This is a genomic window from Hwanghaeella grinnelliae (genome assembly GCF_004005845.1).
Taxonomy (GTDB): Bacteria; Pseudomonadota; Alphaproteobacteria; order UBA8366; family Aestuariispiraceae; genus Hwanghaeella; species Hwanghaeella grinnelliae.
In genome coordinates this window covers 514,475-628,564 of record NZ_SADE01000002.1, presented here as the reverse complement: position 1 = coordinate 628,564, position 114,090 = coordinate 514,475, and the positions used below count along the sequence as shown (strand labels likewise).

Sequence of the window (114,090 nt, the reverse complement as noted above, 5' to 3'; positions counted from 1 at the left end):
GGGGTTCAATGTCCTGCACCCGATGGGCTGGGATTCTTTCGGCCTGCCGGCCGAAAATGCAGCCATCGAGAACAAGGTTCATCCCGCCAAATGGACCCGCGAAAACATCGCGGCGATGAAGGCGCAGTTGATGACCCTCGGCCTGTCCTTGGATTGGAGCCGGGAAATCTCGACCTGCGAACCGGACTATTACAAGCACGAACAAAAAATGTTCACGGACTTCATGCGCGCCGGCTTGGCCTATCGCAAGGAGTCCTGGGTGAACTGGGATCCCGTCGAAAACACAGTGTTGGCGAATGAACAGGTGATCGACGGGCGCGGTTGGCGGTCCGGGGCCCTGGTCGAAAAACGCAAACTGTCGCAGTGGTTTTTGAAAATCACCGCTTTCGCGGACGAACTTCTTGAGGCGATCGAAAGTCTGGAGCGTTGGCCGGACAAGGTCCGCACCATGCAAACCAACTGGATCAACCGGTCCGAAGGCGCGCATGTTGATTTCAGCCTGGTAGGTCGGGACGATAGCCTGCGGGTTTTCACCACACGGCCCGATACGCTTTACGGCGCGTCCTTTTGCGCTTTGGCTGCCAACCATCCGCTGATTGCCGAACAGGCTGAAAACAATCCGGATTTGGCCGAGTTTGTCTCTGAATGTAATCGGTTGGGGACCAGTGAAGAGGTTATCGAAAAGGCCGAGAAAAAAGGTTTCGATACCGGATTGAAGGTCGCCCACCCGTTGGATCCTTCGTGGGAATTGCCGGTCTATGCGGCCAATTTCGTGCTTATGGAATATGGCACCGGGGCGGTCTTCGGCTGTCCCGCCCATGATCAGCGCGATTTGGAATTTGCCCGGAAGTACGGTCTGCCCGTGACGCCGGTCGTCTTGCCCAAGGGCGAGGATCCGCAGGCTTTCGACATCGTCAATGAAGCCTATGTCGGGGATGGGACAATTTTCAATTCCGGTTTCCTGGACGGGCTCGGCGTGGACGAGGCCAAGTCAAAGGTCATTGCGCGGCTGGGTGAATTGGGTACCGGCGAAGGGACTGTTACTTATCGTCTGCGCGACTGGGGCGTGTCCCGTCAGCGGTATTGGGGTTGCCCGGTTCCCGTCATTCACTGCGCCGACTGTGGTGCCGTACCTGTTCCGGACGCCGATTTGCCGGTCGCCTTGCCGGATGATGTGGACTTCGATCAGCCTGGGAACCCGTTGGACCGGCATCCGACCTGGAAGCATACAACATGCCCCAATTGCGGTAAGGATGCTGTTCGGGAAACCGATACTTTCGACACGTTCTTCGAGTCTTCCTGGTATTTCGCACGGTTTTGCGATGCAAATAACCCGGACGAAGCCTTCAGTCGCGATGCGGTCGATTATTGGCTTCCGGTCGATCAATATGTCGGCGGGATCGAACATGCGGTTTTGCATTTGCTCTATTCGCGGTTCTTCGTGCGTGCCCTGTCACAGTGCGGTTATATGAATTTGGACGAGCCCTTCGATGGCTTGTTCACCCAGGGCATGGTTTGCCATGAAACCTATCGCAGCGAAGACGGGAAATGGCTGTCCCCCGTGGATATTGACCGGCGCGGTGCCGACAGCGCCTTTCTTTTGGGAACAGACAAACCGGTAAAAATCGGCCGCTCAGAGAAAATGAGCAAATCCCGAAAAAACGTGGTCGATCCGGAGAATATCGTTCAGACCTATGGCGCGGATACCGCGCGCCTCTTTATGTTGTCTGACAGTCCGCCCGATCGTGATTTGGAATGGACGGAATCCGGGGTGGAAGGCGCTTGGCGGTTCCTAAACAAAGTTTGGCGCCAGGTTCAGGATGCGATCGGTGCAGGTTTGCCCGATCGCAATACGCCCTTGCCGGCGTCCTTTTCGGGACCCGCCGATGCGTTGCGTCGTGCGGCCCACAAAGCATTGGACGGCGCGACAGGTGATTTGGAACGCTTCCATTTCAATCGTGCGGTGGCCCGTATTCGCGAGCTTTCCAACGCGATCGGTGAATTCTCGCCCAGTGACGACAGCGACCGTTGGGCATATCGGGAAGCGGTCGAACACCTTGTTCAACTGCTTGGTCCGATGACACCCCATTTGGCGGAAGAGTTGTGGCGGGCGCTGAGTAATGACACCCTGGTAGCACGCAGCACTTGGCCGGTGGCTGATCCGGGCCTTGTCGTTGACGACATGGTAACCTTGGCTGTTCAGGTGAATGGGAAGATGCGCGCGAAGGTAGAAGTTGAGCGCGACGCCTCCGAAGAGAATGCCCGTTCGGCCGCGCTGTCGCATGAGAATGTTCAGCGCGCGATGGAGGGAAAGGAACCGCGAAAGATCATTGTCGTTCCAAACCGTATTGTGAACATCGTGGTGTAGGATGAACAGGCGACAGGCCCTTACCGGACTATCAGCGATAACCGCGGTTTCGCTTCTGGGCGGCTGCGGCTTTCGTCCGCTATATGCAAGCTCGTCCGATTCCTCCTTCATTGGGGAAAACCCGCTGAAAGGTGTGTCCATTGCGCTCATTGAGGATCGCGAAGGACAGATGCTGCGGAACTTCCTGATCGACAGGTTTCAACCTGACGGGAGCAATCGCTATACCTTGAAGACGGAGCTCACTATCTCCGAACAAAATCTCGGTGTGGCGTTCGATTCGACGACAACGCGATCGCGGGTTGTCGTGTCCGCTCGTTTTATCCTTTATTATCAAGATAATAGCTACAGTTTTGTAAGCCGTTCGGCTGGCAGTTACAGCACCGTTTTGTCCGATTATGGTACGCTGGTTGCGCGCCAAGACGCGACCGAACGCAGCCTGCGGGAAATAGCGGATGAGGCAAAAGTCAGATTGGTGGGCTTCCTGACCAAGCTGGAGGCGGGTTAATCGCGCATGCGCGTCCAGCCTAGAAATGTAGAAGGCTTTCTTAAAAACCCGGGCGACGGGATTCGTTGCGTTTTGATCTATGGGTCCGATCAAACCCTTGTTTCTGAACGGGCCAAGACGTTGACGACCTCTCTTGGCATTCCACCGGGCGACCCATTTCGGACAGATGAATTTTCTTGTGATCAGATCATGGGCGACAAGGCCATGTTGGCCGACGCGGCCGCGGCCCAATCCCTTGATCAAGGGTCCAGGTTGGTCCGTATTACCGATGCAACGGATCGAATAACACCCGTAATAGCAGATTTTCTCGATACGCTGCCTGGCGCCGCCATGGTCATATTGGAAGCGAAGGAGCTTGTCCGGTCGCGCAGCAGCCTCGTCAAATTGCTCGAAGGGAATGATGCCGGCGCTTCCCTCGCCTGTTACGACGATAGTGACCGGGACCGGGAAGCCGTGTTTTCCCAAATGTTCCGGGAAGCCGGTGTCCAGGTTGATAATGACGCGCTCGACTGGCTCGCCTCCACTTTGGACGCGAACCGCGGCATTTCCCGTCGTGAAATCGAGAAACTGTGTCTGTTCGCTGGACCGGGCGAGCGGTTGACCCTGGAAATGGTTCTTGAAGCGGCTGCGGAAGCCGGTGGCGCCGCGATGGATTCCTTGATTTTTTCAGCCTGCGGTGGGGATGTCGCGCAACTGGAGAAATGGTTGGAACGCGCTGCGATGGAAGATCTCAGCCCAGTCGCCATGGTTCGTGGGTTGATCGGCCATTTTTTCAAATTGCTCGAACTCCATGCCGCGACCAAGGGCGGTTTGGCGGTGGATGCGGCGATGAAAAGCATGCGCCCGCCGATTTTCTTCAAGAATGTCGAACCGATGAAGCGCCAACATCGCCTTTGGCCGGAAAAATCCATCAAGGATCAGTTGACCGCACTCGCCGGCCTGGAATCGGAACTGAAATCGACCGGCAGTCCCGACCGTCTGCTCTGCGAACGGCATTTTTATCAGGTCGCGATCCTGGCCCGCAGACGAGCCCAGGCGCGCTGACCGTCGCCGGGCTCCGTCCCGTTATTTCGATTAAGAAACAAGCCAGGATAGCTTTGGGGTTTTCGCCTATTCAGTATTAAGCCGTTCAAGCAGCCCATCGAGTTGATCGAGGCTTTTATAGTGGATGACGACAGAGCCCGTCTCCCCTGCCCCCTTCAATTCCACCTTCAGACCGAGATGATCTGTCAGGCTTTTCTCCAGCGCGATCGTGTCCGCATCTCGTTGGTCCACGGCTTTGGCAATTTTTTCGACCGCGTTGCCAACCGACCCCTGCTTTGCGTTTTGCGCAAGTTTTTCGGTTTGGCGGACCGACAGCTCTTTCTTGACGACGATATGGGCCAGGTCTTCCGCATTCGGCGTGCCAAGAAGGGCGCGGGCGTGGCCGGCGGTCAGCAGACCGTCATCGACCATGCTCTTCACTTCTTCCGGCAAAGACAGCAAACGGAGCATGTTAGCGATGTGACTGCGGCTTTTCCCGATGGCGTTCGCAAGGGCATCCTGCGTGTGAGAAAACTCGTCAATCAGGCGCTGATAACCCTCTGCTTCTTCCAATGGGGTCAGATCTTCCCGATGAATGTTCTCGACGAGGGCAATTTCAAGCGTGTCTCTATCCGATAGGTCCCTGACAAGGACAGGAACCTCATGCAGCTTAGCCCGCTGGGCGGCGCGCCAGCGTCGTTCCCCGGCGACAATCTCATAAACATTCGCTTCCGTCGGATGCGGCCGAACCAGAATGGGCTGAAGAATACCCTTTTCCCGAACCGACTCGACCAAGCCGTCGATCGCCGCGTCGTCAAACCGCTTACGCGGCTGCTTAGGATTGGCGGTGATGAATTCAATCGGAACGGTCTTCGTCGGGCGGGTGGCTGACTCCTCCGCCACCGCCGTTTCCACGACGGGCGCCTCGTCGTCCCCCAGCAAGGCGGAAAGTCCGCGTCCCAAACCCTTGCGCCGTGTCTCTTCCGCTGCGGCCATCATGCTGTTCCAACCTCTGCCATCGGTGTCTGTTCGCGGCGCAGCACTTCGCTGGCCAGATTGATATAGGCCTTCGAGCCACGGCAGTGCATGTCGTAGACGAGCACGGGAATGCCGTATGACGGTGCTTCGGAAACGCGGACATTCCGCGGAATAACCGTCTCGTAGACCTTGTCCCCGAAATGCTCGCGTACATCGGACGCGACCATGTCGGAGAGATTGTTACGCTTGTCATACATTGTCAGGACGACACCTTGGATCGTCAGAGCCGGGTTGAACGCCTTCCGGACCCGTTCAATGGTGCGCATCAAAAGGCTAAGACCTTCAAGGGCATAGAACTCACACTGCAGCGGCACCAGGATCGAATCCGCCGCACAGAGCGCGTTCAAGGTCAGCAGCTGCAAGGAGGGCGGGCAATCGATCAGAACGTAATCGTAATGGCGGCTCATCCGGCGGATTGCGTCTTTCAAGCGGAATTCCCGGCGGTCCAGATCGATCAACTCAATCTCGGCCCCAGCCAAGTCGATGGAGGATGGCACCACGTCGAGCCGCGGCACGACCGAAGAGATCGTGGCTTCCTCAATCGGCTTACGGTCGATGATGACGTCATAGGTGGAAACGGTGCGCGCCTTGCGGTCGATGCCCAACCCGGTGCTGGCGTTACCCTGCGCATCGATGTCGATGATCAGCACCTTCTTGTCGCAAGCAGCCAACGCCGTGGCCAAATTGATAGCGGTGGTCGTTTTACCAACGCCGCCCTTTTGATTTGCGATGGCGATTACGCGTCCACCATCGGAGTGCCCGGCAAGTTGGGCGAGCCCTTCTTGAGACGGCACATTAAGAACAACGTCATTTTCTATCTCTGACACGGCGAAAAGCCTCCACTTTTAAGATGCAGCCTGAAGGATCGGATATGCTGCGGCTTTGCGTGGATTCTATATGCCATGACTTCTTTGAATCCGTCAATTCGGTTTCAAGCGTATTTCCTTTTAAAAAGAGCGCGATTCCATCTTTTTTTAACAGCGGTTCAGCGTATTCCAGCAGGGATTCCACCGGTGCAAGTGCACGTGCGGTGACAACATCGACCGCTAACCCTTGTAATGACTCAATTCTTTGCTGGTGCACCGTGACCTTTCGACCAATCGCCCGTGCGCCTTCACGTAGGAAAACAGATTTTCGTGTATCTGACTCGATAAGATGAATTTCCAAGTCCGTCATTGCAGCCAGGACAAGGCCAGGAAACCCCGCCCCGCTTCCCAGATCCGCCAAACTGCGGGCCGAGGCCGGTATCTGCGCAGCTAATTGCCCGGAATCGAGAAAATGGCGGCGCCACATATCGCTCAGCGTTGTTTTGGAGACGAGGTTAATCCGCTCGTTCCATTTGATCAGGTGATCGCCAAGCGCCTTAAAGCGCTCAACTGTTTCACGTGAAACAGCCAAATCCACCGCACAATCATCTAAGGTGTAATCCGACACGAAAGTTACCGGATAACCCGGCCCTCTGTATTTCAATTGTCAATGAATACCGCGACGGCGCGGTCTCAGAAAGAGCGTTAACGCCTTTAGGCGGCCGATTTTCGCTTCTTCACGTGGCGGAGCAATGCGACGACGGCCGCCGGCGTGACGCCTTGTATACGCGCTGCGGAGCCAATTGTTTCCGGGGCGCTGGCCACAAGTTTTTGCCGTACTTCATTCGACAATCCGCCGATGGCCCCATAATCCAGGTCAACGGGAAGGACCAAATTCTCGTCACGGCGATAAGCGGAAATCTCCGCCTCCTGCCGTGCAAGATAGCCTTGATACGATGCATCGACCGACAAGCGCGTCCGGATCGCCGACGGTATTTGACGCACTCCAGGCCAAACTTCTTCTAGCACTGGCCAATCCGCCAACCGTTGAGCCAAGATATCGAAGGCGCTACGACGCACACCATCCTGGTTCACTTTAATGCCTTGCCGCACTAGCTCTGTCGGAGAGAGTGCCTGTTCCCGAAGAATATCCCGCGCGCTTTGCAATGCTCGCTTTTTCTCTGACCAATGGGACGACCGATGCACCCCAACGGCCCCAACAGACAATCCAAGATCGGTAAGGCGTTCATCGGCATTATCAGCCCTAAGCCGTAGGCGAAACTCTGCCCTGGACGTGAACATCCTGTAAGGTTCATCCGCCCCACGAGTCACCAAGTCATCAATCAGAACGCCGATATAGGCGTCGGCCCGGTCCGGCAGAAACAGTTCGTCGGAACCGCCGGCGGCCAGGGCCGCATTGACCCCTGCAATAAGCCCCTGGGCCGCGGCTTCCTCATAGCCTGTCGTTCCGTTGATCTGTCCGGCAAAATAGAGACCGCCTACTTTTTTAGTCTCAAGACTGTGCCGTAGCTCACGCGGGTCGACATAATCATACTCGATGGCATAACCCGGCCGAACCATTTCGGCACGCTCCAACCCTTTGATGGTTTTTAGCAGAGCGGCCTGGGCATGAACCGGCAAGGATGTTGAAATACCATTTGGATAGACCGTGTGATCTTCCAACCCTTCCGGTTCCAAGAAAATCTGATGGCGGTCCCGATCGGCAAAGCGCACAACTTTGTCCTCGATCGACGGACAGTATCGCGGCCCAATGCCTTCAATCTTTCCTGAATACAGGGCAGATTCATGGATATGATCGCGGATGACTTGGTGGCTTTCGGCATTTGTATAGGTGATGCCGCAAGCTATCTGCGGGACCGAAATTTTCTCAGTCATGGAAGAAAATGGTTCAGGCACCGGATCGGCATATTGTTTGTCCAAGCCGTCCCAATCAATCGTGCGTCCGTCCAAACGCGCCGGCGTTCCGGTCTTCAAGCGGCCGAGGCGAAATCCAAACCGGCCCAACGTCTCGGAAAGGCCATAGGATGCGTCGTCCCCTACTCGGCCTGCCGGTCGAGTCTCTTGTCCGATATGGATAACCCCACGCAGGAATGTGCCGGTTGTCAAAACGATCTTGGGCGCCTTCAGGACCGATCCGTCCGCCAAGATCACACCGGCAACTTGGCGTCCCTTTTCGTCGAGCATCAGGTCTTCGACCGCGCCCTGGACGATGTCCAGGTTTGGATATTCCGCAAGGACGGATTTCATCGCCGCTTTGTACAAAGAACGATCGGCTTGCGACCGCGGACCTTGGACCGCTGGTCCCTTGCTCTTGTTCAGCACTCGAAACTGGATGCCTGCCTGGTCAATGACTCGCGCCATAATGCCATCGAGTGCATCGATCTCACGGACCAAATGCCCCTTCCCCAATCCGCCAATGGCCGGGTTGCAGGACATTTCGCCAATCGTCTCAATTTTGTGTGTGACCAGCGCTGTCTTGGCACCCACACGAGCGGCAGCGGCCGCAGCCTCGCAGCCCGCATGCCCACCGCCAACGACGATGACATCCCAAGTGTTGTTTGGTGAAATCATGGGGCGGAATGTAGAGTTGGGTCCTATGGAAATCAAGGAATATCGCGGGTTTCAGACGTCTTCCCAATCCCTTGACTCGGGCTATTCAAGTATTCGCAAAAGGACAGTGTTTCACGTGAAACAATGGGAAGTATTTAGACGGCGGGTTCTGTGGTGTGACTCGCTGTTGACTCGCCCTGGATTCAACGGCAGCGGTTTTTGACTCGCCGTTGACTCAATTTGACAATAGAACGTTTTACGAGGACTCCGCGCCGATGTTTCACGTGAAACACTCGGTCATTTCCCGATGCAGAAGTCCCGAAAGATCCGGTCGAGAAGATCTTCAACATCCACCTTTCCAATGATCCGGCCCAACGCGGCAACCGCGGACCGAAGGTGTTCGGCGAGGAGCACTGCATCCGGTTCCCGCATCGCCTCCTCCATACGCGCCACCGCACTATGTACAGCTTCCCTATGCCGCGCACGGGTCAATGCCGGTGCCTCACTTTGCAACGCCAAGGAACGGACCAGATTTGTCAGCGCCTCTTCCAAGGCAGAAATCCCGTCCCCTGTCCGCGCCGAAATACTGATACCCGGCCGAGAGCACGATCCGCCGGAGGTTTGAACAGGCGAAAGGTCTGCCTTGTTCCATACAACGATCGGCTCTGCCCCAGCTGTATCGATTGCCGGGATACCGTCATCGGATCCGTATTCCCCCATCAGCAGAACAATATCCGCCTCGGACGCAGCGCTAAGACTGCGACGAATGCCTTCTTGCTCGATGACATCTTCAGAGTCACGGAGCCCGGCAGTATCCGTGAGGACCAGCGCTTGTCCCCCAAGGTTCAGATGAACATCGACCCGGTCCCGCGTCGTCCCCGCAACGTCGGAAACAATCGCGGCGTCCCGGCCGGCAAGCGCATTCAAAAGGCTCGATTTACCCACATTCGGCGCCCCGACAATGGCCACCTTTATCCCATTCCGGACAATTTCGCCCCGTCGCCCGTCATTCAGATGGGTTTGCATTTCCTGTAAGATGGTTTCCATCATCTGTCGGTCCAGACCGCTATCCGCCTCCTCCACATCGCCCTCGTCGGAAAAGTCCAAACCGAGTTCGACGAGCGCCAATTGGTCCGCCAGCTGTTTCTGCCAACCATTGTACAAGGCGCTCAAACTTCCTTTAAGTTGGCGTAGGGCTTGGATGCGCTGTGCTTCCGTCTCAGCCTCGATCAGATCGACCAGACCTTCGGCCTCCACCAGGTCAATTTTTCCGTTCCAGAAGGCGCGTCGCGTGAATTCACCCGCCTGGGCCAGGCGAAACCCCGGACAGTCCCCCAATATCGCCTGAACCGCATCGATGATGGCCATGCCCCCATGCAGATGGAATTCGATGACATCCTCACCGGTGAAACTGGCCGGTCCCGGAAAAGACAAAACCAAGGCATCGTCGATCGGTGTGTCATCTGCCGCGCGTTTAAGCGCCGCGCGTGTCGCGACCCGCGGTTTCGGCACGTCCGAAATGCCCAGAACCGGCAGGCTCATTTTCGCATCGGGTCCGGACACGCGAACAACCGCAACCCCGCCTCTCCCCGCCGGTGTCGACAATGCATAAATGGTTTCTTTTGAGCCATCCAACATCTGGTAATCCCTACCCTACAAAACGCTAGTTATCGAATTCACTGCGGTGTCAAAACGGATTCTGCACGCCGTTTCGATCCTGAGCTACGCCCGCATATTTCAATGATCCGCCCTAGGAATCTGCGCCCGGCAGTCATGGGCATTTTTCTGTCGCCCCTGTTTTCGCCTGTCCATCTTTCCCCTACAAGGGCATAAGGAAAGCTCCATATCATTTACCGTTCCTGCCGTTCCAGCAGGCGGAAAACACCACATTCATTCACTTGCACCGCGGCGCGGTCAAAAAACCACGGGAGGGTTTCACATGGCGAAAGTCGTTCGGATTCACAGTGCCGGCGGACCGGAAGTTCTGACCTATGAAGATGTAGAGGTCGGCGCCCCCGGGCCCGGCGAGATCCGCGTCACGCATGACGCATGCGGCCTTAATTTCATCGACACTTATCACCGCAGCGGCCTTTATCCCCTGCCCTTGCCATCGCCCATCGGTCTGGAAGGCGCTGGGACGGTAACAGAGCTCGGCGACGGGGTGACAGACCTCGCCGTCGGAGACCGTATTGCCTATAGCACCGGTCCGATCGGTTCCTATTCGTCCGAGCGCGTGATGCCGGCCGCCAAGGTCGTGAAGCTGCCGGACGGCATCGATACCAAGCAGGCCGCGGGCATGATGCTCAAGGGAATGACGGTGGAATACCTGATCCGCCGTACCTATGCGGTAAAACCTGGTGACACGGTTCTTTGGCACGCGGCGGCCGGTGGCGTCGGTCTGATTGCCTGCCAATGGCTGAAACAGATCGGCGCAACGATCATCGGCACGACCGGTTCCGAAGAAAAAGCCGAGCTGGCAAAGGCCCATGGCTGCGATCATGTCATCCTGTATCGCGAGGAAGATGTCGTTTCGAAAGTAAAAGAATTGACCGACGGCAAGGGCGTTCCGGTGGTTTACGACTCCGTCGGCAAGGATACCTGGGAAATGTCCTTGGATTGTCTTCAGCCGCGCGGTTTGATGGTTTCCTTCGGAAATGCCTCCGGCCCGGTGGACAACGTGAATGTCGGCATTCTGGCTGCCAAAGGCTCGCTCTATGTCACCCGCCCCACTTTGATGACCTATACGGCCACCCGGGAAGATATGGTCGAGTCCGCAACGGCTTTGTTCGACGCTGTCGGCAAGGGGTTGAAGATCGAGGTCAATCAATCCTATCCCCTGGCCGAGGTACAACAGGCCCATACAGACCTGGAAGCCCGGAAAACCACTGGATCCACGATCCTAATTCCGTAAGAAAACTATTTTCCCCCAGCCATGATCCTGAAAACGGGGCGTCTCTTGCGGGGCGCCCCTTTCCTTTGCCTATCACGCTACCCCGCTTGACTGCATATGCAGTTTCAAGGCCCGGAAATCTAGCCGACTCTGTCAACCATGATTGACTCAAGACCCGAAAAGGAAAAACGCCCCGTCATTTACTGATCGGAGCGCTTTTCGACGATTGTTTTGGGGAAACTGCAAAGCCCCGACGGATTATTGATTCATCGAATCGAAGAAGTCGTCGTTGTTTTTGGTTTCCTTCAGCTTGTCGAGCAGGAATTCCATTGCATCCGTCACGCCCATCGGCATCAGGATACGGCGCAAGACCCACATCTTGCTGAGAACACCCTTGTCGACCAGAAGTTCTTCCTTACGGGTACCGGACTTGGTGATATCGATCGCCGGGAAGGTCCGTTTGTCGGAAAGCTTACGGTCCAGAATGATCTCGGAGTTACCCGTACCCTTGAATTCTTCGAAGATGACTTCATCCATCCGGCTGCCGGTATCGATCAGCGCCGTTGAAATGATGGTCAGCGAACCGCCTTCTTCGATATTACGGGCCGCGCCAAAGAACCGCTTGGGCCGCTGTAGGGCATTCGCGTCAACACCACCGGTCAGCACCTTACCCGACGACGGCACGACCGTGTTATAGGCGCGGGCAAGCCGTGTGATGGAGTCCAAAAGGATCACGGCGTCACGTTTGTGTTCGACCAGACGTTTGGCCTTTTCAATCACCATCTCGGCGACTTGAACGTGACGGTTGGCGGGTTCGTCGAATGTTGAACTGACCACCTCACCGTTCACGGAACGCTGCATGTCGGTCACTTCTTCCGGGCGTTCGTCGATCAGCAACACCAGAAGATAAACTTCCGGGTGGTTCGACGAGATCGCATGAGCGATTTGCTGCATCATCATCGTCTTACCGGTACGCGGCGGTGCAACGACCAAGGCCCGCTGCCCTTTACCCAACGGAGAGATCAAATCGATCACGCGGGTCGACAGATCTTTCGACTTGCCGTCATTGCCTTCGATCTCAAGCTTCAGCTTCTCATCAGGATAGAGCGGCGTGAGGTTATCGAAGTTGATCCGATGGCGAACCCGGTCCGGCTCATCAAAATTGACGTTGTTTACCTTCAGCAGCGCAAAGTATCGCTCACCGTCCTTCGGCGCCCGGATTTGACCTTCAACCGTATCCCCGGTGCGCAGACCGAAACGCCGGATTTGGCTGGGACTGACATAGATGTCGTCCGGTCCTGCCAGGTAGTTCGCTTCAGGTGAGCGCAAGAAGCCGAAGCCATCCTGCAGCACTTCCAGCACGCCCTCGCCATAAATCGCGACATCGTTGTTCGCCAACTGTTTCAGGCAGGCAAACATCAGTTCCTGTTTGCGCAATGTGGAGGCGTTTTCGATTTCCAGCTCTTCCGCAAAGCTGAGCAATTCGGGCGGGGTTTTCTTCTTAAGTTCTTTGAGATGCATGTTTTCTGGCCTGAGGGCGTGGATTGTACAGTGTGAAGATCGTACAGATACTTGGGAGGATGAAGGGGCTGGCGTCACGCGTTGGCCGTACAAAGAGGCGACGCGGATTCGTTGCCCGGACCTTGGAACGGCCCGATTGAAGATATCGTTAGTTAGTCAATACCCGCGCGGCTGTCAAATGGCTATTTTGTTTCAACGGATACTTGATCCTGGGAAGACGAAATCCCTAACCATTTCAGTTAAAAGGGTTTTACTACGACCAGAATAACGATCCCGACCATCAGCACGGCAGGCACTTCATTGATGAATCGAAAATAACGTTCGGAATGCGTATTGGCATCCTGTTCGAACGCTTTCCGCTGTTTTGCATAGACCATATGGGCGGCCGTCATCAGGATGACCAAGGCCAATTTCCCGTGAAACCAGCCATCCGACCAAGCGTGGATTTCATAGGCCGTCCAAAGCCCGAAAATCCAGCTGAAGATCATTGCCGGGTTCATGATTCCGCGCAGTAACTTACGCTCCATGACCTTGAACTTTTCGGCGGCTTCGGATCCTGGGTCCACCTGGCAGTGATACACATAAAGCCGGGGTAAATAGAGCAGCCCGGCCATCCATGAGATCACCGCAAGGATGTGTATAACCTTCACCCATTCATACATCGCACTGCCCCCCGCGCGCCTTGCATTTTCCCATTACGAAACCCATCCACCCAATTCACGGCGGATCAACCCTTCAAGCAGATCGACCATTGCCGGTTGGTCGTTCAAACACGGGATATAATCGAAACTTTCGCCGCCATTCTCATGAAAGGTTTCCTGCAACCCGATCGCCAGTTCTTCCAGCGTTTCGACGCAGTCAGCAACGAAGCCCGGCGAAATCATCGCGATGCTCTTGGTTCCGCTCTTGGCCAATTCCTCAACGGTCTTATCCGCATAGGGCTGCAGCCATTCCTTCGGACCGAAGCGCGATTGGAAAACCACTCGAAACCGTTCCGGACCCATATCGAGCGCCTCGGCCAACAACCGCCCCGTTTTCTGACAGAAACAGTGATACGGATCGCCTTTATCCAGGTTTTCCCGCGGAAGTCCGTGAAAACTGCACAGGATCATATCCGGCTCGGGCTTGTCTCTCAGATGCGCGCGCACGCTTCCCGCCAAAGCCGCGATATAGTCGGGATGATCGTGAAACCCGTCGATTGTCCGCACGGCCGGCTGCCAACGCCGTGACTTCAGGTAATCAAACGCCTTGTCATGCACCGATGCCGTCGTCGCCGCGGAATATTGAGGATACAGCGCCAGAACCAGAATCTTGCGGCATCCGGCCTCTTCCAACGCAGCCATTCCATCGGCGATCGACGGCGTTCCATACCGCATCGCCCAGTCTACAACGACCCCCGATTCCTTGAATCGTTCTGCAACCGAATCAGCCTGTTTGCGGGTGTAGAACCGCAGCGGACTCTCGTTCGTTTCCCGAATCCATATTTTTTCATAGGCTTTCCCCGACTTTTTCGGCCGGGTATTCAGGATAATGCCGTGCAGGATCGGCTTCCATAGCCATGCCGGCGCCTCGATCACCCGCGGATCGGACAGAAATTCTCCCAGGTACCGCCGCATCGATTTGACGTCATACCCATCGGGCGTCCCCAAATTCACCAGCAAAACACCGGTTTTCGGGCCGGTAATCAGCGGATGACCATCGGGAAAGGACATGATTCCTCGCTTACCTGTTATGCGGGTCTGCGTCGCGCAGACTGATCAGGAATACCGGATGTAAGACAGCAGCTCGCTCACATGCTCCGGTGGTGTTTCCTTGATGATGCCGTGACCCAAATTGAAGATGTGGGGGCCATTGGACAGCCCTTTCACGATACGCTCCGCGCTCTGTTTCAGACCATCACCGCCGAACAAAAGGTGATGCGGGTCCAAATTACCTTGCACCGGCGCATGGGGCTGCAAGGTTTTCGCGGCCCAATCCACCGGAACGGTCGTATCCAGGCCCAGCGCCGTCACCCCGGTGCGTTCCAAATATTTCGGATAAGACGGACCCGCCCCACGCGGAAAGCCGATGATCGGAATATCGGGATGAACACCACGTACCGCCTGAACGATCCGGCGGGTCGGTTCGATGACCAAGTCGTCGAACTTTTCTTCCGGCAAAACGCTTGCCCATGTATCGAACAATTGGATCGCCTCGACCCCAGCATCGATCTGAGCAATCAGATAGTCGCTGGTGCCTTCAACCAGAAGATCCATCAGCCGACCGAACCCGGCCGGGTCCCGATACGCCCATTCCTTCACCTTGGCGTAATCGCGGCTGCCCTGCCCTTCGACCATATAAGTCGCTACGGTCCACGGAGAGCCTGCAAAGCCTATAAAGGCTACATCCTCAGGCAATTCCGGTTTCACCCGCTCTATGGTCTCGAAAACCGGTTCCAGGCGTTGTCTGATCCAGTTGGTCGACAGTGCGGACAGACCAGCGGAATCCCTGATCGGATCCAACTTCGGCCCTTCCCCTTCGACAAACGTCACTTCCTGGCCCAAGGCATCGGGCACGACGAGAATATCGGAAAACAGGATCGCGGCGTCGAAACCATACCGGCGGATCGGCTGCAAGGTTACTTCAGCTGCCCGTTCCGGCGTGTAGCACATATCCAGAAAACCGTTCGCCTGCGATCGGATCTGACGATATTCCGGAAGATACCGACCCGCTTGCCGCATCAGCCAAACAGGCGGCCGTTCCAATGTTTCACCCGCCAGGACACGCAGAAACGGTTTCACTCCGATCACCTCTTCATTCGTTGCTGGCCGAACCCGATGACCGTCGATGTCATCCCTTGTCCAAACCGTGGGTCCTACATTCCCGACTACGCCCAGTACATCAACCCAGTTCATCAACAGTAACTACAAATAGATATATAGATTCAAAGAGGATTGTAGTGGTGTTAGTAGGGCAGATGAGTCATGGGGATTATTTACTGTCACCAGGTTATCCACGATTCACAGGCACTGTTTTCACAGCTGTGAGCAATCAAGGCAAAAGCCGGAACAATAGACCGGATTCCAGTGTGAATGAAGAACTCGCCTATCGTGGATATCTTAGGGAAAAGCAAAACGTCATCGGCTTATACCGGGCATGTATGATTCTATTCACGGGGTGGTCAGGCTGTGTGAAAACCGGCATCTATGAAAGCATAAATGGGGATGGTCTCGGTTTGGCCGTTTCTGCATAAGTTATCCCGACATTCGTCCACAGGGACAAAGGGGGCGCCCGTGACCCAGGTGCACGTACATTTGATTTCGGATTCGACCGGTGAGACGGTGCATAGTCTTGCCAAAGCCTGCCTCGTGCAATTCGAGGATACCCATGTTGTCGAACATTCCTGGCCTTTGATCCGCACGGCGGCACAGGTCGATAAAATCCTGCTGGCGGTGTCTCAGGACCCTGGGATCGTTCTTTATACGTTGGTCAATAAAGACGTTCGCGAACGGATCGACACCGGCTGCCGGCAGTTGGGCGTGCCGGCCATTTCGGTCCTGGATCCGATCATTGCCGCCTTCTCCAAGTATCTTGGTGAAGAAAGCCGGGATATGCCGGGCCGCCAACATCTGTTGGATGATGAATATTTCGAGCGCATCGAAGCCATGCAATTCGCGCTCAACCATGATGACGGACAAGGGCTTTGGAACCTCGCTGCGTCGGACGTCATCCTGACCGGCGTGTCGCGCACCTCGAAATCGCCGACCTGCCTTTATTTGGCGAACCGGGGCATCAAAGCATCCAATGTTCCGATCGTACCGGGTGTTCCGCTCCCGGCCGAACTGCTGACCTTCACCAATAAACCGGACGAACCGCTGGTTATCGGTCTGACCAAGGACCCGGCCCGCTTGGTTCAGGTCCGCCGGAACCGTTTGCGGATGATTTCCGAGGACCGCGAAACCGACTATGTCGATTTGGAAACCGTCCGCGCCGAAGTGAACGCCGCCAGGCGCACCTTCGTCGAACAGGGCTGGCCCATCATCGATGTCAGCCGGCGATCGATCGAAGAAACGGCTGCCTCCATCATGCAGCATCTGGAAACACGGGAAGCTGTCGGGTGACGGGCATGCCGGAAACGGGCCCCCGCATTATTCTCGCATCGGCAAGTTCCGCGCGCGCAGCCCTGCTGCGCGGCGCGGGCCTGACTTTCACCGTCGAACCGTCCCGTGTCGACGAGGAAACGGTGAAGGACTCGCTCAAGGCCGAGGGTGCCACGGCACCGGATGTCGCCTTGGCGCTGGCCGATCTGAAAGCCGCCAAACTATCCGCGCGCTATCCGGACGCACTGGTGATCGGCGCGGATCAGATGTTGGACTGCAACGGCATCTGGTTCGACAAACCGCCGGACAAGGACGCCTTGTTTGCGCAATTGATGGCTTTGCGCGGCAAGACGCATCACCTGGAAGCGGCCTTATGTGTTCACCAGAACGGCCGGCGCATATGGCATATTGTGGAACGCGCGGCGCTGACCATGCGCGATTTCAGCGACGATTTTCTAAAGGGATATGTCGCGGCGGCAGATGACGAGGTTCTGGCATCCGTCGGCGGATACCGTTTGGAAGGCGTGGGTGCGCAGCTCTTTTCGAAGATCGAAGGCGACTATTTCACTATCCTCGGTCTTCCGCTATTGCCCTTGCTGGATTTCTTTCGCCACCACGGGGTAGTACAAAAATGATTTCCGGCGCCGCGAAACTGGCCGGTGTCATGGGGTGGCCGATCAGCCATTCCAAATCACCGGTATTACATGGATACTGGCTCGACCATTACAAGGTCGATGGGGCTTATATTCCGATGGCGGTCGCGCCTGAAGACCTTCCCCGTGCGATTGCCGGGCTGCGCGCGCTTGGTTTCAAGGGCTCGAACGTTACGGTTCCCCACAAACAGGCCATCATGGAATTCTGCGACACCGTCGCGGAAGACGCCCGCATGATCGGGGCGGTAAACACGCTGGTCCTGGATACCGAGGGGCGCATCACCGGCAGCAATACGGACCATGCCGGTTTCATCGCCAACCTGCATCTCAGCGATCCGTCCTGGGATCCGAAAGCCGGCCCGGCCGTGGTGCTGGGTGCGGGCGGCGCCGCGCGTGCCGTCTTGTATGGCTTGATCCGTGCCGGGGTGTCGAAAATCCGCGTGGCTAACCGCACGCTGGAACGGGCCCAGACCCTGGCACAGGATTTCGCGCCGCATGTCGAAGCAATCGCCTTTACGGAGGTGCCGGCCGCGCTGTCGGATTGCGCGTTGCTGGTGAATACGACGTCCTTGGGAATGGCGGGTCAGCCCCCGCTGGATATCCGCCTGGACGGTTTGCCGAAAACCGCCCTGGTGACGGATATCGTCTATGCGCCGCTGATTACGCCCTTGCTGTCCGAGGCAATGAAACGCGGCAACCGGACCGTCGATGGTCTTGGCATGTTGCTGCACCAGGCTGTGCCGGGTTTCGAAGCCTGGTTCGGCATCCGCCCCACGGTGACCCAGGCATTGCGTGAGATCATCCTGGGGACGAAATAGCGGAATGAAATAGGGTTTCACCATGTTCGTAATAGGGCTTACCGGATCGATCGGCATGGGCAAAAGCACGACGACCGCGATGTTCCGAAAACGCGGCGTGCCTGTTCAGGATGCGGATGCCATCGTGCATGGGTTGATGGCCCTCGGTGGCAAGGCCGTTCCGGCGATCGAAGCCGCATTCCCCGGCGTCACCAAAGACGGTGCCGTGGACCGCACCGAATTGGGGAAGCGCGTTTTCGGTGACCCGGCCGCGTTGAAGAAACTCGAATCCATTCTTCACCCGATGGTCAGCGCGGAACGGATGGGCTTTCTTCGCCGTGCCGCGTTACGGCGCAAGCGGGTGGTGCTCGTGGATGTGCCTTTGCTGTTCGAAACCCATGGTGAGCGAAAATGCGATATGACGGTCCTGGTGACCGCGCCGCATTTCGTTCAGGCGTCCCGCGTCCTCGCCCGCCCCGGCGTCACCCGTGACAGATTGGACGCGATCAGAAACAAGCAAATGCCCGATGCCGCGAAAAGACGCCTGGCCGACGCGGTGGTGAATACCGGCCTGGGCAAGCGGCCGGTTCGGCGCGCGGTAGCGAAAATTCTCAAACAGGCAAAGTCCAGACGCGGCCGGATCTGGCCGCCGCGAACGGGCCGTTACACCCCTGGTTCGGCCCGGCCAATCATTCTATCCTGGCTGCGGAAGATTTAACGGAAGACCCGAGGCTACGAACCCGGGCCGAAAATCTGGGGCAAAAGGCCGAACATGCGCGAAATCGTACTCGATACAGAAACAACCGGGCTCGACCCGAATTCCGGACACCGCATCGTCGAAATCGGTTGTGTCGAGATGATCGACTATTCGATCACCGGAAACTATCTGCACGAATACCTCAACCCGGAACGAGACATGCCGGATGAGGCGTTTCGCGTTCATGGCCTGTCCAACGACTTCCTTGCGGACAAACCGCTTTTCGCGGCTGTCGCGGACAAGTTTCTGGATTTCATCGGCGACGCCACATTGGTGATCCATAACGCCGAATTCGACATGAAGTTCATCAACGCGGAACTGGCCAAGCTGGGCCGCCCGCCGATCCCGATGGATCGAACCCGCGACACGGTGGCGATGGCGCGGCGCAAATTTCCCGGCGCCCAAGCGAACCTGGACGCGCTGTGCAACCGGTTTGGAATCGACAACGGGGCGCGGACCAAACATGGCGCGCTGCTCGATTCCGAATTGCTGGCGGAAGTCTATATCGAACTGTTGGGCGGCAAGCAGATCGGCCTCAGCCTGGCTGGCGACGACAGTGACGATGCCGAAGCGCAACTGGCGAAACCGGCGGTGGAACGAACATTCCGGCCGCCACGGGCTCATGCCGCCAGCGAAGCGGAACTCGCCGCCCATGCGGAGCTGTTGACCCGGATCGACAACCCGATCTGGACACGGGACTAGGCAGACGCGTCGGACCCTGACGGGACCCGATGCCTCAGGCGGTTCCTGTTTCCGTCGAGGTTTGTGCCGCCCGGCTTTCCAGCCGCTTGCGATACAACGCTACAAAGTCGAACGGCGTCAGGATCAGCGGCTGAAAACCGCCGTCGCGCGTCGCGTTGCTGATGATCGCCCGGGAATACGGGAACAGCAGGCGCGGAACTTCGATCAGCAGCAGCGGTTCCATGTCCTGCTGCCGGACATTGCCGAGATGCGCGACGCAGGCATAGACCAGCTCACCCATGTAGATCACATGCTCGTTTGCCGTGGTCTTGAAGGTCGTATGCAAAGACACTTCGAAGACCTTTTCGTCCAAGGCCGTCGCGGTAACATCGACCTTCACATCGACTGACGGCTGAACGCCCGGTGCAACCTGAAGCTTCGGCGTCGACGGATTCTCGAAGGAAAGGTCCTTCAAGTATTGATGCACGATTGTCAGCGGCGGTTGCTGTGGGTTGCCGGGCGCTGCCTGATTGTCGGGATTGGCGCCGGCTGCGTCGCCTGTCGGGGCGGTTTGGTCTTCGGTATCGCTCATTATTGGGCCTCATGAACCGCAAAGGCGCAGGACAGCGCAAAGCGGATGGGTTTGGTATTCTTGCCGTGGGCGTGTTCCAGAACGGGGTGGCTCGTCTACCATGCATCGCGCGGGGCAACAATATCGCCGCCGCCGGGATGCCCGCTCACCGGGTCGAAACGCAGCATGCCGCAATTGGGCATTTCATGGCCGGTCAACGCCCGCAGGAAGCCCCAATGACTGACGACCAGGATGTCGTGCCGCGGTTCGACCGCCCGGGCCCAGTCCCGGAAGGCACGGGCCCTGCTATCCACATGGTGGTGTTCCTCGACGAAATTCGGCCACCATTCGTCGGCAAGGTCGCCGAACTCCACATGCGGCCATCTTTCGCGCAAATCCGCCACGGGGGAGCCGAGATCCGAAACGAAAGCGCAATGTTCACCGACGATCGGGTTCGTGGATATCGGCAGGTCCAGTGCCTCGGCAATGACTTCAGCCGTTTCCAATGTCCGCCAATAGGGGCTTGCGATAATGCGGGTCAAACCCAGCGGGCGTAGATGATCGGATGCCTTGCGCGCCTGTTCCTTGCCCAGATCGGTCAATCGTGGGTCGCGGATGCCCGGGTCCTTCCGCGTCTTCGCATAGATCACGTTGAATTCGGACTGGCCGTGCCGGATCATCATCATCGTCGCGGGGTCTCCCCTTCCGTTCTATCTTCGATCTCTTTTTGGGTATCGCCCATCGGGGACGGATCACCGCGTGGCCCGGCATCCTCATCCGGGTCGATGACTGTATAGTCGCCGTCGATGGTGCCGTCATCGTAACGGCCCCAGTGGCCATCCCTTTGATCGCTCCTGGCCCCACCCGGACCGCCGCGGCGCATGCCCGATTGAAAATGAACCGTTCCGCCCTTGCGCATCAAGGCCCGGACCAAGAGCATTCCGATCAGCAAGCGCAGCCCGGGCACAAGCAGAACGAAACCCAGGAAATCCGTCAGGAAACCCGGCGTCACCAGCAACAGGCCGGCGACGACCAGGCAGGCGCCGGAGACGAGTTCCCCAACCGGCAAACGGCCCTGTTCGGTTTCGGTCCTGATCCTCGTCAGCACGGCCATGCCCTGCGCGCGCACCAGAAATGTGCCAATCAGCGCGGTCAGAAGGATGGTGGCCAAAGTGGCCCACAACCCGATCTGGTCGCCGACTTGGATGAAAAGGGCGATCTCGGCGATCGGAATGCCAAATAGGATCGCGAATATAATCAATCCGGTCATCTTGCTCTCTAATGTAACGGGCCCTATCTACCCCCTAGAGGGATCGCTCATGAATTTAGCCATGAACGGGGATCCGGCGGTTCGGGGATATCCCTGGAAACCATCGGTTTTTCGTGCCGTTACGTCGGTCTCCCTAAGGTTGGTTTTTGAGTCGTCGAGTGGCGTTGCACATGGCCTAAAGAGTGGGGATTGGACCGGCAAAGGGCAATGGTGAACGGCCGCGATACTGAGGAAACGTGTAATTGGCGGGCTCTTTGCTTGAGAATCCGCATTAAATGGGGTCTAACAAGCCACATGCGAACGTAAATTCGTTCGTTGGCCGGAAAGGTTCCGGACCCGGCATGTGTTTGGGACCCTTACAAAATGGGTAGCGAGTTCAACTTGATCGATATTCTTATCTTCGCGGGCATTGCGCTTTTTCTGATCATTCGGCTGGGCAGCGTCCTTGGTCGGCGCACCGGTCATCAGGAACCGCCGACAAATGTGTTCGGCGCCGGCAAGAAGGATGAAGACGCGAAGAACGACAACGGCAATGTCGTTCAGCTTCCGCAAGACCGCAAACCGGGCGAGGAAGACGATGCCTTCGCCGAGGCGGAAGGACCGCTGGACGCCGGCCTGACGCAAATCAAAGTCGCGGACCCCGACTTCAACCCGAACGAATTCGTGAGCGGGTCGAAAATGGCCTTCGAAATGGTCCTGGTGGCCTATACGGAAGGCGACGAGGCGACCCTGCGCAATCTGTTGAGCCCGGAAGTCTTCGACAATTTCCGTCAGGCCCTGAAGGCGCGGTCAGATGCCGGCCAACGGCTTGAGGAGGCCCTGATCGGCATCGACGGCGCCGACATCTTGGAGGCCAAGATGGAAGGGTCGAATGCATTGGTCACAGTGAAGTTCGTCAGCCAGCAGGCCCATGCCCTGTATGATTCCGAGGGCAAGGTGATTGAAGGCGATCCGAACAAGATCGTGTCGGTGACGGATATCTGGACTTTCAAACGCGATACCCGCTCTCACGATCCGAACTGGGCCCTGGTCGCAACCCGCAGCTCGAACTGACGCGATGGTCGCTCCGGCCCTTCATTTCCGTTCGTTTCGTTCCAAAATCCATTTTCTTTTTCTCGCCGTTCTGCTGGCCCTCGTGCCGACTGCCTGTGAGAAAAAAGAAGAAAAGGCCGTCGTCGAGGATAAGGGCCCCGCGCTCGTCCTGGCCAAGGTTGGTTTCGCCGACCTGACGGATTGGCAAGCGGATCACCTGACCGACGCCCTGCCCGCCCTGCGACGGTCTTGTAAACGTATCCTCGCCCTTGATCCGGAAAAGCAGATTGGGACCGACGCCGTCCCGATGACCGCGGCGGATTGGCGCGATGGCTGCGGCGCGCTCACTGCGTCGGATGACGATTTCACGATCCGTTCTGCCCTCGAAACGTATTTCACGCCGATGCTGGCCAGCAATCGCGGCGTGGAGGAAGGCCTGTTCACCGGTTATTTCGAGGCGGAACTGCTAGGCGCCGCCACGCCGGACGAAACCTATCGCTATCCGATCTATAAGCGGCCGGCGGACCATGTAATCGCCGATCTCGGCCGGTTCGACGATGCGCTGAAAGGCAAACGGATCGTCGGGCGGGTCGACGGCGGACGGTTCGTCCCCTATCCCGATCGCGGGACGCTGGAACAGAGCCACCTGCCCGGCAAGGGATTGGAGCTTTTCTGGGCCAAGGATCGGATCGACGTTTTCCTGCTGCAGGTTCAGGGGTCCGGCCGGGTCATTCTGCCGGACGGCACGGTCCGGCGTATCGGCTTCGACGGCCACAATGGTCGGCCGTATAAATCCATTGGCCGGGTGTTGATCGACCGTGGCGAGTTGGAAGCGCACCAGGCGTCCTGGGACGGCATCCGCGGCTGGATTGAGCGCAATCCGGACAAGGCGACCGCCTTATTGGCCGAAAACCCGCGTTTTATCTTCTTCCGCGAAATCGACGGCGAAGGGCCGATCGGGGCGGAAGGTCTGGCTTTGACGCCGGGTCGCAGCATGGCGGTCGACCGCAGCTTCGTGCCCATGGGTGTGCCTCTTTGGCTGGAAACAAACTGGCCGTCTGAAAAGGACAAGCCGTTGAACCGGTTGATGGTGGCACAGGATACCGGCGGCGCGATCAAGGGACCGGTGCGCGGAGATTTCTTCTGGGGCTACGGGGCGGAAGCCCTGAAATATGCCGGAAAGATGAAGAGCACAGGGCGCTATTATCTGCTGTTGCCGAACGCAGCGGCCGCCCGGTTGGGCCGGACAAGCTAGATTTCCCGTCCAATCGTGACAGGGGATATGTTCCAACCGCTTGAGCTGGTCTAGGTTATCCGCGTTGATTCTTGGCTTTCAGCAGGATACCAAATTGGTATGACCAATTCCGCGAGGTGATGCCGTGACCAAACCCGTGAGCGACCGGGCCCCGACGGTGGGACTGTTCGTTACCTGTCTCGTCGATATGATGCGCCCGCAAGTCGGCTTTGCCGCGGCGAAATTGCTGGAAGATGCCGGCTGCGAAGTCTGCGTTCCCGCCGGGCAAACCTGTTGCGGGCAACCGGCCTATAATTCCGGCGACAACAAAGGCACCATGGCGGTTGCCGAAACAGTGCTTCGCGCCTTCGAAGACGTGGATTATGTGGTGGCGCCGTCAGGCTCCTGTGCCGGGATGATCAAAGAGCATTATCCGCGCCTTTTTGCAGACGACCCTGCCCTTGGCCCGAAGGCGGAAGCGATCGCCGGGAAGACACATGAACTGATGTCATTCCTGGTCGACGTGCTTGGCATCACCAAGGTCGATGCGAAATACGACGGCACGGTGACCTATCACGATAGCTGTTCAGGCCTGCGGGAATTGAAGGTCAAGGCCCAGCCCCGCACCCTGCTGGGCAGCGTCGACGGATTGACGCTTAAGGAATTGCCGGGCGCGGAGGTCTGTTGCGGCTTCGGCGGGACTTTCTGCGTCAAATATCCCGAAATCTCCAACAAGATGGTCAGCGAAAAGACAGCGGATATCGAAGCCACCGGGGCGGATACCCTATTGGCCGGCGATCTTGGCTGCCTGATGAACATGGCCGGCAAGCTGCAACGGGAAGGCAAACCGGTTCAGGTTCGCCACGTGGCGGAAGTGCTGGCCGGTATGGGAAGTGAACCCGGCATCGGCGAAGCGCCCTCACCCAACGCTGGGGGGCACGACTGATGCAGCCGCATTCCCATAATTTCAAGGCAAACGCCTCACACGCGCTGAAGAACAAAAACCTGCAATCTGCCTTGTCGCAGATGAAGGTCGGTTTCATCGAACGTCGCCAGACGGCGGTGGACGATATGCCGGAATTCGAAGAGCTGCGCGATCAGGCCCGCGATTTGAAGAACCACACGCTGGCGAACCTGGATTTCTATCTGGAGCGCTATGAGCAGAAGGCGACAGAGGCAGGCGGCCATGTCCATTGGGCGGCGACCGCGGCTGAAGCCAGGAAGATAATCCTGGATATCTGCGAAAGCGTCGACGCGAAAAACGTCACCAAGGGCAAGAGCATGATTTCGGAAGAAATCGCGCTCAACGATGCGATCGAGGCGGCGGGACTGAATGTGGTCGAAACCGACCTCGGCGAATATATCGTCCAATTGCGCAAGGAACCGCCCAGCCACATCATCGCGCCGGCTGTCCATGTGCTGCGGTCGGAAGTGGAAGACGCGTTCCGGGAAGAACATAAGCATCTGGCCGATGAACGCCGCCTGACCGAACCGTCGGATCTGTTGAACGAAGCGCGCCAGGTCTTGCGTCAAAAATACATGGAAGCGGAAGTCGGCATCACCGGCGCCAATTTCCTGATCGCCGAGACCGGATCCAGCGTCATCGTCACCAATGAAGGAAATGGCGACCTGACGCAGACCCTGGCCAAGGTCCATATCGTCATCGCTTCCATCGAAAAGGTCGTGCCCACCTTGGAGGACGCCTCCTCCATCCTGCGTGTTCTGGCGCGGTCTGCGACGGGTCAGGACTTTTCGTCCTACACCACCTTCTCGACCGGACCGCGTCGGCCGGAAGATCTGGACGGGCCGGAACAATATCACGTCGTCATTTTGGACAACGGCCGCTCCGAATTGCTGGGCGGGGAGTTTCAGGATGCGCTGCGCTGCATCCGCTGCGGCGCCTGCATGAACCATTGTCCGGTCTATCACGCGGTCGGCGGGCATAGTTACGGCTGGGTCTATCCGGGCCCGATCGGGTCGGTGCTGACGCCAACCTTCCTGGGCGTTGAGGAAGCGGGCCATCTGCCGAATGCATCGACCTTCTGCGGGCGTTGCGAGTCGGTTTGTCCGATGCGGATCCCCCTGCCCAAGATGATGCGTCACTATCGGGTCAAGGAATATGAAAACGGGTTGTCCCCACCGTCGGTTCGCGCGGGGCTGGACATCTGGGGCTTCTTCGCGCGGCGACCGTCGCTGTATCGCATGGCATCGCGCCTGGGGTCCTTCGCCTTGCGGGTCATGGGCGGTAAACGCGGCCGCGCCGACAGCCTGCCATTGGCCGGCGGTTGGACGGACCATCGCGACATGCCGATTCCGACCGGCCCCACCTTCCAGGATCAATGGTCAGCCCGAGGTGGCCGGCGGAGGCCCAGCCGATGAGTGGATCACGCGAACAAATCCTGGGCCGGATCCGGTCCAACCTGACCCAGGCGGCTGGCCCTTTGCGGGAAACGCCCGAGGTGTTGGAGAAACGCACCATCGCGCATGAGCGCGGCATCCGCCCGTCGCGCGTCGACAAGGATGCAGCCGGTCTGGTCGATCTATTCGTCCAACGGGCTGAAAAGGTGAACGCCACCGTCGCGCGGATCGCGTCCATCGACGATATTCCCGACGCGCTTGCGACGTATCTGGCGAACGAAAATCTGCCCGCCGCCTTCCGCATGTCCGACAATCCGGATTTGAACGCCGTACCCTGGGACAAGCGCCCGGCACTGGAGATCACCAAAGGCGCCAGTGATGGCAAGGACGAAGTCGGCCTCAGCCGCGCCGTCGGCGGTGTCGCGGAAACCGGCACGCTTATCCTCGCATCCGGGAAAGAAAGCCCGACCTCCCTCAACTTTCTGCCGGAAACCCATGTGGTGATGGTAAAGCGGTCGGAAATCGAAGGCACCTACGAGGATGGCTGGGATATGGTCCGCGCGAAGGGCGCGCTGTCGCGCGCGGTCAATTTCATCACAGGCCCCTCCCGCACCGGTGATATCGAACAGACCATCTATCTCGGTGCACATGGCCCGCGCCGTTTGCACATCCTGCTGGTGGACGACGCCTGATAAAGGCATGACCCCTGAAGTGGGTGGATGGGGAGCGGCGAATGTCCGGCAAGGGAAAAAAGGACGGTAAGCCGGACGATTTCGATCTGTGGCTGCGCGTGGCCGAAGGCGTGAAACCCTTGAAGTCGCGAAATGCCTTCCACGAAAAAATGGCCAAAATCGATAAGGCGGCCGACCAGGTCGCGGCTGAGAAAACCCCGCCCAAATCCGGGCGGGCCAAGCGCCACTCCCATATCGCCTTGCCGACCCCGCCGCCGCCATCCGCAGCGGTCAAAGCGCCGCCGTTGCAGGTCGGTTCCGCGCCCGGGATCGACAGACGGACGAACGATCGCCTGCGCCGTGGCAAGCTGCCGATCGAAGGAAAACTCGATTTGCACGGCCATACTCAGGACAGCGGCCACCGCGCCCTGCACGCTTTCATCGATGCATCCTATGCGCAGGGAAAGCGGTGTGTGTTGATCGTGACCGGCAAGGGAAAAGGTATTTTGCAGTCCGCGGTGCCGCGCTGGCTGAACGAATCGGCATTGCGCCCCATGGTGCTTTCCATTGAATTCGCGCAGCAGAAAGACGGCGGAACCGGCGCGCTTTATGTCCTTCTGCGCCGCCAACGCTGACTGGCTTTCACAGGTTTAGGGTGGATCCTGATCGGTGCTGCCCTGGACAAAGCTGGCCCACTATGTTGGGTAAAGCACAGAAACGGTGGCCTGATTCGGCCTGATGTGTCGTTTTCCGGCAATGAAATGTCGGGCGGCCTCAGGTAACCCCGTATTATCAGGCTACCCTAATCAAGTGCGGGCTGCTCGATCGGCCCGTGCGGGTCCGCGGCGGGGCGGATGGCCAGTACGGCGCATTGATGCGTCGTGGCTGAAACTTTCATGTCCTGCTCGTGTAACAGCGCGCACCGGCTGAATAGCTGCCAGCGTGCGGAAGGAGGGAGAATATGTTCAAACGGATCATGGTGCCGATTGACTTGACCCATGCGGACAAGCTCGAAAAGGCGCTGGACGTGGCCGGCGACCTGGCGGCCCATTACGGGTCGACTTTGGTTTATGTCGGCGTTACCGCGTCGACGCCGTCGTCGATCGCGCATACGCCTAAGGAGTATGCGGAAAAATTGGAAGCGTTCGCTGCTGAAAAAGGCAAAGCGCATGGCGTGGACGCGGAATCCCGCGCCTATACAAGCCACGACCCGGCCATCGATCTGGATCCCACGCTGATGAAAGCGGTGTCGGAAACGGGTGCCGATCTTGTCGTCATGGCAAGCCACATTCCCAATGTTACCGACTATGTCTGGCCGTCGAACGGGGGAACGATTGCTTCCCATTCGGATGTCACGGTGATGGTCGTGCGTTGACGGCGCGCCCGGACACACACGGTCAGGCAACCTAAAAATACCGACAACAGCACGCGGTAGGGAAAAACAAGGAGGCGCGCGATATGAGCGACGCAAGTAACAACCAAGGTATACCGGAGCCGGAAGGCCCTTCGGATATCATCGATACCGATTACGAAATCGGTCAGGACAATATCGAAACCCAAATCGGGCCCTTCGGCCTTGATATTCACAACCCGGTCTTTGCAATTTCAGGGCTGACGATCATCGCCTTTGTTTTCTACGCCTTGGCGTTGCCGGAACAGGCCAATGATTTCTTCGGCCATTTGCGGCCGTATCTGACCAGTACGTTTGACTGGTTCTTCCTCGGGTCGGCAAACATCTTCGTCTTGTTCTGCCTGGCGTTGATCGTGCTTCCCGTCGGGAATGTCCGGCTGGGCGGCTCGGATGCCACGCCCGACTATACTTATGTCGGTTGGTTCGCCATGTTGTTCGCCGCCGGTATGGGCATCGGCCTGATGTTCTTCGGCGTGTTGGAACCGGTCTATCACATGGCGATTTCGGAACCGTTGGGCGTACCCTCGCCTTTCGCGGAAGACGGCTCGATCATCCCTGAAAATGTCGAAGCGGCCCGCCAAATGGGCCTTGCCGCGACGATCTACCACTGGGGTCTTCATCCCTGGGCGATCTATGCGGTCGTGGCATTGGCGCTTGCGCTCTTCTCCTACAACAAGGGCCTGCCGCTGACGATCCGTTCCGCTTTTTACCCACTTCTGGGAGAACGCGTCTGGGGTTGGCCGGGTCACATCATCGATATCCTGGCGGTCTTCGCCACGTTGTTCGGTCTGGCGACCTCATTGGGCTTTGGCGCGCAGCAGGCCAATGCCGGGCTCGACCACGTTTTCGGTGTTCCGGTGAACACCACCGTACAGGTTCTGCTCATTACCGGCATCACCGCAATCGCGTTGGTCTCGGTCATCCGCGGCCTCGACGGCGGGGTCAAGGTGCTGTCGGAAATCAACATGGTCATCGCGGCTGCCTTGCTGATCTTCGTGTTGTTCGCCGCCGGCGCCACGAACATCCTGTCCGACTTCGTCAACGGGCTGATCGGTTATGCCAAGGACGTCATTCCGCTTTCAAACCCGGTCGGGCGTGAAGATACCGGTTACATGCAAGGCTGGACCTCGTTCTATTGGGCGTGGTGGATTTCCTGGTCACCGTTCGTCGGCATGTTCATCGCGCGTGTCAGCCGTGGCCGCACGGTGCGTGAATTCGTCGTTTGCGTTCTGCTCATCCCGTCGCTGGTCTGCATCCTGTGGATGGCGGTCTTCGGCGGCGCGGCCATCGAACAGGTGTTTAGTGATCCTGCGAACAGCGCCGTGAAGGCACAGGTCATCGACAGCTACAATCCGCCGATGTCGCTCTTCGCGATGCTGGAAGGTTTGCCGATGGCGTCCATCACATCCGTTATCGCAATCGTGCTGGTCATCGTCTTCTTCGTCACCTCGTCGGATTCCGGCAGCCTTGTGATCGACACGATCACGGCGGGCGGCAAGGTCGATGCCCCGGTTCCGCAGCGTGTCTTCTGGTGTGTGTTCGAGGGCGCGGTCGCCATCGTGCTCTTGCTTGGCGGCGGATTGGGCGCCTTGCAGGCGATGGTGATTTCGACCGGATTGCCGTTCACGGTAATCCTGTTGCTGATGTGCTGGGCGATCTGGCGCGGCCTACAAGCCGAACGGAAGCTCTAGCAGCATCCAAAAACCGGATCGGATTGGCGGGGGTCTCCATTGAGGCCCCCGTCTTTCTTTTGGCGCCGCCGCGCAGTATGATTCCTCACCTGCCGGACTGAAGTTCACTTCTACAAAAAACAGGGAATATAGATGACCGACGATATGCCGGGTACCAAGCACGCCATGAATCTGGACGCCATCCGTCCCCGACGAAGCTTTCTTTTCGTGCCGGGATCGGATCTGAACAAGTTTCCGAAGGCGGTTGCCACGGGTGCGGACATCGTCTGCATTGATCTTGAGGACGCGATCTCCCCTGCCCATAAGGCGGGTGCGCGGGATGCCACGGTCGGGATGTTCGTAGCCGATCTGGATTTCGGTCGATCGGAAATCCTCGTGCGGATCAACTCACTGCGTACCGCCGATGGATTGGCGGACATTCTGGCAATCACCAAGACATGGTCGCCGCCGACGGGCCTGATGGTGCCCAAGGTGAAAAGCCCGGATGAGATACGCCTGCTCGACGATCTGCTCGACGGCGCCGGCAGTGCGATGCGTTTACAGGTCATCATCGAAACGAATGAGGCACTGGAAGCCGCGCATGAAATCGCCAAGGCCAGCAACCGGATCGACGCTCTGCTGTTCGGCGGCGTCGACATGGCCGCCGACCTGCGGGTCGAACCGAGTTGGGAAGCCCTGCTCTATGCCCGATTGCGTTGCGTCCACGCCGCCGCCGGCGCCGGCGTCGACCTGATCGACGTGCCCTATCTGGACTTGAACGACATGGACGGCCTGGCCGAGGAAGCGAAACGCGCGGCCGCTATCGGCATGACTGGTAAGGGTGCTATTCACCCCAAACAACTGCCCATCATCGAAAAGACATTCAGCCCCAGCGAAGACCAGATCGCCTATGCACGCCGCGCCACCGCGGCCTTCGAACAAGCCGATACCGGCCTTGTCGTTGTCGACAACAAGCTGCTGGAAAAACCGGTCCTGCGGTCGATGTACCGGGTGTTGGCAATCGCGGAGGTGTTGGAGGATAGGTATCAGTAAGGGTACTTCGTTCGTCACTTTATGCGGGTTTTAATGAGTACGGCGAAGACCAATTGAGTTGAAACTTTGTTTAAGACTGTTGCACCACTGACCAGTTGCCTACATAAACGCCTTAAAAGGGAAAAAATATTCACGCTGCTTCTTGGGGTCGCATGGCTGAAATCAAGCTCGCAACGGTTTTGTTTGGAGCGACCAGTTTCAATATTGGAAATGTGAGCGATACATATCGCGGACAGGTTCTCCTTGAAGACAGTTCAGTTCGACAAGCGATCATCAAAGATCTTCCCTTGATCGAATTGTGCAATGAGCTGCTTACACATTCACTTGCCAAACTGTTAGGTTTGCCAGTCCCGGACTGCTACCTAGGGCTAGTGCGAGATGGCGCGTTGACAGTTGCAAAAGCGCCAGAACTGCAGGCTGGGGGGCACCTAGTTTTTGTAAGTGTCGATGTGAAAGTCCCGAATGTTACGTTCCAGCTGAAGGAAACAAGCATCGACAGACAAAAGGCTCTTCTCTTGGAAATCTCGAAATGGGTCGGTCTGGGCTGGCTCTATGCGTTCGACTCATGGGTGGCCAATGTGGATAGACATTGTGGTAATCTATTGTTCGCAAATCCTGGCGAGGTTTGGATCATTGATCATGGGTTTAGTTTTACTGGACCACGATGGAAGCCAGGAGATCTCGATCCAGTCCAGACATTTGCGAACCGACTATCTGAATGGATGACACCGATGCTTACATCCGGCGAAAGAGAGACTAGAAGGTCTGAAGCCGCGAGTTTTGAAGCATCGCTCAAAGGATTTAGAGCATCGGGCGCCATGGCAAATAGTCGAGTAGGTGAATTGCTGCCCAAGGATCATCTAGAAGCACTCGAAGCCTTCCTTGAGAAACGAGTGACAAGAATTACTTCTGAGACAAGTAATGCACTTGGTATTCCGGAGTTGGGATGAGCATGCTCCTCAACGAAAGACATTTCCCATCCGTAGAGCATAGTGTCCGAGCGCACTGGGCACCGATTTTATTGCGCCCAATTTCTGGTTCTATAGAACAGCTGGTCGTGGGTGTTGCGACCGCAAATGCTGAAGGCTTTCATGTCGAATTAGCAAACGCGCTGGATAGACTTCAGTGTCTGTATGGACCCGACGCAACTGGTGCGATCAAAGCTGTTGAGCTCGCCGGAGAACACCTGGAGCATGATCTGTCCAAACGGTCTGTCGAGGCGCTTTTCAAACCGGACTCAATAGTCACTGGAGTATTCGTAGGTGAATGCATGGAGGCTGAAGGGCTTAGTCTTGAGTCTCTCGCACAAAGCTGGATGACTGCACTTTCCTCACTCTATGTAGCCCCAGAGGAGCATTACGAACTTGTCGCTCCGATGAGCGTTGCCATTGTTGAAGATGTCGATGGTGGTGGTGAGGGAGACCGCCTCCCATTCATGGTGTGCGACTACATCAAGTCACATCGGGACGGATACGGTGTTTATTTTAGTGCAGACTTGCAGGCAGGTCGCCCCCGACGAGCGAAAGGCAGCAGTAGTAAGGTCATAATTGATTTCGCAGGACCAAAACTTGTTGCGAACTTTGGGACGCTACGGGCCGGGTCACTGACAAGTTCAGTCCATCGCATCAAACGCAGACTATGGGATCTAAAGGTAGACCGTGACAAGGAGCCTAATGTGCATTTCGCAAGAGCCCACGAAATGATGCTTCATCGGCCATCGAAAGATGATCCCCAGGTAACAGAAAGACAGCAGAACAACATTGATGAGGCTTTGGAAGAACTAGAGGCCCAGGCCGATCAAGAAGAGTTGCGGCTGTTGGCGTTTGAAAACGTGCAGGCAATTGGAAAACGAATTCTCGATATAGAAGTTGCGGCGTGACCCATTGCTCGACAACTAAGTAATCTAATACCCTGCCTTCGGATCGAACACGCCGTCGACATCGTCGATCGACCCGCCGTCGTCCAGGTGGCGGATATTGTCGATGATGACTTTGCTGGCGGTCGACAACCGGGTTTCGGCGGCAACATGCGGGGTGACCGAAATCTTCTCATGCGCCCAGAAGGGATGATCCTTCGGCAAGGGTTCGGTCTTGAAGACGTCCAGCGTCGCGGCGCTGATCTGGCCGGCGTCCAACGCGCGGATCAGCGCGTCCTCGTCGATCAGCGTGCCCCGCCCTGCGTTGATGATCGCCGCGCCCTCGGGCAGCATCGCTAGGGTTTCCTCGTTGATGATGTCCGTCGTTTCCGCTGTGTTCGGCAGCAGCAGAACCAAGATCTCGGTGTCCCGCAGGAAGTCTTCCAAGGACTCCATTCCAGCAAAACAGTAAACATCGTCGATGGTCTTCTGCGTCCGCGCCCAGCCGCGCACATTGAATCCCAACGCGGCCAACTGTTCGGCGATTTCACCGCCCAGCACACCGATCCCCATGATGCCGACCTTGCGTTCCTCGATCAGTGGGGGAACCTCCTGCAGCCATTCGGCTTGGCGCTGCAGTGCCTCGAATTTCGGCATCTGCAGGTGATGGCGATAGACATGGCCGGTGACGTAATCCAGCATCCCCTGGCTCAGGCTGTGATCGACCATACGGATCAGCGGCACATTCAGGGGAAGGTCCTCGTCGCGGGTCGCGTGATCGACACCGGCCCAAAGCGAATGCATCGCCTTCAGGTTGGGAAGTTTGGCAAGCTCGCCCGGTTCCGGGAAGCAAACGACCGCATGGGTGATCTCATCCCGGTTGCCGACCTCCGGCCAGGGGCGGATATCCATTTCCGGCGCATGCGCGCGCAGCGCATCCGTCCATTCCTGACAATGCGGCAGCGTATCCAGAACCAGAACGGCCATACTTCCCTCTCCCCAAAAAATAAGCGCGATGATACGTACGATCGGTAAGACGATTACAGGATGAAGCGGCTCAGATCCGTATCCTGGGCCAGTGGGGCCACCTTTTCGTTCACATAGTCGGCCGTGATGTCGATCGTCTCTCCACCCCGGTCCGAGGCCGTGAAGCTGATATCTTCCAGCAGCTTTTCCAGAATTGTGTGAAGCCGCCGCGCCCCGATATTCTCGACCGTCTGGTTGATCTGCGCCGACAGGGCCGCGACCCGGTCGATGGCGTCTTCCGCGAAGTCCAGCGTGACGTCCTCCGTCCCCATCAAGGCGACGTATTGCTTGATCAGGCTGTTTTCCGGTTCGCGCAGGATGCGTCCGAAATCCGCCTCGGTCAGCGGGTTCAGATTAACCCGGATCGGCAACCGGCCTTGCAGTTCAGCCAGCAGGTCCGACGGCTTGGATTGATGGAAAGCGCCGGACGCGATGAACAGCACATGGTCGGTCTTCACCGAACCGTATTTGGTGGCCACCGTCGTTCCCTCGATCAGGGGCAGCAGGTCGCGCTGCACGCCTTCGCGGCTGACATCTCCGCCCTGGCGTTCGGACCGGACGGTGATTTTGTCGATTTCGTCGATGAAGGCGATGCCGCTCTGCTCGACCATGTTGATCGCTTGGCTGGAGATCTTCTCTTCGTCGATCAGCTTGTCCGCTTCTTCCTCCAGCAGGACCTGATAGGATTCCGCAACCTTCATCTTGCGCGGCTTTGTGCGGCCGCCGCCGAAGGCTTTGCCCAGCATGTCGTTCAGGTTGATCATGCCCATCTGCGATCCGGGCATGCCGGGAATATCCATGGTCGGCATGCTGAAACCGGCATTTTCCTGAACGTTGATTTCGACGTCCTTGTCGTCCAACTCGCCCTCACGCAGTTTTTTGCGGAAGCTTTGGCGGGTTGCCTCGGTCGCATTCTCGCCGACCAGCGCGTCCAACACGCGTTCTTCGGCGGAAAGCTCGGCCTTGCCCTGCACTTCCTTGCGCTGGGTTTCGCGGGCCATCTGAATGGCGACTTCGACCAGGTCGCGGATGATCTGTTCCACATCGCGGCCCACATAACCGACTTCAGTGAACTTGGTAGCTTCGACCTTGATGAAGGGCGCGTTGGCCAGCTTGGCCAGGCGGCGGGCGATCTCGGTCTTGCCGCAACCGGTCGGCCCGATCATCAGAATGTTCTTGGGCAGAACCTCCTCGCGCATCATGCCGTCCAGCTGTTGCCGGCGCCACCGATTGCGCAGCGCGATTGCGACCGCGCGCTTGGCGTCGTCCTGGCCGACGATGAAACGGTCCAGTTCGGAAACGATCTCCCGCGGGCTGAAATCGGTCATTCGCCAATACTCTCAATAGTGATGTTTTCGTTGGTATAGATGCAGATATCCCCGGCGATCTTCATCGCGCGGCGGGCAACCGCTTCCGCATCCATATCGTCCCGGTCGATCAGGGCGCGGGCGGCGCTGAGGGCGAAGGCCCCGCCGGATCCGATGCCGATAATACCGTCTTCCGGCTCGATCACATCCCCGGTCCCGGACAGGATCAGGCTCACATCCTTGTCGACAACGGCCATCATCGCTTCCAGCCGGCGCAGGTAGCGGTCCGTCCGCCAATCCTTCGCAAGCTCCACGCAGGCGCGTGTCAATTGCTCAGGATATTGTTCCAACTTGGATTCCAACCGTTCCAGCAGCGTAAACGCGTCCGCCGTCGCGCCGGCGAAGCCGACCAGGATCTTGCCCTCCGACAGGGTGCGGACCTTGCGGGCGTTGGACTTGAAGACCGTGTTGCCCAGGCTGACTTGTCCGTCGCCGGCGACCACGACCCGGTTGCCTTTGCGCACGGACAGAATTGTCGTGCCGTGCAGCTCGGCGCCATTCGTGTGGGGTGCTTTCGTCATGCTGCCCGATATGAGGGGCGGGGCCCGTTCAGTCAATGGCCAGTCAGTCAATGGCCAGTCCACGGCCGGGGAAAAACGGGACCGCCACCGCAACCGGTACCCGAGCGGAACCAAACACCGCAAAGCGAAAAAACAGCACCGGATACGCGCATAGCTTATTGCAACTTCAACCGCAATCGTGGTGACTTGCGACTATCCACGCCATGGACGGTGCTGCTTGGGGGCGGTTTGATCCCGTGGGGTGAATTGGGTGTTTGTAATTTTGCGGTTTGCGTATGGGGGGCGGAATGCGTTCATTGAAGAAAATTGTCGCGTCGATTGTCGTATTGGTCTTTGTGTCGGCCTGCGCCACGCAGACATTGAAGCAAACGGATCACCTGGCCGCGAAACGGCCCAATGCGGGACAGCGCATCGTCGTCCTGGCGCCGGATGTGGTCCTGTCGGAATTCACCGCGGGCGGGTTGATGGTTCCCAACGCTGAATGGACCGAAAAAGCGCAGGGCCTGATCAAGACCGAAATTCAGCGTGTTTTGGCGGACTCGAATGCGAATGTGCTCTATGCGTCCGATTTGAACGAACCCGGCACTGAAAGCGAAACCGAAATTCAACTGGTAAAGCTGCATGAAATCGTCGGCGCCACGATCGCGGGCAGCCAGCTGGCGCCGATCCCCACGAAAAAGGACGTTTTCGATTGGTCCTTGGGCCCTGATTCAGGCGCGCTTCGGGACGAATATGGGGCGGACTACGGCTTGTTCCTTTTTGTGCGGGACAGCTATTCCACGGCGGGACGCGTCGCGTTGAATGTGTTCATGGCGATCCTGGGTGCGCCGATCCAGGGCGGAATCCAGGCTGGCTATGCGTCCCTGGTCGACCTGTCGACCGGTGAAATCGTCTGGTTCAATATGCTGGGCCGTAAGTCCGGCGATTTGCGCGAAGCCGCGCCGGCTGCCGAAACTGTTGATTTGCTGTTGGCCAACTTCCCGACAACGCCCTCGGGCAGCGACGGCTAGGGATATGATCATTCCGGCGAAATCCCGCTTGTGGTCCACCGTCGCGGTTTTTGCCGTCGCGGTCGGGCTTACGGCGTGCCAAACAACGGGCGGCGACGCGTATCGGGCCCCGATCAATGCGGCGAAGACACAGACCGCAGATGACCCGGACAAGGATTCCGGCGCCCCCACAGACGTATCCGGCGATAGTGTGGCCCGTGACGACGGAGATAGCGGCATTACCGGGTCGATCGACGACTACCGGATCGAAGATCTAAGCCCTGGAGAACGTCCTGACATCAGCAGCGACGAGGCCAGCGTTTGGATGATCGCGGACCGCGCCGAGCGGCGGGCGGCGAATGCGGGAAACGCAATCAAGGATCCCGCGTTGAATGCCTATGTCAGCGACATGGTCTGCAAGATCGCAGGTGACTATTGCGACGATATCCGCGTCTATATCGTGCGGGTCCCGGACTTCAACGCGACGATGTCGCCGAACGGTATGATGTCGGTCTATTCGGGCCTGTTGCTAAGAGCGCGGAACGAAGCCCAACTGGCGACGGTTCTGTCGCATGAAATCGGCCATTACCTGCGCCGCCATTCGTATCAGCGCATGAAGGACACGATCGACAAGACCAACGGGCTTGCCTTCTTTCAGGTATTCACAGCGGCTTTGGGTGTGCCTGTTGTCGGCAGTATCGCAACCATTGCCACGGTGGGCAGCCTGGCGTCCTTCGGTCGCGATAGTGAGCGGGAGGCGGACGGCTACGGCGTTCTGTTGATGGCAAGGGCCGGCTTTTCGCCGCATGAAGCCCCAAAGATCTGGGAAAATCTCGACGCTGAACTGGGTGACACGCCGCGGTCGCGATCCTTCTTCTATGCCAGCCATCCGGCAATTTCTGAGCGCCAGACAATGCTGCGCGCCTTGGCGGACGAAGTGCCGATCGCGGGTGGCGGTCCCGGCCGGATCGGGACCGAAGAATATCGCGAAGCGCTGTCGCCGCATTGGGAAAGCCTGCTGGCTGACGAAGTATCTAAACGGGACTACGAAAGAACGGAGCGCCTGTTCGACGCCTTGATCGCCGACGGATTCCGTGCCGGCGCCGTCTATTACCAGAAAGGCGAGATGTACCGGCAACGCGGGGACGAAGGCGACGAAGACCTGGCCTTGGCCGCCTATCACGCCGCGACGCAGTTCATCGACGCGCCGCCTGAAGTGTTCCGTGCGCGCGGGCAGATTTTTCAGCGCAGGGGTCTGAATGTCGAAGCACGCGAGTCCTATGCCGAATATATCCGGCGAAATCCGGAGGCGACGGACCGCAAAATGATTGAGTTCGTAATTGGGGGATTGGGAAGTTGAAGAAACTGGTTCGAATTGCCGCACTGGCCTCGGTTCTGGCGTTGGCCGCCGCCTGTCAGGGTTACACGTTGGTCAAAGGCGGGTCGCCGGTGGAAGTCGGGAACGCGATGAAGGTTTCGCCGGAAAGGTCGTGGAGCAAGCTTACCTCCGGAAAATACGAAATCTGGACCGTCGATGGACCGATCCTGCAACAAATCCTGTTCGCCAGCGGTGTCGAGGACGGCGAGAAACTGTTTCCGACCGATGCTCAGACCCCGAAAACCCTGCCTGAATTCAAAAAAGGCATGACCGAGCTTGAGATCACGGAATTGTACCGCGATACGCTGGTCCAGCTGGGGGGAACGCAATTCGAGATCCAGGAAATCGCGCCGAAAACCATTGCCGGCAAGCAGGGATTCCGGTTTGAGTTCACCTTCGCGACGAAGGAAGGCCTTCAGAAAAACGGCATCGCTGAAGCAGTCCTGGCGGAAGACAAACTCTATTTCGTCGCCTATACCGGGGCAAAGCTCCACTATTATCCGAAGAACCTGCCGGATGCGGAACAGGTCATGGGATCTGTCGAAATTCTTTAGTCGACTAGGATATGCGGGCTGAAACAACGTCCTATCCCCGGAATTCTGGGAGATGGGCGTTGTTGTCGGCCCGTCCGGTTGTTACAAGGCTTCCCGTCTGAGACTTAAATTTGGGACTGATGGGAATGCGCACGGCATCCGTTGAACGGAACACCAAGGAAACCCGCATTGCCGCCACCGTCGATATCGACGGTCGCGGTGTGTATGACGTGTCGACCGGGATCGGCTTCCTCGACCATATGCTGGAGCAGTTGAGCCGGCATAGCTTGATGGACCTGACCGTGAAGGCCGAAGGCGACCTGCATATCGATTTTCATCACACCACCGAGGATTCCGGCTACACGGTCGGCGAAGCCGTCAGCAAGGCGTTGGGTGACCGAAAGGGCATCCAGCGCTACGGCCATGCCTATATCCCGATGGACGAAGCGCTGACCCGGGTTGCGATCGACCTGTCGAACCGCCCCGCGCTGGTTTGGAAGGTGAATTTCACCCGGCCGAAGCTCGGCGATTTCGACACTGAACTGTTCAAGGAATGGTTCGCTGCCTTCGCCCAATCGGCCGGTGCGACGCTGCATGTGGAAAACCTGTATGGTGAGAACAATCACCATATCGCCGAGACTTGCTTCAAAGGCCTGGCCAGGGCCTTGAAGGTGGCGACCGCCGTCGACGAAAGACAGTCTGACGCGGTCCCCTCGACAAAGGGTGTGCTCGGCGGGTCGATGTAAGGACCCGGTTAGGGCGCGATAGGTTTTCCGCCGACCGGTCGGCGACATCTGGAAAAGTTTTCGGTCATGACAACAGTAGCGATCATCGACTACGGATCCGGCAATCTGCGATCCGCCGCCAAGGCGTTCGAACATGAAGGCGCGGACAGGGTCTTCGTAACGGACGATCCCAAAGTGGTTCTGGACGCCGACCGCATCGTCCTGCCCGGCGTCGGTGCTTTCGGCGATTGCCGCCGTGGCCTTTATGCGGTGGACGGCATGGTGGATGCCCTGGAACAGGCGGTCCACAAACAAGGCAAACCCTTCTTCGGCATCTGTGTCGGCATGCAGCTGATGGCCAGCCACGGGTTGGAATACGGCACCCATGAAGGGCTCGGCTGGGTCGACGGCACGGTGAAGGCGATCGAGCCCTCGGACCCGGCGCTGAAAATTCCGCATATGGGTTGGAATCAGCTGACCATGAAACACGATCACCCCTGTCTGAGCGGTATTCCGACCGGGGCCTATGCGTATTTCGTGCATAGCTATCACTTCACCTGCGACGATCCCGGCGACGTGCTGGCGACGGTGGAGTACGGCGCGACGCTGACGGCGATGCTGGCGCGCGACAATATGATCGCAACCCAGTTCCACCCGGAAAAGAGCCAGGCGACAGGGCTGCGCCTGATTTCAAACTTCCTGAAGTGGAAGGTGTGACATGGCTGTTATGGACCTCTACCCCGCAATCGACCTGAAACAGGGTCAATGTGTTCGCCTGTTCAAGGGCGACATGGACCAGGCGACGGTCTTCAACGACAGCCCCGGCGATCAGGCAGGCGGCTTTGTCGCGGCCGGCGCGCAATGGCTGCATGTGGTCGACTTGGATGGCGCCTTTGCTGGTGAATCCGTGAACGGCGCGGCGGTGGACGCGATTGTCGCGGCCGCCGGCACGGTCCCGGTGCAGCTGGGCGGGGGCATTCGTTCCGTGGACGCCGCCGGTGCGTGGTTGGAACGCGGCGTCAGCCGGGTCATCCTGGGAACCGTCGCGGTGCGCGAACCCGCGGTCGTGCTGGATGCCTGCAAGGCTTTCCCCGGAAAGGTCGCCGTGGGCATCGACGCGCGCGACGGTTTCGTCGCTGTGGAAGGCTGGGCCGATGTCTCGACCCTCCAAGTCGTCGACCTCGCGAAACGGTTCGAGGATGCCGGCGTCGCCGCCGTGATCTACACCGATATCAACCGGGATGGCGCCATGACCGGCGTGAATGTCGACAGCACCGCGGAACTTGCGCGCGCGGTTTCCATGCCGGTGATCGCCAGCGGCGGGGTCGCCTCCCTGGACGACATCAAGGCCCTGCGCGAAACGGGCGTCGTCAGCGGCGTGATCAGCGGACGGGCGCTTTATGAAGGCGCGATCGATCTGGCGGCGGCGCTCAAGGTTTGCGCGGGAGAAAGCTGATGCTGGGTGTACGGGTTATCCCCTGTCTCGACGTCAAGGACGGCCGTGTCGTAAAGGGCGTCAACTTCGTTGGGCTGCGCGATGCCGGGGACCCGGTGGAACAGGCGCGGATCTACGACAAGGCGGGCGCGGACGAGCTGACCTTCCTGGACATCACCGCCAGCCATGAAAACCGCGACACGATCTATGAGGTCGTGCGCCACACGGCGGAAGAGGTGTTCATGCCGCTGACCGTCGGCGGCGGGGTCCGCACGGTGGAGGACATCCGCAAGCTGCTGTTGGCCGGCGCCGACAAGGTTTCGATCAATACCGCGGCGGTGAACAATCCCGATTTCGTGCGCGAAGCAGCCGAGCGTTTCGGCAATCAATGCATTGTCGTCGCGGTCGACGCCAAGGCGACCGGACCGGGCAAATGGGAAGTCTTCACCCATGGCGGCCGTAACCCGACGGGTCTCGACGCCATCGAATGGGCAAAGAAGATGGAGGAATACGGCGCCGGCGAAATCCTGCTGACCTCCATGGACCGGGATGGCACCAAGGTCGGTTTCGATCTGGGACTGACCCGCGCGGTGTCGGATGCTCTCCGCATTCCGGTGATCGCCAGCGGCGGCGTCGGCAACCTGGACCACCTGGTCGACGGCGTCACCGAAGGCCATGCATCGGCCGTGTTGGCGGCCTCCATTTTCCATTTCGGGGAATATTCCATCGCGGAAGCGAAACAGAAGATGGCCGAAGCGGGCATTCCAATCCGCCCGCCCGAGGCATCGACCGAGATTGTGAGCTGATCCCATGGCGACTGACCAACACACATTGGCGCGTCTGTTCGCGACCATCGAAGCCCGGAAGGGTGCCGATCCGACCTCGTCCTACACCGCCAAACTCTTCGGCAAGGGCAAGGCAAAGATCGCCCAGAAACTGGGTGAGGAAGCGACCGAAACCGTGATCGCGGCGATGCAGGGCGACACGGCGGAAATCGCGGCGGAATCGGCGGACCTGCTCTATCACCTGCTCGTGCTCTGGGCTGAAACGGGCGTTGCGCCGGATGACGTATGGGCCATACTTGACCAACGCGAAGGCACATCCGGCATCGCGGAAAAAGCCAGCCGTAAGGAATAGGGGGACCAAGCCGTGGCCTATGACGATCAAAACATTTTCGCCAAAATTCTGCGCGGCGAAATTCCCTGCGACAAGGTGCTGGAAACCGACCACAGCCTGGCGTTCAACGACATCGCCCCGGCGCGGCCGGTCCATGTTCTGGTGATCCCGAAGGGGGCGTACGTCTCCTCCGACGATTTCACGGCCACGGCCAGCGATGCGGAAATCATCGATTTCTGGCGCGCGGTCGGCGAAGTGGCGCGAATGAAAGGCGTCGAAAAATCCGGCTATCGGCTGATCGCCAATGCAGGCGAAGACGGGCACCAGGAAGTCCCGCATTTCCACATGCATGTCCTGGGCGGCGCCTCAGCCGGGCCGATGATGAAACGGCAGGGCTGATTTCCGGGGCGGAATCAATCACCCAGAATCCATCACGCCGGGCCCGACGGATTACTCCGCCGGTTGCGCCGCCGATGTACCGCTGCCGGATTTGTCAGCCATGATCGTTTCGCGCCCTTGGGTGGGATCGCGCGGCACCAACAGCGCCAAGGCCAGCGAGATGACTGCCATTCCAGCGCCCAGCTGGAAGACCAATCCATCATCCTGCAGATAAAGAAAGCCGAAGACTGCCGGGATTCCGACGGCGGCGATATGGTTGATGGTGAAGCTGACGCCCGCGGTCGAGGCGATATCCCGCGGATCGGCGATCTTCTGGAAATAGGTTTTGATGGCGATCGCGAAAGCGAAGAACAGGTGGTCCAGGATATACAACGCCGCCGCGAAGGTGTGGTCCTCGACGAAGGCATAGCCGGTGAAGACCGCGATCAACCCGCAGTATTCCAGGATCAGCGCGCGCCGTTCGCCCAATTGAACGATCAGACGGCCGACCTTGGGCGCGATGAAGATATTGGCGATCAGGTTCACCATATAAAGCAGTGAAATCGTTGTCGCGTCGTAGCCGAACTTCTCAACCATCAGCCATCCGGCGAAGACCATGAAGATCTGCCGGCGCGCACCGCCCATGAAGGTCAGCGCGTAGTACAGCCAATAGCGCCGCCGCAGGAACAGGGTCTTGGTCTGGGCGTGCGGTACCTCGAACATCGGGTAGTGAAGTTTGCAGAAGATGGCGATCGCGACCGTCACCACGCCCGCCGCCACATAGATCGGCACATAGCCCACATTGAACCCGCTGAACGGTTCGGCCACGCCCAGGCGCGTCTGCATTTCGATGAACTGTTTGTCGTCGAAGAAAACCAGGATAACCAGCAGGATAACGAAGGTTCCCAGCGATGCGGCGCGAAGCTGCGTCGCCAAATGGCTTGCCGCATGGGTTTTCCGGACCGTCTGCAGCGTCAGCGATTGGTTCATCGTTTCGTAGTAGTGAAAGCCGAGCGACATCAGGAACGTCGTCCCGTACAACGCATACTCGCTTGGGAAAAAGCCCGTTAGCGCGGTGCCGAGACCCAGGAACAGAAGTGACAGCAAGGCGAGGTTCTGCTCGCGGATGAAGGGAAGCAGTAGGACGGCGGCGAAGGACATGAAGCCCGGAATTTCGCGGATCGACTGCAGAAACCCGACTTCCTTGCCGGTGAACTGCGCCTCTTCATTCATGAAGTTGTTCAGCAGCCCAAACCAGCCATGCATGCTCACCGCCATGGCGAAGGCCATGAAAATCAGCATCCCTTGCGGCCCTCTCAGGAAGGTCGGCAGGAAAGTACTCGTATGCTGAGTATTTTCTGGAAAGGAATCAGGTTGAACAGGGGTCAGCATGGGTGTTTCGCTCCGGCGATTTGGCTCGCTCTGGGTTTATTTGATTAACGATGTATTGCCCGCAATCTAAGCCTCGCCGTCCCGGCTGTCTTGCGATAGATTGACATTCGATGTCTAGAAACAGCCAGACCCGCTCCCGTCCCCCCATGCCCTCGGTCATGCCGCGGCCTGTCATGGTGCGTGCCTTCGACCTGTTGCCGGGTATGGAGGTCGGCGCCCACAGCCATGCCTGGGGGCAACTCGCCTATGCGTCGGACGGAATCATGATTGTTTCCACCCCGGAAGGATCCTGGACCGTACCCCCGGCCCGCGCGGTCTGGGTGCCGCCCGGCGTCGACCACGCTATTTCCATCCCGGGGGCCGGCGCGTTCTTCCGCAGCGTCTATACCAGGGCCGACCATTCCCATGACCTGGGGCCCAATTGCCGGGTCCTGCGCGTCACGTCCCTTTTACGGGAATTGATCATTCGCGCCTCCGAAATGCCGTTAGAATACGATGAAGCCGGTCCGGAGGGCCGGTTGATGGCGGTGATCATCGACCAAATTCGGGAAATGCGGGAAGAGGAACCCCTTTACCTGCCGATGCCGAGCGACAGGCGGTTGCTGCGCCTGGCGCAGCAGATGGTAGGCGACCCTGGCTTGCGGTTGACGCTGGAGGAAGCAGCTTCCCAGGCAGGCGCCAGCGCCCGGACGCTCGCCCGCCGCTTCAATGCGGAAACCGGCCTGACCTTCGGCGAATGGCAGAGACGGTTGAGCCTTGTGACCGCGGTTGAAAAGCTGGCCGACGGGCAACCGGTAACGGCGGTGGCGCTGGACCTCGGCTATGAAAGCCCGTCGGCCTTCATCGCCATGTTCCGGCGAACGCTGGGCGCCAGCCCGACCGCTTTCCTGGCCCGATCGTAAAAGTATTTCCGAAAACCCTGTTGGGGACACGATAGTCGGGCGCGGATTGCCCTTTCCTGCGAACAGAAAGAAATTGCCGACATGCGGATGCGGGTAACCTCAATTCTTGTCTTGGTTTTCGGCGGCTTGGTCCTTCTATCGGCCGGCGGCATGTTCCTGATCGCCTTGGCCAGCGCGTTCGACAATACGCGCAATTCCCTGACCGCGATCCTCAGAGAACAAATCAACGAAGCATCGGTCGCCTCCACGGCCTTCTTTATTCCGCTCGAAGACCTCGGGAAGTGGATGGCCGATGAGATCAGCCAAGACCGGATGGGTGTCTCCGAACCGGAAAGCCTGAAATACATCCTGGCCGGCGCACTTTCTTCTCTGCCCCAGGGTGAAGCGGTTACCGTCCAGTTTCCCGACGGGACGGGATATTATTTCGACCGCGCAACGGAAACCATCCAGGAAGTCAATTGGCCGCCGGAATGGCGGGTCAGCGAGCGTGGCATTGGGCCGGACGGCGAATGGGTGCTGCGCCCTTCTCCGCTGGACGGCAGCCATCGCGGGGCCTTCATTACCTCGGCGCGGAACAAGGAAGGCCAGCAGATCGCCGCCATCGGAATTCGGGCCGATCTGGAACCCTTGTCGCGGCGGCTTTCCAACAATGCGGCCTTCCGGGGGAAGGAATTGACGCGGTTCATGTTGTTCAACGACCGCATCGTCGTCGCCCACCCGCTTTTGGTCATGTCGGAAGCCGGGACCCGGCCAACCATCGACACGCTGGGCGATCCCTACCTGGCCCAGCTGTTCACCGCGCCGCGGGAAGAAATGAATTTGGTCAAGGACATACCCGGCGCGGAATTCTTTTTCCTAGAGACCGATAGGCGGGAACGCCACGGTTTCGTGCTGAAAGAGGACAAGACCCGCAAGACCGGCGGTACGGTAACGATCGGCATCCACTTCGATCAATCTTCCGGAGCGCCGGAAATTGAACGGCTTCTCGGGACAATGGCGGTGGGGCTGGCGGTCGTCATTGTTTCGGTGATCGTCGCGATCCTGGTCGGCCGCCGGGCGGCCCGGCCAATTGAAAGACTGGCCGCTGCCGCGCATGGGGTTCAAAGCCAGAATTTTGACGATGTGCCACGCCTGCCGCCCAGCCATGCGATTGAGCTGGACGAGGCGGCAAGCGCCTTCAACGCCATGGTCGATGGGCTGAAGGAGCGCGAGCGGATCCGCAACCTGTTCGGCAAATACGTGCCGGAAAGCGTCGCCCAGCTGTTGTTGCTGGATGAAGGCGCCGGTCAACCGCAAACGGCCAATGCCACGGTCTTCTTCCTGGATTTGGCCGGGTTCTCGACCATGTCGGAAAAGTTGGACCCGGCTGGAATCATTGCGACGATGAACGCCTTCTTCTCCGACGCGGTGGATGTGATCGAGGAAGAACAGGGCGTTGTGACCCAGTTTCAGGGCGATGCGATCCTGGCTGTCTTCAATACCCCGGTGGAAGATCCGAACCACGCGGAACACGCGGTCCGTGCCGCCATCCGCATCTTGAAACTGATCAAAACCAAGGCCTTCGGCGGGCAGCAACTTGCCTGCCGGATCGGGTTGAACACCGGCTCGCTGGTTGCGGGCGCGGTCGGGGCCGCACAGCGCTTGAGCTATACGGTGCACGGGGATTCGGTGAATCTGGCCGCCCGGCTGGAAGCGATGAACAAGGAGACGGAGACCGAATTGCTGGTTGCCGACTCCACACGGATTTTGGCGCCCGATTTCCCCTATGAGCATGTCGGCACCTTCGCGGTCCGTGGCCGAGCGGAAATGGTGGCAGCTTATACCATCCGCGATCTTCCGGATGTTGGGCCGGCTGTTGCGCCGGGTGTCGGGTCGGATGTCGGGCCGGATAAGACCGCGAAGGCGTAACCCTATGCACTGTGCCCGCCAAACCCTGCACCTAATCCTGGGCCAAAACCTGGGCCAAATCCGGGGCCAAGCCTTGAGGCATCGACGCATCGTCGCTACATACCGCTGACACAAAAATAGAGAAGCTTCCGCATGACCTCCGTTATCAGAGCCATATCGCTAGCCCTGGGCCAGATCGGCGAACCCGCCTTTAGAAAAGTAATGGCCGTCGGCGTTCTTGGCGCCCTCGTCGTCTTCATCGCCTTATGGTTTTTGGCATCCTGGGGTGTCGGAATGGTGCCCTGGGCGGACCTGCCGTTGATCGGCTGGATGTTCGATTGGATGGGGTCGGTCCTGGAATGGATGGGCGAGTGGTTCACCTTCCTCGGCGACGTCGCCTTCGGTGCGGTGATGCTGACGGTTATCTTCCTGCTGTTCCCGGCGGTGACCACCACGATCGTCAGCCTGTTCCTGGATGAGATCATCGGAGCGGTTGAAGACAAGCACTATCCCGGACTGGGAGAGCCGCGCTCTCAACCCCTGCCGGAATTGCTCGGCCAATCGTTGAAATTTCTCGCCATCGTGGTCGGGGTGAACATTTTGGCCCTGCCGATCTATGCCATCCTGCTGTTCCTGCCGCCGTTGAACCTGGTATTCTATTATGTGCTGAACGGCTATCTCGTGGGCCGGGAATTCTATGAAATGGTTGCCGTCCGCCGGATGACGCCGGAACAAGCCATCGTGCTGCGCAAACGCTTCGGGGGGCGTGTCGTTTTGGCGGGCGCGATTATCGTCTTCTGCATGACCGTGCCGCTTTTGAACCTTTTGGTCCCGGTGCTCGCCGCAGCTTCCATGGTCCATATCTTCGAAAGCATGCGCCAAAAGGCTGCTGCCGTTCCCGCAAATCGCTAGTTTTCCAAACGCCAGGTTTCACCAAATGAAGCGTCTTGCCGTCTGTTTCCTGCTGCTGGCCATGGCCGCCTGCGGTGGGCCGGCGCAAAAGCCGGCCACGGGCACCACACCGCCCACCAAGCCCAGCGCTAAGGCGTCGCAACCGGCAAAGGCGGACCCGACACCAACGGCGGCGCAGCCGACACAATCAGCCGCCGTGGCCCCGAAACCCGAAAAGCCCGAACAGGAAGAACCGCAGCAGCCCGAAATTCCGGTCGATGACGACCCGGCGCAATTCATGGCGGCGGATATCGGCGCCCTTAGGGAGGCATTGGGCGATCCGGTGCTGATCCGGCGCGACGGAACGGCACAGGTTTGGCAGTTCCGCGGGGATGCCTGCACGCTGGACCTGTTCCTCTATCCCGGCGACAGCGGGGACTTGACCGTGAAACATGTGGAACTGCGCGGCGAGGCAGAGGACGAGCGCCGGGCCTGTCTGGAACGGATGCTCCGCGCCCACATTATTGCGGCGGAGGGGTAACCTGACCTTCTACGGCGATAGCCCTGCCCGGGCTTCCAGAACGCCGGTTTCGATCGTCCTGATTTTGTCGTCCATCCAAGCGGCTTCGGCCAGGGTCGTCTCGTCCAGCATGCGTTCGGATTCGGACATTTTCCGCCAATCGTCCCAGGGCGAGACCTCATGCTTGCACAACGCCATCAGGTCACGCGCCAGATTGACCCGGATGAACCACAAACCCCGGTCTTGCCCATGGCCGAACCAGTCCGGGTTCATGGCATCCGTACGGGCCAGTTCCCACGCGCGCCGGCCGACGATGAAGCGATATTCCGGGACGTCCGCGATATCGAAATCCACGTTCAGATGGGCGCGATGGACATTGTCCAATTGCGCATCCGCTTTGGCCCAACGGCCTTCGCTTTCCATCCAATATTCGACCAGCCAGTGATCCTCGTACTGGTCTCCGCCCAGGTAATTCGCGAACCCGCATCGCAGCCGCGCGGGCACACCGTTTTCCCGGAAAAAAGCGCAGAGCATCAAGGCGAAATCGCGACAGGTCCCAACGAGGCGCTTGTCGGTCGGCAGCGCGGGAAGACCCGCACCGTCGTTCCGGGCCACCAACTGCGCCAATCGGTCGGATACCGGCAAGGTGTCGCGCGACGCGGTGGCGATGTTCTTCGGCGGGGCTTCGTAAATTTCCGCGCCGAAATGATCGTGGATCAACAGGCCCTGTACCAGACTGCAAAGCTGCGCCGGGTCCTGGCCCAACCCGGAAATCAGGCCACGCCGCCCGTGCGGGTCGGTGTAAAGGCCGTGCTGGCGAAAGAAAGGAAGGTTTTCCGGCTGAGTCACTGCCCTTTTGCCCCCCCTTTTGGCCACAGAACCATCTGCGTGCAGCGGAAGACGGCGATGGTTCGATCTTTCGCGGGGTCGAAGACCCGGGCGTCCCAAACCTGCGTCGACCGGCCTATATGAACGGCGGTCGTCGTGCAGCGCAGCTCGCCTTCCAGCAAGGTGCCCATATGATTGCTCTTCAACTCGACCGTGGTGAAACCGCTCGACCCTTCGGGCAACCGCGTCCGCGCGGCGAACCCGCAGGTGGTATCGGCTAGGGCGACAATGCTGGCGGCGTGCAGGAAGCCGTTCGGCGCGTGATGATGCGGTTTGATCATCATGCGGCTTTCATACCGGCCTTCCGTGAATTCGATCATCTCGATGCCCAGAAGGCCCGGCAGGCTGCCCTGCGCACGGGTGTTGAACTCCGCGACTGGGTCATCGGACTCATACTGCATTCGAAACGCTCCCCCCACTCAACAAATTCAAGCCCCGACTAAAACAAGGTGCGGGGCTAGGCCGGTATCGTCTTGGCCTTGAACGTACATAAATCGGACACGATGCAAGCCGGGCAATCCGGTTTCCGCGCCTTGCAGATGTAGCGGCCGTGCAGAATAAGCCAATGATGGGCATGCAGCCGATATTTCGGCGGCACCCGCTTCTCCAGCTTCTTCTCCACCTCCAACGGCGTCTTGCCGGGCGCCAGACCGGTCCGGTTTCCCATTCGGAAGATATGCGTGTCCACGGCCATGGTCGGTTGGCCGAAAGCCATGTTCAACACCACATTCGCTGTCTTGCGACCAACACCGGGCAGTTTTTCCAATTCCTCGCGAACCTGCGGGACCACGCCGCCATAGTCGTCGATCAGGATCTTCGCCGCGGCCATGACGTTCTTGGCCTTGGAATTGAACAGCCCGATCGTCTTGATCGCGTCTTTCAACCGGCCCTCGCCGAAGTCCAGCATCTGCTGCGGCGTTGTGACCTTCTTGAACAGTGGCTCCGTGGCCTTATTTACCGAGATGTCCGTTGCCTGCGCCGACAGGGCCACGGCCACGAGCAGGGTGTAGGGATTGACGTAGTTCAACTCCCCCTTCGGCTCGGGCATGGCATTTTCGAGGCGTGCGAAAAACTCCTCGATATCGGCTTTTTTCATCAACGGCATGTGAGACCCTAAAACCTGAAATGCGGGAAACCTGAGATGCGGGAAACCTAAATGCGGCACGGCGGAACGGTGTGTTTGTGTTTTCGCCCCTGGGTGTTCTCGTATAGCATGGAAGCGCTGTTAAAAAAGACCCTCTACGTATGACTATACCGCCAAATAAATCACCAATCGATGGGGCCCCCGGGACTGTTGACGGTGTTATGCCCGTTTCCGATGACGAGGCGCGCATCTATCTGGACGCCTCGCTCCATCCGCACCGGTCCTTGAGTCCCAAGGGTTTCGCCCTGGTGATGGCGGCGGTCGCGCTCTGCGGCTCGGCGGTGGGTATCTCGTTCTTCCTGGCGGGTGCCTGGCCGGTCGCGGGTTTCGCGGGCCTGGAAATTCTGCTGCTTTATTTTGCTTTCAAAATGAATTTCCGCGACGCGCGGCGAATGGAACATATCCGGCTGACCAATGAAGGTTTGGAAATCACCCGCGTGAAGCCGAACGGCAAAAGCTCACGGGTCCTGCTGGAGCCGACCTGGCTGCAGGTCTTGATGGACGACCCACCGGAACATCACAGCCAATTGGTGATCGCGTCGCGGGGCAAAGGGTTGGTCCTGGGATCATTCCTGACGCCGGGCGAACGGTTGGAAGTCGCCAAGGCCTTGCAGGACGCCCTGGACCGTTATCGCGCGCCGGAACACTTGAAGGTGTGAACCGGGCCAACACAGGCCCCACTGGCGCCGGGCTTTAGACGGTTTTGCCGGTCCGTCCCACCGATTGCCTGGAACCGCTTGGAAAGCGCATCTGCGATTGTTTTTCGGTCACGCCGCGTTGAACCGCGCGATCATCGTGTCCCAGACTTCAACCAGGTCCATCAAACCATCCCAGAATGATTGATCGCGGCGCGCATCGAAATCGGAGAGAGCCACGCCCTGCTGTTCGACCCATGTGTAGTAGCCAAGATTGAAGACCCGTTCTCTTGAGCGATGGTCGAGCTCCATTACATGGTCGGCATCGGTACCGAGAAGCCAGCGGCCGAAGGTTTCCGCCGCGCCGAGAGCATCGAACTGTCGGCCGGGTGTCCGTTCCGCGGCGTGTGACAATTCAGTCTCGTACATCTCGGCGCCGTCGGTGGCGACGGTGAGAACCACATCGGATGATCCGAGCCCGTTATACTTGGCGTACTTTATCGCGCCCAGGACGTTCGCGATCGATGACAGTCCAAGGTCGCCGAGGCCGGTTACCTTTTCCTGGCCGAGTCCGGTCCGCTGGCCCAGGAAACTGCGCCCGACCGTGGTATTGAAAAGCAAATTCAGATTGTCGCTGGCGGCGTCTGAGACCCCAATAACGAAATCCGTATTCATGACGTTGTGGATGAGCGGCACATGCTTGTCGCCAATCCCTTGAATGTTGTGCTCCCCGTATCCGTTGTACAGAAGCGTCGGACATTCCAATGCTTCGACGACGCCGACCTGTGTGCCCAAAACATGTTTGAGATGGTCGCCGGCCGCCAGTGTGCCGCTCGACCCCGAGGCCGCGACGAAGGCACGGGGACGCAAAGTGCCGTTGGAATTGAGATGATTGAAAATTCGTTCCAGCGCCGGGCCGGTTACGGCGCGGTGTATGATATAGTTCCCCAATTCAGAGAATTGATTGAAGATGATATTGCTAGGGTCACGTGATAGATCGTGACACGCGTCGAAAATTTCTTTGACGTTGCTCTCCGTACCGGGCGTCCGAACGATGTCGCTATCGTCTGTGACCCAGTGCTCCAACCACCGGAACCGCTCGCTGCTCATGCCCTCCGGGAGAACAGCAACGCCCCGGCAGCCGAGTATCCGCGAGATCGCGATTCCGCCACGACAGTAATTTCCAGTCGACGGCCAAATGGCACGGTGGTGCGACGCGTCGAACTTGCCGGATAGCAAGCGCGGCACCAGACAGCCATAGGCGGCGAGAACCTTGTGCGCGCGGATCATTGGAAATCGATTGCCAAGCGCAACGACAATCGTGGCGTCGACGCCGGTGAGTGCCGGATCCAAAACCAGGTGCTCAGGAACGGCCGCCAGTCCGCGCCTGTCGGCGCTGTTGTGCCAATGAACGCGAAACAGATTGGCTGGGTCGGGTGCATCGGGGTCGATCCAAGCCTCGGCGCTGGCATGGTGGCCCAGGAACCGCATCGGGTCGGCAAGTTCGGATATTTTCGGCAGTGTCACACCTGCGGAACGCAGAAGCTGCAGGTTTTTGTCGTAGACGGCGGGATCGACGACGTCTGCCTCTAGACCGAAACTCATAGCGGACTCCCCATATTTGAACGCGATCGACAGTGGTTGGACAAAGCGTAACGAAGGACTGTGTGACGCCCACAAGACTGGAACGTACAGAACATGGGTGACGCTCTGTGCTCAAATGGGGGGATAAGATGAGAAAGAGTTACTGTTTTCGCCTGATGCTGATGTGATGCTTCTGTTGTGCGATTAAATTCGAACAAATCATTTCACAACGCCTAGCCGCGCATGCTCTTGGGCTTGAAGTGTTTCTCCAACCGCATCGCGAAATAGGCTGACGGCACAGAGACAATCAGGAAGAACAGGCCGACCAATGTCATCGGTTCAAGGTACTTGTAGTGACTGTTGGAATAGATGTTGGCGGCGTTGAACAGCTCAATCACCGTAATTGCCGAGAGCAGCGGCGTTTCCTTGAACATGGTAATCAGATAATTGGCCAAAGGCGGGATCATCGGCGGGATTGATTGTGGAAGGATGACAAAGCGCATCGTTTGATAGCTGTTGTAGTTCAGCGCCCGCGATGCCTCCCATTGCCCCTTCGGCACATTCTCGATTCCGGCCCGATAGACCTCCGAGGTATAGGCGGAGAAGTGAACACCAAGGCCTATGACACCGGCAACGAATGGCGACAGAAAAATGCCCAGGTCAGGCAGGACGTAAAACAAGAAATAGAGTTGCACCAACAGTGGTGTGCGGCGGACGAATTCTCCCAGCCAGTAGGAAATCCAGGCAACGACCTTGATCTTCGACATTTTCAACAACGCCAAGCCAAGCCCAAGGACGTAGGCAAGGAATGCGCCGACGAATGTCGCTTGAATAGTGACAATCAGGCCCTGCGCAAGCTTCGGCAGAACGGCTTCTACGACAGTCCAGCTCCACTCCATGATTCAGCGGCCTCCATCCGAGACCACTTGGCGGCCTTTTGAGAATTTGCGTTCCACGAGCTTGGTGAACTGAACAAGCAGCGTCGCGATGATGAAATAGATGACCAGGATCACCAAGAAAGGCTCCAAGGTCAGAGCGGTTTGCACGCGGATAATCTGCGCCATGAAAGTCAGATCGGAGATGGTAATCAGCGAGGCTACTGCCGTCAGCTTCATCAATTCGATCAAGAGATTGCTGAAGGTCGGAATCATTACTGGTATGGCCTGTGGGATCAGGACATAGCGATAGCGTTGATAGGTCGTATAATTGAGTGCCAGAGCGGCTTCGTGTTGACCTCGACTGACCGACTGAATCGCGCCGCGCACGACCTCGGAACCATAGCTGCCAAGATTGCAGCCGCAGGCAAGGATGCCGGCGGTTAGTGGTGAGAAGTGAACACCCATTAACGGCAATACGTAATACATGAAGAACATCTGAACGATTGCGCTCGTTCCGCGGAAGAATTCCAGGTAGCAGATCGCCGCGGCGCGAACCGACCGATGTCGCGAGAACCGGGCCAGTCCGACGATGAAGGAAATGGTCAGGGCCAGAACCGCGCTGGCAAGCGTCAGCTGGATGGTTGTGATCGTGCCTTTGATCAGGATCGGCGAGTACTCAATGATGCTGTCCATGGTCCCCCGCTCCGGGGGGCCGTTCACCGGTTTGGCGAGCGGCCCCCTTTCTCAAGCCTTCATCGGAAGATGACGTCCTATTTGTCCGCTCAGTTGCCGGGACAGAAGTCGTCGCGCTTCACGGCCAAGGTCGCTTCGGTAGAAAAGCCGTAAGGCTCGATGATCTTCGCGAACTCGCCGCTATCTTTCAGTTCCTTGAGCGCTTGGTCGTATGCGTCGCGGAAATCCTTATCTTCTGGATTGAAGGCGGCGCCGGCGCAGCCCATCGGCACGCCTTTCACCGGCATGATCAGTTCAAGGTTTGGGTCATTGAACTTGCGCAGTAGATCCTGAGTGCCGAGACCTGAAAGCGCAAAGACGTCAACGCGGCCCTGCTGCAGCATTTTGATGCCGCTCGGCGGATCTGTGAAAACCTTGATCTGTTCTGCGCTGACCCCACGCTCCAACGCATAGGCCTCCTCGGCACAACCGGCACATGTCGTCATCGTCACATCCGGATTTTTGCCGATATCTTCGTAGGTCAGGATGTTGTGCGGATTCCCCTTCATGACGGCGAATGCTTCGGCGCCGCAGAGATCGGGTTCCGAGTAGATGATCGACTCGCAACGCTTGGGCTTGATGTAAAGTCCGGAGGTCGCCATGTCGACACGGCGCGCCAGCAATGCCGGGATCATTGAGCCATAGGCAACGACCTGCGCCTTGAGCTCCGGCACGCCGAGCTTCTTCATTACCGCGCGGGCCACATCAGGCGCCGCACCGGTGACATAGCCGTCACCTTTGACGTCACTGTATGGCGGTTCGTTGGCCACCGCGACCGTCGCATAGCCTTGGTCTCTAAGTTTCTGCAACGTGTCGGCGGATGCCGATCCAATCGATCCGGCAATCACGGCCCCCGCCGCTACCATCCCGACTAAAGCCTTCCTTAAATTTAACGAGCGCATTGAGCGGTCCTTTCGTCACTGGTTCGATGTGGTCAACCGACGATTTTCATCGTTCTGCTTTTGGGCATGCCGGTCAGGCGATGCCTGCAATGTATTTTTTGAGAAAATCCTGTGTTCGGGGTTCTTGGGGCCGGCTAAAAATTTCTTTGGGCTCGCCCGCCTCGACGATCTGTCCTTTGTCGAAGAACAAGACACGGTCGGCGAACTCACGGGCGAAGTTCATTTCATGCGTGACCGTCAGCATCGTCGTGTCGGTGTCGCTTGCGAGCATGCGCAATACATTCAACACCTCATCGACCAATTCCGGATCCAACGCAGAGGTGACTTCGTCGAACAGCATGATCTTTGGCTCCAGTGCCAAAGCCCGGGCGATTGCGACACGCTGCTGCTGGCCGCCCGACAGCTGATGCGGATAGTGGTCTCGTTTTTCTTCAAGCCCGACCATCTTCAGCAGGTCCATGCCTTTTGCCTGGGCATCGGCCTTGTCTTTGCCTTGCACCAGCATCTGCGGCTGTTGGATGTTGCCGATCGCGGTTAGGTGCGGGAACAGGTTGAATTGCTGGAAAACCATGCCGACGTTTTCGCGCATCTTGTGCAGGTGCTTGTCGCTGGCGGGTTGAAGCTTGCCTTCGACCTGTTGATGCCAAAGGTAGTCCTGGTCGATCAGGACGTGGCCCGTGTCGATATCCTCCAACGTCATCAAAATTCGAAGAATGGTGGTCTTGCCTGACCCACTCGGACCGATCAGCGCCAGCTTCTCACCGGCATTGACATGCAGATCGAGGTTTCTCAGGACCTGCAGTTCGCCGAACGATTTCGACACGTCCCGAAATTCGATGATTTTTTCCACGCTTGCCATCTACTTAGCTTTGCCCCCCGTCCAAGATCATCGATAGCGGCAGCTCAAGAGCTGAAACGACCTCGGAAAGCTTATCGAAAACCCTCCATAAAAATCCCCACCAGCTCTTGAAAAGTGAGTAAATTTTTCAGAAATCGGGAAAAAATGATGCGTCTCGCTCAAGTTCCGCAGGTAACATCACAGATGTTTTCAAAGTGCTGGGGAGGTCAGGCGGGATGTCAGAGTTAAGCGCTTCGGATTTGACGATACTTCGTATGTTGCAAGACAACGCGCGAGAGAAGCTCGAGAATATCGCCTGTGAGACAGGCTTGTCGGTGGCGACCGTGCAGAGGCGGATCCGAAGCCTCCGTGACAAAGAGGTCATTCAACGAGAAACGACAGTCATTCAGCCTGAAGCCGTCGGATACACGATGACGTTCCTGGTATTGGTCGAGATGGAACGCGAACGCATCGATCAGGTCGATGCGTTTCGGCGCCGGGCACAGGCAAACCCTCAAGTTCAGCAATGCTATTACATCACAGGCGAGGCGGATTTCGCCCTAATCATTCTCAGCAAAGATATTGAGGATTTCGAGCGTCTCACGCACCGGCTTTTCTTCGAAGACGCCAACATCAAAAGATTCAGGACCTCCGTCGTCATGAAACGGAGCAAGTTCAGTTCGGAGGTTCCTTTGGCAATCCTGGCCGGTGCCGGGGATGCGTCATGTTAAAACGCCGATGGAATGACCTACGCCATTCACAATCGAGAGAGTCATCGCGGCGGGAATGCGGTTCCCGGTTTAGCGGATGATCTAGGAAGCCGCCTGTAAAGCACCTTCGGCCGCAATCGCCGCCGCTAAGGCTGACAGGCGATAGGCGCAATGCGCGGATTGGCCGTCCCGGTCCAGGTCCGGCGCGAATTCGACCAGGCAAAAACCCGCGATCCGCGCCTTCTCGGCCACGCCGTTCAGGATGGCGAGCGCTTGGTGCATGAATAGACCGCCGGGGGACGGGCCGATCACGCCCGGCGCGACCGATGGGTCCAGCCCGTCCAGATCGAAATTGACGAAAACGCGGGAACCGTCGGGGATGGCGTCCACGACCGCGCGGATGCCATCCCGATGCAGCATGGCGGCGGTAATGAAGTTGACGCCCCAGGCAACCGCGTCCTCGTAGTCCGAGGGCCGCGCGGAACCGACGGCCCGCGCGCCGACCTGCACCATTCCCGTCACCCATTCCATTTCGGACGCCCGCCGCATGGGTGAGGAAAGGCCGAATCGTTCGCCGTTCACCTCGTCGCGCCAGTCGATATGGGCGTCGATCTGCAAAACCGTCAGCGGCCCGTTTTCCGCTGCGTCGTCCGCATAGCCCTGCAGAATCGGAATGCCTGATGAATCGTCCCCGCCCAGCACGATGGGGACCGCGCCGGCGGCCAGAATGTCGCTTACCGCCTTTGAGATCCGCGCCCTGTTGGCGGCGTGGTCTTCGGCGTCATAGTCCAAGTCGCCGCAATCGACGATCAGGGGTTTGCCGTCCGGTCCTAAGGGCACCGCGGGGGCCATCCGGTCGAAATCGAAATGGTGTGTCGCGGCGGCCTCGATGGCGGCGCTTTCCCGCATGGCCTTGGGCGCCTTGGCGGCGTAAAGCCCGGTCGCCGCATAGGGCGTGGCGCAGGGTACGCCAAGCACCGCGGCTTTCGCGCCGCTGGCCTCCAGGTCGCTTGTCGCGACTTTCGGCAGGCCCAGGAAGGTCTCCACCGTGCCGGATGGACCGAACACACCGGCGATACTGGGCTTGCCGCCCGACTCCGTATCAGACATGTCGTTCCGCTTCCGTGACAACCTCAGCTTCTTGATCCTTAAGACCCAGCACGTCGTTCATATCGTAAACGCCTGGATGCTTGTCCTTCGTCCACAGGGCCGCGCGTACCGCGCCGGCGGCGAAGACCCGTCGGGCGGAAGCCTTGTGGCCCAGGATCAGCCGCTCACCCTCGGCGGCGAAAATCACGTCATGCTCACCGACCACATCGCCGCCGCGCAGGGTGGCATAGCCGATCTCCCCCTTGGGCCGCGCGCCGGTATGACCGTCGCGCACGGCTTGTTTCACCGCGTCGTGGTTCACTTTGCGGCCGCGCGCCGCCGCCTTGCCCAGCGCAAGCGCCGTCCCGGAAGGCGCATCCACCTTGTGCCGGTGGTGCATTTCCAGGACCTCAATATCATAGTCGTCGCCCAACGTCGCGGCGGCCTTCTGGACGAGATTCATCAGCAGGGTGATGCCGGCGCTGTAATTGGCCGCATAGATGACCGGAACGTGACGCGCGGCCAGATACAGCGCTTCCTCGTCGGAATGGCTCATACCGGTGGTGCCGGCGACCAGGGCCGCGCCCGCCTGGGCACAAAGCCTAGCATGGTTCACCGTCGCGGCCGGTGAGGTAAAGTCGATGACGGCATCGGCCTGGGCGATCACCGTGGCCGGATCGTCGACGATCTTCAGCCCCGTCTCGCCGATACCGGCCAGCACGCCGGGGTCCTGCCCGATGGCGGGCGACCCTTCCCGGTCGGTCGCGCCGGACAGGCGGCAGCCCTCGGTCGCGGCGATCTCGGCAACCAGCATCCGCCCCATGCGCCCATCCGCGCCGGTGACGACGATGTTCAGATCCTGTTCGGTCATGAATGCCTCCCCAAAGTCTTCAGGTGCTGGAATGGCGCTTGGCGCCGCGTATTGCAAGGGTGTTTGGCGTGACGGCGGGGTCAGACGCTCCGCCCGCCGAGGTCGATAGTGTCGTTGACGATAATGTCGCGCAACGCTGTCATCCCGCCATTGTCGAGCAGGCAACGCAGCTTTTCCGACGGGGCGGTGCAGTTTTCCATAGCTCGAATGAAGTCCAGGAAGCTCAAAGCGACCGGGCTTATCAACGGTTTCACCCTGGTGAGGATACGGTCGCACACTCCAGTGGTTTCCGCACTGCAGGCGTTCATCGCCGCGATGGTCGCCAGGATTTGCCGTTCGGGCTGTGATCCGGCGGCAATCGCGTTCATCAATGGGACGATATCGCCGGTTTCGGAAAATTGGGACAGCAGCTGGTCATGTTGGGGCTGAAGATAGCGCAGGTCCAAGCCCAAACGGCTCAACAGTTGGACGATCAGGACGAGTTCTTCCTCTTCCCGGCCCTCTTGCGCAGTCACGTTCCGCAATTTCAACGTCAACGCCAGGAAGCTGCCGTTTGCGACCAAACTGTCCAGCACGTCTTGCGGCACCCGGTCGACGTCACCGGCCTGGCCCCGGAACAGGGCCAGCAGGCCGGCATCAGGCAGGCCTTCGGCCAGGCCGTAATCCAGCACGGCATCCGCCATACCCCTTTCCGACCAAACGGTGTTTCGGCCGGAACCCGCGACCACATTCGTCATCAGGATATCGAAGGTATAATGCTGCGGTTCGGGCCTGCCGGGCCGCCAAGCTGCGATTTCCCGCACCAACCCTTCGCGCGACCGCTCGCTTAGAAGCTCCCGGTACCGTCCCAGCATGGCGCTGATCTTTGGCGGTGCATCCTGCCCGGCGCGGTCCCGGGTGACGACACCTTTCCAGAACAGCGCCAGATAGGCGTTCCGCTGGGTCTGGGCATTCCCATACGCGCCCGTCCCGTATTTGAGGGCCAGCATGCGCTGCGCGGTTGGATCCCCGGCGATGGCGGCGTTTTGTAGGAACCGCATGCCGCGCTCGAAATCGCCTGGCTTGCGAGGCCATTGGGTCAGTTGCGTGCCCAGCGATGTCATCGCGTCGACATGCCCGGTTCGGGCCGCGCAGTCCCGGAAATGGCTCGCATCCCCAAGGCTGGGATCGATTACCGCCTGCAGATGCAGGCGCCAGGCTTCGCCGGGCGTTTCGGGACAGGGGGCCTTCTCCACTGCCGCGACGGGCGGGGCATCCTGCGCGGTGACACAGGCGCTTAGCAGGAACAGCAGGGTAAGAACGCCAATCCGGTTCACATCAGACTCCACAAAGGGCTGCACGACGGTATCGGGCAAGGCGACACTCGGCAATCGGCTGGGTCGTCATCTACCGGATCGTCATCTACTGGGACATCATCTACTGGGGGCTATGCGTCGGAAACAGGCCGTTCAGCAGATAGGCCTCCGCCGGGTTGGCGGCGGCGAGCACGGGGGCGTCGAATTGGCCGCCCCATTGCGTGAAGTGCGAAACGCCGAACAACAATTGCAGCAGCCATCGGTCCTGGTTCTGGGGCGGCAGCCCTTTGTGGATGCCTTCGGTGTTCACCAGCAGGCGCGATCCCTTCGGTCCGGTGAGATTCACCGGGTCCTGCTTCAGGTGGCGGGTAGCGTCGGCATCCTGCTTCCGCAGGTCGTGGAAGTACCACCAGTCGAATTCGTCCCGCGCCGGCCCGGGTTCCGGGCGGCAGGCGGCGATGTAGTCCGGGTCGTGAGTCCGGGGCAGATAGACATGCGGCCCGCCATCCTCATCCACGTCGGTCAGATAGATGAACAGTTTGCAGAAGCGGTAATCGTCCAGGTCGAAATGAAAGAACTGGGCATCCTTCGCCTGTTTGCCCGCGAAAGAACACCACAGCCCGATGCTGAGCAGGATCGGCGGCGCGCCCAGATGCTGTTCCACCGCCGCGCCGACCACCGGATCGGTCGCGATCTCCCGGATATGCGGCAGGGTCAGCAAGGGCGGCCTGGAACAAAGCGCCAGATTGTGGTTCGCCCGCAAGCTTTCCGGGGGCCCTTCCACATCCGCCGCCCAATTGTGCATGACCGTGCCGGCGGCGTGTTCCCGGATATCGTCCGCCCAGTCGGTGGGTATGGCGGGCAGCGCCGTATAGCCCTGTTCGTCGACTTCCCGAATAGGACGCTCCGCTTCCGCCGGGATAGGGCGGGCCGAATTCGGGCCGATGACGGTTTCCGCGTATTCCTTGATGGCGCCGACGAAACGGCGGCGCAGGCGGCCGTCCATGGACCTTTGCAGGAAGCCGATGGCGCGGTGATGCAGGCCGTGCATGTCGGGCTTTGACAGCGTCAGCGCTTCCTCGCCGCCCAGAAACGTTGCGATGTCCTTGTATGCGTCGGAAGATAGCAGGAAGCGCAGCAACCCCAGCTGCCAGTCATAGCCGTGATCCGTCGGCCAATAGGTTTGGCGGGGCGTCGCGTCTTCCGGCGAAAAGGATGAGGGAGCATCAGGGCGCATGACCGCCAGTCTAGAGGAGTCTCCGGACCTGCGCGAGGGCTGGAATGATCTGTTCCGCGGCGACCTGAAACAGGCGGCGGAGCGGTTTCAAACACAACTGACCGCCACCGACGATCCCGGCGCCGCCGCCGGCCTGTTGCTGTGTGCCGCGGTGATGGGCGCGGGCGATGCCGTTGCGGCCCTTCTGTCGGATCGTTGGACCCGGCGGCGGGACGCGGCGGCCGTGTTGTGGCGCGCGGCCTGGATTTGTGCGGTGAACGGCAGCGACCAGGGTCTGGATCGGCTGAAGACCGCCCTGTCCGGGTTCGGCGAGGGATCGAGGGAACAGGCGACCCTGCACTACGCCGCGGGTCACATGGCCATGCTGCGCGGGGATGAAGACGCGGCGCTGGCCGGTTTTCTCGCCGCCAAGCGTGGATTTGATGCGGACCCGGAATGGTTTCTCGCCGCACGGGATCAGACCCTGACCAATGTCTTTGTCCAGACCGGTCATTTGCTCCCAGCCGAACAGGTGGCCGCGTTGGCGCAATCGGTCGGGACACCGCCGGTTTTTGAAAAAGACGAGCAAAATCAACCGCATATCTTGGTTGCCGCGGATGGCGGCTACCTCCGCCGGTTCGGACCCGATTTCGTTGAAAGCCTTAACCGGACGAACCCAGGCGCGAGCCTGTCGGTTCTGGCGGTGGACGCGGCGCCGGAGGATACAGCGGCGCTTGCCGCAGCGGGCCCTTCCCTTTTCCTGGGCATAGAACATGAAACGGCGGAGTTTCCGGGGATCAACCGGCCCGCCGTTTATGCCAGTTGGCGCTTTCTGGCGATGGAAAAGCTGTTGTTGGCGAACAAGCGCCCGGTCCTGGTCTTGGATATGGACTTGATCGTCCGCGCGCCGTTAGACCCGCTGTTCGACGTCATGAAGACGGGAAAACCCGGTGAGACGGGGGATTTCGGATGCTGGCTGCGGCCGGACGGGGGGCCGGGCGGCATCGTACGGGGCGGCGCGACCGGGTTCGCGCCGTCAGCGGATTCCTGGTGGATGGCCACCCTCACCGCAGCCTATATCCGCGCCCGGTTCGCGGAAGAGCGGGAAAATCTGTGGTTCGTGGATCAAGCGGCCCTGTGGCGCGGGGCGTTGGCGGCAAAGAAAAACCGGCCGGGATTTCGTCTCGCGGACTTTTCCCAAGCCGGTTTGTTTACAGATTTCTTCGAATTGGTTCGCGACGAAGACGTCAAACGGCGCTAGGCTCTCCTCTTCGGGCCCCGCTATTCGGTCAAATCGTCCCAGAATTCCTTCACCTTGCTGAAGAATCCTTCGGTTTCCGGGTTGGTCGGCTTGCCTTCGCCGCCCGCCTTGCGGAATTCCTCCAGAAGCTCTTTCTGCTTTTTGGACAGGTTCACCGGCGTTTCCACCGCCATTTCGATATACATATCGCCGCGGCCCTGGCTGCGCAGGATGGACATGCCCTTGCCGCGCAGGCGGAACTGCTGGCCCGTCTGCGTGCCCGACGGCACCTTCACCTTAGTGCGGCCGCCGTCGATCGTGGGGACCTCGATTTCCGATCCCAAGGCGGCGTCCGCCATGGAAATCGGCACCCGGCAGAAGACATTCGCGCCTTCGCGCTGGAATATCCGATGCGGGGCGACGGATATGAAAATATACAGATCGCCCGCCGGCGCGCCGCGTAAGCCTGCCTCACCCTCACCGGCCAAACGGATCCGGGTGCCGTCCTCGACGCCTTTCGGCACGCTGACGCTGAGCATCTTTTCTTTGGTCTGGCGACCGGCGCCGTGACAGCTCTTGCACGGATTGTCGATTACCGAGCCCTGGCCGTGACAGGTTGGGCAGGTCCTCTCGATGGTGAAAAAGCCTTGCTGGGCGCGTACTTTGCCCTGGCCGTGGCACATGCCGCAGGTGGTCGGTGATGCCCCTTCCGCGGCACCCGTCCCGTCGCAGGTTTCGCACGCGACCGATGTCGGCACATGCACCTCAACCTGGCGGCCGTGATAGGCGTCTTCCAAGGATATTTCGAGATTGTAACGAAGGTCCGCACCCCGGTTGGCCTGCTGGCCGCCCCGGCGGCCGCCGCCACCGCCCATGAAATCACCGAACATTTCCTCGAAAATATCGGTAAAGCCGGTAAATCCGGCGCCGCCACCGGCACCGCCGCCACCGCCGAAGCCGCCGCCTTGCTCGAACGCCTGGTGGCCGAAACGGTCATAAGCGGCCCGTTTCTGCTCATCCTTCAGCACTTCGTAGGCTTCGTTGACTTCCTTGAACTTGGCTTCCGCTTCCGGATCGTCCTGATTGCGGTCCGGATGATATTGCATCGCCATCTTGCGATACGCGCTTTTCAGCGCGCCCGCATCGGCGCCCTTCTCGACGCCCAGAACTTCATAATAGTCCCGTTTCGCCATGGTCTTCTTTCCGGACAGGCTTGATTAAAAGGTAGATAGAGAAAGGCCCCGACCGGGTCGGTCGGGGCCTTCGACGGGCCCTTAGGCCTGGTCTTTCTTATCGTCGTCCACTTCCTCGAACTCCGCATCGACGACATTGTCGTCGGCGGCTTGATCGGCAGCGGCGGCGTCGCCTTCAGGCGCGGCCCCTTCTTCTTCCTGGGACGCCTTGTACATGGCTTCACCAAGCTTCAGGGAGGCTTCGCTCAGCGCCTGGGTCTTGGCCTGGATATCGGCGAGGTCTTCGCCTTCCAGAGCCGTCTTCAGGTCGGCCAGGGCGGTTTCGATGGCTGCCTTGTCGTCGGCACCGATCTTGTCGCCGTGTTCCTTCAGCGTGCTTTCCGTCTGATGGACGAGGCCGTCGGCCGAGTTTTTCGCTTCGACCAGTTCGCGGCGCTGTTTGTCGGTTTCCGCGTTGGCTTCGGCTTCGCTGACCATCTTTTCGATTTCGTCGTCGGAAAGACCGCCGGAGGCCTGGATGCGGATCTGCTGTTCCTTGCCGGTCGCCTTGTCCTTGGCGCTGACATTGACGATGCCGTTGGCGTCGATGTCGAAAGTGACCTCGATCTGCGGCACGCCGCGCGGCGCCGGGGGAATGCCGACCAGGTCGAATTGACCCAGCAGCTTGTTGTCCGCCGCCATTTCACGCTCACCCTGGAAGACCCGGATGGTCACGGCCGACTGATTGTCCTCGGCCGTGGAGAAGGTCTGGGACTTCTTGGTCGGGATCGTCGTGTTGCGGTCGATCAACCGGGTGAATACGCCACCCAGCGTTTCGATCCCCAGCGACAGCGGGGTGACGTCCAGCAACAGCACGTCCTTGACGTCGCCCTGCAGCACGCCGGCCTGGATCGCGGCGCCGATGGCCACGACTTCGTCCGGGTTCACGCCGCGATGCGGTTCACGGCCGAAGAGTTCCTTCACCGTCTCGATCACCTTGGGCATGCGGGTCATGCCGCCGACCAGGATAACCTCGTCGATCTCGCTCGCCTTCAAGCCGGCATCCTTCATCGCCGCCTTGCAGGGGCCCAGCGTGCTCTTGATCAAATCACCGACCAGGGCTTCCAGCTTGGAGCGCGACAGCTTGATGTTCAGGTGCTTCGGACCGGACTGGTCGGCCGTGATGAACGGCAGGTTGACGTCGGTCTGGGTCGTCGAGGAAAGCTCGATCTTCGCCTTTTCCGCCGCTTCCTTCAGCCGCTGCAAAGCCAGACGGTCAGCGCGCAGGTCGATGCCCTGCTCCTTTTTGAACTCGTCCGCGAGATAGTCGATGATCTTCTGGTCGAAATCCTCACCGCCCAGGAACGTATCCCCGTTGGTGGATTTCACTTCGAAGACGCCGTCGCCGATTTCCAGGACGGACACGTCGAAGGTACCGCCGCCGAGGTCATAGACCGCGATCGTACCGGCGCCCTTTTTCTCAAGCCCATAGGCAAGCGCGGCGGCCGTCGGTTCGTTGATGATGCGCAGAACTTCGAGACCCGCGATCTTGCCGGCGTCCTTGGTCGCCTGGCGCTGGCTGTCGTTGAAATAGGCCGGCACCGTGATGACCGCCTGGGTGACGGTTTCACCGAGATAGGACTCGGCCGTTTCCTTCATTTTCTGCAGGATATTGGCGGAAATCTGGGCGGGGGCGTATTTTTCGCCGCGCGCTTCGACCCAGGCATCGCCATTATCGCCTTCGACGATCGCGAACGGGGCGTTCTTGCGGTCCTTCTCGACTTCAGCGTCGGTGAACCGGCGGCCGATCAGCCGCTTGATCGCGAAGAGGGTGTTTTCGGGGTTGGTCACCGCTTGGCGCTTGGCCGGGTGGCCGACGAGACGCTCGCCGTCTTCGGCAAACGCGACCATCGAGGGCGTCGTGCGCATGCCTTCGGCATTTTCGATGACGCGGGCGTTGGAACCTTCCATCACGGCAACGCAGGAATTGGTGGTTCCCAGGTCAATACCGATTACTTTAGCCATTTTACTTCACTCTCCTGTCATAAGCAGGCCTCGCCAGCCCGACGATGCAGCACTTGCACGAGGCCCCCTCAAGGGTGTGGGGTTAAGGGATTTTCGGAATTGGATATAGGGACCGCTCCCCGAATGTGCAACGCTCCACCACCTATTTCCGCATGTTTTTCCGGGCTTTTCGCGGCAATACGGCCCCCGCAACGTCCATTGGAACGCGCATTCCGGTATTTCGCCATGCGGATGCCGGTTTCGTTTCGCAATCGGATACCGTGCCCGATTGGGTTGATCCGGCGTTCCCGCCCAGGGCGCGTTCAGGGCCTTGGTCACGCAAATGGGAATTCTTCCTGGGCCCCGTCCTCTGTATAGTCGCCGCATCATGGATTTCCCCTCACGCGGTCCGATCAAGGGCGCCTTCGCCGCCCGGCTGACAGCCCTTTCTCTGCTTTGCTTGCTCGCCGTTCTCGGTTGGAATGCGCGGGATGCCATGGCCTGCGCGACCCCGTGTACGGTCGCGAACGGGACCTATCAGGTTCTGGAACCGGATGGCTGGGACGGAAAAACACCCTTGCCGGTGGTGGTCTGGTTCCACGGTTATGGACGGACCGGAAAATATGTCGTGAACAGCCCCAGGATCGGTGGGGAGACTCGTAAAAACGGTGTGCTGCTGGTGGCTTTGGATGGCGCGAACAAAAGCTGGTCGGTGCGCAATGCGCCGGAACAAGACCGTGACGAGATCGCCTTCGTAAAAGACGTTCTGGCCGATGTCCGGGCCCATTGGCCGGTCGACGAAACGCGCGTCTGGGCCGGCGGGTTCAGTTTGGGCAGTTCCATGGTCTGGGATATCGCCTGCACCCATGGCGAATTATTCAGTGCCTATTTTGCGGTTTCCGGCGGGTTTTGGCGTCCTCATCCCGAGCATTGCGACACCGGACCGGACCGGATGCGCTATGTCCACGGCACCACGGATACAGTGATGCCGTTGAACGGGCGGCAAATAGGCGAGCATTGGCACCAGGGCCGAACCTTCGAGGGTTTCACCGTGCTGAGGCAGGCAAATCGTTGCGGCGCCGAACCGACCCGTATGGTAACGGAGGCGGACCGTCGGTGCTGGCTCTGGACCGAATGTGCGGCAGCGACGGAAATGGAATTTTGCCTGCATGACGGCGGCCACAAGATTCCGCCCGACTGGGTTGACACCTCGATAGCCTGGGCAAATCGGTTGCCAAAGAACTGATTTTTCGGTGCGAATCAGTCAGTGTTTCCGCTTTCCAATGAAGTTCCAATCGACCAGTGCGCTTTGTCGAAGCGCTGGTTTGAAGGCTTTGCACGCAACGAACTCGATCGGGAGCAAATGCTGTGTCCGACTACAAAGATTTGGAGATACTGGTTGCGAAAATTCAAAGCGAGTTGGCGCCAGGAGCGGAGGTCCTTCACAATCAACAACTTCCAGGACGTCACTCAGGACGGAAACGGCAGATTGATGTGTTGGTCAAAGACCGAATAGGACAGTACGAGGTTGAAATCGTAATTGACTGCAAGGACTACAAGCGACCTGTCGACGTAAAGGGGGTGGAAGAATTTAACGGTCTTGTTCAAGACGTTGGCGCACATAAAGGCGTTCTTGTTTGCCCTGTCGGCTTCTCGGAAGCGGCAAAGACCAGGGCTGAAGGTCTCCAAATCTCACTATACAGCCCAGTTGATACCGACGAGCACAAATGGACTGCTTCCGTAATGATGCAGACAGTCTGTGACTTCCGAGGAGCTGCAATGAGTTTCGGCCTGTCCATGTCGGCTCCATTGCCCTTCAAGTTGCCTTATGACTTCCAATATGTTTCCTCCGTTTCCAACAAAGCTGGAGAAAATCTTGGATCAATGTTCGATATTGCAGCACGAAAATGGAACTTGGGTGAACTGCCGGTAGAGCCGGGTGATCATGGTGACTTGAGGATATTTGGCGAAAATCCCCATATGGATAATGGGTATGGTACGAATGTGCGAGTTGATTTACGTGTCGGATTAAAAGTTCACCGTCAGCTCTTTCTTGGGGCTTTGCCGATCTCTCAAATTTCGGGTTTTAGAGACGAGATCGCGGGCGGTGTAATCACCAACGCGTTTGAGGTTGGATTAGTGGATCCAAACGAAGTTTTAGAAACCTGGGAGAAAATTGAGAGCCTCGACGGGCTAGATCCAGCGGAAGCACTTCTAGTCCAAGGTTTAATCGGGTGGGATAACGATTTCCCGGAACATCAAACGTATTAGCTAATAATTATTTGTAGAACGGTGTGCAGCGAGTCCCGGCAGATTGGATTTCCAGCATAGTTGCTTGGGCTGGTGGATAGTTGGCAAATTGCTTGCCGCCCAAATGATACTTCGGTCAATTTCGGCGATGAAAGAGGGTTTCAAACTTCTGCCCGGCTATTTCGGGCGCGCCCAGCAGGAATCCCTGCTGCAGGATGTGCGCGACATTCTGCGCGCGGCCCCGTTCTATCAGCCGACCATGCCGAAATCCGGCCAACCCATGTCGGTGAAGATGACGAATGCCGGCGCGCTCGGCTGGATGACCGACAAGCAGGGAGGCTATCGCTATCAGGCACGTCACCCGGTCAAGAACACGCCCTGGCCCCCGATCCCCGATACTTTGCTGGCGCTATGGGACGATGTCGGCGGCTACGATGCGCCGCCCGAAGCCTGTCTGGTGAACTGGTATCACGGGGAAAAGAGCCGCATGGGCCTGCACCGCGACCAGGATGAGGACGCGCCGGACGCGCCCGTCGTTTCCGTCTCGCTGGGGGCGACGGCCCTTTTCCGCCTGGGCGGGCCGAACCGCCGCGATAAAACGTCGAGTTTCCGCCTTTCAAGCGGCGATGTCGTGGTGCTGGGCGGCAAAAGCCGCGATTTCTTCCACGGGGTCGACCGGGTCTATCCGGAAACCTCCACCCTGATGCCCTCCCCGCAACGCATAAACCTGACGATGCGGCGGGTGACGCGGCCGGATCGGGGTTGAAAGTTAGGAAAGAATATCGAGCAGGTCGTCCTGCTGTTCATCGACGCTGCGGATAACCGCGGCGTTCGCCTTGAAGGCGGCTTTGGCGGTGATCTGGTTTACCAGTTCCTCGCCCAGGTCCACATTCGGCGCGTCGACAAGGCCTTGGGCGTTCGCCAAGGGGGAGTCGGGGGCGAAGACGGTTTGGGTCGCGGGATTGCGCGGGACGATGGCGGCGCGCGTGCCACTGCCGGGCGCGCTGGTCTGCTGCACGGTTTGCGCCTGATAGGCCCGGTCCGCATCGCCCTCCGCCGCGCCGACACGCCCGACGGTGCCCGCATTCGCGATATTGTTCGCGCTGGCGTTCACCCGGGTGGTCGCGGCGGCAAGGCCGCTGACGGCGGTTCTCAAAGCTTGATCGGGCATCGTCTCTTCAACTCCTCGACAGGCATCCTAGCGCGACGCTTCAAATAGCGCTGTGATACCTGTCACGGATACTCACTTCACGGCCACGCAGCGTTCGGGAGCCTTAACGAGGGAGAAAAGGCGCCCGCACTCTCCAGACAGACTTATACCACAAGAAAAGCCCGAACCCTCGGTAAATCGGTAGGGGCGCGCGGCCCAGGTTCAGCGGCCGAGATCCGGCGGTTTAGCTGCTGAGACCTTTTTCGTGGAAGACATAGCCCAAAATGTTCATCAGCAACTGTGCCGCCAGGAAGGAGGTGGACCCGGAAATATCGTAATCCGGCGCGACTTCGACCAAATCCATGCCGACGATATCGCCCTTCTTGGCCAGACCCTGCATCAGTTCCAAGACTTCGTAGTAGAGGAACCCGCCATGGCTGGGCGTGCCGGTCCCGGGCGCGATCGAAGGGTCGAAACCGTCGATATCGATGGTCAGGTAATAGCGCACGCCTTCCGGAATCCGCGCCAAAACGCCGTCCGTGCCAAGCTTGCGGACGTCGCGGACCGATAGAATGTCCGATCCCGCGGCACGGGCGGCGTCATAGTCCGATCGGTTCGAAGACGAAACGTTTCGAATGCCAAGTTGCGTGAATCCGGTGACATGGGACATTTCCGATGCCCGGCGCAGCGGATTGCCGTGGCCGTAACGCACGCCGTGGCGTTCATCGACGAAGTCCAGATGGGCGTCGACATGGATGATATGGACCGGTTCCTGATCGGCGAAGGCGCGGATACAGGGAATGTGCACCGAATGGTCCCCACCCAGCACGACCGGCAGCGCCTTGGCGTCCAGAATTTTGCGGACGCCGAATTCGATGTTGTCGTGGCTCTGGTTGGTATCGGTATGGATGATGTCGGCATCCCCGATATCCACCAGCCGGACCTTGTCCGCCGGCAGATAGGTAACATCGTCCTCGAAATCGTAGGCCCCGCCGTGACCGAAGGAGAACAGGGTCGAGGCCTCACGGATGCCGCGCGGCCCGAACCGCGCTCCCGCCCGGTATTGGGTGCCCATGTCGAAGGGCGCGCCAAGGATCGCGATATCCGCGTCGATTGCGTCCCAGTCCAGGCAAGCGGGTTGTTTTCCAAAGGTGCAATGACCGACGAAGGGCAGGTTCAAGCGGCCCTTGTCATAGGCGTTTTCGGACATTGCTGCTCCCCCTAACCCATAAAGCCTCAACGGCTACAAAAGACCTGCCGTTCAGGCCGTGGTATCGATGGAGGCGTGGCCTTCCGGCGGCACGGCATCCGAGTCGCCCTTGGCGACGACAACCATGGCCGGGCGCAACAGACGCTCATGCATCATATAACCGGGCTGCAGGACCTGAACGATCGTCCCGGCGGGCTGGCCGGTATCGGTCGCTTCGGAGATGGCCTGATGCTTTTCGTAGGAGAACTTTTCGCCCAGCGGGTCGATCCGCTTGATATGGAAGCGTTCGAAAGCGTCGACGAACTGCTTTTCGATCATTTCCACGCCGACGACGAGGTTCTTGACCGAAGCGCTCGCCTCGCGGTCTTCATCCGTTACCGACTGCAGGGCGCGGCCCAGATTATCGGCCACGGCCAGCAATTCCTTGGCCAGGCCGCTGGGGCCGAATTTGGCGGCATCCTGCCGTTCCTTGTCGGCCCGGCGGCGCACGTTCTCGACTTCGGCCAGCGCGCGCATCAATCGGTCCTTCAGCTCCGCGTTTTCCGCGGCAAGCGCTTCTACCGGGTCGGCCTCGCCGGGTTCGGCGGCAGCTTCCGCTTCCGCGGCGGCTTCGGGGCCGGCTTCCTGCTGTTCGGCTTCGTCCTCGGGGAGTTCTTCGTTTTTTTCGGGATCGGCACTCATGCGTTACTTCCGCTCTTCTCTATCAATTCGCTGTCACTAACTCGGCTTGCACTAATTGGGCTGGCCGAACAGGCAATTCAACCGGGATACAAAAAGGGGTTTCGGGCGTTCCAGGCGTACTCGACCCGATTACCCCATCATCCGGCTTACCACTTGCGCGGTATAGTCGACCATGGGGACGATGCGTGCGTAGTTCATCCGGGTCGGTCCGACAACCCCGATCGCCCCGACGATCTTTTGATCGCTGTTTTTATATGGGGCGATGATCACGGAACAACCAGACAGGGTGAACAACTCATTCTGTGCCCCGATGAAGACCTGAACCCCGTTGGCGGACCGTGCCGCATCCAACAGGTTCAACAAGGTCTCCTTCCGCTCCAGCGCCGCGAAAAGCGCGCGGATATGTTCAAGATCCGCCAGGCCGGAAACGTCTTCCAGCAGGTTCGCTTGGCCGCTGACGATCAAAACGCCCTTGCCGTCCACCGAATTGGCCCAGGTCGCCAGACCCTGCTCGACGACCTTGCCGGTCAATTCGTCGACTTCGGCCCGATTGGCGGCGATTTCCTGGTCGACCAACCGTTTCGCTTCGTCCAGCGTCCGCCCGGCGATGCGGGAAGACAGATAGTTGCCCGCTTCGATCAGGGCCGAGGCCGGCACGCCGATCGGCATTTCGACGATCCGGTTTTCCACCAGACCGCCCTCACTGACCATCACCACCAGGGCCCGGCTGGGGCCGATCGAAACGAATTCGATATGACGCAGGCGGTCATTCGCCGTCGGCGCGGCGACCAGCCCCGCCATCCGGCTCAAACCCGACATCATGCCTGATGCTTCTTCCAGCACCTGGGTCACCGATTTGCCGGAGGATTCGCATTGCGACTCGATCTGCGTCCGCTCGTCGCTGGACAGATTGCCCACCTGCAACAATCCGTCGACGAAAAGGCGCAAACCCATTTCCGTCGGCAGGCGCCCGGCAGAGGTATGCGGCGCATAAAGCAGGCCCGCATCTTCCAGGTCCGCCATCACGTTGCGGATCGTCGCCGGGGAAATATTTTGTTCCATCTTGCGGCTGAGCGTGCGGGAGCCCACGGGCTCGCCGCTTTCGACATAGCCTTCCACGACAAGGCGCAGAATTTCGCGCGATCTTAGGTTAAGTTCCTCAAGCATGGGCGAACCTCACTATACCGTCGGAATCTAGGAACGCGCCCGCACGGCGTCAATCGGTACAATCCGTTCATCACAGCGTAAAACCAAGCTGTTATTTCTCATTGGGTTTTCTGCGGGGTATCTAATCGGCGCTAATCGGCGACCGGGTGGGATCGGCGCTGGACCTTGGGCGTGTGCCCTTGTAGCGTCCGCGCGAATTTCCCGAACCGAGAGGAACATCCATGCGACCCAGCGGCCGCGCGCTCGACCAGATGCGCGATATCAAGATCGAAACCGACATTTCCCGCTATGCGGAAGGGTCCTGCATTATTCATTTCGGGCATACAAAGGTGATGTGCACCGCCAGCGTCGAAGACGGCGTGCCGCCCTTCCTGAAGGGTTCCGGCAAGGGCTGGGTGACGGCGGAATACGGCATGCTGCCGAGATCCACCCATGACCGGATGGACCGCAAACGCGCCGCCGGCAGCGGCCGGACCCAGGAAATCCAGCGCCTGATCGGCCGGTCCCTGCGCGCCGTCACCAACATGCAGGGTTTCGGTGAACGCCAGGTCAAGGTGGATTGCGACGTGCTGCAGGCCGATGGCGGGACGCGCACGGCCAGCATCACCGGCGGTTTCGTGGCCCTGCACATGGCCTTCCAGCATATTCAGAAGATGGGTGCGATCGAGACCATTCCACTGACCGATTTCGTGGCCGCCGTTTCCTGCGGCTTGTGGAACGATGCGGCGGTGCTCGATCTGGATTATGATGAGGACTCCTCGGCCCAGGCGGACGCGAATTTCGTTCTGACCGGGTCGAACGGCATCGTCGAAATCCAGGGCACGGCGGAAGACGAGCCCTTCAGCCGGGAGCAGTTCAATGCCCTGCTCGACCTGGCGGAAAAAGGCATCGCGGAACTGGTGGGGCATCAGAAAAAGGCCCTTGGACTCTAAGACCGAAACAGGAAGGACCAGGCCATGGCGCGGCATTTCGACGAAAAGAAACTGGTCATCGCCAGTCACAATCCGGGCAAGGTCCGGGAAATCGGCGAATTGCTCGCGCCTTTCGATGTTGAGGTCGTGTCCGCGGGCGAATTGAACCTGCCCGAACCGGAGGAAACCGAAACCACCTTCATTGGCAACGCGATCCTGAAGGCGAAAGCCTCGGCCACGGGGTCGGGCTTGCCGGCGCTGGCCGACGATTCAGGCCTTGCCGTCACGGCGCTGAACGGCGATCCGGGGATTTATTCCGCGCGCTGGGCCGGTCCGGACAAGGATTTCGGCATTGCCATGCAGATGGTCCAGGACGATCTGGGCGACAGTGCGGACCGGTCCGCCAAATTCGTCTGCGCCCTGGCGCTTGCCTGGCCGGACGGCCATGTGGAGACCTTCCAGGGTGAGGTGCACGGCGCTATTTCATGGCCGCCGCGCGGCGAAAAGGGGTTCGGCTATGACCCGATTTTCGTGCCCGACGGCCATGACGTCACCTTTGCGGAAATGGAGCCCCAGGCAAAACACGCCATGAGCCACCGGGCGCTTGCGTTCAAGCGGTTGGTCGAGGCCTGCTTTGCCTGACCGGCCCGCCCCTTTGGGCCTGTATGTCCACTGGCCTTTCTGCCTGTCGAAATGCCCTTACTGCGATTTCAACAGCCATGTGCGGGACCGCGTGGATCACGCCGCCTGGCGCAACGCGCTTCTCAGCGAATTGGACCACGCCGCGGCACAGATGCAGGGCGACACCGGCCCGCGCCGCTTGGCCAGCATATTCTTCGGTGGGGGAACCCCCTCGCTAATGGATCCGGAAACCGTCGGTGCGGTGATCGACCGGGCGCGGGCGCTTTGGCCGGCGGAACCGGATATCGAAATCACGCTGGAAGCAAATCCGACATCGGCTGAAACGGGCAAGTTCGCCGGCTTCGCCGCCGCCGGCGTCAATCGTGTCTCGCTCGGCGTGCAATCGCTGCGGCCCGGCGCGCTTGCCTTCCTGGGCCGGCAGCATGACGCGGGCCAGGCGCTCGACGCCGTACGGATGGCGGCCCGGACGTTTCCGCGCCATTCCTTCGATCTGATCTATGCCAGGCCCGAACAGAGCCTGGAGGATTGGCGCGCGGAACTGACCGAAGCGCTGGATCATGTGAACGGGCATCTCTCGATCTACCAGCTCACCATCGAACCCGGCACCGCCTTCCATACCGACCACCGCCTGGGCCGGTTCAAAACGCCGGACGAGGAAAAGGCCGCCGCCTTTTTCGACGTGACCCAGGAGATATTGGAAGCCGCCGGCATGCCGGGTTACGAGGTCAGCAACCATGCCGCCCCCGGCCAGGAATCCCGCCATAACCTGATCTATTGGCGGTATCGCGACTATGTGGGCATCGGCCCCGGCGCTCATGGAAGGGTCACGATCGAGGGGACCAAGCGCGCACAGCGGCGCTTCCGTCTGCCGGAAAAATGGTTGGACCAAGTGACGCAGGCCGGCCACGGAACGGAGGAGGACAGCCCCCTCGGCCCCCAGGACCGTGCCGCCGAGTGCCTGATGATGGGCTTGCGCCTGACCGAGGGCGTGCCCCTGCAGCGGCTTGAGGAAGAAGGCGGACAATCCGCCCTGCCCGACCCGGACAGGATCGAACGACTGGTCGAGGAAGGCTATGTTTCTTTCGCAGACGGCACGATTGCTTGCACGACGGAAGGGCGGTTGCGCCTAAACAGCGTCATAGACTTTCTGCTGTCTTAATCGGCCCTCGAATACAGGGCCTCAATTCTGGCTATTTCATTCGCCCATGTTTCTGTGGAGGCGTTGGCTCGGTTGGCAACGGATGCGATCTCCGCGTCGTATGGATAGCGTCTGTGAATCTCTTGAATTCTGGCTTTTGCGTCGATTACTTTTCCCGGGTCGGCAAGGTCGCCCCATCCGAGGATGGCGTTGACGGCGCCTTTGGCCGCCTCAAGTGCGATCTGCCGCGTGGTTTCGGCGGTGTGCTGGTCGGCGAGCGCGTCGTCTGTGACCAGACGGTCATAAAGCGCGATGAGCCGCTTTTCCGTATCCCGCATGGCGTCGCTTGCGTCTTTCCGTTCCGCCGCGGACAGCCCGTTATCCAGGGCAAGGTCGCCCCATCTGTGGATGGCGTTGACGGCGCCTTTGGCCGCCTCAAGCGCGATCTGCCGCGTGGTTTCGGCGACGTGCTGGTCGGCGAGCGCGTTGTCTGTAACCAGACGGTCATAAAGTGCGGTCAGCCGCTCTTCCGTATCCCGCATGGCGTCGCTTGCGTCTTTCCGTTCCGCCGCGGACAGCCCGTTATCCAGGGCAAGGGCGCCCCATCTGGCGATGGCGTTGACGGTGCCTTTCGCCGCCTCAAGTGCGATCTGCCGCGTGGTTTCGGCGGTGTGCAGGTCGGCGAGCGCGTCGTCTGTGACCAGACGGTCATAAAGCGCGGCGAGGCGCTTTTCTGCATCCCGCATGGCGTCGCTTGCGTCTTTTCGTTCCGCCGCGGACAGCCCGTTATCCAGGGCAAGGTAGCCCCATCGGAGGATGGTGTTGACGGCGCCTTGGGCCGCCTCAAGCGCGATCTGCCGCGTGGTTTCGGCGGTGTGCAGGTCGGCGAGCGCGTCGTCTGTGACCAGACGGTCATAAAGCGCGGCGAGGCGCTTTTCTGCATCCCGCATGGCGTCGCTTGCGTCTTTTCGTTCCGCCGCGGACAGCCCGTTATCCAGGGCAAGGTAGCCCCATCGGAGGATGGCGTTGACGGCGCCTTTGGCCGCCTCAAGTGCGATCTGCCGCGTGGTTTCGGCATTGTCCCTGTCGGCAAGTGCGTCGTCTGTTACCAGACGGTCATATAGTGCGGTCAGCCGCTCTTCCGTATCCCGCATGGCGTCGCTTGCGTCTTTTCGTTCCGCCGCGGACAGCCCGTTATCCAGGGCAAGGTAGCCCCATCGGAGGATGGCGTTGACGGCGCCTTTGGCCGCCGCGCGCGCGATCTGCCGCGTGGTTTCGGCGACGTGCTGGTCGGCGAGCGCGTTGTCTGTAACCAGACGGTCATAAAGCGCGGCGAGGCGCTTTTCTGCATCCCGCATGGCGTCGCTTGCGTCTTTTCGTTCCGCCGCGGACAGCCCGTTATCCAGGGCAAGGTAGCCCCATCTGGCGATGGCGTTGAAGGCGCCTTTGGCCGCCTCAAGTGCGATCTGCCGCGTGGTTTCGGCGGTGTGCAGGTCGGCGAGCGCGTCGTCTGTGACCAGACGGTCATAAAGCGCGGCGAGGCGCTTTTCTGCATCCCGCATGGCGTCGCTTGCGTCTTTCCGTTCCGCCGCGGACAGCACGTTATCCAGGGCAAGGGTGCCCCAACTGGTGATGGCGTTGAAGGCGCCTTGGGCCGCCATGAGCGCGATCTGCCGCGTGGTTTCGGCATTGTCCCGGTCGGCGAGCGCGTTGTCTGTGACCAGACGGTCATAAAGCGCGGTCAGCCGCTCTTCTGTTTCCCGCATGGCGTCGCTTGCGTCTTTCCGTTCCGCCGCGGACAGCCCACTATCCAGGGCAAGGGCGCCCCATCCGTAGATGGCGTTGACGGCGCCGTTGGCTGCAACGAGTGCTATTTGACGTGATGAAGGTTCATTGAGGACGGCCTCGCCGTCATTCGAACAGACAAGCACCGCCCACCCTACAAACCGTGTTGTCGTGACTAGAGCTTCACGATTCCGATCCAAAGAGGATGCAGTAACACCAAGAGCGCCATGCTTCGTTCGAAAAACGTCAATGACTTGCTCGTGATACCTCTGCGTAACGACGTCTCTCAGTATCGAAAGGGCTTCGACAATCCGGGACGCGGTCATCTGTGTTTCATAGCGGCCCTGCAAAATTTCAGACTCTGAATTGGCGTTCGGCATTGAGACGTCGCTGGACCTGGGATGCGTGAGGACAAGGTCGAGTATCCGCTCGATGGCCTGGGCAATCTGAGCGGGTTCCAAAAAATCGAGTGTTGCCAGAAGCTCGTTGGTTGCGGGGCCTGTCCATTCCCCGACGATCCTCAACAGAACTTCGTCCGCCTCCGGTCCAGGCTCATAGGCCGGAACAGTCCATGTTCCAACTTCATCGGGAAGCCTGGACCTAACCCTTTGCCGGGATCCTCTTGCCGCAGCCCAGGGGAAAAGTTGTTCGAACTCGGATGCGACCGGGACCGCGAATTTTTTCGTCGAAACGGCCAGGGGGCCGATCAACGCAGAGATGAAAAGAACCGGATAATGTTTCGGCGCTGTGGCCGCGACCTTTCGGGCAGCTCGTTCTATGACCTCGGTTCTTGGATCGGCTTTCTCCCCTTCCAGCTTCATCAGACAATACAGCGGGCATCCGTTATACGCCTGCGCGATCCTTTCCGCCTCATCCCAGGGCAAATCGTAACCTTGGATATGTCTCGATGCCCTGGACACCCAACTTGCATCGGCCGGCTCGATACGAAGGGCCAATATGTCAACGGCATTTACCAGTGGGTTTGGTCTCTCCCGAAGCGCGTGGGGCTCGAAGGGCGTTTGCGTTACAATGCAAATACGAACCCGGCGACCGCTTGTTGCGCCTCTCTCTGCAAGAGCATTGATCAGACTGCTCATGCTGCGCGCGTCTCGAATGTCATCGAGAACCAGGGCAAGATCCGCACGCGGACGCCAGGATTTAACCTCAGCCACGGTGATGTCCGGCAAGGCGAACCCTATATCCCAGCCTTCCCGATAGAGTGTTTTCAGCCAGTCGGCGACGGCGTGCGTTTTGCCGAAACCCGATTGGCCCCAAACGTTCAGGATCCCCAAAGGACTGGAACTTCGCGCGAAGTCCAATAGACGTTTGGATTCATCGGCGCGTGGAATGTAGCGCTTTCCTTTGGCGTCCCACCGCAATCTCTCGCCGTGATCGATCTCCAAGATGGACGAACAAAACGACGGTGGCGGGGGCAGAACGGTGTCGAGGCAGCGACCGGAAAGGCGGAACCTCAGCACGCCCAACAGCGGCAAAAAGCCAAGGAGACAGACGCCAAACCCAGGATGCTCTGCAACCAACACATTCAATGCGTCGTCCATGAAGGAGAGAAACGGAGAGAAGGCCGGGTATTCGGCGGCCATACCGGTAAGCCACTTCTGCGCCGTGGCAAGTGCGCTGGTCGGAAAGACGGCTTCCATCAGAAAGCGAAAGGGGGGCGGGAGGAATTCAGACGCGATGGCGACAACCCCAAGGACGAGGGTCACGACCAACGGCACCCGGAATATGTAGAGGTCCCTCAGGCGAAAACGTTCGAAACTCTGGCGATTTCCGATTCGCACTTTAGTGCAATTTTCCCGACATGCTTTCGCGACAACTTGCGCAAAAGTAACCGCGAAAAGTTCTATTGAGAATAGCGGTTCTGCGGAAAAGGGTAAAATCAGTGACGGAAGGGTATGAACAGTGCGTTGGACTTTCGAATGTGCAGGATTGATACTGACGTTTGCCGCAAGGGTTTAGCGATTAGGAGTATGAGATGACGGTGGAACAACTGCGAGTCAGGCCGAGCGATATGTCCGACGAGGAATGGCAGGTTCGGGTGGAGCTTGCCGCGCTGTATCGGCTGTGTGTCCACTATGGCTGGACCGACATTACGGCGACGCATATTTCCGCGCGGATTCCGGGGAATGACGACCAATACCTGCTGAACTGCTTCGATTTGATGTTCGATGAGATCAGCGCCTCGACCCTGATGCGTGTCACCTGGGATGGGGAGCATGAGGATAAGAGCCGCAATTTGAACACCGCCGGCCATCTGATCCATTCCGCCATGTTGCAGGCCCGGCCCGACATCAATTTCGTGATGCATACCCATACCCGCGCCGGGATGGCCGTTGCCGCCATGCCGGGCGGGCTGCAGCCGCTGTCGCAGCATTCCGGTTTTGTGCTGGGCACCTTGGCGACGCATCCCTATCAGGATGTCACCCATGCGGACGACGAATGCGAACTGCTCGCCAAGGATATGGGCGACTGCTACGCAATGCTGCTGGAAAACCACGGTTTCCTGACCGTGGGGCGGACCGCGGCGGAAGCCTTCTTCTATCACTACTACCTGGAAATGTCCTGCAAGGTGCAGGTTGACGTTCTGGGCGCGACCCAGAACCCGATCCGCATCACCGATGCCGCGCTGGCCCCCTTGAAGGAGATGGGCCATCCGAAGAACGGCCCCCACGGGAACGAGGAATGGCCCGCCCTGATGCGCATGCTGGACCGCAAGGATCCCAGTTTTCGGCAGTAAGCGTCCGTGCCGCGCGAATGACGGTGCGTTTGGTCAGGCACGGCGATCACAAGCGGATCGCCGTGTCGTCCTTTCCGGTGCGGATAACCATCATGGTATTGAATCGCGCAACATTTGTCTGATCGCGGAACAGCCTGTCGCACAGCGCGTCGAATTCTTCCATGTCGCGCAATCTCAGTGTCAGAAAGACATCGACCTCTCCGGTGACCGCATAGGCCTGTGAAACCGCTTCTTCAGCCACCGCGAGGTCCAGGAAGCGGCGCATGTGATGCTCCCCGTGAAGTTCCAATTCCACGGTTACCAGTGCTTTCAAGCGACGCTCCGTCTTGGCCGCGTTGAGGATCGCGACGGTGCGGTCGATGATGCCGGACCGCCGCAGTTTGCGGATTCGGCGCAAACAGCTCGACGGCGACAAACCGACCTCGTCGGCCAAGTCGGCGTTCGTTCGCGCGGCATTCCGCTGCAGCAGGTTGAGCAGTTTTCTGTCGAGGCGATCCACCGATATCTAATCCTTCCGCGGCTCCGTTCCCAGCTCATTGGCGCAATATTATTGCACGAAGGCGCAATCTTTGACCACAAATGCGAAGAGAGTTGGGATAGCTAGACGGGGTCACGTCAAAGGAACCCTGAAATGCGTTTTGTTGCCGATCTCGGTCGCGGTCTGCGGGATATTTTTGGAATTTATTGGGAACTGGTGCGGATAATCGTGCCGGTTGCGGTTGGGACGGAGCTGCTGTCGCGGCTTGGCGCGATTGAGATGGTTTCGCCGATGCTCGCCCCCGTCATGGATCTGTTCGGCTTGCCGCCTGAACTGGGTTTGGCCTGGCTCACCGGTTTGCTTGTCGGGATCTGGGGCGCCATATCGCTGATCTTCGCCCTCGTCCCCGTCTCGGAATTGACCACCGCCGATGTAACGGTTTTTTCCGCCTTGCTGTTGTTCGCCCACGCCCTGCCGATCGAACAGAAGATCATCCAGAAGGCGGGGCCGGGCATGGCCCTGACCATTTCTCTCCGTGTCGGCGGCGGTATTATCTACGCCTTTCTCTTGCATCGCGTATTAACCGCGGCCGAATGGTTGTCCGATCCCGTGAACCCGACCTGGATTCCCTTGAACGTGACGACCGATTGGATCGATTTTTTTGCCGGTCTGATAGAGGCTTTGGCCGTGATGTTCTTGGTTCTGGCCGGTCTGACCTGGGGATTGGCATTGATGAAGCGCGTCGGCCTTTTGAGGGGGTTGATGTGGCTGCTGTCGCCCGCGATGCGATTGGCCGGCATTCGCAGGGAAGCGGAACAATTCGCCGCGGTGGGGCTGTTCCTGGGAATTTCCTATGGCGGCGGATTGCTGATCCGCGAAGCACGGTCGGGGCGCGTACCGCCGCGCGATACATTCATCGCCTGTGTCTTCATGGGGTTCGCCCATAGTGTGATCGAAGACACGATTGTCGTCATGGCGCTGGGGGCGGATATCACCAGCATCCTGGTCGGCCGCATTGCGTTTGCAATCGTCGCGACAGCGCTGATCGCCGCGCTGGTGCGGTCGCTGGCGGACGACACATTCTTTACCTGGATGTTTCGCCGCGCCGAACAGCCGGGCTGACCTGAGGCGTCGGCGGTGTCAGTTCACCAGCGGCGTGAAGGTCGTCCGCGCGGGTTCCAGCGTTTCGATGCTGTTCCGGGTGATTTCCCGGATCGCATAGGAACGCTGCACGACCCCGTTGGGCTGCAGGCGGAACAAGCCGTCCACACCCAGGAAACCTTGCTCGTTGGTCAGGGCCGAAGCGCTGTAATTCGGGGCGGTACCGTCGCCTGCCAGCACCGCGCACAGCGCCATCGCGTCGTAACCAAGCGAGGCGAGGCGCTGCGGACGCCGTCCATAGAACTGGCTGAAGCGGGACCGGAACTGTTCCAGGCGCTCATTGGCCGGGGCCGGATACCAACTGCCGATCAAAGACGGTTCTGTCTGCAATCGGGAAAATTCGTCCCAAAGCTGAAGGCCCAGAATTTGAACTGCGGGTTGGTCCACATCGTAATAGGCCAATTGCGCCGCCAGGGTGCGCAGGGTCGTGTTGCTGGTCGCCGCCAACAAGATCGCGTCGAAGGGCGGGTCGCCCAGCGTGTCCAACTCCTCCAAACGGCGCAGCGCCGCCTTGGACGCCCCGTCCGTCTTGCCGGACAGCGACCGGCGCTCGGCCAGCAGGGCCTGACGGCGACCGTCATAGTTGGAGATGGCGGTGATCAGGTCGGCATAGTCATGGGCGCTTTCATCGATGAACCGCGCGCTGATCAGCCGGGCCGGATAGTTCGACACCGTCGTTTGCATCGATTGCACGATCAATTCGCCATAGGGCCCGGTGGGCGCCAGAACCGCGAACCGGCTTGCGCCTTGCCCGACGGCGAAGTCCACGATCGTACGGACCTGCTCCGCCGGGGCAAAGCCCAGTGCATAGACGCCGCCGCCGGCGACCGCGGGATTGTTCGAAAAACTCAACAGGCTGATGCCCGACCGGCGTGCGATCGGCGCCGCCGCCTCCACCGAGGCTGTCAGCAACGGTCCCAGGATGATGTCGGCCCCGGCCTCAACCGCCTGCAGGGCGGCGTCGCGGGCGCCGTCCGGGGTGCCCCGCGTGTCGAAGGGGATCAGATTGGCGGCCGGGTTTTGCATGTCGAACAGGGCCATCTGCGCGCCTTCCAGCAACGCCTGGCCAACCGCGCCATGCTGTCCGGTCAGCGGGACCAGAAGGGCGATTTGCGCGCCTTCCTTGTCGCGGGCCGCGGCAACGCCGTCCAACAGGAACGGGTCCTCGTTCAACACCGTGCGGGGCACGACGATGCGGGTTTCCTCCTGTTCCTCGGCGGTTGCTTCCGCGCCGGCGTCTGCTTCCGCGTCCGGCGCCTCTGCCGCCGGCGGGGCTTCTTCCTTCTGACCCAGGTTGAGGGTTTGGCAGCCCACGGTCAGGGGCAGCCAAATCGCCATGGCCAGAAGGGCGGCCAGCCGGCGCGGCCGGAAGGCGCTTGCAATGCCTGCGGTGGAACGCGGATAGTGCGCCCGAATCCAGTTTGGCATCGTCCAGTTTCCGATAGTTCGGGAACGGCGATCCGTGGGGGCGGCAAAAACTGAAATCAAAGTCCGGCTCCTGTGAACGGCGCCCACATTTGGCGAATAAAGGTGAATACCGTGGTCAAAGACGACCCCAGCGGGCGCGAAAAATCAAGCGGCGGCGAACCACGCCTTCCCCCCGGGTTGTATATCGTCGCGACGCCGATCGGCAATCTGCGTGATATCACCCTCCGGGCCTTGGACGTTCTAAAGGCGGTTGACGTCATCGCCTGTGAAGATACCCGCACGTCTCGAACCCTACTCAGCCATTATGGCATTAATACGGCGACTGTCCCCTATCACGATCACAGCGATTCGCGCCGCCGCGACGGATTGTTGGATCGTGTGGCGGCGGGCGAAGCGGTCGCCCTGGTTTCCGACGCCGGCACGCCGCTGATCTCCGACCCCGGATTCAAGCTGGTGCGGGAGGCACGGGAAAAGGGTCTGCGGGTTGAACCGGTGCCGGGCCCGTCCTCGGTCCTCGCGGCTCTATGTGCGGCGGGCGCGCCGACCGACCGTTTTCTGTTCGCAGGGTTTTCGCCGACCAAGACAAAGGCGCGGAAGGATACGTTCGCGGAACTGCGCGCCACCCGCGCCACGCTGGTCTTCATGGAAAGCGCGAAACGCCTGCCGGGCGCATTGGCGGATATGGCGGAAGTTCTGGGCGATAGACGCGCCGTGGTCGCACGGGAAATCACCAAACTGCATGAAACATTCCGCGCGGGGACCTTGGGTGAGCTTGCAGCCGCCTATGCGGCGGAAGGCCCGCCGCGGGGTGAGGTGGTCATCGTGGTCGATCCGCCGGGTGAGGATGAAGGCCCGTCTGAGGAAACGCTGGACGCCATGCTGCGCGATGCGCTGGCTTCGGGCGACAGCACACGCGACGCGGCGGACCGGATCGCGGCCGAGACCGGCCTGCCCCGCCGGACGGTCTATCAACGCGCGCTGGCCTTGTCGGGCCGGTGAGCGACACGCGGAAACAGGCGGAACGCCGCGGCCGTTGGGCGGAAACCTTCGCCTTTTTGTATCTGGTGGCCAAGGGCTACCGGCCCGTGGCGCGGCGGCTGAAAACCCCGGTGGGGGAGCTTGACCTTGTCATGCGCCGGGGCGAGATCCTTGCGGTGGTGGAGGTGAAGGCACGGCCCAGCCTGGATTTGGCGGCGGAGGCCATCTCGCCCCGGCAATGGCAGCGCCTGATGCGTGCCGTCGAATGGCTTACCGCAGGCCGGCCGGCTCTTGCCCGGCTGGCCATTCGTTTCGATGCCGTATTGGTGTCGGGGGTATCGATCCGGCATGTGAAGGATGCGTGGCGCCCCTGAAGGCCCCGGAAGCGCGCTACAGGCGCCCCGAAGAGCGGTAAGAGCCAGCTAGCCCTTCATTTCCGCGTTATAGAGCGCCATCGTCTCATCGTCGAAGCAGCAGAATGTGATATCCAGCGGGAAATGTGTCTCGACCAGCCAGGCGCGGCAGGTCTCCACGGCAATTTGGGCCGCCGCGGCGGGCGGATAGCCGAAGATGCCGGTGGAAATTGCCGGAAAGGCGACGGTCTTGCAGTCGGCGTCTTTGGCAAGGTCGAGTGAGGACCGGTAGCACTTCGCCAGCAGGTCCGGTTCCCCGGCCGCGCCGCCCAGCCAGATCGGCCCCACCGTGTGGATGACGCGCCGGGCCGGCAGGTTGTACCCGCCTGTTATCCGCGCCTCGCCCGTCGGGCAAGGCCCCAAGGTCTGGCATTCCTGGGCCAGATCGGGGCCTGCGGCGCTGTGGATCGCCCCGCAAACGCCGCCACCCGGCAACAGCTGTTCATTGGCGGCGTTGACGATGGCATCCAGGTCGAGCGTCGTGATATCCGTGGATATCGCCGTCAAACTGCCCTCAGCTACCGTCACGTCACCCGTCATCCAGTAAATTCAGCCGTTAACCCGTAAACCCAATCGCCTTCACATTGGCGTCTTTGGCTTTGTTGGCGGCTTCAATCCCCTCTTCGATCAACTTATGCGCCTCACCGGCTTCGCCCCAGCGCAGAACCTTCGCCCATTTGTCCTTCTCCAGGTCCTTATAGTGGGTGAAGAAGTGGGCGATCTGGTCCAAAAGGACCTGCCGCAAGTCGCGGTAGCTGGTTACATCGTTGTAATAGGGGTGCAGTTTGTCATGCGGAACCGCAAGGATTTTTTCGTCCAGGCCGGCTTCGTCTTCCATCATCATCACGCCGATCGGACGCGACCGGACGACCGCGCCGGGCATCACGGGAAGCGGGCTGAGAACCAACACGTCGGTCGGGTCGCCATCACCGGAAAGGGTGTGCGGGATGAAACCGTAATTCGCCGGATAGTGCATCGCGGTGTAAAGGAAGCGGTCCACATACATGGCGCCGGAATCCTTATCCAGCTCATACTTCACCGGATCGGCGCCGACCGGCACTTCGATGATGACATTGACGTCAAAGGGCGGATTTTCGCCGATCGAAATTTTGCTGACATCCATTGGCCATACCTTTCAGCCTAACGAGTCCGTTTCACGGTATCCCGCTCCGGACGAGGAGATACTGTATCACAGGGGAGATATGTTGCGCCGCAGCAATACACTCTGCGGCACACAAATCAAGCGTCAATTCTATGATTTTACGATGCTGTCGGCGGTCATGGCCCGGGGATCAAGGTTTGGCATCCATGCGCTGACCGGGTTCCCGGGCGGGCAGTCTTTCCGGCAGCCGGGCGATCAGCCACAGCAACAGCAGGCCGGGCACGGCAAGCCCGGTGGTGGCGATGAAGAAGGTGACCCAATCCATCTGATCGGCCAGCCACCCCCCACCGGACGAGAAGAACGACCGACCCAAGGCCATCAGGCTGGTCAGCAAGGCGTATTGCGTGCCCGTATGGGCGACGGAACACAGGCTGCTGAGATAGGCGACAAAGGCGGCCGACCCCAACCCCCCGGTGAAATTATCCGCGCCCACGGCAAGGGCCAGCAGCGCCACATCGGCGCCGTTCGCGGCCAGCAGGGCGAAAAGCAGATTGGTTACCGCCTGTAGGATACCGGCAATGACCAAGGCGCGGATAAGACCGATGCCCGCCACCAGGGCCCCGCCCGCAATGGTGCCCAGGATCGTCGCGCCCAGGCCGAAGAATTTCGTTACGCTGGCGATTTGTTCGGCGGAAAAACCCATCTCCACATAGAAGGGATTGGCCATGATACCGCCAATGGCGTCGCCGAATTTGTACAGCAGCGCGAAGGCCAGAAGGGCGATCCAGCCAGGATGTTTCATGAAATCCAGAAACGGGGCCACGACCGCGCGCTTCAGCCATTCCGCGTAACCGGCCTTCCGGTCCTGGCTCAAGCTTTCCAAGCTTTCCGCCGGCTCATTTGCAGTCAGGATCAGCAGCATGCCGATAGGCAGGCAGGCCGCCATCCCCGCATAGACCCAGAACCAGGGCAGGAAGGCGCTCATCCAAATCGCGCCGGCCCCGCTGACCAGCATGCCCAGGCGGTAGCCAAGCTGAATCGCCGCCGCCCCCGCCCCTTGCTCGTCGCGGTCCAGAAGCTCGATGCGGAAGGCGTCGATGACAATGTCCTGGCTGGCCGACAGGAAGGCGACGGACAGCCCCGCCAGGCCGAACAACAGGGTCGTCTCGTTCGGGTCCGCCGCGCCCATGGCCAACAATGCGGCCATCAAGGCCAATTGAATCACGATCGCCCAGCCGCGCCGCCGGCCCAGCCGTCCGAAAGGCGGCGGTGCGGGCAGATGGTCCAGCAGGGGCGCCCAAAGGAACTTGAACGCATAGGGAATGCCGAGCAGCGCGAACAGCCCGATGGCCGTCTTATCCACCCCTTCCCGCGCCAGCCAATAGGTCAAAGTCCCCGTGGTCAGCGCCAAGGGCAGCCCGCTGACGAAGCCGAACCCCAGGATCTGCCAGATCCGAGGGTCCAGATAGGTTTTGACGGCTTTGTCGATGGAAAATTTCATTGCCGGAAACTACCCGGATTCGGTCGGTGGGTATCGATCGAATTTGTGTCGGCATATCGTGAATTAATCGTTGTAACCCATGTCATCTTTTCATACGGAAGGTAGTTTAAGTGGGGTAGCTTCGCTTTTTCGGGTTTGGTTCGTTCGGTTTGTATTTTTTGTTTAGTGCGCTTTGGGGGGGTCATGAGGGGGTCTATTTTTCGCATTGGTGTCGCACTCGGTGCGGCCACCACGGTTACGTTTTCGGCAGGATTCGGCGAGGGCCAAGCGGCGGCTCCCCTTGTGCCGATCCAACTGGCGGCCTCTCCGGCCGCGACCGAACAGGTGTCCGCCGAAGTTGCGCAGCAATTCACGGATCTCATTGCCGAAGGTGACGAGAGTTGGACCGGCGGAGACGTGGACAAAGCCCTTGAGCTTTTTCAAGCAGCGCTCGCTCTCGCCTCGGAACGTTTGACCGCGGATCCAGGCAGCCTCGAATGGATTGACAACAAAGTGACGGCGTTGGATGCGGTCAACGACGCGCTGCAGGAACTTGGCCGGTTTCAGGAAGCGCTGGACCATGCGAATTTTCTGCGGGACATCGTCGAACGGGAAGTGAACAAGGACCCGTCGAATCAGTATTGGATTTTCACCCTGGCCGATGCCAATCAGGATCGCGGCCGGGCGCTTTATTCAATGAATGACGGCGCGCGTGCCACGGAAAGCTTCAAGGCAGAGGTCAGCCTGAGGGAAAAACTGGTCAGGATGGACCAAACCGACCCTGACCGTCAGTACGCGCTGTCGATCGCCTATAACAGTTTGGGAGATGCCCAGACCTACCAAAGTGCGTATGACGATGCGCTGGCCAGTTACGAGCGGGACTTGGAGCTGACTCAGGCCTTGCTCGAACGGTTCCCGGATAACGAAAATTATCGCCACGGCTTAGCCGCAACCTATCGCGATATCGGTATTCTGCAGTCCTACCGGGAAGACGAAGCCGCGACGCTGACGGCCTATCGCGAGGAGCTGCGAATCCGCCAAAGCCTGGTTGAAGCGAATCCATCCGACGTCGATCAGAATTGGAACCTGACCGATCTGCACATCGAAATTGCCGACCGGCTATATGCGCGGCGCGAATTTCTAACCGCGATCGACCATTACCGACTCGCGGCCGATGCTTGGCGCGTGGTGCTGGAGTCCGATTCGGAGAATATCGATCATATCTGGCGCCTCTCCGCAATCGAAGCTGGGTTGGGTGAAATCATGCTCAATGTCGGCGATCGGGACGGCGGCATTTCCCAATACAGAGCCGCTTTGGAATTGCAGCGGCCGATTGTCGAAAACGGCCTTGCCGATATCGCCCGCCGCCAGCAGTTTGCGGCGATTGTTAGTGCGGTGGGCGTACTTGTCGCCGAGCAAGACCCGGTGAGTGCGATCAAGGCCTACAACGAAGCGCTTTCCGTGCGTGAAAGCGTTATTGCGGAAGACCCGTCCCAAACGACTGATTGGCAGCAAATCGGCGCGCTGCAATTGGAGGTCGGCAAGCTGCATGCCGGCCAGCAGGAATATGACGCGGCACTCGAACTGGCGCGCCGTGCGACAGCGCATTATGACACGCTTCTGCAAAGATATCCGGGCTCGCCTGATTGGCTTATCGGCGAGTACTCAGCCGATTTATTGGCGGGATATGTGTTGTCCGAGATGTACCGGCATGAAGAGGCGGGCGCACGATACATGTCCGCGGCCTCGGTCCTAAAGACGCTCTTGCAGATCTCTCCGACAAACCGGGACTTCCGATCCGATCTCTATAAGGCACAATCGCGGTCTGCCTATGCTCTGTCTCGGCAGGGGGAGAATGATGCCGCGGTTTCGATTTTTCAGGACCTCCGCCAAACCTGGGCCGCAATGGCCGGAAAGACTGAACAGGACTTTCCGAACATGCAAACCCTGGCCTTTCTTGATGCAGAAATCGGCGATTTTCTGTATTCGATCGGACGCCTGGAAGAGGCTATCGCCGCGCATGAAACGGCGTTGAAACACTGGCGTTCGGTCAGCCCGGATGTATCGGACGATGCGGAACCCTTGCGCCGAATAGCGGGATTACAGGCGGCGATCGGCAACAGCCTGTTGGATCTGGAACGTTGGCAGGACGTTATTGCACCGAATGAGGAAGCCAACCGCCTCTACCGGAGGGTTTTGGAGAAAGAACCCCGCGATGCGTTCCTGCGATTCCGCCTCGCCCTGACTGAAAAGGTCGGGGGCTGGGCCCTACTGAATCTCGGGGAGGAAGAGAAGGGTCTGAACCGGTTCAAAACTGCCGAAACACTGTTGAATGAGCTTTTGGCCGAAGAGCCGGCGAACACCACGATCATTGACCACCTTATTCAAATTAATCGAGCGACGGCCCTTTACATGGAAGGTCTGGGCGATGGCCAGGCGGAAAGAGTGCGGGAACGCATCTATACCCAGAAAGCCATGGATGTCGCCATGGCAGCGCGGAAAGTGTTGCCCGGCGATGTCTGGCTGATCGAGCAAGTGGCGAATATTCACACCGATTTTGCCGAATCCTTTTTCGTGACCGGTGATTATGCGGAGGCCGCGGCTGCTTTTGAGAAGGCCGTATCCGACTGGCGGGGTTTCTTGGAAAGCGAACCCGACAATCCGAAGGCTAACTACAGCCTTGCCCGCGCCCAGAACGCAGCGGGTGATTCATACGAGGCCATGGGCCGGAACGTCGAAGCGAAGGCGGCTTTTGACAAGGCCGTGGAAGGCTTCCGGCAAGCTTTGGAACTGGATCGTGAAAATCAGGAATATGCCGATTGGCTTTCGACCGGGCTGAACAATACCAGCAGGATGAGCCAGATACTCGGTCTGGACGACAGCCTGAGCAATCTTGGGCAGAGCCTTGAAACCGGCCGACGCAACCTGGCCAATGATCCGGAAAACCGGGAGCTTCGCAGGAACCTGTCCTTAACCTTGATCCTGCTTGGCGATACGCATCAGAACGACGGTAATTTCGACGCGGCATATTCAACGTTCCAGGAAGCGTATGAAATTCGGGCCGCTTTGGCGGAAACAGCGCCGGAAGATCCCGACGCACTGCGCGACTTGAGCGTTGCCGTGGAACGTTTGGGAGAAATTCTCGGTGACATGGGCCGGCAGCAAGAAGCTTTGGTTCAAATGGAGCGCCGCTTGGCCCTGGTAAGAGAAGGTCTGGCGAAAGATCCGTCGAACGAGCAGTTGAACGAAGACTTGAAACTAGCCTTGGTAAAGGTGGCATATCAGCAATCGGCCTTGGGCGACTATGAAGAAGCCGTTGCAACCCTCGACCTAGCCGTCCGGCACAGCCAGAACAAGGCTGCGGAAAACCCGGACTCTATGTATTGGGTGAGTGCCTTTGCAAATACGTACGAGCACCTGGGTAATCTGCATCGCGACAACGGTAACGCGGCAGACGCCCGGGAAAACTTTGAGAAGGCTTTGACCTTCTACGGCAAACTCAATTCCCTGGATCCTGACGAGCCCTATTGGCCGGAATGGTTCGCGGAGATCTATGCGAAGCTGGGGGATATCTCCTTCGACCTCAACGATGTCTGGGGCGGCCTGAAGCAGTATGAGAAGATGGTCGTACTTCTGGCTGAATACGCAAAGACACATCCCAACGATGTTGCCGCGCTGAGAACTGCCAAGGCAGGCTATTTAACTGCAAGCGAGACATTTGCGGATTTCAACGAACCGGTGCCCGCCGCGAAACTGAGTGCCGCAACCGTCGCGATTCAGAAACGAATTGTCGAATTGGCACCGGAAGACACGCTGGAGCGGCGGGACCTTGCCTTCGCGCAGGCCTGGCACGGCGAGCGCCTGATGGCGCTGGGCCAGAAACAGGAGGCGATGAAGTTTTATTGGGCGGCTTTGAAGGCGCGTACGGAAGCGGCTGAAGAGAACCCCGACAACACGGATTACCTGGAAGATCTTATCTATTCCCACCGTCAGATTGGCGATGTGCTCCTGGCCGGCGGGGATGCCAAAGGTGCCCTGAAACGATATCGGGAAGCGCTTGAAGTCGCCGAACGGCTATTTGTGCGAGATCCGACGAATATTTATTGGGAGGACTTTGTCGGAATTCAACTCTGGCAGGTCGCTCTTGCTCTGGATGCCGCGGGTCGTCCGGAAGACGCTATTGGGCGCTATCGCGAAGCGCTTGAGATTAAGCAAAAAGTGGCGGCGGAGTTACCTGAAGACCCAGAGAAACGGGTCGATGTTGCATCAATCGGCATCAGCTACGGGGATACGTTACGGAAGAACGGGAACCCGCAGGGCGCACTGCCTATTTATCGCCAATCGCTGAATTTCTCGGAAGCGTTGGTGGCGGAAGACGCCGCCAATCCGCGTTACCAGAACAGCCTTGCTGTGGTCACCTGGCGCCTGGCCCTTGTGCCGGAAAGCGGGGTCACCTGGACGCATGTCGCCGACGTTTGGCAGGATTTGATGGATAAGGGGCTGCTCGAACGGTCGCCTGAATACACCAACTCGCTGAAGGCGGCGAAAGAACGCGCGAAGCAGGAACAGGGCGGCTGAGCCTGCCCTATTCGGCGGCGCTGGCCCACATCTCCGGCGTCAGACGGAAGAAGGTGTGGGTTTTGCCCAGGTTCCGCTCATAGGGCTGGGCATGGATGAATTTCATGCCCAGGCGTTCCGCGACCCGGCGGGAGGCCGCGTGCTCTTCGGCCATATGGGCGACCAATTCGGTCAGGCCCAGGGTTGAGAAAGCGTGGTCGATAATGGCGCGCGCGGCTTCGGTCGCGTAGCCCTTGCCGTGATGGTCCGCATGCAGGATCCAGCCGATATCGACGAAGGACCACTCGCCGATACGCCCGGGAAACAAGCCGCAATCGCCAATCAACTGGCCTGTTTCGCGTATTTCCACCGCAAATCGGCCGTATCCGTGCTTTTCATAGCTCTGGCGGACATTGGCGAGCCATGTCGCGCAGCCGTCCCGGTCGAAGGGCGCCGGCCACAGCTTCATGGTTTCCGGGTCGGAGAGGACGGCATGCAGCGCGTCCACCTCCGCCGGATCGTCCCGCCACTCGCGCAGGCGCAGCCGTTCGGTCAGGATCTCTGTAGCCATTCCGAGACGAACCCCAGCCGCGGGTCGCGGCTTACGCCACGCTCGCTTCGTCCGCGGCGCGCTGGCGCTGGTGGCGCTTGCGCTCATGCGGGTCCAGGATCGCCTTGCGCAGGCGGATGACGTTCGGCGTCACTTCCACCAACTCGTCTTCCTGGATATAGGCGATGGCGTCTTCCAGGGTCATCTTGCGCGGGGTCGTCAGTTTGACGGCCTCGTCCTTGCCCGATGCGCGGAAGTTGGTCAGCTGTTTGGATTTCAGCGGGTTCACTTCCAGATCCTGGCCCTTGTTGTGCTCGCCGATGATCAAGCCCGGATAGACGTCGTCGCCGGAATTGATGAAGATCGGCCCACGGTCTTCCAGGTTGAACAGCGCGTAGGTCACGGCCTTGCCCTGTTCGCTGGAAATCATCACGCCGGCGCCACGCTGCGGGATCTGCCCCTTATACGGCGCATAACCGGTGAACAGGCGCGACAGAATGCCGGTGCCGCGCGTATCGGCCAAAAACTCGCTCTGATACCCGATCAAACCGCGTGACGGCATGGTGAACGAGATGCGGGTCTTGCCGCCGCCGGACGGGCGCATGTCGGTCATTTCCGCTTTGCGCTGGCCCAGCTTTTCGACGACGACGCCGGAGAATTCCTCGTCCACGTCGACCTGAACTTCTTCCATCGGCTCCAGCCGCTTGCCGTTCTCGTCCTGGGTATACAGGACGCGGGGCGGGCCGATGGTCAGCTCAAAGCCTTCGCGGCGCATCTGTTCGATCAAGACGCCCAGCTGCAATTCACCACGGCCGGCGACCTCGAAGGCGTCCTTGTCGGCGCTCTCGGTGACACGGATGGCGACATTGCTTTCCGCCTCCCGCTTCAGCCGGTCGCCGATCATCCGGCCCGTCAGCTTGTCGCCGCCGTTGCGGCCGGCCAGCGGGCCGTCGTTCACGGCAACGGTCATCGCCATGGTCGGCGGGCTGATCGGCCGGCCTTCCAAGGGTTCCTTGACGGAAAGGGCGCAGATCGTATCGGCGACGGTCGCCTTCTGCAGGCCCGCGACGGCGATGATGTCGCCGGCTTCGGCGACTTCGATCGGTTCCCGCTTCAAGCCCCGGAAGGCGAGCAATTTGGTCAGGCGGACCTGTTCCAGCAATGTGCCGTCGGCCGCAAGGCCTTTCACGGTTTCACCCATCTTCACCTTGCCGGAGAAAATCCGGCCGGTCAGGATCCGGCCCAGATAGGGGTCGGATTCCAGGGTCGTCGCCAGCATCCGGAACGGGCCGTCCGCATCCGCTTCCGGCGGCAAGACGTGCTCGACGATGCGTTCGAACAGCGGGTTCATGCTGGTGCGCTCGGCCTCAAGATCCGCCGCGGCCCAGCCCTGTTTGGCGGACGCGTAAAGGATCGGGAATTCAAGCTGCTCTTCGGTCGCGTCCAGCGCCACGAAAAGGTCGAAAACCTGGTCGACGACCCAGTCGGGCCGCGCATCCGGCTTATCCACCTTGTTGACCACCAAAATCGGCTTCAGGCCCAGGGCCAGCGCTTTCATGGTGACGAACTTGGTCTGCGGCATCGGGCCTTCGGCGGCGTCCACCAGCAGCACCACGCCATCGACCATGGAGAGGATACGTTCCACCTCACCGCCGAAATCGGCGTGGCCGGGGGTGTCGACGATGTTCATCCGGACGTCGTTCCAGTCGACGGATGTGCATTTCGCCAGAATGGTGATCCCGCGTTCCTTTTCCAGGTCGCCTGAATCCATGGCCCGTTCTTCGACCTGCTGGTTCGAGCGCACGGCGCCGGACTGTTTCAAAAGTTCGTCCACCATGGTCGTTTTGCCATGGTCGACATGGGCGATGATCGCCAGATTGCGAAGCTGCATTTTCGTGTTCCGGAATAGCGGGCCGGCGGCAAAATATTCGCCGCGCGCGGCACAAGTAGCGCGCCTTCTACCCTGATCCTTGCTGCGCCGCAAGATGGTGCGGCATTTCCGGCATGAATGGGCGGAAATGCTACCCCTTCAGAAACGCCACGATCCATTGCGCGAGCACGTCGCGCTGAAGGCCCTTTCCCAGGCTTTCCTTGGCGGCGTCTGAAACCTTGTCGCCCATGCGTTCGCGGCGCAGATCGATCAGATCGCTGGAGAAGTCCTTCGACATTTCCGGGTGGCACTGCATGGTCATGACCGTGTCGCCGATGGTCGTGATGCCGGCTTCGCAGAAATCGCTGCCGCCATAGACCTTGGCGCCCGGCGGGGTTTCGACCACCTGATCCTGGTGGGAGACGATGCAGCTGACCGCCTCGTCATCGGTCACCATCCAGGGCGCGCGCTCGGTGATTTTATAGGTATGCGCGCCGGCGCCCCAGCCCTTGTCGCTCTTCACCACCTTGCCGCCGAAGGCCTGGGCGTAAAGCTGATGGCCGAAGCAGATGCCGACCTGACGCTTGCCCATCTCGGCGGCGCGGCGGCTGAACTCTTCAAGCGGTTTGATCCAATCATGGTCTTCATAAACGCCGTGGCGGCTGCCGGTCATCAGCCAAGCATCGCAGTCCGCCGGGTCGCTCGGCAAGTCGCCGTCCAGCACATGGTAGGTGCGGAATTCCAGGTCCGGGTCCGCGCCGCGCAGCAGGTTGGCGAACATGCTCGGGTAATCGCCGAACTTTTCCAACATGCCGTCGAGCGGACGGCCGGTTTCAATGATGCCGATTTTCATGGTTGTTCAATCCTCGGTTCCGGCCCTCTCCCCCACCCAACCACCCCGGGATCGTAGGCTATGGGTGGCTGGGTGGGGGAGCGGGCCGGTGCCGCAAAAAAGAGTGCTAAACCGCCAGTTTCTCGCGGATCAGGTCGCGGACATGGACTTCCGGGCGGGCGCCGTAATGGCACACCACCTCGGCGGCGGCGATGGAGGCCATGCGGCCCGCCGTCGCCAGATCGAAGCCTTGCGTGTAGCCATACAGGAAACCCGCGGCGTATTGGTCGCCCGCGCCCGTCGTATCCTTCAGCTTGTCGCCGATGGGATCCGCGTCGATGACATGGACTTCGTCGCCCGAGAGCACGACAGATCCCTTTTCGGACCGGGTCAGGCAGGCAATTTCGCAATGGCCGCGCACTTTCTGCAGCGCCGCGTCGAAATCCTCGACCTGATAAAGGGAGGTGATCTCGCTCTCATTGGCGAACAGAATGTCCACATGGTTTTCGACCAGCGCCCGGAAGGCTTCCCGGTGACGGTCGACGCAAAACGGATCGCTGAGGGAAAGCGAGACCTTGCCGCCCGCTTCGTGCGCGATATCGGCGGCCTTGATGAAGGCGGCCTTGGCTGCTTCCGGGTCGAACAGATAGCCTTCCAAATAAAGCACCTTGGCGGCTTTGATGGTCGCTTCGTCGATATCGTCCGGGCCGAGGTCTACCGCGGCGCCCAGATAGGTCGCCATGGTGCGCTCCGCGTCCTTGCTGACCATCACGATGCAGCGGCCGGTGGAGGGGCCGGATGTCGCCGGTTCGATCGGGCAATCGACGCCCATCGCCTTCATATCGTGGATGAAGACCTTGCCCAGCCCGTCGTCGCTGACCTTGCCGATATAGGCGCCCTTGCCGCCCAGCGCGGAAAAGCCCGCCATGGTATTGCCGCAGGACCCGCCGGACACCTCGACGCCTGCCGGCACCGCGTCGTAAAGCGCGTCGGATTGGGCGGTATCGATAAGGTTCATGCTGCCTTTCGGCAGGCTGTGTTCGTCCAGGAAGGTGTCTTCAATCGTCACCAGAACGTCGACGAGGGCGTTGCCGATTCCGACGAGGTCATATTGAGAAGTCATACGGGCAGGTCCTTGCGGTGTTTACGGTTTCCTGCTCACCGCTTCTAGAGCATGCGGCGGCCGGGGAAAAGGAGAGATGGGGTGGCGCGGCTCGTCGCGGAGAGGGTCAGCGGTCGCCGATGGCGCTGTTCCAGGGGTCTTTGAACCGGAACAGCTCGTCCGGCATCTCCCGGCCGAACCGGGCGTTGACCAGCGTGACGCGCGTGTCCAAGCCCTGGGCGTCGGTGACGGTCCATTGCTTCAGCTGCAGGGGGCGGTCTTCGAAGACAAGCTGAACCTGACCGTTTTCGGGTGCGTAACGATCGATGACGGTGATGACCACCAAGCCGCTGCCGCGCGATATGTCGGTCGCCTTGAAGTCGTCTTTCAGCGAGATGTTTTCCTGCAAAAGGAAGGCGGCGGGCGTGGAATCCAGCGGAATGTGGGACACTTCCTCCAGTTCCTTGTCCACATAGATGAACCAGGTGCCGTCGGCGACCAGCAGCAGAGGCGACGGCGGGTCGTATTCGAACCGCATCTTACCGGGCCGGGACAGAAAGACGGTGCCTTCGGAGAAATTCCCCCGCGGGTCGATTTGGACGAAGCGCGATTCCAGCGTCGTCAGTTGATTGAGGTAAGTCTCGATCCGGTTGATATCCGCGATCTGTTCCGGGCTGAAGACCTGCGCCCGGGCTTGGCCGGACGTAAGCGCAATCGCCAGTATTGGCAGGGCAAGCAGGGCCAGATGGACGGATTTAGTCCATGTTGCTGTGATCCCCGACCAGAACGTCCCGCTTACCGACATGGTTGGCTCTTCCGACAACGCCTTCTTTCTCCATTCTCTCAATGATCCGCGCGGCGCGGTTATACCCGATCTGCAAGTGCCGCTGCACGAAGCTGGTCGACGCCTTGCCTTCCCGGGCGACGAGCGCCACCGCTTGATCATATAGGGCGTCTTCCGGTCCTTCGCTCTCTCCGAACGAAGCAGCCCCGCTCACATCTGTGTCAAAACCGCCGGACATGTCGTTTTCGTCTGTGACCGCTTCGACGTAATCCGGTTCGGCCTGGGACCGCAGGAAGTTGCACACGTCCTCCACTTCGGCATCGTCGACGAAGGGCCCGTGGACGCGCTTGATGCGGCCGCCGCCCGCCATGTACAGCATGTCACCCCGGCCCAGCAACTGTTCCGCCCCCTGCTCGCCCAGAATGGTGCGGCTGTCGATCTTCGAGGTCACCATGAAGCTGATGCGAACCGGGAAGTTGGCCTTGATCGTGCCGGTGATGACGTCGACCGACGGGCGCTGCGTGGCCATAATCAAATGGATCCCGGCGGCGCGCGCCATCTGCGCCAGGCGCTGGATCGAGGCTTCGATTTCCTTGCCCGCGACCAGCATCAGGTCGGCCATTTCGTCGACCACGACGACGATATAGGGGAAGGGCGTCAGGTCCAGCGGCTCCTCCTCCATGATCGGGCGGCCGGTTTCCGGGTCGAACCCGGTCTGGACCTTGCGGGTCAGTTCCTCGCCCTTGCGGGCGGCTTCGGCGACGCGCTTGTTGTAGCCCTCGATATTGCGGACGCCGAGCTTGGACATGGCGCGGTAGCGGTCTTCCATCTCCCGCACCGTCCATTTCAGGGCGACGACCGCCTTCTTCGGGTCCGTCACGACCGGGGCCAACAGATGCGGGATATCGTCATAGACCGATAGTTCCAGCATTTTCGGATCGACCATGATGAATTTGCAGCGATCGGGCGGCAGGCGGTAGAGCAGCGACAGGATCATCGCGTTCAAGCCAACGGATTTACCCGACCCGGTGGTCCCCGCGATCAGCAGATGCGGCATGGTGGCCAGGTCCGCGATCTCCGGAATGCCGCCGATATCCTTGCCCAGCACCATCGGCAGCTTCAGTTTGCTTTCCTCGAAGGTCCGGCTGGACAAGACCTCTCGCAGGCCGACCAGCTCGCGGTCGCCATTCGGCATTTCGATGCCGATCACGTTGCGGCCGGGGACGGTGGCGATACGCACGGAAATCGCGCTCATCGACCGGGCGATATCGTCGGCCAGGCCGATCACGCGGCTGGTCTTGGTGCCCGGGGCCGGTTCCAATTCGTACAACGTCACCACGGGACCCGGGCGAACCTTCACGATTTCCCCACGGACGCCGAAATCTTCCAGCACCCCTTCCAGCATGCGGGCATTCTGTTCCAGCGCTTCCTGGTTTTCCTGCACCTTGCCGGTGTTGTCGCTTTCGTCCAGCAGGTCCAGCGGCGGCAAGGCGTATTCGCCGGTGTTGCGCGGCAGGTCCAGCGTGATCTGGCGTTCCTTGCGGGCGCGTTTGCTTTCCTGCTGCTTCTCGCCGCGTTCCTCGACCCGGCCCGGCTTCACCGGGTGCTTCACTTCGGGCGCCTGACGCGGCGGGCCTTCCGGTTTCACGCGCGGCAACAGGGTGGGCTCCGCACGCTCTCCCCAGCCGCGCTGCAGAACCGCGTCCTTGGCGGCGGCCACGGCGCCTTTCAAGGCGGCCGGATCGGCGGCGGACCGTGCCATATGCGCGCCCTTCTTCACCTTGCGGAAGGCAATGACCCATTCGGCCAGGCTGAAACCCAGCACCAGAACGGTCAGCGTCAGGCCGACCAAGCCCAGAATCCCCGCCAAGGCGGAGGAGGACAACGGTAGCCGCAAAGGCTCCAGCCAGCCGATCAAGGTGCCCAGCACCGTATCGCCGACGAAGCCGCCCATACCGATTTGGAAAGGCCAGCTTTCCGCGGTCGGCAGGCCGGCCATGCCGGCGGCGCCCAGGAAAACGGCCAGAACGGCCGACAGGATCTTCAAGGCCGGGTGCGGCAGACGATGCTCGGCCGCAATGCGCCAGCCCCAGGCTGCCGTAATCGGCACCATAAGCGCGCCGGCCAAGCCAACGAATTGCAGCACCGCGTCGGCAAAATAGGCACCGAAACCGCCCAGCAGGTTTTGCACCGGCGCCGCGGTCGCGACGCTCCAGGACCGGTCGAGGGGATCGAAACTCACCAACGCGGCCAACATCGCGAGGGCGGCCAGAACCAGCATCAGGCCGGAAATCTCGACCAGGCGCTGTTTCAGAAGTGCCGCCATCCAATCCGGCAGCAGTGGCTGCCGCGCGTCCGTCCGTGTCGCCATGGTCCTAACCCTCCTCAGTCACTGTCAGCCCGTCCAGCAGCACCCGCCGCACGCGGCCCAGCATTTCACGCACCGTTTCCGGGTCGTGCACCAGGGCGATGCGGATGAACCCATCGCCCGGTGTATGTCCTTCCGTATCCACCGGCCGGGACATCAGCCGTCCCGGCAAGACCTTCACGCCGGCTTCCACCCAAAGGCGTTTGGCCGCTTCTTCGCTGTCGGTAACCGGCAGCCACAGGAAAAAGCCCCCCGTCGGGCGCGTATAGCCCGGCAAATCGCCCAGAATCTCGTCCGACAGGTCGAACAACCCGCTATACAGCGCCCGGTTGGCCACCAAGTGGTCTTCGTCCCGCCACAAGGCGGCGCCGGCGGCCATCAATGGTTCGGGGATCTGCGCCCCGCCATAGCCACGAACCATTACCAATTTGTCGATCAAATCCGCTTGGCCGGCCACGAAACCGCAGCGCAAGCCCGGCGCGGAAGACCGTTTCGACAACGAATTGAAAACCAGGATATTGTCGAGTGCGCCCTCGCCGGCCTCACCGAGCGCCTTCACCGCGTCGAAGCCGCCAGCCGGCGGTTCGGACCCGTTGAAAATTTCCGAATAGCATTCGTCGAGCGCCAGGATATAGCCGTGGCGGCGGGCCGCCTCGACATTCCGGGTCAGCGTCTGCAAGTCCGCCACGCCGCCCGTCGGATTGGACGGCGTGCACAGATAGGCGATTGCCATCCGGTCCAGCACATCCGCCGACAGAGAGGGGTAGTCGGGCAGATAGTTGGTTGATGCATCGGCGGCCGGTACCGGCAAAGGTTCCGCGTCGCCCATCACGGCGGCGCCGTAATAGACGTGATAGGCCGGGTTCGGCATACCGATCAGCGGCTTGCCCTTCACCTGTGGGCGTTTGATCGCAGCGGCCAGGATTCCGGCCTGGAACAAGGCCTCGCGCGTGCCGCAGGCCGTGGTGACGTGCCGGGCCGCGTCGACCGTGCCGGGGGCCAGGTCATACCGCCGCGTGATCCAATCCGCGACCGCCTTCAGATAGTCGGGTGTTCCCCTGGGGCTCGGATATTTCGACCACAAATGTGCGTTCCGGGTGACGGTCTCCGACAGAAAGGCCGGCGGCGCGCCCTGCGGTTCCCCCACATGCGTCAGGATAGGGCTCTCCCCCGGCTCCAACCCTTTGAGCAGAGTGGCCAGCCGGCGATAGGGATAGTCGAAAAGTTTGTCGGCGGCGCTTTCGGCCATGGTTATCTCATCGAATTAAACAAAGTTGAAATAATACGAAGCAAAGAGATTAGCTCTCAAATACAGACAATAATAGAGAATACTCCGTTTCTTCTGCAAGGCACTCAATTCAAATAAAAAACTGATTTCGTTTCTCTTGCTTAGCGGGATACGCGGCTTCCTATGAGGATGATTTCGGATTCGACGGCAAGGGAAGGCGCTCTTCAGGCGGCAATTCCTGTGGTGGCGGCGGTTGGTAACGCCCACCCTGCGCACGGCCCCACCTTTTCAAGGGCCCGCGCGTCATACCGTCAGCCTTGGATATTCGAGATAAAAAAATCCCCGGAAGGAGACCTTCCGGGGATAAGTCAGCGGGTGGGAAACGACGTCAGAGACGCCGTCTGTCCGACCGGGGCCATCAGGCCCCGACCGAAACTCTTGGCCCGAGCGTTACATACGCTGCGAACCGACACCGAATTCGGGATAGGCTTCCATCCCACATTCGGCTTTGTCCAAACCATCGACTTCGTCTTCTTCGCTTGCGCGGACACCGATGGTGACTTTCAGGATCGTCCAGACGATCAAGCTGAAGATGAAGGTGTAGGCACCGATTGAGACGATCCCCACGATCTGCGTGACGAAGCTTGCATCGCCATTGCTCAGCGGAACCGCCAGGGTGCCCCAGATACCGGCAATCAAGTGGACGGAGACCGCACCGACGACATCGTCGATTTTCAGCTTGTCCAGCATCGGTACAGCGAAGACCACGATCACGCCGCCAATGGCGCCGATGATGACGGCCAGGCCCGGTGCGGGTGCCAGCGGTTCAGCCGTGATCGAGACCAGCCCGGCCAGCGCGCCGTTCAGCGCCATGGTCAGGTCGACCTTCTTGTACATGACTTGCGTCAGGATGATCGCGGCGACAACGCCACCGGCAGCAGCCAGGTTGGTGTTGATGTAGATGCTGGAGATATCGCGGATATCGGCAGCGGTTCCCATGGCCAGCTGTGAGCCGCCGTTGAACCCGAACCAGCCCATCCACAGGATGAAGGTACCCAACGTTGCCAGCGGCAGGTTCGCGCCCGGCATCGGATGGACCTTACCGTCCACGAATTTGCCTTTCCGTGCACCGATCACGATCGCCCCGGCCAGAGCAGCCCAGCCGCCGACGGAGTGAACGATGGTGGAACCGGCGAAGTCGGAGAAGCCCATTTCGCTCAGCCAGCCGCCGCCCCAGGTCCAGGAACCCTGGATCGGGTAGATGATGCCGGTCAGGACGACGGTGAAGATCAGGAACGGCCAAAGCTTAACGCGTTCCGCAACCGTGCCGGAAACGATGGAGGCGGTCGCCGCCACGAAGACCATCTGGAAGAACCAATCGGATCCTGCCGCATAGCCTGCTTCTTCACCGACAAAACCATCTGCCGTGATGCTCGGATCGGCCGCCGACCAGATCGAGAACGAACCGATGAAGCCACTGACATCCATGTACATCAGGTTGTAGCCGATCAGATAGTACAGGATGCCGGCCACGGAATAGATCGCAATGTTCTTGAGGCATTGCATGGTGGTGTTCTTGGTCCGGACAAGCCCTGCTTCGAGCATGGCGAAACCGGCCGCCATCCACATGACCAGGAAGCCATGCATCAGGAAGGACAGCGTGTTGAAGATAAACGCGGTTTCAACGTCGGTCGCCGCTGATGCCGGGGCCGCCATGGCCGCAACACCAAGGCCGCCGAGGGCCGCAACGCCAAGCCGGGCGGAGCGGCCGAAGCGAAGGTTTTTGAATTTCATATTGATAACTCCCCTACAGCGCTTCGTCGCCGGACTCGCCGGTGCGGATCCGCACGGCGGTCTGGAGATCCAGCACAAAAATCTTTCCATCGCCGATCCGACCGGTGCTACCGGCTTTCTGGATCGCCTCGACAACCGCGTCGGCCTGACCGTCGGCGACCACAACCTCGACCTTCACTTTCGGCAGAAAACTCACTGAGTATTCCGCGCCGCGATAGATCTCAGTTTGACCTTTTTGACGGCCGAACCCCTTTACCTCGGATATCGTCAAACCTTGCACGCCCAAGCTTGTGAGGGCCTCTCTGACCTCGTCGAGCTTGAAGGGTTTGATGATCGCCATTACGAGCTTCATTCGTAGGCTCCCTTCTCAATGTTGAATGTTCGGCCACAGTTTTTGCGCCGCACCATGAAACCTTGTTAAATCAAAATGCGTGCCGGAATCGCCGAATCAGAGAAACGATTGAAAATCAGTGGGATAGGACATATTTCTTTGGGGTCTGGCGCCGGAGGCTAAAAAAGAAACAGCCTAAAAATTAGTCACAGAGGCGTGATTGATCAAAAAACAGGCAATACTTGCGGTAGTAGTATCTGTTATGCGAGGCAGGTTGAAATGACGGAACGGGTGGATGTCGGCATCGTCGGCGGCGGCATGGTGGGCGCAGGTTTGGCCTGCGCTTTGGCCACGGCGGGTCTTCGGGTGGCACTGGTCGACCGGGAGGCCCAGGACATGCAAACCGTGCCGGCCTATGACGGTCGCGCATCGGCAATTGCCTATGGGTCCGCTCAGGTTCTGAAGGGCATCGGCGTTTGGAAACATCTGGAAGCCGACGCGTCCCCAATCTGGGACATCCGCGTTGTCGACGGCCATGTATTGGACGGGATTTCGCCGCTTTTCCTGCATTACGATCACACGGATATCGGTGATGACCCCTTCGGCTATATCGTCGAGAACCGCGCCACGCGCGTCGCGCTCCATAAACGCTGTACGGAATTGGAAACGTTGACGCTGCATGCGCCGGTCAATGTTACCTCCGTCCAGGCCGGTCCCGGCTTCTCGACAATCGAAATCGAAGATGGGGAGCCGATTCAGGCCGCCGTCGTCATCGCGGCGGATGGCAAGTTCTCGACGCTGCGCGATTGGATGGGAATCAAGGTCACCGGCTGGCGCTATGATCAGACCTCCATCGTCTGCACCGTCAAACACGCGTTGCCCCATAACGGCGTCGCGGTTGAACTTTTCCTTCCCAGCGGCCCTTTCGCCATGCTGCCGATGACCGGCGACCGGTCGAACATCGTCTGGTCGGAACGGTCGGATCTGGCGCGCGGTTTCGCCGAGTTGGACGATGCGGCCTTCCTGGCCGAGTTGAAGACCCGCTTCGGCGATTGGTTGGGCGATATCGAATTGGTCGGCCCGCGCTTCACCTACCCCCTTTCCTTGCAGCACGCGGAAACCTATATCGGCGACCGGTTCGCCATGGTGGGGGATGCCGCCCATGCGGTTCACCCGATCGCCGGCCAAGGGTTGAACATGGGGCTGCGCGATATTGCCGCGATGGCTGAAGTGCTGGTCGACGCCAAGCGGCTGGGCCTGGACCTCGGCGCGGCAAGCGTTCTGCGCCGGTACGAAAAATGGCGCCGGTTCGACAATGTGCTGCTTTCGGCGGTGATGGATGGGCTGACGCGCTTGTTCTCCAACGATGTTGCGCCGGTTCGCCTGGCCCGCGATATCGGGCTGGCGGCGGTTAACAAGACGCCGCCGGTGAAACGGTTCCTGATGCGGCACGCGATGGGGGTCGTCGGCGAATTGCCGCGTTTGATACGGGGAGAAGCCCTATAGTAGGGGGCGAGGCGCTATAACGGCCTATCGGTTTTAGAAAGAAGGGTACGGGAATGGATATCGGTGTCCCCTATAAGGTCCTGGGGCCGGTGGATGTGAAGGAACTGGCGGCGTTCGTCGACGGACTGCCGGACGAGGATTGGGAGCGCAATCGCTTCCGCCAGGATCTGCTCGCCAGCCGGGTGCACAGCGAATTCACCCGCGCGATTCCGCTGATCCACAATTTCGTGCCTTATCAGATGCCGTGGAAGCGACGCTCCATGAAGGAAGTGTTCCTGGAATGGTGCAAGCAGGAGAGCATCGATCCTGAACCCCTGATGCCCGTGGTGATCGACGAGAACGACCAGGGCGAGGTCAGCGCCTTCCCGCAATGGAAACAGTTCGAAGCGCTGGTCGCCCCGGTGGTTGAGAAGGCGATTTCCTATATCAAGACACCCAGGGGCGTGCTGACCCGCGTTGCCATCGTCGAAATGGCCGCCGGCGGCAAGGTCGGCGCCCATATCGACGGTCAGCCCATGGCGGCCCGCGCCCACCGGGTGCATGTGCCGCTGATCTCCCCGCCGGGCGTCGAATACAAGATCGACGGCAAGAAACTAAAGATGCAGGTCGGCAAAGTTTATGACTTCAACAACCGCAAGACTCATTCGGTGAAGAACAAGGCCAAGCGCCGGCGGATCAACATTCTGATCGACTACCTGCCCAATCCCGGCCCGGCCATCCACCACGCCTTGCCACCGACCTAAGCCGACGAAACCTATCGGCGGGCCAGGTAGACGGTCTGGGTGAAGGGTTTGTCCTGCAGCGGGTTGTGGAAGGTGACGGGTTCGGCCCAGGCTTCGGAAAACACCTTGCCCAATCTTTCGGTGAAGCCGGCATCCTCCAGCGCGTCTGACCACAGGCCCATGACGCCGCCGGGCTTCAGCTTGCCGGCCAGCGCCGCCAAACCGGCTTCGGTATAGAAACCGCTGCTGCCTTCGTTCAACAACCAGTCCGGCGAATGATCGATATCGATCAGAATGGCGTCGTGCTGGCGGCCGGGCGTGTTGGCATCGAACCCTTCCCTGGACCCGGCGCAGGCGAAAAAGTCGGCGCGCAGGAACTGGCAACGGCTGTCATCCGCCAAACCGGTGCCCATGGGCAGAAGCCCTTCGATATGCCAATCGACCACAGGGTCCAGCAATTCGACGACCGTGAGCGTACCCACCGCATCATGCTTCAGGGCGGCTTCCGCGGTGTATCCCAAGCCCAAGCCGCCGACCACGACGTCCAGCGACCCGGCGGCGGCCGTTTCGGCGCCGATCGCGGCCAGACCCAGGTCGGCCAGGGCGACCTCTGACGCGGTGAACAGGCTGGACATCAAATGCTCGTCGCCCAGCAGGATTTCAAAGACATCCGTATCCAGTGACAGAATCCGCCGCCGCCGCAGGCTCAACGGCCCGATCGGCGTTTCGCGGTAGTCAAGTTCCTTGAATAGGAAGCTCATCCGAAAATTAAACTCATGGGTCTCGGCTGAGGCCCTGGGCGCTCAAGGCGGCCAGATAGTTCGCCCAGCGGGCTTCCTGGTCCGTGCCCAGTTCATACAGATAGGCCCAAGAAAAAATACCGCTGTCATGTAGGTCGTCGAAGACGATCCGGACCGCGTAATTGCCGACGGTTTCCAGGTTCATGATGCCCACATGGCGTCGGCCCGGAACGGTCTTCTTCTGGGAAGGCGAATGGCCCTGCACTTCCGCCGACGGGCTTTCGACCCGCAAGTATTCAGCCGGATATTTGAATGTCTCGCCGGTGTCGAAGGCGACTTCCAGGATCTTCTCCGCCTTGTGCAGTTTGATCTCGGTCGGCCAGACCTTGGTCGCAAAGCGGTTCGCGTCTTCCGTGCCCGCAGCGTTGCCGTTCATTCCGTGTTCCTTTTCCCGACCAGTCAGTCGTCGTCCAGCTGGCGCGCTTCATAGGGCAGCATGATCGGAATGCCGTCGCGGATCGGATAGGCCAGTTTCGCCTGATCGCTGATCAACTCCTGCGCTTCCCGGTCATAACGCAACGTCCCGTGGGTCAGCGGGCAGACCAGGAATTCCAAAAGCTTCGGGTCGACCTGACGGCTCTGATCTTTGTTCTCGCTCATCCTATGCTCTCTTCCGATTCCCGCTTTGAAAACCGCATCGAAGGCCCGCAGGGCCTATTGCCGCCCGGATTCTTCGTGGGTGGTTTCCAATACCGCCATCTCGACCAATGAGGTCAAGACATCAAGCCTGTCTTTCAGTGTCGGGGCTTCCAGCAACGCCTGCTTTTCCAGCGCTTCGAACGGGCAGATCATGGACAGTGAATTGATCAGCCGTTCGGAGGGGGTGTCGTGAACGGCGTCCCAATTCGCCTGGATTTCCTGCGCCTCGAAATAGGGCTTGAGGGAGGCGAACAGCCTCTCTTTGTCCAACGGCGTCGCCTCGTCGTGCTCGGTCAAGTCGCCCAAATAATCCGACCAATCCGCCTGAACCCGGCGGTACCCGTCGCGCATGGGCATTTCCTCTGTGACCTTGAACCGCGCGATACCGCGCAGATTGATCAGCAAGCGACCGTCGTCGGTCTCCTCGAATTGGGTGATCCGTCCGGCGCAGCCGACCGGGAAAATGGCGGGCTGTTCCCGGTCCATATCCGTGATTTCCAGATCGTCTTCTTCGTCCTCGTCATCTTCGCGGCCCTGCACGAAGTCGCGCGGCACGCGCGGCTGGATCATGCCGATCATGCGGCCCTCACCCAGCGCGTCGGTGATCATGTTCAGGTAGCGCGGCTCGAATACGTTCAGCGGTAATTGCGCCCGCGGCAGCAGCAGCACGCCGGTCAGAGGGAATATCGGCAGATCTTCCGGAAGGTCTTCGGCGGTCGGATCAAAAACACTCATAGCGTACCCTATACCGGTTCCCTCTTGGGCGCGAGGATGTGCCGGACCGCCGGCCACGGCCCCGCCGCCCAGCGAAAGTCATCAGGAGAACAGAATCGACGACAGGCGGCGACGTCCGGCGACGGTCACCGGGTCCGTCGGCCCCTGTGCCTCAAAAATCTTCAAAAGCTGTACCCGCGCCGCATCCTCGTTCCAGTTGCGGTTCGTTTCCATGATCGTCATCAGCAGATCGATCGCCTCTTCGGCGCGGCCGACGGCGGACAGTGCGACAGCCAGGTCATAGCGCGCTTGCAGGTCGTTCGGGTGCAAGGCGGCCTTTTCTTCCAGGCTCGCCAATTCTCTGTTTGCCTCATCCGCCTTCGCGGCCAGTTCCAGCGCCGCGTGGACCGACGCCATCTCGTTCGCGTCCCGCTGTTCCGGCGGCAGCTGTTCCAGGAATTGTTCCAAAACGTCGAGACGGTTGAGTTTCACCAGCGCATTCGCAAAACCGGCGACGGCCTTGATGTTGTTCGGATCGTGCGCCACCAGTTGCTGATAGATCGCGCCCGCGGATTCGAAATCGCCCTTTTCAACGGCTTCCTCGGCCTGCTCGAAAGCCTGTTCGACCGGGTTTTCGCCCTGCTCTCCGCCGGCTTGGCGGACCACTTTGTCGATGAAGCTTTTGATCTGGCTTTCCGGCACCGCGCCGGCGAAGCCGTCGACCGGCCGGCCGCCAGAAAAGGCGAAGACGGCCGGAATCGACTGAACGCGCATCTGCTGCGCGATTTCAGGGTTCTGATCGATATCGATCTTGACCATCTTCACCGCCCCGGCCGCGGCATTGACCGCGCGTTCCAGCGCTGGGCCCAAGGTCTTGCAGGGACCGCACCACGGCGCCCAGAAGTCGACGATCACCGGCGTTTCCATGCTGGCTTCGACGACATCGGCCATGAAGCTGTTCGTATCGCTGTCCTTGATCAGGTCGCCGCCCTTGGCGACGTTCGTCAAATCGATGTCCATGGTTCTGGTGAACCCCCGCTTCGTCTTCGGCGGATTCGGTCGATTCCGCCTGGAATTTCTGTTGCGCTTTATGTGGCGGTTTCTAGCGCGAAGGACAAGGGCGGAGGCGGGAAAGATACTTCGGAATCCCGCCGAAATGCCTTCCACTGCCCCCGCCATGACGTTCGGCAGGCCGTGGTTAAGCGGTGCCGGTCCGAATATCGGCGACGAACTTGGATAATTCGCTGCTGAGGTCGCTGGACCGTGTCCGGACGGTCTCGACGGCATCAAGCACTGTGTCCGACCCGCTGCGGGTCTGGCCGGCGGTCCGGACAACGTCCTGGACACCGTCCGTCACGGTCCGAATTTCGGACGCCGTCGCCTGAATCCTGGCGACGATTTCCCGTGTCGATTCAGATTGCGCGAGCGACGCGTTCGAACTTTCGCCGACGATGACATCGACTTCGCCGACGCCGTTCGACACTTTGCTCATGGCATTGACCGCGGCTTGCACTGTCGATTTGATCGCGGCCACCTGTGCGGTGATGTCCGTTGTGGCCGCCGCGGTCTGGCCGGCAAGCGTCTTCACTTCGTTGGCGACGACCGCAAAACCCTTGCCGGCATCGCCCGCGCGGGCGGCCTCGATGGTCGCGTTCAACGCCAGAAGGTTCGTCTGCTCGGCAATGTCCGAGATGATCTGAACCACATCGCCGATCTTCTCCGCCGCCTTTGAAAGACCCTCGACCGCCCGGTCGGTGGCTTCCACATCCGTGACCACGGCCTGGGCGGCGCTGGCGGCCTTGCCCATCATGCCGGTCATGTCTTGTGTGCTTTCAAGCAGCGCCTGCGATGCGCTGGAAATCGCCCCGACATTGTCAGCCGCGCCGGTGGTGGCTTGGGCGACGTCCTGGGAACGTTGTGCCGCCGTATCGATGTCACCGGACATCGCTTGCGAAGACGAAACAAGCCGCGTCACAGACCCTTCCAGGTCCCCGACGATGCTGGCGACGCGCGCGTTGAAGCCGTCGGCAAGTGATTGCAGGGCTTCCCGACGGGTTCGTTCGGCCGCCTGCTTGGCCTTTTCCTGGTCTTCGGTAAGGCGTTCGACCTCACGCGCATTATCGCGGAATATTTCCATGGCTTCGGCCATGTCGCCAATTTCGTCCGCCGGCCCTTTGACGGTTTCGACGGCAAGGTCGCCGTCGGCCAACTGCCGCATGTTATCGGCCAACCGGGCGATGCGGGCGACCACCCGGCGACTGATATAGAAATAGCCTATGGCGAAGGCGAACAGGATCGACGCGACAGACAATCCGATCAGAATCGCCTGGGTCGCCGAGACGACCCGGTCCGCCCGGTCGATGGCGGCGGCGCCGTCGTCGGTCGCCCGGGTGGTGACCCGGTCGATCAGGCCCAACAGGGTATTTATGTGGCGGTTCCCGGCCGCGACAAGTTCCTGCCCGGCGGCGTCGACCCGCAAGACCTGACGCTGGGTTTCGAGAATATCAGCGCCTTCCTCGCCAACCGCAGCGGCCACCAGAAGTTTGGACTTTTCGCGGACACTGACGGCGCCTTCGGAACTATCGGCCAGCAGATTGCTTAATCGGTCCTGGACCCAGACTTTCAATTCCTTGCGCCGTTCGGCCAGGGCTTCCAATTGGTCGGCGCGTTCCACTGTCGTCGCTTCGATGGCGACACCGACCAGTCTGTCGGCGATAGACGTCAGGCCATGCAGGCTTTGGTTCACGCCGAATCCGGCGGTCAATTCCAGAAGCTTCATGATATTGGCGTCGACATCTTCGAGCAGCAGGTCGATGGTTTGTTTCGTCCCGCGTGTCTGATCTTCCAGATAAGGGCCCAGTGCCGCGTCCAGTTCCTGTTTCGCGGTCAGAATGGCGGCGATTTGCCCGGCGATCTTCTTGCCGGTCTGCAAGCGAAGGGAAACATTGTCCCGCAGCGCGCCGACGACGTCCCGGACGCCGGTCAGACTTTCCGCAATGGCTGCGGAATCGGCATCCGCGGCCCCTGCCGTTCCGGCCATCAAGGTATCGGCGGCCTCGACCAGAACAGACAGGGATTGCGATAGCCGACCGGCGATCGCGTCGCGTTCCGATTCGCTCGCGGCTGAGGCGAGACGCGCTGTATCGGCCGATATTTCACCGCCGACCTGTTTGAGCACGATGGCGGCCCGCAACCGCGGCATCGTCTGTTCTCCGAACTGGGAAACAGAATCGGAGACCTGACGGAATCCAACGACTGCGACGATGGTGAAGATGATGGTGGCCAACGCAATACTGCCAACGGCCAAACCCAATTTCTTGCCAAGGCTTTGTGAAAACGGCCTTGCACGCGACGAAGTGCCGAACTCCGACATCTCAATCCCCCTAGACAACCCCCGTTGAAACCACACCGAGCAGAGACGAAGCTTGGCGCTTGGAACGCGCATTGTGCGCCGCAAAAAACTAGAGCGGCTTGCGTTACCGGATGGTTAACAAGAAAGAGATCGAGATGCGTTCTTTAAGCGGTCTGGCTTGGTAAATCCGCGAAGTCCAAAATCAGGGGCGGATGGTTCTCGGCCTCCAGCAATTTCAGCAAGTCCTGGGAGGCGATCTGCGTGGTCCGGTCGTTGCGCAGCGGGTGCACATTGGCCAAGGCATGATCAATCACCCCTTTGTCCAGCACGACATTCACCCGACCGTCGTGATCGTTGACGACGCCAAGCGGTGTTACCGACCCCGGAATGACACCCAGACAATCCATCAGCAATTCGGGCGATCCGAAACTAAGGTTGCCTTTCGCGCCCAGAACGCCGCGCAGTTGCTTCAGGTCCACATCCCGTTCTTCCAGGACCGTTACCAGCCAGATGTTCTTTTTCTTGTCCCGCAGGAAAAGATTCTTGATATGGGCGCCATCCAGCTCACCCCTCAGATGCTTGGCGTCGGTCACCGTATAGGCGGGCTCATGCTCAACGGTTTCGTGGGCGATGCCCATTGCGTCCAGCTTCGCATACAAGTCGGTATCGGTCAGGGGGCGGGTGGTTTGCTCATCGGACATGACGCGGATCCTTTCACGAAACGAAACCCGGCAAGACGCCAAGGGAATGGCCGTCGTAACGCAGGTTTTCCGCGGGTTCAACGATACTGAAACGAGCCTTGCCGGAAGCGGAAATTATTTTTCGCGTAGATGCTTGCAATGCGCCAATCCATGGGTAATATGCGCGCCGCTCCGCAAGGAGCCGTGGCCGGCTACCCACCGGCGATGAAACGGGCGCTGAAAGGGCACTTCCCCAAGGGAAAAACACCCTAAGGCGAACCGGCCGAAATCTGGATAATGCGGGCGTAGCTCAGGGGTAGAGCGCAACCTTGCCAAGGTTGATGTCGTGAGTTCGAATCTCATCGCCCGCTCCAGATTCCCTCTGCAAGCTGCAAAGAAGTTCGACGCGCCGGGACGCGGTGTGTCCGCTGGTGAACGGCCGGCGGCAGGTGGTCGTTCCGGATCGATCGTGGAATGCCGTGCTTCGTTCGGTCCAACCGGGCAGACCGGCGCACATATCCAGCTTGGCGGTCCACGGCAATCGGCTTAGAAAGAGGGTCAAGCAGCCTGAAACGCGACCCTGATCCTGATTTGGCCCGACATCACCTGAAGACACCGACAGTTGGCGTAGTCATCCCGTCAAACAATTCAGAGGCTACGCTCGCCCGGGCGGTGCGGAGTGTTCTCGCGCAATCACATTCGAATTGGCAGTTGGTCATCGTCGACGATGCATCCGCCCGCGATCAAAAAAATGCCGTGGCGGACCTTATCCAGGATGACCGCATTCGGACGATCCGGCTGGAAGTCACTGGCGGGGCCGGGAATGCGCGAAACATCGGCATTCGGGCGCTCGATACCGAATGGATCGCCTTTCTCGATGCCGGTGACGAATGGACGCCGGACAAGCTTCGCGAACAGCTAAGCTACATCCAGCGGCTCGACGCGCCGGTCTCCCTGTGCGCCTCCGCGTTTATCCAAAGCCAAAACCGCGACGGTACGGGCGCGGATATCACCTATCGGTTTCCCGCCGCGGCGGATCGATACGACCGCCTGGTATCCGGCTGCGATATCCATCTTGGCAGTACCCTGTTGGCACGCCGTGACGTTTTCGAGCGTCATGGATATTTCGAACCGGAACTGCGCTGCTTTGAAGGCTGGGACTGGTTGTTGCGCTGTAGTCTCGGCGGTGAATCCATTGCGGTCGCCAGCAACGCGATTGCGATCGTGCATGACCGTTCGCAGCCGCCGCGGGATAATGTGTCCGCCGGCGCAAGGTTGCTTCTGCGGAAGAACCTGAAACCGGTCGCCAGGCGCTCTATACTGAATGCCGCCCGCTTCCTTTCCGCAACGTTTCTGGAAAGGGCTGTCGCCGCATGGCGCGGCGGCGGGAAAATTGCCGGGTTTTGTCTCGGCGGCCTCGCTTTTGCTGTTTGGCCTTTTCGGGGACGGCGCTTTTTCGGGCGGGTCCTACGCGCCCTTTTCAATTCGGGCGGCAATGCCCGCAGGCAGGGCTCCGATGCGCGGCCGAATTCCGTCATGCATGTCATTTCCGGGCTCGAAGTGGGCGGCGCCGAAAACATGCTGGTCCAACTGGTTGAGGAGTTGGAGGGGCGTGGCATCCCTCAATATGTCGTCAATTTGAAATCCGGCGGCCGGCACGAAGCCCGGATCAAGGCGCTGATTGGCGACCGCTATTCCGCCTGCGGCATTTCCGGCGCGGGTGATATCTTTGCCGGGTTCAAAATGTTGAGGGCGGCCTTGTCCAAGGCGCGGCCCAAATCCCTGCAAGGCTGGATGTATCACGGCGACCTATTTGCGACCCTTGCCCATATCTGCCTGCCGAACCGCAACGCGACGGACCTGTATTGGGGCGTTCGGTGTTCGAACATGGATTTTTCCCGCTACCGGCTTCAGTTGAAGGCAACAGTGCTGTTGTGCAAATACCTGTCCTTCCTGCCGCGGCGCATTACCTCGAACTCCATTGCCGGGCTGCAAAGCCATATTGCGTTCGGGTATGATAATCGCCGGCTGTCCTTGGTACAGAATTGCGTCGACATGTCGATCTATCGCAAGCGGGATGATGGCCGCGATGCGATCCGCGCGTCGCTTGGCATTCCGGCGGACGCGTTCGTTTTTGCAATTGTGGCCCGAACCGATCCAATGAAGGGCTATGATGTGTTTCAGGCCGTGGCCGAGGGCCTGCCGGACATGACCGCGCTGGCTGCGGGTCTGGGGACCGACGCGCTTCCCGGGCCGGCCAATCTCCGCGGGCTTGGGGTGCGGCACGACGTTCCGGATATCCTGACCGCCGTGGACGTCCTCGTCTCGACATCGCATTTCGGCGAAGGCCAATCGAATTCCATCCTGGAGGGGATGGCGAGCGGCCTGCCCATCGTCGCGACCGATACGGGCGATTCCGCGCGGCTTGTGGGACCCGGCGGCATGGTTGTCCGGCCCGGTCATATCGATGGGTTCGTGACGGCTTTGCGGTTTCTGCGCGATAATCCGGGAGAATGCGCGGCGTTGGGGGATGCGAACCGCGCCCGGGTGGAACGGGAATTTTCGCGCGCCGAAATGGCGAACCAATATCTCGCCATTTATGGAATCAAGGCCGTAGAAGAGGCCTAGCCGCCCGAATTCCCCTGGCTGAATCCCCCTGGCTGAATCCCCCTGGCTAGATTCTCCCTTAGCTAAAACCGTGGGTGCCATGACGGGTTAACGATCGGATCAGGCGGCGAGTTCCACGCGGTTTCGGCCCATGCGCTTCGCGTTATAGAGCGCCTGGTCGGCCCGATTGATGATCGCATCAGGGGTGTCACCCTTCACATATTCGGCAATTCCGAAACTGGCGGTCTTGGCGCCGATGATGGGAAAGTCGGCCCTTTCGATCGCCTTGCGGAGTTTCTCCGCGACCTCGGCGCTACCCTTTTCACCGGTTTCCGGGCATATGATGACGAATTCCTCGCCGCCCCAACGGCCGACGATGTCGACCGACCGGACGGTGGCAGTGACGATTTCGGCTATCTTGATCAATACGTCATCACCGGCCAGGTGGCCGTGGGTATCGTTCACCGATTTGAAATGGTCCACGTCCAACAAGATTAGCGACAGGGGATTGCCGTACCGGGCCGCGCGGTCCGTTTCTTCGGCGAGGACATCGTCCAGTTTTTGCCGGTTGTTCAAACCGGTCAGCGTATCCGTGATCGACAGTTTCTCGGCGCGTTGACGTTCGACTTCCAGCGATTCCGCCATCTCGGCCAGGTCGGTGGCCTGTTTTTCGATACGCTTCTGCGTATCGGTCAGTTCCGAGACCGTCGCTTCAAGCTTTTCGTTTGATTCCTTCAGGCGCAAGGCCGTTTCCTTGAAGACGCCTATCGCGCGCGCCATGCGCCCGACCTCGTTCTGCGCGTCTGTGCCGGGAATCTCGACCCATAGGTCGCCTTCGGCCAGGCGGGACATGACCGTTTCGATCCTCTTCAAAGGCCGAATGACCATCAAAAACAGCACAAGGCCCGAAGCAATCATCAGCGTCAGGATCACGCCCCGGGAAGTCCAGTCGCGAAGTTCGGCCAATTGGGCCGCAAAGCTGAACTGCTCCTGAACCTCACCGTATTCCCGTTTGATGGCGAGCGCGATTTCCCGGTCCAGAACCGCCAATCCCCGGACCGCCGGATAGTCGTCGGTGGCGACGATCGCGTCGATCTCTTCGGCGGTTACGGCGCCGGCTGGCATTGCCTCGGCGTCTTCAAGTTTCGCGCCATACGTGGCCAGGATGGATTCGATGTCTTTGAGGGCAAGACTCTCTGCGTAGCTGATCGGAAACGATTGCCACTCTCTAAGGACGCGCTGCGCGGTCAGCAGGCTCTGCCGCGCACGGTTGGCATATTGCGAGTCCTGCCTGAGGACATAGTCCTTGAAGTCGTGGATGAAGCCGCCGTAACCGATGGCTCGACGCAATTCTTTGGCCAGTCGGGGTTTTCCGATTTTTACGCCCGCTCCAATTTCGCTTTCGATGACGCGGCCTAAAGTATGGATCGCGGCCAAAGCAAAGTGGTCGCTCACATTGACATTGGTGTCCAACTGGGCGGCATCGGCCAGGTGATCGGTCATGTAAAACTCGGCGTCCCGCAAGGCCTTCCGATAATTCGACAGCATATTACGCAGGTCATGCAGGGCGGTCAGTTCTTCCTGTTCTGTCTGTACGGTCATGTATTGGGCGATGATGGCGCCAACGGCGCCCATATCGTTCCGCGCCGCCTCCGCATAGGCGGGGTCCTTGCGAAGCAAGTAGTTCTTGAAGTTATGGATCAACCCGCCATAGCCCATATTGGCGAGAAGCGAGGTGTAGAGCCGCGCCTTCTCCGAACTCTGGGCTTCGAAATTCAGCCATTTCTGCCGTATTTCGACCTGTTGGTTGCTGCTGATCTGGGCCTCTATTTCAAGAAGGGCACCGCAAATGA

General features: G+C 59.7%; 107 protein-coding genes and 1 tRNA gene (2 of these 108 only partly in view). 51 read left to right on the top strand and 57 right to left on the bottom strand.

What is annotated here, in order from left to right:
- The 3 genes in view from leuS to holA are tightly spaced (at most 6 nt apart) and all read left to right on the top strand, a layout consistent with a single transcriptional unit that may run on beyond the window.
- Window positions 1-2,368 carry the 3' portion of a leucine--tRNA ligase gene (leuS, locus tag EOI86_RS13595; RefSeq protein WP_127765724.1) on the top strand. The gene continues 215 nt to the left of window position 1, outside the view, so 2,368 of the gene's 2,583 nt are visible here — the last part of the coding sequence; the start codon falls outside the window, past its left edge; its stop codon occupies window positions 2,366-2,368.
- Window position 2,369: 1 nt separating this feature from the next.
- The gene (gene lptE, locus EOI86_RS13590; protein WP_127765723.1) at window positions 2,370-2,873 is read left to right on the top strand and encodes an LPS assembly lipoprotein LptE; all 504 of its coding nucleotides are present in this window, start codon (window positions 2,370-2,372) and stop codon (window positions 2,871-2,873) included.
- Between the two features lie 6 nt (window positions 2,874-2,879).
- Window positions 2,880-3,917: a DNA polymerase III subunit delta gene (holA, locus tag EOI86_RS13585; protein ID WP_127765722.1), complete on the top strand. Its 1,038-nt coding sequence runs from the start codon at window positions 2,880-2,882 to the stop codon at window positions 3,915-3,917.
- A 66-nt stretch (window positions 3,918-3,983) separates the two neighbouring features.
- Here the strand turns inward: holA and EOI86_RS13580 are convergent, their stop codons facing one another.
- The 5 genes from EOI86_RS13580 to mnmE all read right to left on the bottom strand — a co-directional run bounded on the left by EOI86_RS13580 (window position 3,984) and on the right by mnmE (window position 9,949).
- Window positions 3,984-4,895, bottom strand: coding sequence for a ParB/RepB/Spo0J family partition protein (locus EOI86_RS13580; protein ID WP_127765721.1), 912 nt, complete (start codon window positions 4,893-4,895; stop codon window positions 3,984-3,986).
- On the bottom strand, window positions 4,892-5,728 hold the full coding sequence (locus EOI86_RS13575; RefSeq protein ID WP_161973876.1) for a ParA family protein: 837 nt from the start codon (window positions 5,726-5,728) through the stop codon (window positions 4,892-4,894). The genes EOI86_RS13580 and EOI86_RS13575 overlap by 4 nt, the downstream gene beginning before the upstream one ends.
- A 13-nt stretch (window positions 5,729-5,741) precedes the next feature.
- Window positions 5,742-6,368 carry a 16S rRNA (guanine(527)-N(7))-methyltransferase RsmG gene (rsmG, locus tag EOI86_RS13570; RefSeq protein ID WP_161973828.1) on the bottom strand — a complete coding sequence of 209 codons (627 nt, stop codon included), beginning with the start codon at window positions 6,366-6,368 and terminating at the stop codon, window positions 5,742-5,744.
- 86 nt (window positions 6,369-6,454) lie between these two features.
- Entirely contained in the window at window positions 6,455-8,332 is a 1,878-nt protein-coding gene (gene mnmG, locus EOI86_RS13565; protein ID WP_127765720.1) for a tRNA uridine-5-carboxymethylaminomethyl(34) synthesis enzyme MnmG, read from the bottom strand.
- 276 nt (window positions 8,333-8,608) lie between these two features.
- Window positions 8,609-9,949 carry a tRNA uridine-5-carboxymethylaminomethyl(34) synthesis GTPase MnmE gene (gene mnmE, locus EOI86_RS13560; RefSeq protein WP_127765719.1) on the bottom strand — a complete coding sequence of 447 codons (1,341 nt, stop codon included), beginning with the start codon at window positions 9,947-9,949 and terminating at the stop codon, window positions 8,609-8,611.
- A 301-nt stretch (window positions 9,950-10,250) separates the two neighbouring features.
- Between mnmE and EOI86_RS13555 the strand changes: the two genes are divergently transcribed.
- The gene (locus EOI86_RS13555; protein ID WP_127765718.1) at window positions 10,251-11,222 is read left to right on the top strand and encodes a quinone oxidoreductase family protein; all 972 of its coding nucleotides are present in this window, start codon (window positions 10,251-10,253) and stop codon (window positions 11,220-11,222) included.
- Window positions 11,223-11,459: 237 nt separating this feature from the next.
- On the opposite strand, the gene rho is transcribed toward EOI86_RS13555, so the two are convergent.
- From rho to hemE, 4 genes are all read right to left on the bottom strand, one after another.
- Entirely contained in the window at window positions 11,460-12,722 is a 1,263-nt protein-coding gene (rho, locus tag EOI86_RS13550) for a transcription termination factor Rho (protein ID WP_127765717.1), read from the bottom strand.
- Between the two features lie 239 nt (window positions 12,723-12,961).
- Complete coding sequence (gene hemJ / locus EOI86_RS13545; RefSeq protein WP_127765716.1) at window positions 12,962-13,384, bottom strand: protoporphyrinogen oxidase HemJ; 423 nt, start codon at window positions 13,382-13,384, stop codon at window positions 12,962-12,964.
- 33 nt (window positions 13,385-13,417) lie between these two features.
- The gene (gene hemH, locus EOI86_RS13540; RefSeq protein WP_127765715.1) at window positions 13,418-14,434 is read right to left on the bottom strand and encodes a ferrochelatase; all 1,017 of its coding nucleotides are present in this window, start codon (window positions 14,432-14,434) and stop codon (window positions 13,418-13,420) included.
- A 45-nt stretch (window positions 14,435-14,479) separates the two neighbouring features.
- Window positions 14,480-15,502 carry a uroporphyrinogen decarboxylase gene (hemE, locus tag EOI86_RS13535; protein ID WP_420810090.1) on the bottom strand — a complete coding sequence of 341 codons (1,023 nt, stop codon included), beginning with the start codon at window positions 15,500-15,502 and terminating at the stop codon, window positions 14,480-14,482.
- A gap of 492 nt (window positions 15,503-15,994) precedes the next feature.
- Between hemE and EOI86_RS13530 the strand changes: the two genes are divergently transcribed.
- Genes EOI86_RS13530 through dnaQ form a run of 5 tightly spaced genes read left to right on the top strand, consistent with a single transcriptional unit; the run spans window position 15,995 to window position 19,710 of the window.
- Window positions 15,995-16,822 carry a pyruvate, water dikinase regulatory protein gene (locus EOI86_RS13530; RefSeq protein WP_127765713.1) on the top strand — a complete coding sequence of 276 codons (828 nt, stop codon included), beginning with the start codon at window positions 15,995-15,997 and terminating at the stop codon, window positions 16,820-16,822.
- A 5-nt stretch (window positions 16,823-16,827) separates the two neighbouring features.
- On the top strand, window positions 16,828-17,436 hold the full coding sequence (locus tag EOI86_RS13525) for a Maf family protein (protein WP_127765712.1): 609 nt from the start codon (window positions 16,828-16,830) through the stop codon (window positions 17,434-17,436).
- Window positions 17,433-18,272 (top strand): shikimate dehydrogenase, encoded by an 840-nt coding sequence (locus EOI86_RS13520; RefSeq protein WP_127765711.1) that lies wholly within the window; start codon window positions 17,433-17,435, stop codon window positions 18,270-18,272. Before EOI86_RS13525 ends, EOI86_RS13520 begins: the two co-directional genes overlap by 4 nt.
- Window positions 18,273-18,294: 22 nt before the next feature.
- Complete coding sequence (coaE, locus tag EOI86_RS13515; protein WP_127765710.1) at window positions 18,295-18,969, top strand: dephospho-CoA kinase; 675 nt, start codon at window positions 18,295-18,297, stop codon at window positions 18,967-18,969.
- 54 nt (window positions 18,970-19,023) lie between these two features.
- Window positions 19,024-19,710: a DNA polymerase III subunit epsilon gene (gene dnaQ, locus EOI86_RS13510; protein WP_127765709.1), complete on the top strand. Its 687-nt coding sequence runs from the start codon at window positions 19,024-19,026 to the stop codon at window positions 19,708-19,710.
- 34 nt (window positions 19,711-19,744) lie between these two features.
- Here the strand turns inward: dnaQ and secB are convergent, their stop codons facing one another.
- From secB to EOI86_RS13495, 3 genes are all read right to left on the bottom strand, one after another.
- Window positions 19,745-20,281, bottom strand: coding sequence for a protein-export chaperone SecB (gene secB / locus EOI86_RS13505; protein ID WP_127765708.1), 537 nt, complete (start codon window positions 20,279-20,281; stop codon window positions 19,745-19,747).
- A 95-nt stretch (window positions 20,282-20,376) separates the two neighbouring features.
- The gene (locus EOI86_RS13500; protein ID WP_127765707.1) at window positions 20,377-20,946 is read right to left on the bottom strand and encodes a histidine phosphatase family protein; all 570 of its coding nucleotides are present in this window, start codon (window positions 20,944-20,946) and stop codon (window positions 20,377-20,379) included.
- Window positions 20,943-21,530, bottom strand: a complete 588-nt coding sequence (locus EOI86_RS13495) for an FxsA family protein (RefSeq protein ID WP_127765706.1) — start codon at window positions 21,528-21,530, stop codon at window positions 20,943-20,945. The genes EOI86_RS13500 and EOI86_RS13495 overlap by 4 nt, the downstream gene beginning before the upstream one ends.
- Before the next feature lie 363 nt (window positions 21,531-21,893).
- On the opposite strand from EOI86_RS13495, the gene EOI86_RS13490 reads away from it, so the two are divergent.
- The 11 genes from EOI86_RS13490 to EOI86_RS13440 all read left to right on the top strand — a co-directional run bounded on the left by EOI86_RS13490 (window position 21,894) and on the right by EOI86_RS13440 (window position 32,838).
- The gene (locus tag EOI86_RS13490) at window positions 21,894-22,583 is read left to right on the top strand and encodes a Tim44/TimA family putative adaptor protein (protein ID WP_127765705.1); all 690 of its coding nucleotides are present in this window, start codon (window positions 21,894-21,896) and stop codon (window positions 22,581-22,583) included.
- Between the two features lie 4 nt (window positions 22,584-22,587).
- Window positions 22,588-23,817, top strand: a complete 1,230-nt coding sequence (gene mltA, locus EOI86_RS13485; protein ID WP_127765704.1) for a murein transglycosylase A — start codon at window positions 22,588-22,590, stop codon at window positions 23,815-23,817.
- Between the two features lie 124 nt (window positions 23,818-23,941).
- Window positions 23,942-24,742 (top strand): (Fe-S)-binding protein, encoded by an 801-nt coding sequence (locus EOI86_RS13480; protein ID WP_275668590.1) that lies wholly within the window; start codon window positions 23,942-23,944, stop codon window positions 24,740-24,742.
- Entirely contained in the window at window positions 24,742-26,175 is a 1,434-nt protein-coding gene (locus EOI86_RS13475; RefSeq protein ID WP_127765703.1) for a LutB/LldF family L-lactate oxidation iron-sulfur protein, read from the top strand. The genes EOI86_RS13480 and EOI86_RS13475 overlap by 1 nt, the downstream gene beginning before the upstream one ends.
- Window positions 26,172-26,846, top strand: coding sequence for a LutC/YkgG family protein (locus EOI86_RS13470; protein WP_127765702.1), 675 nt, complete (start codon window positions 26,172-26,174; stop codon window positions 26,844-26,846). Before EOI86_RS13475 ends, EOI86_RS13470 begins: the two co-directional genes overlap by 4 nt.
- 41 nt (window positions 26,847-26,887) lie before the next feature.
- Window positions 26,888-27,460 (top strand): Smr/MutS family protein, encoded by a 573-nt coding sequence (locus EOI86_RS13465; RefSeq protein WP_127765701.1) that lies wholly within the window; start codon window positions 26,888-26,890, stop codon window positions 27,458-27,460.
- Between the two features lie 326 nt (window positions 27,461-27,786).
- Window positions 27,787-28,200, top strand: coding sequence for a universal stress protein (locus tag EOI86_RS13460; RefSeq protein ID WP_127765700.1), 414 nt, complete (start codon window positions 27,787-27,789; stop codon window positions 28,198-28,200).
- A gap of 83 nt (window positions 28,201-28,283) precedes the next feature.
- A complete protein-coding gene (locus tag EOI86_RS13455; protein WP_127765699.1) occupies window positions 28,284-29,927 on the top strand; it encodes a BCCT family transporter in 1,644 nt (547 codons plus the stop codon).
- Window positions 29,928-30,059: 132 nt separating this feature from the next.
- Window positions 30,060-30,959: an HpcH/HpaI aldolase/citrate lyase family protein gene (locus tag EOI86_RS13450; protein ID WP_240035668.1), complete on the top strand. Its 900-nt coding sequence runs from the start codon at window positions 30,060-30,062 to the stop codon at window positions 30,957-30,959.
- A 152-nt stretch (window positions 30,960-31,111) separates the two neighbouring features.
- A complete protein-coding gene (locus EOI86_RS13445) occupies window positions 31,112-31,909 on the top strand; it encodes a HipA family kinase (protein WP_127765698.1) in 798 nt (265 codons plus the stop codon).
- Entirely contained in the window at window positions 31,906-32,838 is a 933-nt protein-coding gene (locus tag EOI86_RS13440) for a hypothetical protein (RefSeq protein ID WP_127765697.1), read from the top strand. Before EOI86_RS13445 ends, EOI86_RS13440 begins: the two co-directional genes overlap by 4 nt.
- A 24-nt stretch (window positions 32,839-32,862) precedes the next feature.
- Here the strand turns inward: EOI86_RS13440 and EOI86_RS13435 are convergent, their stop codons facing one another.
- Genes EOI86_RS13435 through hslV form a run of 3 tightly spaced genes read right to left on the bottom strand, consistent with a single transcriptional unit; the run spans window position 32,863 to window position 35,728 of the window.
- Window positions 32,863-33,801 carry a 2-hydroxyacid dehydrogenase gene (locus EOI86_RS13435; RefSeq protein WP_127765696.1) on the bottom strand — a complete coding sequence of 313 codons (939 nt, stop codon included), beginning with the start codon at window positions 33,799-33,801 and terminating at the stop codon, window positions 32,863-32,865.
- 53 nt (window positions 33,802-33,854) lie between these two features.
- On the bottom strand, window positions 33,855-35,168 hold the full coding sequence (gene hslU / locus EOI86_RS13430; RefSeq protein WP_127765695.1) for an ATP-dependent protease ATPase subunit HslU: 1,314 nt from the start codon (window positions 35,166-35,168) through the stop codon (window positions 33,855-33,857).
- A complete protein-coding gene (hslV, locus tag EOI86_RS13425; RefSeq protein WP_127765694.1) occupies window positions 35,165-35,728 on the bottom strand; it encodes an ATP-dependent protease subunit HslV in 564 nt (187 codons plus the stop codon). The genes hslU and hslV overlap by 4 nt, the downstream gene beginning before the upstream one ends.
- Before the next feature lie 287 nt (window positions 35,729-36,015).
- Between hslV and EOI86_RS24565 the strand changes: the two genes are divergently transcribed.
- The 9 genes from EOI86_RS24565 to EOI86_RS13385 all read left to right on the top strand — a co-directional run bounded on the left by EOI86_RS24565 (window position 36,016) and on the right by EOI86_RS13385 (window position 42,303).
- Entirely contained in the window at window positions 36,016-36,738 is a 723-nt protein-coding gene (locus tag EOI86_RS24565; RefSeq protein WP_161973827.1) for a hypothetical protein, read from the top strand.
- Between the two features lie 4 nt (window positions 36,739-36,742).
- Window positions 36,743-38,077 (top strand): M48 family metallopeptidase, encoded by a 1,335-nt coding sequence (locus EOI86_RS13420; RefSeq protein ID WP_161973826.1) that lies wholly within the window; start codon window positions 36,743-36,745, stop codon window positions 38,075-38,077.
- Window positions 38,074-38,649: a hypothetical protein gene (locus EOI86_RS13415; RefSeq protein WP_127765692.1), complete on the top strand. Its 576-nt coding sequence runs from the start codon at window positions 38,074-38,076 to the stop codon at window positions 38,647-38,649. The genes EOI86_RS13420 and EOI86_RS13415 overlap by 4 nt, the downstream gene beginning before the upstream one ends.
- A gap of 125 nt (window positions 38,650-38,774) precedes the next feature.
- On the top strand, window positions 38,775-39,374 hold the full coding sequence (hisB, locus tag EOI86_RS13410) for an imidazoleglycerol-phosphate dehydratase HisB (RefSeq protein WP_127765691.1): 600 nt from the start codon (window positions 38,775-38,777) through the stop codon (window positions 39,372-39,374).
- A 66-nt stretch (window positions 39,375-39,440) separates the two neighbouring features.
- On the top strand, window positions 39,441-40,070 hold the full coding sequence (hisH, locus tag EOI86_RS13405; protein WP_127765690.1) for an imidazole glycerol phosphate synthase subunit HisH: 630 nt from the start codon (window positions 39,441-39,443) through the stop codon (window positions 40,068-40,070).
- 10 nt (window positions 40,071-40,080) lie between these two features.
- Window positions 40,081-40,809 (top strand): 1-(5-phosphoribosyl)-5-[(5-phosphoribosylamino)methylideneamino]imidazole-4-carboxamide isomerase, encoded by a 729-nt coding sequence (gene hisA, locus EOI86_RS13400; protein ID WP_127766402.1) that lies wholly within the window; start codon window positions 40,081-40,083, stop codon window positions 40,807-40,809.
- Entirely contained in the window at window positions 40,809-41,594 is a 786-nt protein-coding gene (gene hisF, locus EOI86_RS13395) for an imidazole glycerol phosphate synthase subunit HisF (protein WP_127765689.1), read from the top strand. The genes hisA and hisF overlap by 1 nt, the downstream gene beginning before the upstream one ends.
- A gap of 4 nt (window positions 41,595-41,598) precedes the next feature.
- Complete coding sequence (locus EOI86_RS13390; protein ID WP_127765688.1) at window positions 41,599-41,925, top strand: phosphoribosyl-ATP diphosphatase; 327 nt, start codon at window positions 41,599-41,601, stop codon at window positions 41,923-41,925.
- 12 nt (window positions 41,926-41,937) lie between these two features.
- Window positions 41,938-42,303 carry a histidine triad nucleotide-binding protein gene (locus EOI86_RS13385; RefSeq protein WP_127765687.1) on the top strand — a complete coding sequence of 122 codons (366 nt, stop codon included), beginning with the start codon at window positions 41,938-41,940 and terminating at the stop codon, window positions 42,301-42,303.
- 51 nt (window positions 42,304-42,354) lie between these two features.
- On the opposite strand, the gene EOI86_RS13380 is transcribed toward EOI86_RS13385, so the two are convergent.
- Window positions 42,355-43,584 carry an MFS transporter gene (locus tag EOI86_RS13380; RefSeq protein WP_127765686.1) on the bottom strand — a complete coding sequence of 410 codons (1,230 nt, stop codon included), beginning with the start codon at window positions 43,582-43,584 and terminating at the stop codon, window positions 42,355-42,357.
- Between the two features lie 200 nt (window positions 43,585-43,784).
- Between EOI86_RS13380 and EOI86_RS13375 the strand changes: the two genes are divergently transcribed.
- The 4 genes from EOI86_RS13375 to EOI86_RS13360 all read left to right on the top strand — a co-directional run bounded on the left by EOI86_RS13375 (window position 43,785) and on the right by EOI86_RS13360 (window position 47,895).
- Window positions 43,785-44,576 (top strand): AraC family transcriptional regulator, encoded by a 792-nt coding sequence (locus EOI86_RS13375; RefSeq protein ID WP_127765685.1) that lies wholly within the window; start codon window positions 43,785-43,787, stop codon window positions 44,574-44,576.
- Window positions 44,577-44,657: 81 nt separating this feature from the next.
- Complete coding sequence (locus tag EOI86_RS13370; RefSeq protein WP_127765684.1) at window positions 44,658-46,484, top strand: adenylate/guanylate cyclase domain-containing protein; 1,827 nt, start codon at window positions 44,658-44,660, stop codon at window positions 46,482-46,484.
- A 132-nt stretch (window positions 46,485-46,616) separates the two neighbouring features.
- Window positions 46,617-47,375, top strand: a complete 759-nt coding sequence (locus EOI86_RS13365; protein WP_127765683.1) for an EI24 domain-containing protein — start codon at window positions 46,617-46,619, stop codon at window positions 47,373-47,375.
- A 25-nt stretch (window positions 47,376-47,400) separates the two neighbouring features.
- The gene (locus tag EOI86_RS13360; RefSeq protein ID WP_127765682.1) at window positions 47,401-47,895 is read left to right on the top strand and encodes a hypothetical protein; all 495 of its coding nucleotides are present in this window, start codon (window positions 47,401-47,403) and stop codon (window positions 47,893-47,895) included.
- A 9-nt stretch (window positions 47,896-47,904) separates the two neighbouring features.
- Here the strand turns inward: EOI86_RS13360 and EOI86_RS13355 are convergent, their stop codons facing one another.
- Genes EOI86_RS13355 through nth form a run of 3 tightly spaced genes read right to left on the bottom strand, consistent with a single transcriptional unit; the run spans window position 47,905 to window position 49,858 of the window.
- On the bottom strand, window positions 47,905-48,723 hold the full coding sequence (locus EOI86_RS13355) for a transglutaminase-like domain-containing protein (protein WP_161973825.1): 819 nt from the start codon (window positions 48,721-48,723) through the stop codon (window positions 47,905-47,907).
- Window positions 48,720-49,163: a PaaI family thioesterase gene (locus EOI86_RS13350; protein ID WP_127765680.1), complete on the bottom strand. Its 444-nt coding sequence runs from the start codon at window positions 49,161-49,163 to the stop codon at window positions 48,720-48,722. The genes EOI86_RS13355 and EOI86_RS13350 overlap by 4 nt, the downstream gene beginning before the upstream one ends.
- A gap of 56 nt (window positions 49,164-49,219) precedes the next feature.
- Entirely contained in the window at window positions 49,220-49,858 is a 639-nt protein-coding gene (gene nth / locus EOI86_RS13345) for an endonuclease III (RefSeq protein WP_127766400.1), read from the bottom strand.
- A 209-nt stretch (window positions 49,859-50,067) separates the two neighbouring features.
- On the opposite strand from nth, the gene EOI86_RS13340 reads away from it, so the two are divergent.
- Window positions 50,068-50,565, top strand: a complete 498-nt coding sequence (locus tag EOI86_RS13340; protein ID WP_161973824.1) for a DUF2244 domain-containing protein — start codon at window positions 50,068-50,070, stop codon at window positions 50,563-50,565.
- 108 nt (window positions 50,566-50,673) lie between these two features.
- Here the strand turns inward: EOI86_RS13340 and EOI86_RS13335 are convergent, their stop codons facing one another.
- From EOI86_RS13335 to ehuA, 5 genes are all read right to left on the bottom strand, one after another.
- Window positions 50,674-52,146, bottom strand: a complete 1,473-nt coding sequence (locus EOI86_RS13335) for a pyridoxal-phosphate dependent enzyme (protein ID WP_127765678.1) — start codon at window positions 52,144-52,146, stop codon at window positions 50,674-50,676.
- Window positions 52,147-52,358: 212 nt separating this feature from the next.
- A complete protein-coding gene (gene ehuD / locus EOI86_RS13330; protein WP_127765677.1) occupies window positions 52,359-53,024 on the bottom strand; it encodes an ectoine/hydroxyectoine ABC transporter permease subunit EhuD in 666 nt (221 codons plus the stop codon).
- Between the two features lie 3 nt (window positions 53,025-53,027).
- Window positions 53,028-53,696, bottom strand: coding sequence for an ectoine/hydroxyectoine ABC transporter permease subunit EhuC (gene ehuC, locus EOI86_RS13325; protein WP_127765676.1), 669 nt, complete (start codon window positions 53,694-53,696; stop codon window positions 53,028-53,030).
- Window positions 53,697-53,785: 89 nt separating this feature from the next.
- Window positions 53,786-54,601, bottom strand: coding sequence for an ectoine/hydroxyectoine ABC transporter substrate-binding protein EhuB (ehuB, locus tag EOI86_RS13320; RefSeq protein ID WP_127765675.1), 816 nt, complete (start codon window positions 54,599-54,601; stop codon window positions 53,786-53,788).
- Window positions 54,602-54,710: 109 nt separating this feature from the next.
- Window positions 54,711-55,496: an ectoine/hydroxyectoine ABC transporter ATP-binding protein EhuA gene (gene ehuA / locus EOI86_RS13315; RefSeq protein WP_127765674.1), complete on the bottom strand. Its 786-nt coding sequence runs from the start codon at window positions 55,494-55,496 to the stop codon at window positions 54,711-54,713.
- Window positions 55,497-55,711: 215 nt separating this feature from the next.
- Here ehuA and EOI86_RS13310 point away from each other — a divergent pair, with 215 nt between their 5' ends.
- On the top strand, window positions 55,712-56,206 hold the full coding sequence (locus tag EOI86_RS13310; RefSeq protein ID WP_127765673.1) for an Lrp/AsnC family transcriptional regulator: 495 nt from the start codon (window positions 55,712-55,714) through the stop codon (window positions 56,204-56,206).
- An 81-nt stretch (window positions 56,207-56,287) separates the two neighbouring features.
- Here the strand turns inward: EOI86_RS13310 and EOI86_RS13305 are convergent, their stop codons facing one another.
- The 4 genes from EOI86_RS13305 to EOI86_RS13290 all read right to left on the bottom strand — a co-directional run bounded on the left by EOI86_RS13305 (window position 56,288) and on the right by EOI86_RS13290 (window position 60,677).
- A complete protein-coding gene (locus EOI86_RS13305) occupies window positions 56,288-57,295 on the bottom strand; it encodes an arginase family protein (protein ID WP_127765672.1) in 1,008 nt (335 codons plus the stop codon).
- Entirely contained in the window at window positions 57,288-58,130 is an 843-nt protein-coding gene (gene dapB / locus EOI86_RS13300; protein WP_127766398.1) for a 4-hydroxy-tetrahydrodipicolinate reductase, read from the bottom strand. Before dapB ends, EOI86_RS13305 begins: the two co-directional genes overlap by 8 nt.
- Window positions 58,131-58,225: 95 nt before the next feature.
- A complete protein-coding gene (locus EOI86_RS13295) occupies window positions 58,226-59,461 on the bottom strand; it encodes an SEL1-like repeat protein (protein ID WP_127765671.1) in 1,236 nt (411 codons plus the stop codon).
- Between the two features lie 100 nt (window positions 59,462-59,561).
- A complete protein-coding gene (locus EOI86_RS13290) occupies window positions 59,562-60,677 on the bottom strand; it encodes a hypothetical protein (RefSeq protein WP_127765670.1) in 1,116 nt (371 codons plus the stop codon).
- Between EOI86_RS13290 and EOI86_RS13285 the strand changes: the two genes are divergently transcribed.
- On the top strand, window positions 60,676-61,917 hold the full coding sequence (locus EOI86_RS13285; protein WP_127765669.1) for a glycosyltransferase family protein: 1,242 nt from the start codon (window positions 60,676-60,678) through the stop codon (window positions 61,915-61,917). The two genes, EOI86_RS13290 and EOI86_RS13285, sit on opposite strands and share 2 nt — an antisense overlap.
- A 20-nt stretch (window positions 61,918-61,937) precedes the next feature.
- Here the strand turns inward: EOI86_RS13285 and dnaJ are convergent, their stop codons facing one another.
- Together dnaJ and dnaK are read right to left on the bottom strand one after the other, a co-directional pair.
- Window positions 61,938-63,089 carry a molecular chaperone DnaJ gene (gene dnaJ, locus EOI86_RS13280; RefSeq protein ID WP_127765668.1) on the bottom strand — a complete coding sequence of 384 codons (1,152 nt, stop codon included), beginning with the start codon at window positions 63,087-63,089 and terminating at the stop codon, window positions 61,938-61,940.
- A gap of 81 nt (window positions 63,090-63,170) precedes the next feature.
- Window positions 63,171-65,093: a molecular chaperone DnaK gene (dnaK, locus tag EOI86_RS13275; protein ID WP_127765667.1), complete on the bottom strand. Its 1,923-nt coding sequence runs from the start codon at window positions 65,091-65,093 to the stop codon at window positions 63,171-63,173.
- Window positions 65,094-65,460: 367 nt separating this feature from the next.
- On the opposite strand from dnaK, the gene EOI86_RS13270 reads away from it, so the two are divergent.
- From EOI86_RS13270 to EOI86_RS13260, 3 genes are all read left to right on the top strand, one after another.
- Window positions 65,461-66,318: a CE1 family esterase gene (locus EOI86_RS13270; protein ID WP_127765666.1), complete on the top strand. Its 858-nt coding sequence runs from the start codon at window positions 65,461-65,463 to the stop codon at window positions 66,316-66,318.
- Window positions 66,319-66,440: 122 nt separating this feature from the next.
- A complete protein-coding gene (locus EOI86_RS13265; RefSeq protein ID WP_127765665.1) occupies window positions 66,441-67,343 on the top strand; it encodes a restriction endonuclease in 903 nt (300 codons plus the stop codon).
- A gap of 127 nt (window positions 67,344-67,470) precedes the next feature.
- The gene (locus EOI86_RS13260; RefSeq protein WP_205032195.1) at window positions 67,471-68,088 is read left to right on the top strand and encodes an alpha-ketoglutarate-dependent dioxygenase AlkB family protein; all 618 of its coding nucleotides are present in this window, start codon (window positions 67,471-67,473) and stop codon (window positions 68,086-68,088) included.
- A 3-nt stretch (window positions 68,089-68,091) separates the two neighbouring features.
- On the opposite strand, the gene EOI86_RS13255 is transcribed toward EOI86_RS13260, so the two are convergent.
- The 4 genes from EOI86_RS13255 to hrcA form a co-directional block, all read right to left on the bottom strand.
- Window positions 68,092-68,493, bottom strand: coding sequence for a flagellar basal body rod C-terminal domain-containing protein (locus tag EOI86_RS13255; protein WP_127766396.1), 402 nt, complete (start codon window positions 68,491-68,493; stop codon window positions 68,092-68,094).
- Window positions 68,494-68,716: 223 nt separating this feature from the next.
- Complete coding sequence (gene speB, locus EOI86_RS13250; protein ID WP_127765663.1) at window positions 68,717-69,682, bottom strand: agmatinase; 966 nt, start codon at window positions 69,680-69,682, stop codon at window positions 68,717-68,719.
- A 51-nt stretch (window positions 69,683-69,733) separates the two neighbouring features.
- A complete protein-coding gene (locus tag EOI86_RS13245) occupies window positions 69,734-70,363 on the bottom strand; it encodes a nucleotide exchange factor GrpE (protein WP_127765662.1) in 630 nt (209 codons plus the stop codon).
- A 129-nt stretch (window positions 70,364-70,492) separates the two neighbouring features.
- Window positions 70,493-71,530 carry a heat-inducible transcriptional repressor HrcA gene (hrcA, locus tag EOI86_RS13240; RefSeq protein WP_127765661.1) on the bottom strand — a complete coding sequence of 346 codons (1,038 nt, stop codon included), beginning with the start codon at window positions 71,528-71,530 and terminating at the stop codon, window positions 70,493-70,495.
- 221 nt (window positions 71,531-71,751) lie between these two features.
- Between hrcA and rph the strand changes: the two genes are divergently transcribed.
- Genes rph through hemW form a run of 3 tightly spaced genes read left to right on the top strand, consistent with a single transcriptional unit; the run spans window position 71,752 to window position 74,242 of the window.
- On the top strand, window positions 71,752-72,462 hold the full coding sequence (gene rph / locus EOI86_RS13235; RefSeq protein WP_127765660.1) for a ribonuclease PH: 711 nt from the start codon (window positions 71,752-71,754) through the stop codon (window positions 72,460-72,462).
- A gap of 24 nt (window positions 72,463-72,486) precedes the next feature.
- Complete coding sequence (rdgB, locus tag EOI86_RS13230; RefSeq protein ID WP_127765659.1) at window positions 72,487-73,083, top strand: RdgB/HAM1 family non-canonical purine NTP pyrophosphatase; 597 nt, start codon at window positions 72,487-72,489, stop codon at window positions 73,081-73,083.
- Window positions 73,076-74,242 (top strand): radical SAM family heme chaperone HemW, encoded by a 1,167-nt coding sequence (hemW, locus tag EOI86_RS13225; RefSeq protein ID WP_127765658.1) that lies wholly within the window; start codon window positions 73,076-73,078, stop codon window positions 74,240-74,242. The genes rdgB and hemW overlap by 8 nt, the downstream gene beginning before the upstream one ends.
- Here hemW and EOI86_RS13220 read toward each other — a convergent pair.
- Window positions 74,239-77,805: a hypothetical protein gene (locus EOI86_RS13220; RefSeq protein WP_127765657.1), complete on the bottom strand. Its 3,567-nt coding sequence runs from the start codon at window positions 77,803-77,805 to the stop codon at window positions 74,239-74,241. The two genes, hemW and EOI86_RS13220, sit on opposite strands and share 4 nt — an antisense overlap.
- Before the next feature lie 194 nt (window positions 77,806-77,999).
- Here EOI86_RS13220 and EOI86_RS13215 point away from each other — a divergent pair, with 194 nt between their 5' ends.
- Window positions 78,000-78,761: a class II aldolase/adducin family protein gene (locus tag EOI86_RS13215; RefSeq protein ID WP_127765656.1), complete on the top strand. Its 762-nt coding sequence runs from the start codon at window positions 78,000-78,002 to the stop codon at window positions 78,759-78,761.
- 46 nt (window positions 78,762-78,807) lie between these two features.
- Here the strand turns inward: EOI86_RS13215 and EOI86_RS13210 are convergent, their stop codons facing one another.
- Window positions 78,808-79,260 (bottom strand): Lrp/AsnC family transcriptional regulator, encoded by a 453-nt coding sequence (locus EOI86_RS13210; RefSeq protein ID WP_127765655.1) that lies wholly within the window; start codon window positions 79,258-79,260, stop codon window positions 78,808-78,810.
- Window positions 79,261-79,392: 132 nt separating this feature from the next.
- Between EOI86_RS13210 and EOI86_RS13205 the strand changes: the two genes are divergently transcribed.
- A complete protein-coding gene (locus tag EOI86_RS13205) occupies window positions 79,393-80,361 on the top strand; it encodes a nucleoside recognition domain-containing protein (RefSeq protein WP_127765654.1) in 969 nt (322 codons plus the stop codon).
- An 18-nt stretch (window positions 80,362-80,379) separates the two neighbouring features.
- Here EOI86_RS13205 and EOI86_RS13200 read toward each other — a convergent pair whose 3' ends face one another.
- The gene (locus EOI86_RS13200) at window positions 80,380-81,828 is read right to left on the bottom strand and encodes a penicillin-binding protein activator (protein ID WP_127765653.1); all 1,449 of its coding nucleotides are present in this window, start codon (window positions 81,826-81,828) and stop codon (window positions 80,380-80,382) included.
- A gap of 111 nt (window positions 81,829-81,939) precedes the next feature.
- Here EOI86_RS13200 and rsmI point away from each other — a divergent pair, with 111 nt between their 5' ends.
- Both rsmI and EOI86_RS13190 read left to right on the top strand, forming a co-directional pair.
- Entirely contained in the window at window positions 81,940-82,827 is an 888-nt protein-coding gene (gene rsmI / locus EOI86_RS13195; protein ID WP_240035667.1) for a 16S rRNA (cytidine(1402)-2'-O)-methyltransferase, read from the top strand.
- Window positions 82,824-83,180 carry a YraN family protein gene (locus tag EOI86_RS13190; RefSeq protein WP_127765652.1) on the top strand — a complete coding sequence of 119 codons (357 nt, stop codon included), beginning with the start codon at window positions 82,824-82,826 and terminating at the stop codon, window positions 83,178-83,180. The genes rsmI and EOI86_RS13190 overlap by 4 nt, the downstream gene beginning before the upstream one ends.
- A 48-nt stretch (window positions 83,181-83,228) precedes the next feature.
- On the opposite strand, the gene EOI86_RS13185 is transcribed toward EOI86_RS13190, so the two are convergent.
- From EOI86_RS13185 to EOI86_RS13175, 3 genes are all read right to left on the bottom strand, one after another.
- On the bottom strand, window positions 83,229-83,747 hold the full coding sequence (locus tag EOI86_RS13185; RefSeq protein WP_240035666.1) for an O-acetyl-ADP-ribose deacetylase: 519 nt from the start codon (window positions 83,745-83,747) through the stop codon (window positions 83,229-83,231).
- Window positions 83,748-83,775: 28 nt separating this feature from the next.
- Window positions 83,776-84,342: an inorganic diphosphatase gene (gene ppa, locus EOI86_RS13180; RefSeq protein ID WP_127765650.1), complete on the bottom strand. Its 567-nt coding sequence runs from the start codon at window positions 84,340-84,342 to the stop codon at window positions 83,776-83,778.
- Between the two features lie 169 nt (window positions 84,343-84,511).
- Complete coding sequence (locus EOI86_RS13175) at window positions 84,512-85,822, bottom strand: AmpG family muropeptide MFS transporter (protein ID WP_127765649.1); 1,311 nt, start codon at window positions 85,820-85,822, stop codon at window positions 84,512-84,514.
- A 183-nt stretch (window positions 85,823-86,005) separates the two neighbouring features.
- Here EOI86_RS13175 and EOI86_RS13170 point away from each other — a divergent pair, with 183 nt between their 5' ends.
- Complete coding sequence (locus EOI86_RS13170) at window positions 86,006-90,379, top strand: tetratricopeptide repeat protein (protein WP_127765648.1); 4,374 nt, start codon at window positions 86,006-86,008, stop codon at window positions 90,377-90,379.
- Between the two features lie 7 nt (window positions 90,380-90,386).
- Here EOI86_RS13170 and EOI86_RS13165 read toward each other — a convergent pair whose 3' ends face one another.
- From EOI86_RS13165 to EOI86_RS13125, 9 genes are all read right to left on the bottom strand, one after another.
- On the bottom strand, window positions 90,387-90,929 hold the full coding sequence (locus tag EOI86_RS13165) for a GNAT family N-acetyltransferase (RefSeq protein WP_161973822.1): 543 nt from the start codon (window positions 90,927-90,929) through the stop codon (window positions 90,387-90,389).
- 31 nt (window positions 90,930-90,960) lie between these two features.
- Window positions 90,961-92,799 carry a translational GTPase TypA gene (typA, locus tag EOI86_RS13160; RefSeq protein WP_127765646.1) on the bottom strand — a complete coding sequence of 613 codons (1,839 nt, stop codon included), beginning with the start codon at window positions 92,797-92,799 and terminating at the stop codon, window positions 90,961-90,963.
- Window positions 92,800-92,929: 130 nt separating this feature from the next.
- Window positions 92,930-93,631, bottom strand: a complete 702-nt coding sequence (locus EOI86_RS13155; protein ID WP_127765645.1) for a glutamine amidotransferase-related protein — start codon at window positions 93,629-93,631, stop codon at window positions 92,930-92,932.
- 106 nt (window positions 93,632-93,737) lie between these two features.
- Window positions 93,738-94,733: an adenosine kinase gene (locus EOI86_RS13150; RefSeq protein ID WP_127765644.1), complete on the bottom strand. Its 996-nt coding sequence runs from the start codon at window positions 94,731-94,733 to the stop codon at window positions 93,738-93,740.
- Between the two features lie 106 nt (window positions 94,734-94,839).
- Entirely contained in the window at window positions 94,840-95,517 is a 678-nt protein-coding gene (locus EOI86_RS13145; RefSeq protein WP_127765643.1) for a LolA family protein, read from the bottom strand.
- Window positions 95,468-97,867: a DNA translocase FtsK gene (locus tag EOI86_RS13140; RefSeq protein ID WP_127765642.1), complete on the bottom strand. Its 2,400-nt coding sequence runs from the start codon at window positions 97,865-97,867 to the stop codon at window positions 95,468-95,470. The genes EOI86_RS13145 and EOI86_RS13140 overlap by 50 nt, the downstream gene beginning before the upstream one ends.
- 4 nt (window positions 97,868-97,871) lie before the next feature.
- Complete coding sequence (locus tag EOI86_RS13135; RefSeq protein WP_127765641.1) at window positions 97,872-99,113, bottom strand: aminotransferase class I/II-fold pyridoxal phosphate-dependent enzyme; 1,242 nt, start codon at window positions 99,111-99,113, stop codon at window positions 97,872-97,874.
- A 429-nt stretch (window positions 99,114-99,542) separates the two neighbouring features.
- Window positions 99,543-100,886 (bottom strand): ammonium transporter, encoded by a 1,344-nt coding sequence (locus EOI86_RS13130; protein ID WP_127765640.1) that lies wholly within the window; start codon window positions 100,884-100,886, stop codon window positions 99,543-99,545.
- 13 nt (window positions 100,887-100,899) lie between these two features.
- A complete protein-coding gene (locus tag EOI86_RS13125) occupies window positions 100,900-101,238 on the bottom strand; it encodes a P-II family nitrogen regulator (RefSeq protein ID WP_127765639.1) in 339 nt (112 codons plus the stop codon).
- Between the two features lie 258 nt (window positions 101,239-101,496).
- On the opposite strand from EOI86_RS13125, the gene EOI86_RS13120 reads away from it, so the two are divergent.
- Window positions 101,497-102,723, top strand: coding sequence for a UbiH/UbiF/VisC/COQ6 family ubiquinone biosynthesis hydroxylase (locus EOI86_RS13120; RefSeq protein ID WP_127765638.1), 1,227 nt, complete (start codon window positions 101,497-101,499; stop codon window positions 102,721-102,723).
- Window positions 102,724-102,776: 53 nt separating this feature from the next.
- Window positions 102,777-103,466, top strand: a complete 690-nt coding sequence (locus EOI86_RS13115; RefSeq protein WP_127765637.1) for an aspartyl/asparaginyl beta-hydroxylase domain-containing protein — start codon at window positions 102,777-102,779, stop codon at window positions 103,464-103,466.
- Between the two features lie 11 nt (window positions 103,467-103,477).
- On the opposite strand, the gene EOI86_RS13110 is transcribed toward EOI86_RS13115, so the two are convergent.
- The 7 genes from EOI86_RS13110 to EOI86_RS13080 all read right to left on the bottom strand — a co-directional run bounded on the left by EOI86_RS13110 (window position 103,478) and on the right by EOI86_RS13080 (window position 109,651).
- Window positions 103,478-104,206 carry a polyamine aminopropyltransferase gene (locus EOI86_RS13110; protein ID WP_127765636.1) on the bottom strand — a complete coding sequence of 243 codons (729 nt, stop codon included), beginning with the start codon at window positions 104,204-104,206 and terminating at the stop codon, window positions 103,478-103,480.
- A gap of 13 nt (window positions 104,207-104,219) precedes the next feature.
- Window positions 104,220-104,621, bottom strand: coding sequence for a gamma-butyrobetaine hydroxylase family protein (locus tag EOI86_RS13105; RefSeq protein WP_127765635.1), 402 nt, complete (start codon window positions 104,619-104,621; stop codon window positions 104,220-104,222).
- A gap of 23 nt (window positions 104,622-104,644) precedes the next feature.
- A complete protein-coding gene (locus tag EOI86_RS13100) occupies window positions 104,645-104,845 on the bottom strand; it encodes a Trm112 family protein (protein WP_127765634.1) in 201 nt (66 codons plus the stop codon).
- Between the two features lie 54 nt (window positions 104,846-104,899).
- Complete coding sequence (locus EOI86_RS13095; RefSeq protein ID WP_127765633.1) at window positions 104,900-105,619, bottom strand: LON peptidase substrate-binding domain-containing protein; 720 nt, start codon at window positions 105,617-105,619, stop codon at window positions 104,900-104,902.
- Between the two features lie 81 nt (window positions 105,620-105,700).
- A complete protein-coding gene (trxA, locus tag EOI86_RS13090) occupies window positions 105,701-106,618 on the bottom strand; it encodes a thioredoxin (protein ID WP_127765632.1) in 918 nt (305 codons plus the stop codon).
- A gap of 178 nt (window positions 106,619-106,796) precedes the next feature.
- The gene (locus EOI86_RS13085; RefSeq protein ID WP_161973821.1) at window positions 106,797-108,971 is read right to left on the bottom strand and encodes a methyl-accepting chemotaxis protein; all 2,175 of its coding nucleotides are present in this window, start codon (window positions 108,969-108,971) and stop codon (window positions 106,797-106,799) included.
- A 143-nt stretch (window positions 108,972-109,114) separates the two neighbouring features.
- Window positions 109,115-109,651, bottom strand: a complete 537-nt coding sequence (locus EOI86_RS13080) for a prolyl-tRNA synthetase associated domain-containing protein (protein ID WP_127765630.1) — start codon at window positions 109,649-109,651, stop codon at window positions 109,115-109,117.
- A gap of 278 nt (window positions 109,652-109,929) precedes the next feature.
- Here EOI86_RS13080 and EOI86_RS13075 point away from each other — a divergent pair.
- Together EOI86_RS13075 and EOI86_RS13070 are read left to right on the top strand one after the other, a co-directional pair.
- Window positions 109,930-110,004, top strand: a tRNA-Gly gene (locus tag EOI86_RS13075).
- 100 nt (window positions 110,005-110,104) lie between these two features.
- A complete protein-coding gene (locus EOI86_RS13070) occupies window positions 110,105-112,258 on the top strand; it encodes a glycosyltransferase (RefSeq protein ID WP_127765629.1) in 2,154 nt (717 codons plus the stop codon).
- 99 nt (window positions 112,259-112,357) lie between these two features.
- On the opposite strand, the gene EOI86_RS24775 is transcribed toward EOI86_RS13070, so the two are convergent.
- Window positions 112,358-114,090, bottom strand: partial view of a diguanylate cyclase gene (locus EOI86_RS24775; RefSeq protein WP_127765628.1) — the 3' portion only. Its footprint extends 55 nt past the window's final position; 1,733 of the gene's 1,788 nt are visible here — the last part of the coding sequence; the start codon falls outside the window, past its right edge; the stop codon is at window positions 112,358-112,360.

Bases quoted from the DNA above. Each gene is read 5' to 3' on its own strand.
- lptE (WP_127765723.1), top strand. From the start codon at position 2,370: ATGAACAGGCGACAGGCCCTTACCGGACTATCAGCGATAACCGCGGTT.
- holA (WP_127765722.1), top strand. From the start codon at position 2,880: ATGCGCGTCCAGCCTAGAAATGTAGAAGGCTTTCTTAAAAACCCGGGC.
- EOI86_RS13580 (WP_127765721.1), bottom strand. From the start codon at position 4,895: ATGATGGCCGCAGCGGAAGAGACACGGCGCAAGGGTTTGGGACGCGGA.
- mnmG (WP_127765720.1), bottom strand. From the start codon at position 8,332: ATGATTTCACCAAACAACACTTGGGATGTCATCGTCGTTGGCGGTGGG.
- mnmE (WP_127765719.1), bottom strand. From the start codon at position 9,949: ATGTTGGATGGCTCAAAAGAAACCATTTATGCATTGTCGACACCGGCG.
- EOI86_RS13555 (WP_127765718.1), top strand. From the start codon at position 10,251: ATGGCGAAAGTCGTTCGGATTCACAGTGCCGGCGGACCGGAAGTTCTG.
- rho (WP_127765717.1), bottom strand. From the start codon at position 12,722: ATGCATCTCAAAGAACTTAAGAAGAAAACCCCGCCCGAATTGCTCAGC.
- hemJ (WP_127765716.1), bottom strand. From the start codon at position 13,384: ATGTATGAATGGGTGAAGGTTATACACATCCTTGCGGTGATCTCATGG.
- hemH (WP_127765715.1), bottom strand. From the start codon at position 14,434: ATGTCCTTTCCCGATGGTCATCCGCTGATTACCGGCCCGAAAACCGGT.
- EOI86_RS13525 (WP_127765712.1), top strand. From the start codon at position 16,828: ATGCCGGAAACGGGCCCCCGCATTATTCTCGCATCGGCAAGTTCCGCG.
- EOI86_RS13520 (WP_127765711.1), top strand. From the start codon at position 17,433: ATGATTTCCGGCGCCGCGAAACTGGCCGGTGTCATGGGGTGGCCGATC.
- coaE (WP_127765710.1), top strand. From the start codon at position 18,295: ATGTTCGTAATAGGGCTTACCGGATCGATCGGCATGGGCAAAAGCACG.
- dnaQ (WP_127765709.1), top strand. From the start codon at position 19,024: ATGCGCGAAATCGTACTCGATACAGAAACAACCGGGCTCGACCCGAAT.
- secB (WP_127765708.1), bottom strand. From the start codon at position 20,281: ATGAGCGATACCGAAGACCAAACCGCCCCGACAGGCGACGCAGCCGGC.
- EOI86_RS13500 (WP_127765707.1), bottom strand. From the start codon at position 20,946: ATGATGATGATCCGGCACGGCCAGTCCGAATTCAACGTGATCTATGCG.
- EOI86_RS13495 (WP_127765706.1), bottom strand. From the start codon at position 21,530: ATGACCGGATTGATTATATTCGCGATCCTATTTGGCATTCCGATCGCC.
- EOI86_RS13490 (WP_127765705.1), top strand. From the start codon at position 21,894: ATGGGTAGCGAGTTCAACTTGATCGATATTCTTATCTTCGCGGGCATT.
- mltA (WP_127765704.1), top strand. From the start codon at position 22,588: ATGGTCGCTCCGGCCCTTCATTTCCGTTCGTTTCGTTCCAAAATCCAT.
- EOI86_RS13475 (WP_127765703.1), top strand. From the start codon at position 24,742: ATGCAGCCGCATTCCCATAATTTCAAGGCAAACGCCTCACACGCGCTG.
- EOI86_RS13470 (WP_127765702.1), top strand. From the start codon at position 26,172: ATGAGTGGATCACGCGAACAAATCCTGGGCCGGATCCGGTCCAACCTG.
- EOI86_RS13465 (WP_127765701.1), top strand. From the start codon at position 26,888: ATGTCCGGCAAGGGAAAAAAGGACGGTAAGCCGGACGATTTCGATCTG.
- EOI86_RS13460 (WP_127765700.1), top strand. From the start codon at position 27,787: ATGTTCAAACGGATCATGGTGCCGATTGACTTGACCCATGCGGACAAG.
- EOI86_RS13455 (WP_127765699.1), top strand. From the start codon at position 28,284: ATGAGCGACGCAAGTAACAACCAAGGTATACCGGAGCCGGAAGGCCCT.
- EOI86_RS13450 (WP_240035668.1), top strand. From the start codon at position 30,060: ATGACCGACGATATGCCGGGTACCAAGCACGCCATGAATCTGGACGCC.
- EOI86_RS13445 (WP_127765698.1), top strand. From the start codon at position 31,112: ATGGCTGAAATCAAGCTCGCAACGGTTTTGTTTGGAGCGACCAGTTTC.
- EOI86_RS13440 (WP_127765697.1), top strand. From the start codon at position 31,906: ATGAGCATGCTCCTCAACGAAAGACATTTCCCATCCGTAGAGCATAGT.
- EOI86_RS13435 (WP_127765696.1), bottom strand. From the start codon at position 33,801: ATGGCCGTTCTGGTTCTGGATACGCTGCCGCATTGTCAGGAATGGACG.
- hslU (WP_127765695.1), bottom strand. From the start codon at position 35,168: ATGACCGATTTCAGCCCGCGGGAGATCGTTTCCGAACTGGACCGTTTC.
- hslV (WP_127765694.1), bottom strand. From the start codon at position 35,728: ATGACGAAAGCACCCCACACGAATGGCGCCGAGCTGCACGGCACGACA.
- EOI86_RS24565 (WP_161973827.1), top strand. From the start codon at position 36,016: ATGCGTTCATTGAAGAAAATTGTCGCGTCGATTGTCGTATTGGTCTTT.
- EOI86_RS13420 (WP_161973826.1), top strand. From the start codon at position 36,743: ATGATCATTCCGGCGAAATCCCGCTTGTGGTCCACCGTCGCGGTTTTT.
- hisB (WP_127765691.1), top strand. From the start codon at position 38,775: ATGCGCACGGCATCCGTTGAACGGAACACCAAGGAAACCCGCATTGCC.
- hisH (WP_127765690.1), top strand. From the start codon at position 39,441: ATGACAACAGTAGCGATCATCGACTACGGATCCGGCAATCTGCGATCC.
- hisA (WP_127766402.1), top strand. From the start codon at position 40,081: ATGGACCTCTACCCCGCAATCGACCTGAAACAGGGTCAATGTGTTCGC.
- hisF (WP_127765689.1), top strand. From the start codon at position 40,809: ATGCTGGGTGTACGGGTTATCCCCTGTCTCGACGTCAAGGACGGCCGT.
- EOI86_RS13390 (WP_127765688.1), top strand. From the start codon at position 41,599: ATGGCGACTGACCAACACACATTGGCGCGTCTGTTCGCGACCATCGAA.
- EOI86_RS13380 (WP_127765686.1), bottom strand. From the start codon at position 43,584: ATGCTGATTTTCATGGCCTTCGCCATGGCGGTGAGCATGCATGGCTGG.
- EOI86_RS13375 (WP_127765685.1), top strand. From the start codon at position 43,785: ATGTCTAGAAACAGCCAGACCCGCTCCCGTCCCCCCATGCCCTCGGTC.
- EOI86_RS13370 (WP_127765684.1), top strand. From the start codon at position 44,658: ATGCGGATGCGGGTAACCTCAATTCTTGTCTTGGTTTTCGGCGGCTTG.
- EOI86_RS13365 (WP_127765683.1), top strand. From the start codon at position 46,617: ATGACCTCCGTTATCAGAGCCATATCGCTAGCCCTGGGCCAGATCGGC.
- EOI86_RS13360 (WP_127765682.1), top strand. From the start codon at position 47,401: ATGAAGCGTCTTGCCGTCTGTTTCCTGCTGCTGGCCATGGCCGCCTGC.
- EOI86_RS13350 (WP_127765680.1), bottom strand. From the start codon at position 49,163: ATGCAGTATGAGTCCGATGACCCAGTCGCGGAGTTCAACACCCGTGCG.
- nth (WP_127766400.1), bottom strand. From the start codon at position 49,858: ATGAAAAAAGCCGATATCGAGGAGTTTTTCGCACGCCTCGAAAATGCC.
- EOI86_RS13340 (WP_161973824.1), top strand. From the start codon at position 50,068: ATGCCCGTTTCCGATGACGAGGCGCGCATCTATCTGGACGCCTCGCTC.
- EOI86_RS13335 (WP_127765678.1), bottom strand. From the start codon at position 52,146: ATGAGTTTCGGTCTAGAGGCAGACGTCGTCGATCCCGCCGTCTACGAC.
- ehuD (WP_127765677.1), bottom strand. From the start codon at position 53,024: ATGGAGTGGAGCTGGACTGTCGTAGAAGCCGTTCTGCCGAAGCTTGCG.
- ehuC (WP_127765676.1), bottom strand. From the start codon at position 53,696: ATGGACAGCATCATTGAGTACTCGCCGATCCTGATCAAAGGCACGATC.
- ehuB (WP_127765675.1), bottom strand. From the start codon at position 54,601: ATGGTAGCGGCGGGGGCCGTGATTGCCGGATCGATTGGATCGGCATCC.
- ehuA (WP_127765674.1), bottom strand. From the start codon at position 55,496: ATGGCAAGCGTGGAAAAAATCATCGAATTTCGGGACGTGTCGAAATCG.
- EOI86_RS13310 (WP_127765673.1), top strand. From the start codon at position 55,712: ATGTCAGAGTTAAGCGCTTCGGATTTGACGATACTTCGTATGTTGCAA.
- EOI86_RS13305 (WP_127765672.1), bottom strand. From the start codon at position 57,295: ATGTCTGATACGGAGTCGGGCGGCAAGCCCAGTATCGCCGGTGTGTTC.
- EOI86_RS13285 (WP_127765669.1), top strand. From the start codon at position 60,676: ATGACCGCCAGTCTAGAGGAGTCTCCGGACCTGCGCGAGGGCTGGAAT.
- EOI86_RS13290 (WP_127765670.1), bottom strand. From the start codon at position 60,677: ATGCGCCCTGATGCTCCCTCATCCTTTTCGCCGGAAGACGCGACGCCC.
- dnaJ (WP_127765668.1), bottom strand. From the start codon at position 63,089: ATGGCGAAACGGGACTATTATGAAGTTCTGGGCGTCGAGAAGGGCGCC.
- dnaK (WP_127765667.1), bottom strand. From the start codon at position 65,093: ATGGCTAAAGTAATCGGTATTGACCTGGGAACCACCAATTCCTGCGTT.
- EOI86_RS13270 (WP_127765666.1), top strand. From the start codon at position 65,461: ATGGATTTCCCCTCACGCGGTCCGATCAAGGGCGCCTTCGCCGCCCGG.
- EOI86_RS13260 (WP_205032195.1), top strand. From the start codon at position 67,471: ATGAAAGAGGGTTTCAAACTTCTGCCCGGCTATTTCGGGCGCGCCCAG.
- EOI86_RS13255 (WP_127766396.1), bottom strand. From the start codon at position 68,493: ATGCCCGATCAAGCTTTGAGAACCGCCGTCAGCGGCCTTGCCGCCGCG.
- speB (WP_127765663.1), bottom strand. From the start codon at position 69,682: ATGTCCGAAAACGCCTATGACAAGGGCCGCTTGAACCTGCCCTTCGTC.
- EOI86_RS13245 (WP_127765662.1), bottom strand. From the start codon at position 70,363: ATGAGTGCCGATCCCGAAAAAAACGAAGAACTCCCCGAGGACGAAGCC.
- hrcA (WP_127765661.1), bottom strand. From the start codon at position 71,530: ATGCTTGAGGAACTTAACCTAAGATCGCGCGAAATTCTGCGCCTTGTC.
- rph (WP_127765660.1), top strand. From the start codon at position 71,752: ATGCGACCCAGCGGCCGCGCGCTCGACCAGATGCGCGATATCAAGATC.
- rdgB (WP_127765659.1), top strand. From the start codon at position 72,487: ATGGCGCGGCATTTCGACGAAAAGAAACTGGTCATCGCCAGTCACAAT.
- EOI86_RS13215 (WP_127765656.1), top strand. From the start codon at position 78,000: ATGACGGTGGAACAACTGCGAGTCAGGCCGAGCGATATGTCCGACGAG.
- EOI86_RS13205 (WP_127765654.1), top strand. From the start codon at position 79,393: ATGCGTTTTGTTGCCGATCTCGGTCGCGGTCTGCGGGATATTTTTGGA.
- EOI86_RS13200 (WP_127765653.1), bottom strand. From the start codon at position 81,828: ATGCCAAACTGGATTCGGGCGCACTATCCGCGTTCCACCGCAGGCATT.
- ppa (WP_127765650.1), bottom strand. From the start codon at position 84,342: ATGGATGTCAGCAAAATTTCGATCGGCGAAAATCCGCCCTTTGACGTC.
- EOI86_RS13175 (WP_127765649.1), bottom strand. From the start codon at position 85,822: ATGAAATTTTCCATCGACAAAGCCGTCAAAACCTATCTGGACCCTCGG.
- EOI86_RS13170 (WP_127765648.1), top strand. From the start codon at position 86,006: ATGAGGGGGTCTATTTTTCGCATTGGTGTCGCACTCGGTGCGGCCACC.
- EOI86_RS13165 (WP_161973822.1), bottom strand. From the start codon at position 90,929: ATGGCTACAGAGATCCTGACCGAACGGCTGCGCCTGCGCGAGTGGCGG.
- typA (WP_127765646.1), bottom strand. From the start codon at position 92,799: ATGCAGCTTCGCAATCTGGCGATCATCGCCCATGTCGACCATGGCAAA.
- EOI86_RS13155 (WP_127765645.1), bottom strand. From the start codon at position 93,631: ATGAAAATCGGCATCATTGAAACCGGCCGTCCGCTCGACGGCATGTTG.
- EOI86_RS13150 (WP_127765644.1), bottom strand. From the start codon at position 94,733: ATGACTTCTCAATATGACCTCGTCGGAATCGGCAACGCCCTCGTCGAC.
- EOI86_RS13145 (WP_127765643.1), bottom strand. From the start codon at position 95,517: ATGTCGGTAAGCGGGACGTTCTGGTCGGGGATCACAGCAACATGGACT.
- EOI86_RS13140 (WP_127765642.1), bottom strand. From the start codon at position 97,867: ATGGCGACACGGACGGACGCGCGGCAGCCACTGCTGCCGGATTGGATG.
- EOI86_RS13135 (WP_127765641.1), bottom strand. From the start codon at position 99,113: ATGGCCGAAAGCGCCGCCGACAAACTTTTCGACTATCCCTATCGCCGG.
- EOI86_RS13130 (WP_127765640.1), bottom strand. From the start codon at position 100,886: ATGAAATTCAAAAACCTTCGCTTCGGCCGCTCCGCCCGGCTTGGCGTT.
- EOI86_RS13125 (WP_127765639.1), bottom strand. From the start codon at position 101,238: ATGAAGCTCGTAATGGCGATCATCAAACCCTTCAAGCTCGACGAGGTC.
- EOI86_RS13120 (WP_127765638.1), top strand. From the start codon at position 101,497: ATGACGGAACGGGTGGATGTCGGCATCGTCGGCGGCGGCATGGTGGGC.
- EOI86_RS13115 (WP_127765637.1), top strand. From the start codon at position 102,777: ATGGATATCGGTGTCCCCTATAAGGTCCTGGGGCCGGTGGATGTGAAG.
- EOI86_RS13110 (WP_127765636.1), bottom strand. From the start codon at position 104,206: ATGAGCTTCCTATTCAAGGAACTTGACTACCGCGAAACGCCGATCGGG.
- EOI86_RS13105 (WP_127765635.1), bottom strand. From the start codon at position 104,621: ATGAACGGCAACGCTGCGGGCACGGAAGACGCGAACCGCTTTGCGACC.
- EOI86_RS13100 (WP_127765634.1), bottom strand. From the start codon at position 104,845: ATGAGCGAGAACAAAGATCAGAGCCGTCAGGTCGACCCGAAGCTTTTG.
- EOI86_RS13095 (WP_127765633.1), bottom strand. From the start codon at position 105,619: ATGAGTGTTTTTGATCCGACCGCCGAAGACCTTCCGGAAGATCTGCCG.
- trxA (WP_127765632.1), bottom strand. From the start codon at position 106,618: ATGGACATCGATTTGACGAACGTCGCCAAGGGCGGCGACCTGATCAAG.
- EOI86_RS13085 (WP_161973821.1), bottom strand. From the start codon at position 108,971: ATGTCGGAGTTCGGCACTTCGTCGCGTGCAAGGCCGTTTTCACAAAGC.
- EOI86_RS13080 (WP_127765630.1), bottom strand. From the start codon at position 109,651: ATGTCCGATGAGCAAACCACCCGCCCCCTGACCGATACCGACTTGTAT.
- EOI86_RS13070 (WP_127765629.1), top strand. From the start codon at position 110,105: ATGCCGTGCTTCGTTCGGTCCAACCGGGCAGACCGGCGCACATATCCA.